Source organism: Chromobacterium sp. INPA-IVC (assembly GCF_059047085.1).
In genome coordinates this window covers 56,078-167,438 of sequence record NZ_JBTNLS010000010.1, presented here as the reverse complement: position 1 = coordinate 167,438, position 111,361 = coordinate 56,078, and the positions used below count along the sequence as shown (strand labels likewise).

The window sequence follows — 111,361 nt, the reverse complement described above, 5'->3', positions numbered from 1 at the left end:
CGGATGCGCCCGAGCAAGGGCGGTGAAGGCGGCGTAGCTTGCGCGCGCGTGGCGCAAAGCCTTGTCCCTCAGCCCGGGAAGATCCGGAATCTTGGCCACGTGCGCGTCGTAGCCCATCAGGCCGGACCATTGCAGCCGCGGCTCCTCGGCCGCCATGTCCAGCATCCGCCGCAGCGTGGCGGCGTCGGCGATGCCGCCGCGGTGCAGGCCGACGTCTATCTCGAAATTGAGCTTCAAATGCAGATTTTGCCCGCGCGCCAGCTCGCGGTACTGCGCCAGCCGCTCCGGCGTGTCCACAAGCCATTGCAGCTGCCGATGCGGCTGGAAGTCCATGTCGGAAAACCGGCGGTAAAACGCCAGCGCGGCGGCGGCCGGCAATGGCTTGCCCAGCAGGATGTCCCGCCCGCCCTTCGCCATCGCCTCCAGCTGCGGCAGGCTGAACAGCATCTGCCGCCGGGTGCCGGCCAGCGCAGCCGCCTCGGCCAGCAAGGCCGGGCACGGCAGCGACTTCACCACCACCCTGAGCGCCATCTTGCCGGCCAGATGGCCCGCGATCCGCCGGATATTGGCGCGCAGCCGCTCGCGGTCCAGCACCAGCGTCGGCTCGGCGATGCCGGCCTGGCGTAGCGCCGCCTGCAGCCCGCGGAAATAAGCGTCGTGCGGCGCCCCGCGCGCGGAGGGCCGCGCCAGCCAGACTGCCGCCGCGCCCGCGCCCAAAGCCGCCAGCACCCGGCGCCGGCCGCGCGACGGCCCGCTCATGCCGCCACGCCGAACACGCGGCGCAGATGGGAATTGAGCAGCACGCCCTTGGGGTCCATCTCCCGCCTCAGCTTCAGGAAGTCGTTCCAGCGCGGGTAAAGCGCGGCCAGCTCCGCCGCGCCGTACGGATGCAGCTTGCCCCAGTGCGGCCGGCCCTCGTATTTGCGGAAAACCGGCGCCAGCTCGGTCAGCAGATAATCATGCGGCTCGCCGGCGGCGGCATGGACGGCGATCGAGCAGGAGTCGCGGCGGTAGAAAGGACTGAGCCAGGCGTCGTCGGCCTTGACGAAGCGGAACTCCAGCGGGAAGAACACATCGTTGCGCCGCTCCAGCCGTTCGATCACCTCGCGCACGCAGGCGATGCCGGCCTCGCGCGGCACATGCCACTCGCTCTCGTTGAAGCGGGTGGGCCGCACGGTGGACAGCAGCCGCCAGGACTTGTCGAAGGCCTGCTCGCTCAGATTGGGATCGATCAGCTTCTGCGCGGCCCAGCGCCGCAGCGCCGGCATGCCGCCCAGCCAGTCGCGCAGCCGGCGCAGCTCTTGCAGCATCTCCTCGTCGCCGGACTCCGGCCGCGACGCCGGTCCCGGCGGGCGGATGTCGTGAGTGATCGCGGCGGCGTAGCCGGTGAATGGCAGGTAGTAGAACTCAAAATGCCGGTGCCGGCGCGCCAGCTCCGGCGCGGCGTCCAGCATCTTTCCCGTCGGCAGCAGCCATAATTTTCGCTGCAGATAATAGGCCGGCAGCGTCGCCACCGTGGCGCGGGCGATCACGCCCAGGCTGCCCAGCGACACCCTCGCCGCCTGCAGCAGATCCTCGTCGCGGCCCTTGCCGCAGTCCAGCGTCTGTCCAGACGGGGTCAGCAGCCGCAACGCGCGCACGTCGGCGTGCAGGGCCGGCAGGCTGGCGCCGGTGCCGTGGGTGGCGGTGCTGATCGCGCCGGCGAAGGATTGGACATCGACGTCCGGCTGGTTGCGCAGCGCCATGCCCTGCGCGTCCAGCAGCCGCGCCAGCTGGCCGATGCGGGTGCCGGCCAGCAAGGTGGCTTCGCCGGCGGCCGCGTCATGCGCCAGCAGGCCGGACATTCGGTCCAGCGACACGATCTTGCCGGGCGTGGGCACCAGCGGGGTGAAGGAATGGCCGGCGCCGACGCAGCGCAGCGGCGTGCCGGTCTGCGCCGCCTCGCGCAGCAGCCGCGCCAGTTCCGCCTCGTCGCCGGGCGTGGCCAGCGCCTGCGCGGCGCAGCTCTGCAGGCCGCTCCAGTTGCGCCAGCGATAACCGCCGGCGGGCGCGGCGGCCCGCAGTCCGGCCGCTTGAGCGGCCCAGCCGCCCAGCAGCGCGCCGCCGCCCAGCCGCAGCAAGGCTCGGCGATTCAGCACCGGCTTCATCGCGCGCCCCCTTGTCCGCCGCCGGACATGAAGGCGATCAGCCGGCTGAACTCCTGGTCGCTGCAATCATTGCAATAGCCGCGCGCCGGCATCGCGTTCAGTCCGTCGCGGACATGGGACAGCAGCAGCGGCATGCCCTTCTCCAGCCTGGCCTCCCAGGCCGGAGCGAAGCCGGCCAGCGGCGCCTGGCTGGCCTGGTTGCCATGGCATATCAGACAGGAGCGCTCGTACTTGCGCGCCAGTTGCGCATCCATCGGCCGCAGCGTCTCCGCCCGCTGCAAATCGGCCGCCTGCGGCTTGGCCTCTCCCCTTCCGCAACCTGCCAGCGCCACCAGCCCGGCCAAGGCCATGCCGCGCCAATGCCGGCCCGCCATCGTCTTCCTGCCTGCTTCCATGCCGTCTCCTCGGATATCGGGATGTTGCGATGGCGCGCCCGCGGCGCCTCAAGCGCAAGCGGCCGGACAAACCGGCCGCTTGATGACAATGGCTTCAATATACCTTCAAGACATCATTCATGTCATTTTCATTTCCCGTCTTTTTCCCCTCCAGGCACCGCCGCCGCGCGGCTGCGGCTGTACACATTGTTACGGTTATGAACAGATACAAATCGCAATCAGTGGCTATCTTTCCTTTGCGATTGCGAAACAAACCGACGCCATAGTGCAAGCATGCGCAATACGCGTCCGTAACGTAAAAGGAAGACTTGCCATGAAACACGTGATGACCGCGGCGGTGCTGATCGCCGCCTCTCTGACCAGCCTGCCCAGCCAAGCCGGCGTCTCCATCAGCGTCGGCGAACCCGGCTTCTACGGCCAGATCGACATCGGCGGCTACCCGCCGCCCCAGCTGATCAGCCCGCAGCCGGTGATCGTGCAGCCGGTGCCGGTGGCCGCGCCGCCGATCTACCTGCGCGTGCCGCCGGGCCACATGAAGCACTGGGACCGGTACTGCCGGCAGTACGGCGCCTGCGGCCGCCGGGTCTACTTCGTCCGCGACGACTGGTACAACCGGGTCTACGTGCCGCACTATCGCCAATACCACCATGACAACGGCCGCCACGAGGGACGGGATCACGACCATCGCGGCGACCATCGCGACGAGTGGCATGGCGACCATCGCGACCACTAATCCTCGCGCGCTCACTGGCCGGCGTTCAGTCCGGCCAGCTCCGTCCCCCCGGCCAGCCTGGCCGCCAACGCGTCTGCAGGCATGGGCCGGCTCAGCCAGTAGCCTTGCAGCACGTCGCATCCCAGTTCGGCCAGTACCGCGGCTTGCGCCTCCGTCTCTACCCCCTCGGCCACTACATCCAACCCCATCGAGTGGGCAAGGGAAATGATCATCTCCACCAGCGTCATCGCCTCTTTTTCATCCAGCATGCGGCCAACGAAGGACTGATCGATCTTCAAGGTCTGCACCGGCAACTGCGCAAGGTAAGCCAGCGAGGAATAACCGGTGCCGAAATCATCCAGCGCGATGGAAACGCCCATCTCTCTTACTTGGCGCAAGGTAGCGACACTGCCGTCTATGTCGCTCATCAACCGGCTTTCGACAATCTCGATGTCTATGCCCGTATCGAGCGGGTGCATGGCAAGCGCCTCCGCCAGGGACTGGGCGAAATCCGGACGCTGAAGCTGCAGCGGCGAAACATTGACGGCGATGCGCGGCGCGGGCAAGCCCGCGGAGCGCCAGCGCTGGTAGTCCCGCGCGGCCTGCCGCAATACCCAATTGCCCACCTCCACGATCAATCCCAACTCTTCCAGCATCGGCACGAACAGGGCTGGCGGCACCATGCCCTGTGTCGGACAGTGCCAGCGCAACAAGGCCTCCACGCCCACGATGGCTTGCCCCCGCACCGCACATTTGGGTTGGTAGTACAGTTCGAACTGTTCCAGCTCCAGCGCCTGCCGCAGGCGATTGCCCAATTCCAGCGCCGCCGCGGCCCGGGCGGTCATCTCCTCGCGATAGAACAAGAATTTCTCATTCCCGGCTTTTGCTCGCTTCAATGCCGACTCGGCCCGCTCCAACAACTCCGTCGCGGTAGAGCCATCCTCTGGATGCATAGCGATGCCGAACTTGGCCGCCAGGCACAGATCCCTCCCATCCAGCGGAATCGGCGGGTCCAGGCAATCCTGCCTCAGTTGCTCCATCCCAAGCACCGCCTCATCCTCGCCGGCAGCCTGCGGCAAGGCCAGCGCAAACTGGTCCGCGCCTATCCGCGCCAATAGCGAGGCATCCTGGACATGCCGCGACAGCCTTTCGGTCATTTTCTTCAGCAGCTGATCACCCTCGCCCCTGCCAAACACATCGTTGATGGATTTGAAATTCTCGATATCAAGCACCACCACCGAGAAGCGCCGCTCCTGCTGCGCGGCGTCCGCCACGCGCTGCGCCAAACGCTCAAGCAGTAGGCTGCGGTTGGCGAGGCCGGTCAGGCTGTCGTAATAGGCCAGGTAGTCGAGGCGCTGTTCCTGCCGGATATGGTCCAGCGCATAGCCGATATCGCTGGCGAGCTCGCGCAGCAACGCCATCTCCTGGCTATCGAAAGCGCCGACTTCGCAAGAGAACAGGGCCAGCACCGAAATCGCGCCGCCCTCCTCCACGATGGGCAGGCTAGCGATGGAGCGCACGCCGGTGCCGAGCAAGGACGGCGCCAGTTCCGTCATCGACGGATCGTTCTGCACATCGTTGCACACCACGATTTCCCTCATGCGCACGGCCCGGCAGGCCGGGCGGTCGCGATGCGGCGAGTCCTCCTTCGCGCTCAGACGGATTTGCCGAAGATAATTGCTGTCCTCGCCGCGGAAAGCGACTACCGCGCCATTCTGCGTTTCCGGATCGATCACGCCCGCCCAGGCCATTTTGTAAGTTCCGACCTCCACCGCGATCCGGCAGATGCCATCGAACAATTCCTCCATCTGGTGGCAGCGGACAACCAGCGCATTGACCCGGCTCTGCACCTCGTGCACCCGCCCCAGCCGTACCACCCGCTGCCGCAGCAAAGACTGCTGCAGGCAAACGGCCAAATGGCGGGCGTAAGCCTTAGCCACTTCCCGCTGGGCATCGCCGAAGGCTCCAACCACGTCGGAGCCCATATTCAACATGCCCAGCAATCGTCCCTCCGCTATCAGCGGAATGCGGGCATAGGAGCGCATACCCTGCCGGTACAGGCGCTCCAGCGTTGGCGCTCTCCACGGCAGCACACCTAGATCCGCCTCCAGGCAAACCTCTCCACGCTTCATGCACACCAGATCATCCATGCCGTAACTGGCCAAGCTCAATTGCAGGCCAGGATCATAAAGGGAGCCGGCCTCGCGCTCGAGCGCCAACACCCGGGCAGATTCCGCCTCCCAGTCGATCAGCATCGCCGTCGCGCCCCAGAACGGCACCAACTGCCGTAGATTGCGCAAACCGATCTGCGCGATCTGCTCGGCGCCAGCATCCTCCAGGATGGCGCGGCTCAAATCATTCAGCGCTTCCAGCTGCCGCACATGCCGCAGAACTTGTTCCTGGCTCCTCTCACGCTCGGAGATGTCGCGCAGAATCGCTGTGTAGCTGCGTTGCCCATCGATTTCCTGCGAAGATATGGATGCCTCCAATTCGAACAGCGTCCCATCCGAGCGCCTGGCCTGGACTTTGCCGAGCCGCCCCATCCGCCGGGGACTGGAGCCGCCATCGCCGAAGCGCTGCACTAGCCGGCCATGCTCAATCCCCAGGGAGGTTGGCAGCAACGCGTCCAGAGACTGGCCCAGCATGGACTGCTCTGTCTGGCCGAACATCTGCTCCGCCGCCACATTGAACATCGAGATACGCAGACTGCTATCCAACATCACGATGCCATCCATCGCCGACCGCACCATGCCCGCCAGCCGCGCCTCGCTTTCCCTCAATGCCACCTGAGCCCGGTGTCTCTCCGTCACATCCAGCACCACGCCGTGCACGTGGGACTCGCCGTCAAAATGGATCAGGCGGAACGACAGCAGCACCTGCGCGGTCGTTCCATCGCTCCGCAGCATCGCTACCGGAACACCACTCACCTCACCGTCTCGCCGCAAAGCCTCGATCAGCTGGCGTCTGTCCGCGGCATCTTTCCAAATGCCCAGCTCAAGCGTTGTGTGCCCCAACACCCGGCCCCGCTCCAGCTGCAGCAGATCCAGAAAGGCCTGATTCACCTCTTCCAGCGCGCCATCCGCCAACCTGGAAATCGCCATCGCCACCGGACTGTCGTCGAACAGCGCGCGGAACCGCTCATCGCTCAGTCTCAGATCCTCCAGCGCCGCCTCGCGCCGCTCCAGCGCCATGCCCAGTTTGGCGCGGGCGCGCAGCTGCACCTCGCTCATCGCGCTGAACAGCACGCCGATCAGCACCAGCAGGCTCAACGACAACAGCTGCGACGCCGGGTCGGCCGACACCCCGGAAAAGGTGGACAGAGAAAACGCGCCGACGACCGAGGAGATCAAGGCGACAGACAGCAAGCCTGGCCCCAGCCCCCCGAGCAGGGCGCTCAGGCCGATGGGAAGCAGGAACAACAGCATCAGATGGTGCAAGGACTTCAATTCAAACCGCAAGACCAGCACTAGGAAGGAGCCGCTCACCGCCAGCATATAAGCCAGCTTTTGCCCGTGCTTCGGCTGAATCAGAACCTCATCGACGCCCAACTGATTCAAGCACCGCTTCAAGCACACCGTGCACCCCAAAATGAAGGCGGCATCCCATGCGGCGGCCAGCCAGAATGCGTGCCGGGAATCTCCCAGGCTCATGCCAAGCACATCCGGCACCGCCATCGCCGCAAATACGGCAAACACATACAGCAGCACCAGCCAGCCTATCCCGCGGCGGGCCACCGCCAGCAAGCCGCGTCCAAGCGGCCCGCGTTCCAGCAAGGTCGCCAGCCGCGCCTCCCCCAAACCGCTCAACAGCAGATACAAGAAAACCGAGGAGACGAAAGCAAACAGCGCATCCCAAGCCATGCCGCCGATGGGGCTGCCCGACACGCCCCATCGATCAACGAACAGATCGGGCACGATGATCCAGGCCGACGCGATCAGCACATACGCCGCCACAATGATGAAATGCAAACGCCGTCTGTGTAACGCCATGCCTTGCCCCATGGAGTGTGTCGACCGCCATTCGATCCGGATGGCGCGTTGCCGTCATTCATCCAGTATGGCTGGCGATCGCGGCATGTCGAGCCGATCTTGGCCGGCCATGCCGGCCGCCAAGCAAAAAGCCCGCGCTCGGCGGGCTTGCGGGACGGAACGGTCCTGGGGCTTCAGCTCTGGGGCAGCAGACTGTCCTTGTGCAGCAGCTTGGCGAAGTCGTCGGCCGGCAGCGGCTTGGCGATCAGGTAGCCCTGGACGAAGTCGCAGCCCTCCTGCTCCAGAAACTGCCATTGCTCCATCGTCTCCACGCCCTCGGCCACCACCTGCATATTCAGGTTCTTGGCCATATTGATGATGGCGCGGGCGATGGCGCTGTCGTCGGCGTCATGCGGGATGTCGCGGACGAAGGAGCGGTCGATCTTCAGCTTGTCGGCCTTGAAGCGCTTGAGATAGGACAGGCTGGAGTAGCCGGTGCCGAAGTCGTCGATCGACAGCCTGAGGCCCATGTTCTTCATATTGTCTATGGTCTGGATCGTGGCCTGGGCATCTTCCATGATGATGCTCTCGGTCACCTCGATGTCCAGCGCGTGGCCGGGCAGGCCGCTGGACTCCAGCGCCTGCTTCACCTGCAGCGCCAGATCCGGCTGGCGGAACTGCAGCGCCGACAGGTTGATCGCCAGCGTCAGCTCCGGCAGCCCCTCCTGGCGCCAGGCCACCAGCTGACGCGTCGCCTCGCTGATCACCCAGTTGCCGATCTGCACGATGAAGCCGCGCTCCTCGGCCACCTGGATGAAGCGCACCGGCCCCAGCAGGCCCAGCGACGGATGGTTCCAGCGAATCAGCGCCTCGGCGCCGACGATGCGGCCGCTCTCCATCTCCACCTGCGGCTGGTAGTGCAGCACGAACTCGTCGCGCTCCAGCGCGAAGCGCAGCTGGCTCTCGATCGCCAGGATTTCGCGGGCGCGCGCGTTGAGGTCGGCGGTGTAGAACTTGTAGCTGTTGCGGCCCGACGATTTGGCGTGGTACATCGCCGCGTCGGCGTTGCGGACCAGGGTTTCGTAGTCGCGGCCGTCGTCCGGGTAGACGCTGATGCCGATGGACGGGGTGATGGTCAGCACGTGGTTATGCAGCTCGATCGGGTTGGCGAACACGTCGCGCACCCGCTCCGCCGCAAGCGCAGCCTCGCCCGGATCGGAAATCACCGGCAGCAGGATGATGAACTCGTCGCCGCCCTGGCGCGCCAGCATCTCGCCCGGCGCCAGCGCCGAGCGGATGCGGTCCGCCGCCACCTGCAGCAGCGTGTCGCCGGCCGAATGGCCCAGCGACTCGTTGACGGTCTTGAAGCGGTCCAGATCCAGCAGCAGCAGCGCCAGCCGCTGGTTGTCGCGCACCGCGTTGTGGATGGCCAGCTCGACCCGGTCCTGCATGTGGATGCGGTTGGGCAGGCTGGTGAGCACGTCGAAGTGGGCCAGAAACTGGATGCGCTCGTCGGCGGCCTTGCGCTCGGTCAGGTCGCTGAAGATCGCCACGTAATGGGTGATCTCGCCCAGACTGTTGCGCACCGCGTTGATCGCCAGCCACTCCGGGTACACCTCGCCGTTCTTGCGGCGGTTCCACAGCTCGCCCTGCCAGGAGCCGTGCTCGGCGATGGACTGCCACATCTGCTCGTAGAACGGCTCGTCGTGGCGGCCGGACGACAGGATGCTGGTCTTCTGCCCCAGCACCTCGTGCTGGGTGTAGCCGGTGATCTCGGTGAACGCGCGGTTGACGCTGCGGATGCGGCGGTCGGCGTCGGTGATCATGATGCCTTCGACGGTGTTCTCGAACACCTTGGCCGCCAGCTGCACCCGCTCCTCGGCCGCGCGCTTCTCGGAAATGTCGCGCACCATCCGCCACACGGCGTTGATGCGGCCGAAGGCGTCGCGCATCGCCACTGTCTTGACGCTGACCGGCACCTGGTTGTCGAAACGGTTCAGATAGGTGGCTTCGAATTCGTCGCAGTAGCCGAAGCGCAGCACCTTGTTGTCGAGGTTGAAGCGCTCCAGCGCCTCGCTCTCGTCCGCCACCAGGCTCCAGAAATTCTGTTGCTTCAGCTGATCCAGGCTGTAGCACATCAGGTTGAGGAAGGCCGGGTTGGCGTCTATCACCTGGCCGTCCAGCGAGCTGATGACGATGCCGTCCAGATTGGACCAGAACAGCTCGCGGTATTTGTTCTCCGAACGGCGCAGCGCGTCCTCCACCTCGCGGCGGCGGGCGATGTCGGCCTCCAGCGCCAGCGTCTTGGCGCGCAATTCGTCGACCAGCCGCTTCAGCTCGGACCGGGTCCACTCCAGATGGGTGCCGAGGCGGCCCAGCTCGTCGCGGCGCGACCACTCGAACGGCGAATCCAGCTTCAGCTCGGCCAGCAGCCGCGCCTGCTCGGTCAACAGCCGCATCGGACTGAGGAAGCGCGAATGCAGGATGCTCATGATCAGCATGATGGACAGCACCAGCTGCGCCGCCAGGATCATCAGGATGTTCTTCACCTGGTTGCTGAGCGCAATGGCCAGGTTTTCGTTGTCGAACTCCATCGTCACCTGGCCGATGGCCTCGCCGCGGTAGATCACCGGCTTTTCCACGTAGGACACGCTGCCGATCCGGCGCTCGCTGCGCACCGCGGACAGGAATATCTGGTTGGACTGGGTATCGGTGACGCGGATGGAAATCACGCGCGGATCTTCCATTACCGACGCGATCAAGGGATTGCCGGCCTGCCGGCTGAGATTCCACAACGGCTCCTGCATGCCCAGCGCGACAATGTCCAATAGACGCCGCTGGTCGGTTTCCAGCTGCGTGGTCAGGTTATCCTTCTGAATATTGAAGCTGAGATAGCTGATGATGGAGGCGGGAATCAACAAGCCGAGTATTACGGCGATGAGAAACACATCCCTCAGATTCAGGCCAGTGCTGGCAGTGGATTTATCGTCTGCTTGTTGAGCCATGTCGCGCTAGTCTTTGGTTCACCGCGGGTCGCGGAAGATCGAATGCTTGAGTTCCATAATTCACAAGTGCAATCAGCAGTATACACCGGTGGCCGTCGGCTTTTCGCCGGAATATTCACCAGTCATCCGCCCTTATCATTTTCAAGCATATCTACAGCACAAATCGGTCAAATATAAAGAGACCGCAGCAGCACATTGCCTTGTCGCAATCACCGGGCCTAAAATCGCACGACACTTTGCAACGGATCATCAGGATATCAGCCATGCCGCAGTCCCGTTATGAAAAGATTATCTCCGCCCGCTGGATCATCACCGTGGAAACTGACGGCGAAGTCCTGGAAAACCACGCCGTCGCCATCCGGGACGGCAAGATAGCCGCCATTATTCCAGCCGCCGACGCCGCCGGGCTAGAGGCCGACGAGAGGCTGGAACTGCCCGATCACGTGCTGATGCCGGGCCTGATCAATCTGCACGGCCATTCGGCGATGTCGCTGCTGCGCGGCCTGGCCGACGACAAGGTCCTGATGGACTGGCTGACCAACTACATCTGGCCCACCGAAGGCAAGCACGTCCACGACGATTTCGTATTCGACGGCTCGCTGCTGGCGATGGGCGAAATGATCCGCGGCGGCACCACCACCATCAACGACATGTACTTCTACAACGCCGCCGTCGCGCGCGCGGGCCTGGCTTCCGGCATGCGCACCTTCGTCGGCTGTTCGATCCTGGAATTCCCGACCAATTACGCCAGCAACGCCGACGACTACATCGCCAAGGGCATGGCCGAGCGCAGCCAATTCCTGGGCGAGGACCTGCTCACCTTCACGCTGGCGCCGCACGCGCCCTATACCGTATCGGACGACACCTTCCGCAAGGTCGTGACGCTGGCCGAGCAGGAGGACATGCTGATCCATTGCCACATCCACGAAACCGCCGAGGAAGTGAGCAACAGCGTCAAGGAGCACGGCCAGCGCCCGCTCGCCCGCCTGCAACAGCTGGGCCTGCTGTCGCCGCGGCTGATCGCCGCGCACATGGTGCACCTGAACGACGCCGAGATCGAGCTGGCGGCCAAGCACGGCATCTCCACCGCCCACAACCCGGCCTCCAACATGAAGCTGGCCTCCGGCATCTCGCCGGTGAGCAAGCTGTTGGCCGCCGGCGTGTCGGTGGGCATCGGCACCGACGGCGCCGCGTCCAACAACAAACTGGACATGCTGGCAGAAACCCGCCTGGCCGCGCTGCTGGCCAAGGTAGGCACGCTGGACCCGACATCGGTGCCGGCCGCCACCGCCATCCGCATGGCCACGCTGAACGGCGCGCGCGCGCTGGGCATCTCCGACAAGGTGGGTTCGGTCAAGGTGGGCAAGCAGGCCGACCTGATCGCCATCAACTTCGCCGAGCTGGAAACCGCCCCGGCATTCGACCCGATCTCGCATGTGGTGTACGCTGCCGGTCGCGAACAGGTCAGCCACGTCTGGGTCAAGGGCCGCGCGCTGATGCGCGAGCGCAAGCTGACCACTCTGGACGAAGGCGATTTGAAGGCCCGCGCCGGCGACTGGCGCAACCGCATCCTGGCAAAGTAAGAGCATGAGCAACGTAGACGAACACGAAATCGACAAATTCAGCCAGCTGGCACACAAGTGGTGGGACAAGGACAGCGAATTCAAGCCGCTGCACGAGATCAACCCGCTGCGCCTGGACTTCATCGACCGCCACGCGTCCATCGCCGGCAAGAAGGTGCTGGACGTCGGCTGCGGCGGCGGCATCCTGGCCGAGAGCATGGCGCTGAGGGGCGCGCAGGTGACCGGCATCGATCTGGCGAAAAAATCGCTGAAGGTGGCGCAGCTGCACAGCCTGGAATCCGGCGTGCCCATCGACTACCGCTGCGTGCCGGTAGAAGAGCTGGCGGCCGAGATGCCGGCCAGCTTCGATGTGGTCACCTGCATGGAGATGCTGGAGCACGTGCCTGATCCGGAAAGCGTGGTCCGCGCCTGCGCCACGCTGGTGAAGCCGGGCGGCTGGGTGTTCTTCTCCACGCTGAACCGCAACGCCAAGGCCTATCTGCTGGCCGTGCTCGGCGCCGAATACGTGCTGAACATGCTGCCGCGCGGCACCCACGAGTACGCGCGCTTCCTCAAGCCGTCCGAGCTGAGCCGCATGGCCCGCCACGCCGGCCTCGGCCTGCAGACGCTGAGCGGCATGGGCTACAACCCCATCACCCGCATCTACTCGCTGAACGACGATACCGACGTCAACTACCTGATGGCGACCCGGCGCTCTGCCTGAGCGCGGCGCATCCCCAAGGCCCGGCCCAGCCGGGCTTTTCTTTTTCTGCACGCTTGTTCCCGCCGGCTTGTGAAAAATGGCAGAAAACGCCCATGCCGCAAGTCAACACAACAAGAAAACATGCGTTTTAATCCTCTGGTTGATATCATAGCCGCCCTCAACGCCAACGCGCACAAGGCGCGCAAGCGAGGCGGCATGGCAGTGCCGCGCCACGCGCGCCCGGGCTGGATACAAACAGGCAGACAGACAGGATACTGCCGGACAATCCGGCAGAATGCCGTACAATATCAAGAGAACGAGAAAATCAATTTCCGGAGATGATGATTCATGACATTCAAGGCCAATGACCTCTTGACCGAGCAAATCGCCCAATACCTAGGCAGGCAGATAATCCAGGGCGAGATGAAGCCGGGCGAGCGGATCCAGGAGCTGCGCATCGCTTCCGAGCTGGAAGTGAGCCGCGGCTCGGTGCGCGAGGCCTTGCTGATTTTGCAGCGCCGCCACTTGGTGGACATCTTCCCGCGCCGCGGCGCGATGGTGTCCAGCATCAGCGCGCGCGACGTGCGCGATTTCTTCGACCTCTGGTTCCTGCTGCTGGACCGCGTGGTGCAGAACCTGGCCGCCGGCTGGCAGAACGACGACCTGGCGCGCTTCATCGAGCTGATGGCGTTGCTGGAGGAAGACAACCGCCGCGACGACCTGCAGGCCTTCTACGAGCACGGCATCGAATTCCTGTCGGCGCTGTACCGCCACGCCGACAACCGCTACCTGACCGACACGCTGATCGACATGCTGCCGCTGACCCAACGCTGCCTGTACGCCATCCTGCGCGCCGGCAAGAGCCAGATGGACAGCACCCACCAATTCCTGGAAAGCCTGCTGAAGACGCTGATCGCGCGCGACACCAGCCGCCTGAAGCAGATGATCATCGAATTCGGCCGCGACTACAGCCAACTCGCGCAAAGCGCGGCGGAGGCGCTGGAAGGCGGCGCCTGACATCCGCCCGATCGAATGAAAAAAGGCTGCCGACGGCAGCCTTTGCTTTGCGCGCCCCAGCGTCAGCGGCGGAGGTATTCTACAAAGGCGTAAGGCAGCCCGTCGGCGCTGACCGCGCGCTCGCGCGACATCTCGCGCCAGTCTTCCGGGTCGAAAACCGGAAAGTGGGCGTCGCCGTCGTAGTCGCGGGCGATCTCGGTCAGGCACAGCCGGTCGGCCAGGGCCAGAGCCTGGCGGTACAAGTCCGCGCCGCCGATCAGGCAAGCCTCTTCCACCGCGCCGGCCAGCGCCAGCGCCTCCTCCAGCGAGTGGGCGGCTTCCGCGCCATCCGCCCGCCAATCCGCCTGGCGGGTCACCACGATATTGCGGCGGCCCGGCAGCGGCCGGCCGATCGAATCCCAGGTCTTGCGGCCCATGATCACCGGTTTGCCCAGCGTGGTCGCCTTGAAATGCTTCAGATCCTCCGGCAGGCGCCAGGGCAGCTGATTGTCCACGCCTATGGTGCGGTTGGCGGCCATCGCCGCCACCAGCGTCAGCGTCGGTTTCCGCTTCATACCGCCACCTGCGCCTTGATGTGCGGGTGCGGGTCGTAGCCTTCCAGCTCGAAGTCTTCGAATTTGAACGCGAACAGGTCTTTCACCTCCGGATTCAGCTTCATCGTCGGCAGCGGACGCGGTTCGCGCGTTAATTGCAGCTGAGCCTGCTCCAGATGGTTGCTGTACAAGTGGGCGTCGCCCAGCGTGTGGACGAAGTCGCCCGGCTGCAGGCCGCATACCTGGGCCACCATCATCGTCAGCAGCGCGTAGCTGGCGATGTTGAACGGCACGCCGAGGAAGATGTCGGCCGAGCGCTGGTACAGCTGGCAGGACAGCTTGCCGTCGGCGACATAGAACTGGAACAGGCTGTGGCACGGCGGCAACGCCATCTGGTCCACCAGCGCCGGGTTCCACGCCGACACGATCAGCCGGCGCGAATCGGGGTTCTTTTTGATCATGTCCAGCAATTGGCTGATCTGGTCGATGTGGCGGCCGTCCGGCGCCGGCCAGCTGCGCCACTGGTAGCCGTAGACCGGGCCGAGGTCGCCGTTTTCGTCGGCCCACTCGTCCCAGATCGACACGCCGTTTTCCTTCAGATAGCGGATATTGGTATCGCCGGTCAGGAACCACAGCAGTTCATGGATGATGGAGCGCAGATGGCATTTTTTAGTGGTGATCAGCGGAAAACCTTCCGCCAGATCGAAGCGCATCTGGTAGCCAAACACCGAGCGGGTGCCGGTTCCGGTGCGGTCTGCCTTGTCGTGTCCATGTTCCAGCACATGGCGCATCAGGTCGAGGTACTGTTGCATGTGGGCGATTCCGTCAATAATCAGATTATTGTACCGCTAGCGGCGCTGCCGCGCGAGGCGCGGGGCTGGCCGAGACCGGCCGGCATACGCTACCATTCAGTTTAAAATCAAGACAAAAGCATTTATCTAAAGCGAGCCCATGGCAGAAGACTCAGACCTCGAACGCACTGAACCCGCGTCAGCCAAACGGCTGTCGATGGCGCGTGAAGACGGCAACATCCCCCGATCGCGGGAGTTGTCGACCTTCGCCGTCACCATGACCGGGGTCGCGCTGCTGATGGCGATGGGCGGCCAGCTCGGCCATGCGCTCGGCGAAATCATGCGCCACCTGCTCACCTTCGACCAGGCATCGGTGCAGAACACCGAGCCCGCGCTGATACGGTTCAAGGAAAGCCTGTTCCAGGCGCTGACCGCGCTGGCCCCGTTCTTCCTCGGGCTGGCGCTGGCGGCGCTGTGCGCGCCGCTGCTGGTCGGCGGCTGGAACATGAGCTTCAAGGCGCTGGAGCCCAACTTCGGCAAGCTGAACCCGCTGCCGGGCATCAAGCGCATCTTCTCGCTGAACGCGGTCACCGAGGGCGTGAAGGCGATACTGAAAAGCCTGCTGATCGGCGGCATCGCCACCTGGTACATCTGGAAGGAGCGCGGCGAGATCATCGGCCTGCTGTCAATGCCGCTGGAAGCCGGCATCCTGAAGATGACCGACCTGATGATCCGCACCTTCTTCATCGTCACCGCCGCGCTGATCCTGCTGGTGGCGCTGGACGTGCCCTACCAGCTGTGGAGCTACTACAAGAAGCTCAGGATGACCAAGGAAGAGGTCAAGCAGGAATACAAGGAAGCGGAAGGCTCCCCCGAGGTCAAGGGCCGCATCCGCCAGATGCAGCGCGAAGCCGCGCGCAAGCGGATGATGCAGGAAGTGCCCAAGGCCAACGTGATCGTCACCAACCCGACCCACTTCGCGGTGGCGCTGAAATACGACGACACCATGCGCGCGCCGCAGGTGGTGGCCAAAGGCTCGCTGAAACTGGCTGAAAAGATCATCGACACCGGCAAGGACAGCCGCGTGCCCATCATGCGCTCGCCCCCCTTCGCCCGGGCGCTGTATTTCCACGGCGAACTGGGCCAGGACATCCCGGCCCAGCTGTACGCGGCGGCAGCCCAGGTGCTGGCTTATGTGTTCCAGCTGCAGCAGTACCAGTCGGTCGGCGGCGTGGCTCCGACCTTCCCCGACCAGCTGGAGGTGCCCGACGAGCTTGACCCGTACAACAAACGTCCGCAAGATTCGGCGCCAGAAGAAAGCCGATAAGCCAGCATGGATTCCATTCTCCAGATATTGCGCAAACTGAAGATCACCCAGCTCGCGGGGCCGCTGCTCATCATCCTGATCCTGACGATGATGATCCTGCCGCTGCCGCCGGTGCTGCTGGACATCTTTTTCACCTTCAACATCGCGGTGTCGGTGATCGTGCTGCTGGTCGGCATCAATGTGCGCAAGCCGCTGGACTTCTCGTCCTTCCCCTCGGTGCTGCTGATCACCACCATGCTGCGGCTGTCGCTGAACGTCGCCTCCAGCCGGGTGGTGCTGCTGGAAGGCCATACCGGTCCGGACGCCGCCGGCAAGGTGATCGAATCGTTCTCCCACTTTCTGGTGGGCGGCAACGTCGCCATCGGCATCGTGGTGTTCATCATCATCACCATCATCAACTTCGTGGTGATCACCAAGGGCGCCGGCCGGATCGCCGAAGTATCGGCCCGCTTCACCCTGGACGCGATGCCGGGCAAACAGATGGCGATCGACGCCGACCTCAACGCCGGTCTGATCGGCGAGGACGATGCCCGCAAGCGCCGCTCCACCATCGCCGAGGAAGCCAACTTCTTCGGCGCGATGGACGGCGCGTCCAAATACGTGCGCGGCGACGCGATGGCCGGCATCATGATCATCCTGATCAACGTGATCGGCGGCCTGATCGTCGGCGTGGTCCAGCACGACCTGCCGGTGGGCCAGGCGGCGGAAACCTACACCCTGCTGAGCATTGGCGACGGCCTGGTCGCGCAGATTCCGGCGCTGATCATCTCCACCGCGGCCGGTATCGTAGTGACGCGCGTCGGCACCGACCAGGACATGTCGGAGCAGTTCCTCGGCCAGCTGTTCACCAAGCCTCAGGTGCTGTACATCACCGCGGCGGTGATCGGCATGATAGGCCTGATCCCCAACATGCCCCATTTCTCCTTCCTGCTGATCGCCGGCGGCCTGCTGGCGCTGGCCAGGGCGATGGAGCAGCGCGGCAAACAGAAGCTGGCCCGGGAACTGCAGGCCGCCGCGCAGCCGACGGCGGCGCCGGAGCAGCAAGCGGCCGAAGTGGGCTGGCACGACGTCCAGCACGTCGACCAGCTGGGCATGGAGGTCGGCTACCGGCTGATCCCGCTGGTGGACCGCACCCAGGACGGCGAGCTGCTGCGCCGCATCCGCGGCATCCGCAAGAAGATCGCCCAGGACCTGGGCTTTCTGGTGCCGCCGGTGCACATCCGCGACAATCTGGAAATCAAGCCCAATGCCTACCGCATTCTGCTCAAGGGCGTGGAGCTGGGCAAGGGCGAGGCCTTCATCGGCCAGTTCCTGGCCATCAATCCGGGCATGGTCAGCAAGGAGATCGCCGGCACCGCCACCACCGACCCCGCCTTCGGCCTGCCGGCGGTGTGGATCGACGCCGGCAAGCGCGAGGAAGCGCAGAGCCTGGGCTATACCGTGGTGGACGCCAGCACCGTGGTGGCCACCCACATCTCCAACCTGCTGCAGACCCACTCCGCCGAGCTGCTGGGCCGCGAAGAAGTCCAGGCGCTGATCGACCATCAGGCCAAGGAGTCGCCGAAACTGATCGAAGACCTGGTGCCCAAGGTGGTGCCGGTGGGCATCTTGCAGAAGGTGCTGCAGCAGCTGCTGTCGGAAGGCATACACATCCGCGATTTCCGCACCATCGTCGAAACTCTGGCCGACCACGTGCCTCAAAACCAGGACATCGACGAGCTGACCAGCGCGGTGCGCACCGCGCTGTCGCGGGTGATCGTCCAGCAACTGTTCCCGGGCGAGGCCGAACTGCCGCTGATGACGCTGGAGCCGCAGCTGGAAAACGTGCTGATGCAGGCGGTTCAATCGAAAGCCGGCGGCGGACTGGAGCCGGGTTTGGCGGAGAATCTGCTGTCAAGCGCGGCTCAGCAGACCGAGCAGGTGGAGATTCAGGGATACAATCCGGTGCTGCTGACGGCGCCGGGTCTGCGGCCGCTGCTCGCGCGTTTCCTGCGCCGGGCATTGCCGCAATTGCGTGTGATTTCGCATAATGAGATTCCGGACAATAAATCCATTCGTATAATTGCGGTAATCGGCGGCAGCAAGGGCTAAGGGCTAATCAATAATGGTGGTGAAAAAGTTCTTCGGGAAAACCACTCGAGACGCACTCAGGCAAGTTCGCGAAGAACTGGGGGCGGACGCCCTGATTTTGTCCAATCGCCCGACGATGGGCGGCGGTGTGGAAATCATGGCGGTGGCCGACGCGGACGTCGCCAACCTGGCCAGCACGCTGTCCACGTCCAGCAGCAAGCATCCGCCGCGCAACGCCCCGCCCGCGGTCAACCGGACGCAGCAACCCGCGCCGATTCCCCAAGCCAACGGCAGCGCGATGAACCGCGCCATCGCCCGCACCTACGCGATGCCGGTGGAGCCGCTGGAAAGCCCCGCCCCGCCCCGGCTGGAAACCGCGCCGCCGCGCGTGGAACCCACCTACGCGCCGCCGCAGCCCGTGGCCCAGCCGGCGATGCAAGCGGCCGTGCAGCCGGTACAGCAGGCGCCTGCCCGCGCCGCCCCGAGGCCGTCCGCGCCGGAACCCGCCGCGCCGCCGGCCAATGGCGAGGAGCAGGAACAGATGGCCCAGGAACTCAGACAGATCGGCGACGAGATCAAGCTGCTCAGAAGCCTGCTGCAAAGCCAGCTGGCCAGCTTCGCCTGGTCGGACATGGAGGGCAAGGCGCCCAACCGGCTGGAGCTGTTCAAGCACCTGCTGGCCATGGGCTTCTCCGCCCAGCTGATCCGCCAGCTGATCGAGAAGATGCCGGCGCAGTACCAGGCCGAGGTCGCGGTGAAATGGGCGCGCTCGGCGCTGGCCCACAATCTGAAATGCGCGGACGCCGACCGCGAGGTGATGGACCGCGGCGGCATCTTCGCGCTGGTCGGCCCCACCGGCGTCGGCAAGACCACCACCGTGGCCAAGCTGGCCGCCCGCGCGACGATGCGCTTCGGCGCGCAACACGTGGCGCTGATCACCACCGACAGCTACCGGATCGGCGCGCAAGACCAGCTGCGCATCTACGGCAAGATTCTGGGCGTGCCGGTGTTCTCGATCCAGAACGAGGGCGACCTGCAGCTGACGCTGGCCGACCTGTCCAACCGCCACATCGTGTTCATCGACACCGTGGGCATGGGCCAGCGCGACGCGCGCGTGCTGGCGCAGATCGACATGCTGCGCACCGCCGGCCGGCCGATCGAGCGGCTGCTGCTGCTGGCCGCCAACACCGACGGCCACACGCTGGAAGACGTGGTGAAGCGCTACCGCGGCGACGGCCTGTCCGGGTGCATCCTGTCCAAGATAGACGAGGCGGTGGCCCAGGGCCCCAGCCTGGACGTGATCATCCGCAACCGGCTCAAGCTCTACTACGTCACCAACGGCCAGCGCGTGCCGGAAGACCTGCACTCGGCCAACGCCGCCTTTCTGGTCGACCGCGCGATGCGCGCGCAGCAGATCGCCTCCCCGTTCGCGCTGCAGGCCGATGAAATGTCCATCATGCAGGCGGCGCAGGCCGGATGGCTATGAACGCCATGCAGGACCAGGCCGCCAGCCTCCGCCTGCTCGCCGCCCAGCGGCAGCGCGCGCCCAGCTTCGCCTTCATCGGCTCCGAACACTCCGGCACCAGCACGGTGGTGACCGAGCTCGCGCTGGGCCTCGCCTACGCCGGCCTGCGCCCCATCATGGTGGATTGCTGCCTGGGCCAGGTGCAGACCCGCCGCCTGGGCGTGCCCACCACCGCCACGCTGGAAAGCCAGGTGGTCAGCGTGGGCGGTCTGGACGAAATGATGGTGGTGTCGCGGCAAGGCGTTCAGTTGATCAATCTCTATGCGCAGCCCGAGCAACGCGCGCTATTCTCCACCCAGCTGTGGCTGCGGCTGGGCAGCGAATTCGGCGCGCAGGAGCGCGACGCGTCTGCGCTGCTGATCGACGCGCCCGACCCGGTGCGCGACCCGATACCGGCCAGCGTCGCCGATAATCTGGTTTTGGTGTTAACGCCGGCAGCCGATTCGCTGACTGCCGCCTACGCTAATATCAAGCGCCTGGCCAGCCGCTACGGCCGCCAGCGCTTCAACGTGCTGGTCAATCGCGCGCGGCATCTGGAAGAAGCGCACGAGCTGTTCACCCGGCTGTCGGCGGTCACCAGCGAATTTCTGACCGTCTCGCTGCGCTGGGTAGGCTTCGTGCCGCAGGACAACGCGGTGCGCCGCAGCCAGACGCTGCACCGGCCGCTGATGGAGGCCTTCCCGGACAGCGAGGCGGCGATAGCCTTCTCGCAGCTGTCGGCGGTGTTGCCGCAGTGGGACGCGCCGGAAACCAGCCGCGACAGTACCGGATACATGGACTTGCTGATTGCCGCCTCGCGCGATTGGGCCGAGGCAGATGGAGCCAAACCCTTATGACCTTTCCGTCCTTCCGCCGATCGGGCTATGCCGCAGCAGCCCCCAGCGTCGAGATCGACGTGGAGGCCTATACCCCGCTGGTGCGCAAGCTGGCCAGCATCATGATCGCCCGTCTGCCGGCGTCGGTGGAGCTCGGCGACCTGGTCCAGGTCGGCATGATCGGCCTGATCGAAGCCGCCCGCCAGTTCGATCCCGCCCAGGGCGTGCAATTCGAGACTTTCGCCAGCCAGCGCATCCGCGGCTCGATGCTGGACGAGCTCAGACGCGAGGACTGGCTGCCGCGCCAGGCGCGCCGCAACTCCCGCCAGATAGAGGAAGCGATCTCCAAGCTGGAGCAGCGGCTGGGCCACTCGCCGCTGGAGTCGGAAATCGCCGCAGAAATGGGCATTGAGCTGGAGCAGTACCAGGAGATGCTCGGCGACTGCAAGGGCACCACGCTGCTGCATTTCGAGGATTTCAACGGCGGCGACGACGAAAGCAGCCACAATCCGGTGACCAATGTCGCCGACGAGGATTCGCCCGACCCGCTGGCCACCTTCTCCGACGACAGCTTCCGCCAGCAACTGATCAGCGCGATCAAGTTCCTGCCGGAACGCGACCAGTTGGTGATGGCGCTGTACTACGAACAAGAACTGAACCTGAAGGAAATCGGCGCGGTGCTCGGCGTTACCGAATCCCGCGTCTGCCAACTGCACAGCCAGGCCATCGCCCGTCTGCGCGCAAAATTGAAAGACTGGCTGTAAGGGAAGACCTCGCGCCGGGTCTCAGACCAGATCGATAACGGAACCTTTTTGTGGACAAGATCAGTCTTATCGCCATTGTAATGGGCCTGACCGCCATCATCGCCGGCCAGGCCATCGAAGGGGGCAGCATCGGCTCGCTGATGCAGCTGACCGCCTTCATGATCGTCATCGGCGGCACCACCAGCGCGGTGATGCTGCAAAGCACGCCCAAACAGTTCATGGCCGGCCTGCGCATGCTGCGCTGGATATTCCGCCCGCCCAACTTCGACCACGAGAAAATGATCCGCGAGGTCATCAATTGGAGCCAGACCTCGCGCAAGGGCGGCCTGTTGGCGCTGGAGGGCCTGATCGCCACCCAGCGCGATCCCTTCACCAAGAAGGCGATGCAGATGCTGGTGGACGGCACCGAGCCGGACACGCTGCGCGCAGTGATGGAAGTGGAAATCAGCATGTTCGAGCACGCCCGCAAGCAGGCGGCCCGCATCTGGGAGTCAGCCGGCGGCTACGCGCCGACCATGGGCATCCTGGGCGCGGTGCTGGGCCTGATCCACGTGATGGAAAACCTGTCCGACCCGGCCAAGCTGGGCGGCGGCATTGCGGTGGCCTTCGTCGCCACCGTGTATGGCGTCGGCTCGGCCAACCTGTTTTTCCTGCCCATGGGCAACAAGCTCAAACACCTGGTGGCGTCCGAAGTGGCAATGAAGGAGCTGGTGGTCGAAGGCGTGGTGGCGATCGCCAACGGCGAGAACCCCCGCATCATCGAAAGCCGGCTGCGCGGCTATCTGGCGATGCACGAGTAATCCCCCTTGATTTAAAAAAAGGAGCAGGCGCCACCGCCCGCTCCTTTCTCATCTACAACGTCACCAGCTCCCTATCCGGCTTGCGCAGCTCGCTCTCCAGCAGCTTGTAGTAATCGAGATCGAAAGCCGGCTCGCCCTCCAGCGCGCCGCCATTGCGGCGGCTGCCCAGATAGCACCAACGGTCGAACAGGTGCTCCACCACATCGCCGCACACCTCGTCGCGCTCCGCCACCGCCACCGCGCCCTCGAACGGCCAGGGTTTGACCTTGAGCCGCTGCAGCGCCGCCAGCAATCTGGCGTTGTGGCTGTCGGCGCCCTCGTCGCCGACGCAGGCTCCGCGGCAACGGCGAATCCGGTAGGCGGCGCAGGGCGCGCCCTTGCGGCTGGTCACCTGCTCCACGCCCAACACCGACTGGCACAGCCCCTGGGCCAGCGCGATCTGCGCCAGCGCCTTGCGCGCCTCGCGCGCGTGGCGGAACAAGCCGTAAAGATCGGCGGTGCGGGTGAAGTCGATGTCGCGGGCGGATACCGGGACCGGGCGAGCGAAAGCGTCGTCGCCGGCTTGCAGCTGCAGCGTGCACACCTCGCCCATCATCCTGGCCCGCGGATTATGGACCGGCTGCAAGCGGCCAAGCCACTGCAACTCCAGCAAACGGGCGCCGAACTCGCTCAAGCTCTCGCGCCACTCCACCCTCGCCACCGGCTCGTCTATCCGCACCTCGTGGCTCTTGTGCCCAGGCTTGCGTTCGGCGAAGTGGCCCAGCGCCTTGCGGTACAAATTGGTCGCTCGGCCGATGTACAACGCGCGCCCGTCCTCGCCGAACATCGCATAGACCCCGGCCGAATCCGGCATGTCCTCCACCTGCTGCTGCAGCTCCGCCGGCAAGCTGGACAGCTCGGCCGGCTGCGACAGCAGCTGAGCGGCCTCATGCTCCACCTTGTCCCGGCCAAGCTCCGCGATGGCGATCTGGAGGAAGCGATGGACCGCCTCGGCGTCGGCCAGCGCGCGGTGGCGCTCCGGCATTTCTATGCCATGGCGGGCGATCAGGCTGTCCAGACTGTGCTTGAAATGCTGCGGATACAACCGGCGCGACAGCTTGACCGTGCACAGCGCGCGCGCCTGGAAGCGCAAGCCATGGCGGCGGAATTCGTTCCTGAGGAAGCCATAGTCGAAGCGGGCGTTGTGCGCCAGCAGCAGGCGGCCTCGCAGCGTGGCCAGCAGCTCGTCGGCCAGTTCGGCGAACGGCGGCGCGCCGGCCACCATCTCGTTGCTGATGCCCGTCATGTTTTCAATGAAGGGCGGGATGGGCTGGCCGGGATTGACCAGCCAGGACAGGCGCTCGACGCGCTCGCCGTCTATCAGCACCACGCCGACTTCGGTGATGCGGTCGCGCGCGATGTTGCCGCCGGTGGTTTCCAGGTCGATGATGGCGCAAGGCTGCGCAAACAGGGTATTCAATCTCGCTTCGCTTTCGTGTCTTGCGGCCACGCCGCCAACATGTCAAATGGTTGAAAATGTTGGCCCGCCGCGACAGGGACAGCTGCCGAGTTTACCGGCTTTGCAAAAAAAATCCTACGAGGTGTTGACAGAGAAAACCCCTCTCTGTAATATCCGGTCTCTCGCAAGACACAACGTCTCGCGAGACAGTGCACCCGTAGCTCAGTTGGATAGAGTATCTGGCTACGAACCAGAGGGTCGGGCGTTCGAATCGCTCCGGGTGCACCACAAATCAGCGTCCCTATAGTTTAGCGGTTAGAACACCGCCCTTTCACGGCGGTAGCCGGGGTTCGATTCCCCGTGGGGACGCCAAATCTGCACCCGTAGCTCAGTTGGATAGAGTATCTGGCTACGAACCAGAGGGTCGGGCGTTCGAATCGCTCCGGGTGCACCAAGACGTCCCTATAGTTTAGCGGTTAGAACACCGCCCTTTCACGGCGGTAGCCGGGGTTCGATTCCCCGTGGGGACGCCAAGATTCAGAAAGAAGCCTCGCATGCGAATGCGGGGCTTTTTTCATTCACCGCCCAGCCAAGCCCTCCACCCCTCCCGCAATATCCCGCTGCGTCATTTGCATTGCCATTTTTCTTCGCACATTGAAAATGACAAAAAGATATTCTGTTCTTTCCGACATCCACACAAGAACAGGCTCTCCGTGCATTCCGCGCCAACCCCTCTCCGGCTGAAACTGCTGCCCACCCTGCTGCTGCTCGCCTCAACGACCGCGCTGGCCGACGCCCAACCCGCCGACTCGCTGGAGCGCGTGACCGTCACCGGCTCACGCATCGCCCGCTCCGCCAAGGAAGGCCCGACCAGCGTCACCGTCATCAGCGGCGACGACATCGAGAAACAGGGCTACACCAATGTCTACGACGCCCTGAACAACCTGACACAGAATACCGGCTTCACCCAAGGCGCCGATTTCGGCAACACTTTCACGCCGGCCGCCAACGCCATCAGTCTGCGCGGCCTGGGCCCCAATCACACGCTGACGCTGATCAACGGCCGCCGCATGGCCGACTACCCGATCGCCTACGAGGGCGAAGTCAACTTCGTCAACCTGGCCAACATCCCCGCCGCGCTGATAGACCGCATCGAAATCCTGAACGGCGGCGCCTCCGCCATCTACGGCTCCGACGCCATCGCCGGCGTGGTCAACATCATCCTGAAGAAGAAAACCGACGGCGCCGCCGTCAACGTCAAGATCGGCTCCACCGAGCATCACGGCGGCGAAAACGCCAGGCTGCAGCTGACCGGCGGCAAAAGCTGGGATCAGCTCAGCGTGGTCTACGGCCTGGAATTGAGCAAGCGCAATCCGATCTGGTCGCGCCAGCGCGGCTTCATGTCCGACTCCACCGCCCTTGGAGAAACCCCCTCCGCCATCCTGTCGCGGCGCATCGCCGGCGGCGCTTATCTCGATTCCGGCAGCGCCTGCGGCAATTTCGCCGGCATGTTCGCCAACAGCGTCACCACTGTGGGCAACAGCCAAAAAGGCTATTGCGCCAGCGGCCTGCTGAAACCGTCGTACTGGACGATACAGACGGCCACCCAAAGCCAGAGCGGCTTCCTCAGCCTCAATTACCAGATCAATTCGCATGCCGAGCTGTTCAGCGACGCCATGCTGGGCGTCACGCACACCGAAAACAACACCCGCGGCCCCAACTGGACCGCGGCCGCCGGCCAGGGAGGCTACTTCCTGAACCAGAACAGCGGCAATTACGAAATCTGGAACAAACGCTTCGCTCCCGAGGAACTGGGCGGCGCCAGCAACTACAACCGCAAGTGGGACGACCTGGCGGCCAACCTGACGCTGGGCGTGCGTGGCGACCTGACCGGCAGCTGGAACTACGAGGCGGCGTACAACGCCTCGGTCTACACCAGCCGCACCACCACTCCGATGCTGCTCTCCGGCGTCAACAACTACTTCCTCGGCCCGCAGCTCGGAACCGATGGCAGCGGCGTTCCGATCTACGCCCCCAGCACCAGCCGCTTCTACCAGCCGCTGACGCCGGCGCAAGCCTCCAGCCTGATCGGCGACAGCACCGGCAACAACAAATCCTGGCTGCAGGTGCTCAGCCTGAGCGCCAGCGGCGAGGCCTTCCAATTGCCGGCCGGCCCCGCCAAGCTGGCGGGCCTGCTGGAATGGGGCAGCCAAGGATTCAGCAACGATCCCGACCAGCGGCTGAACCAAGGCGTGTTTTACAACGCCAGCCCGGCCGTCGGCGCCAGCGGCTCCCGCTCGCGCGAGGCGGCCGGCGCCGAACTGCTGCTGCCCCTGGCCAAACCAGTCAACCTGACCCTGTCCGGCCGTTATGACCGCTACCAGACCTCCGCCAACAGCGAAGGCAAGTTCACCTACGGCGCCGGCCTGGAATACCGCCCCACCAGCAGCCTGCTGCTGCGCAGCAATTACGCCACCAGCTTCCGCGCGCCGGACATGAGCTACCTGTTCCAAACCCAAACCCGAGGCTACTACTCGTCCACCACCGACTACTGGCGCTGCGCGCAAGCCGGCCAGCCGCTGGCCAACTGCCAATACGCCGGCGTCTCACCCGGCTCCAACTACATCAGCAACGGCAACTCCAGCCTGAAGCCGGAAAGCGGGAAATCGTACGGACTGGGCTTCGTCTGGTCTCCCAGCCGCGACGCCGACATCTCGCTGGACTATTGGAACATCACCATCGACGATCTGGTCACCACCCTCAGCGCCGATAAGCTGCTGCGCGACGAGGCGCTGTGCCGCGGCGGCCAGCTGAACGCCAGCTCCGCCCAGTGCCAGGACGCGCTCCGCCGCGTGATACGCAATCCGAGCAACGCAGTGGTGGACCCCGGCGCGATCAACACCATCGTCGTCAATCCGATCAACGCCGCCAGCGAGCGCACCAGCGGCATCGACCTCAGCGGCAAGTACCGCCTGCGCACCGCCAAACTGGGCGACTTCCTGTTCAAAGCCACCTACACCAAGGTGCTGACCCACACCTACCAGCAATTCGCCGGCGATCCGGCCCAGAACGAGCTCACCGACATGAGCAATACCGACTGGCCGGACAAGCTGGACTTCACCACCACCTGGAACATCGGCGACTGGTCGTCCACGCTGCTTCTGACCCGCTACGGCAAGATCCCCAACGGCGCCGGCAGCGGTTATCTGACGCCGACCGTGCTCGCCAACCTGAGCGTCACCCGCCAGCTGAACAAGCAGACATCGATCGGACTGATCGTCAACAACGTCCAGGATTTCCTCAAGAAGGACTACACCGGCGGCTGGCCCTACTACCCGGTGGGCAGCTACGCGCCATACGGCCGCCAGGCCTGGCTGGAGCTTAACCACAAGTTCTAAGGCGCAAACGGGAAAGGGATGCCGCAAGGCATCCCTTTGTTACGCGATCCGGCACGAAAATGAATAAAGCAATGAAAAAAGCCCCGCATTTTCATGCGAGGCTTTTTTCTGAATCCTGGCGTCCCCACGGGGAATCGAACCCCGGCTACCGCCGTGAAAGGGCGGTGTTCTAACCGCTAAACTATAGGGACGTCTTGGTGCACCCGGAGCGATTCGAACGCCCGACCCTCTGGTTCGTAGCCAGATACTCTATCCAACTGAGCTACGGGTGCAGTTTCTGGCGGAGAAAGAGGGATTCGAACCCTCGATACAGGTTTAAGCCCGTATGCTTCCTTAGCAGGGAAGTGCCTTCGACCACTCGGCCATTTCTCCGTTCAGAGAGCGCCATATTAAATATCGGCGCCCCCCCTGTCAAGCAACCTGCGCAAAAATATTTACGCCGCCTGATCCAGGCCGAAAACTTTATGCAAAACGCGAACCGCCAGTTCCAGGTACTTCTCGTCCACCAGCACCGACACCTTGATTTCCGAGGTGGAAATCATCTGGATATTGATGCCCTCTTCCGCCAGCGTGCGGAACATGGTGGAGGCGATGCCGCAGTGCGAACGCATGCCCACGCCCACGATGGAGATCTTGGCCACCTTGTCGTCGGCGTCGATCTTGGCGGCGCCGATGTGGGTCTGCACTTCGCGCAGGATGGCCAGCGCGCGGTTGAATTCGCCGCGCGGCACGGTGAACGAGAAATCGGTGGTGCCGTTCTCGCCGACATTCTGGATGATCATGTCCACTTCGATGTTGGCATCCGCGATCGGGCCCAGGATCTGGTAGGCGATGCCCGGCTTGTCCGGCACGCCCTTCACATTGATGCGGGCTTCGTTGCGATCGAACGCGATGCCTGCCACTACCGCCTTTTCCATGCTCTCATCTTCCTCAAACGTAATCAGGGTGCCCTCGCCTTCGTCCTCGAAGCTGGAGAGCACGCGCAAGCGCACCTTGTACTTGCCGGCGAATTCCACCGAGCGTATCTGCAATACCTTGGAGCCCAGCGACGCCATCTCGATCATTTCTTCGAAAGTGACCGTTTTCAGGCGGCGCGCCTCCGGCACCACGCGCGGATCGGTGGTGTAAACGCCGTCGACGTCGGTGTAGATCTGGCACTCGTCGGCCTTCAGCGCGGCGGCCAGCGCCACCGCAGAGGTATCCGAGCCGCCTCGGCCCAGCGTGGTGATGTTGCCTTCCTCGTCCACGCCCTGGAAGCCGGCGACGATGACCACGCGGCCTTCCTTCAGGTCGGCGCGCATCACGCCCTCGTCTATCGACTGGATGCGGGCCTTGGTGTGGGCCTGGTCGGTCACCACCTTCACCTGCCAGCCGCAATAGCTCTTGGCCGGCACGCCGATTTCCTTCAGCGCCATCGCCAGCAGGCCGATGGTGACCTGCTCGCCGGTGGAGACGATCACGTCCAGCTCGCGCGGGTCCGGATAGTCCTGAATGTCCTTGGCCAGGGCGATCAGGCGATTGGTTTCGCCGCTCATCGCGGAAACCACCACCACCACATCATGCCCCTGGGCCTTCCACTTGGCGACGCGACGGGCCACATTCTTGATGCGCTCGGTTGTCCCGACCGAGGTGCCGCCGTACTTCTGTACGATGAGTGCCATACGTGCTTCTTGTTTCAAAATGGTTGAAATGTCGAACTTCGATTCTGACCACAGAATGTCGATAAATGCAAGGCGGAATTAGGCGTCTGCGCCCGGCTCTGGCGGTTTACGACAATTGACTGCCTGTTTGCATCCCCACAGCTCAGCGGCTACAAACAGTAGGAAGAATACGCATCCGACCGACGGGACCCTTGCATGATCGCCCCTGTTCAACCCTGGCGCTGGATCCGGCTGCAAATCGGCCTGGCCGTCAACGGGGGAATCCAGTATACGCTGCTGATCAATCATCCCTTGTTCTGGCCCGCGCTGGGCCTGACTTCGTTGCTGATCGCGCTTTTGCTGCTGTGGCCGGTCCCGATCGCCTCCTCTCCCCGCCAGCCGGTTTCCGGCGGCGGCGAAAGCTACTGGCGCGACTACGCCAGCCACGTCTATGCTCTGCTGCCGCTATGGGCCGGACACATCGCGCTCAGCCGCGAGCAGATAGACGAGGCAGCCGGCCATTTGACCCATCGTTTCGACAGCATGCTGCGCCTGCTCGGCCATCAGCCGGCAGAACATGACGGCCTGGATGCGATCGACGCGGCCGAACGCCCTGCCGCCGACGCGCCTCAGCCGCCCGCCGAGCTGCAGCGCCGGCTCTCGGCCGAGCTGCAGCAGCTGCGCCAGTCCAGCTTGAAGCTGGACGAGCTGGCCCAGTCCGGCGGCGACGCCGCCCACGCGACGGCAATCGCCGGAGAAGCCCGCACGCTGGCGCAACGGCTGCACGCGCTGGACCAGCAGATCGCCGCCGGCTTCCAGGCCGACGGCTTCGACCTGCCCGCCACCGTGGAAGACGTTCTGACCCACCTTCAATTCCAGGACCGGGTCAGCCAGATCCTGTCCCACGTGCAAAACGACATCTGGCAACTGGAGGCCTCGCTGCACGAAGCCTTGAATTGCGAAGGCGAATTGCCGCCTCCGCCGGACACCGAAGCCTGGCTGTCCGCGCTGAAGAACAGTTACACCACCCACGAGCAACGCGCGCTTCACAGCCGGGAAGGCAATGACAAGGCGCCGGGGCCCAGCGATATCACTTTTTTCTGAATGACGGGGTAGTCGCAGATGGGCAAAACCATATTGATCGTCGACGACTCCACCACCTTGCGGCAGGTGGTGCGCATGACGCTGGCCGGCGCTGGCTATGAAGTGCTGGAAGCGGGCAACGGCAAGGAGGCGCTGGACATTCTGGACGGCCGCAAGATCCATCTGATCATCTCGGACGTCAACATGCCGCAGATGGACGGCATCAGCCTGCTGAAGAACATCAAGCAGCTGCCCCATTACAAATTCACGCCGGTGATCATGCTAACGACGGAATCGGCGGAAGAGAAGAAGCGCGAGGGCAAGGAGGCCGGCGCCAAGGCCTGGGTGGTGAAGCCGTTCCAGCCGCCGGTGCTGCTGACCGCGGTATCCAAGCTGATCCTGCCCTGAACCGGCCAACGAATCCTGGAGCGGACATGGCGCTTTCGATCGTCGCCGGACACGAACAGACCATCTACCAGGCCGCGCAATGGCGGGCGGAGCTGGACGCCGCCCTGCAAAGCGGCGAGGACATCCTGCTCGACCTGTCCTCGATCGAGGAGATCGACTGCGCCGGCCTCCAGGTGCTGCTGTGGCTGCAGCGCGAGGCCGCCAGGCAGGACAGGCGGATAGGCTTGCTGGAGCCCAGCCGTCCGCTGGGCGAATTCCTCCGCCTGATGGGCATGGAGGGCGAACTGGCGTTCAAGCGCAGCGGAGCCGGCGATGGATCTTGAACAGGCGATGCAGACTTTCCTGGAAGAGTCCCGCGAGCTGCTGGACGAGATGGAAAGCATCCTGCTCGACGTCGAGGCCGAGCAAACCAGCTCGGAGCAGTTGAGCGCGCTGTTCCGCGCCATGCACACCATCAAGGGCTCGGCGGGGCTGTTCGGCCTGGATCCCATCGTGCGCTTCAGCCACCAGGCCGAGAATCTGCTCGACCAGCTGCGCGACGGCAAGCTGAAGCTGGACGACGAGCTGGTCGGCCTGCTGCTGCGCTGCCACGACCATGTGAAGCTATTGATCCAGGCGCTGGCCGCCGGCGACGCGCTGGAGCCGCTGGGCGACGAGGCGCTGGAGGCCGCGCTGCTCGGCTACCTGGCCGTGCCGCAGGCGATGCAGCCTCCCGCTCGGGAGGAGCCGCCTCCCCCCGCATCCCAATCGGCGCACTGGCTGCTGTCGCTGCGCTTTGGACCGGATGTGCTGCGCAACGGCCTCGACCCCTCCTCCTTCATCCGCTACTTGGCGACGCTGGGCGCCGTGGAGGGGATACGCGCGATCGCCTGCCGGCTGCCCGCCGGCGCCGATTTCGACGCCGAAAGCAACTATCTGCGCTTCGAGCTGCTGTATCGCTCCGACATCGACGAAAAATCGCTGCACGAAGTCTTCGAATTCGTCCGCGAAGACAGCGAGCTATTCATCTGGCCGCTGAAGATCGCCGCCGCCCATTTACACGAGGCCTGCGCCAGCGCTACGCCGGACGAGGCGCGGGAAGTGGAAAACGCCTGGCGGCAGTTCGGCGCGCTGGGCCAGCCGCAGCCGTTTGAGGAAGGCGCCGCCGACGTCGACCCCTTGCTGGAGCATCCGCTGGCGGCGGCCGGGCCAGATCCCGCTCCCGCCGAGCCCGCGCCTCCCCCCGCCCAGGCCGCCCCGCATGCGCCGCCCCATCCGGAAGCCGCGCCCGCCCATGGCGAAACCCGCGCCGGACGCGCCGGCGAGAGCCGCTTCATCAAGGTGGAGGCCGGCAAGCTGGACAGCCTGATCAACCTGATAGGCGAGCTGGTGATCGCCGGCGCCGCGGCGAACCTGATCGCGCGCCGCTCGCAGCAGACGCAGTTGGTGGAAGCGACGCTGGGCATCGCCAATCTGATCGAGCAGATCCGCACCGGCACCCTGTCGATGCGCATGGTGCAGATAGGGGAAATTTTCCACCGCTTCCCCCGCGTGGTCCGCGACGTCTCGCGCGAACTGGGCAAGGACATCCAGCTGCGCATCGTCGGCGCCGAAACCGAGCTGGACAAGTCGATGGTGGAAAAACTGGGCGACCCGCTGCTGCACATCGTGCGCAACGCCATCGACCACGGCATCGAGTCCACCGAAGTCCGCCAGGCCCATGGCAAGCCCTCTCAGGGCAATCTCTGGCTCAACGCCTACCACGAATCCGGCAGCGTGGTGATCGAAGTGGCGGACGACGGCGGCGGCCTCAACCGCGGACGCATCCTGGCCAAGGCGCGCGAGCGCGGCCTGCTCGGCCTGGACGATGAGCCGCCGGACAGCGTGGTGTTCCAGCAGATATTCGAGGCCGGCTTCTCCACCGCCGACCAAGTGACCAACCTGTCCGGGCGAGGCGTCGGCATGGACGTGGTCCGGCGCGGCATCGAGCAGTTGCACGGCAATATCGAAATCGACAGCGAAGCCGGCCAAGGCACCACCTTCCGCATCCGGCTGCCGCTGACGCTGGCCATCATCGACGGTTTTCTGGTGGAGGTGGCCGCCTCCACCTTCGTGCTGCCGCTGGAGGCCGTGATCGAGTGCATAGAACTGCCGGCCGGCCTGCCTGAAAACGGCGTGCACGACTGCATCAATCTGCGCGGCGAGCTGCTGCCGCTGCTGCACCTCGACAGCTTCTTCGAACTGCCGCCCGCCGCGGCCCTCCGCCGCAACGTGGTGGTGGTGCAGTACGGCGAGCGCAAGGCCGGCCTGGTGGTGGACGCGCTGCAGGGCGAATTCCAGACCGTGATCAAGCCGCTGGGCGCGCTGTTCAACACCCTTAAGGCGATCAGCGGCTCCACCATACTCGGCACCGGCGAAGTCGCGCTGATTCTCGACGTTCCCTCGCTGATACAGCGCGCCTGCCGCCAGGAGTCCGAGCGCTTCGCGCTGCCGCCGCGCGCCGACGCCGCCTCCCGCCCCGGCACACCCTTGCAAGGAAACACCCCATGACCGCCCTCTCCGGCTTGCGCATCCAAACCAAACAGGCGCTGGGCTACGGGGCCATCATCGCCCTGCTGCTGCTGTGCGTGGCGGCCGCCCTCCATGGCTTCTCCAGCACCAGCGGCATCATCCACGACATCACCCAGGTCAACAATGTCGAGGGGCGGCTGGCCCACCAGTTGCTGGAACAGAACCAGCAGATCCGCATCGACATCCGCAACGGCCTGCTGGCCGCCAGCCCCGAAGAGGCGACGCGGACTGCCCAGGCCCTGCAGGACTCGCTGCGCCGCTACCAGGACACCGAGCAGCAACTGGCGCAGATGTTCCAGCGCGAGCCCAGCACCCAGCCACGCGAGAGGGAGTTGATAAACGCGATCCAGAACGGCAGCCGCGTCGTCCATCAAGACTACCTTCAGGCGCTGGCGCTGATGGCCAGGCAGCAAAGCAAGGAGGCGGCGGCAATGCTGACCGGAAAGGGCGGACAGCTGAACGAAGTCATCACTGCGCTCGCCGCCTATGAAGACAAGCTGAACGACGACCTGACCCGTCAAGGGGAAGAAACCTACTCCGACAGCCGCAACCGCCTGCTGCTGCTGGCGGGAATCGCGCTGCTCTCCAGCCTGGCGATCAGCCTGCTGATCCGCCGCGACCTGCTGCGCACGCTGGGAGGCGAGCCGCGGCAGGTGGCCGAGCTGATGCGCCAGGTCGCCGGCGGCAACCTGAACGGCCAGATTCCTCTGCGCGCCGGAGACCAGGACAGCCTGGCCGCCTCGATCATGCAGACCATACAAACGCTGGGCGCCATTCTGGGCGAGGTGAGAAACGGTTCGGAAAGCCTTTCCGTCGCCGCGCAGCACATCCACTCCACCTCGCAGATGATCGCGCAGTCCGCCAGCCAGCAAGCGTCCGGACTGGAGGAGACGTCGGCCTCGGTGCAGCAGATGTCCAATTCGATCAACCAGACCAACGACAACGCGCGCCTGACCGAGAGCATGGCCGAGAAGGCGTCCGGCGAAGCCGCCGAGGGAGGCCAGGCGGTGCAGCAGACGATACGGGCGATGCGCGAGATCGCCGACAAGATCAGCATCATCGACGACATCGCCTACCAGACCAACTTGCTGGCGCTGAACGCCGCGATCGAGGCCGCCCGCGCCGGCGAGCACGGCAAGGGCTTCGCCGTGGTGGCCGCCGAGGTGCGCAAGCTGGCCGAACGCAGCCAGGTGGCCGCGCAGGAAATCAGCGGCCTCGCCCGCAGCAGCGTCGACCTGGTGGACGGCGCCGGCAGCCTGCTGGAGGAAATCGTCCGCTCCAGCCGCCGCACCTCGGACCTGGTGCAGGAGATCGCCGCCGCCTCCAAGGAACAGTCGGGCGGCGTAGGCCAGATCAGCCTGGCGGTGCAGCAACTGAACCAGACCACCCAGCAGAACGCCAGCGCCAGCGAAGAACTGGCCGCCACCGCGGAGGAAATGAACCGCCAGGCGGAGAACCTGCACGATCTGATAGGCTTTTTCCACCTGGGATCGCTGCACGCCGCGCCCCAGCCCGGCGCCTCCAGCAAGCCGCCGCCGGCGCCGGACCTTCACGGCTTCATGCAGTTCTGAACCGGCAGGAGAGACACAGACATGGCCTCACTCAATATTCTCCGCCGCAGCGAAGCCGCCCCGGAGCCGGGCGCTCAGGGCGAGGTGCGGCAGTTCCTGACCTTTCAGCTCGCCGGCGAAACCTTCGCCATCGGCATCCTGCGGATACGGGAAATCCTGGAATACATCAAGCCGACGTCGGTGCCGCTGATGCCGCCCTTCATCCGCGGCGTGATGAATCTGCGCGGCGCGGTGGTGCCGGTGATCGACCTGTCGCTGCGCTTCGGCCGCGACGAAACCGCGATCAACCGCCGCACCTGCATCGTCATCATCGAAGTGGAACACGACGAGCAGTGGCAGCTGATCGGCGTGCTGGTGGACACCGTGCACGAAGTGCTGGCCATTCCCGACAGCGAGATCGAGCCACCGCCGCAGTTCGGCAGCAAGATACGCGTCGACTTCATCTCCGGCATGGCCAGGATAGACAACCGCTTCGTGGTGATGCTGGACGTGGACAAGGTGCTGTCGGTGGGCGAGATGTCGCTGCTGTCCGAACTGAGCCGGCAGGAAGAGGCCCAGGAAGAATGACTCCACAACTCCGCCTGGAACCAAGATGAAAACATTCACCGTCCGCCGGCAATTCATCCTGCTGGCCGCCTGCGTGCTGCTGGGACTGGGAGGGCTGACCCTCACCGCCTGGCAAGGCCTGCGCACCGTGATGATCAACGGCGCCATGTACCACCAGGTGGTGATAGGCAAGGATTTCATCAACGATCTGGATCCCCCCACCCAGCAGCTGATCTCCAGCTTCCTGCTGGCCAACCAGCTGCGCAACACCAACGATCCGTCGATACGCCAGCAGTTGACCAGCCAGTTGCAGAAGCAGCGCGCCATCTTCTACGACGGCCAGAAGAAATGGGGCAACAGCGAACTGCCGCCAGAACTGCGCGACCTGCTGACGCAGCAGGTGCGGCAATCGGCCGACGCCTTCTTCCAGGAGATCGACACCCGCTACCTGCCGGCACTGGAAGCCCATGACCAGCTGGCGATCAACCAGTCGTTCGACCGCCTGTCGGCGCAATACGACCGCAACGACCAGGCGATGCAGCCGCTGATCGCCAAGACCATGGACCGGCAGACGCGGATGGAGAGCGAGGCGCAGCGGATCACCGCGCAAACCTTCTCCGCCGTGGCGGCGGTCAGCGCGCTGGTGCTGGTGCTGCTGGTCGGATCGCTGATCATGATCTACCGTCAGTTGATCCGCGGCCTGGGCGGCGAGCCGCACGAGGTGGCGCGGATCGCCGGCGAGGTGGCGACCGGCCGGCTGGACATCGAGATGCCGCCCGCGCCGGCGGGCAGCCTGTCCGACTCCGTGCAGCAGATGTGCCGGCAGCTGCTCGCCATCATCGCCGAAGTGAAGAACAGCTCGGACGGCATCGCCTGCGCCGCGCAGCAAGTCAGCTCGACCGCGATGGCGCTGTCGCAAGGCGCCAGCACCTCGGCCGCCGGCCTGCAGCAGAGCTCGGCCTCGATCGAACAGGTGTCGGCGTCGATCAATCAGACCAGCGACAACTCCCGCACCACCGAAGCCATCGCGGAAAAAGCCTCCGCCGAGGCCACCGAGGGCGGCGAGGCGGTGCTGCAGACGGTGGCGGCGATGCGGCAGATCGCCGAAAAGATAAGCATCATCGACGACATCGCCTACCAGACCAATCTCTTGGCGCTGAACGCCGCCATCGAGGCCGCGCGCGCGGGCAAGCACGGCGCGGGCTTCGCCGTGGTGGCCGCCGAGGTGCGCAAGCTGGCCGAACGCAGCCAGGTGGCCGCCCAGGAAATCGGCGACCTGGCCGAGCGCAGCGTCACCGTTTCCGAACAAGCCGGCAAGTTGCTGAAGGAGATCGTGCGCTCCAGCGGCCGCACCGCCGATCTGGTGCAGGAAATCGCCGCGGCCACCCGGGAACAGGCGGGCGGCATCGGCCAGATCAGCCACGCGGTCCAGCATCTGAACCACGCGACCCAGCAAAACGCCGCCGCCAGCGAGCAACTGGCCTCCACCGCGGAGGAAATGAGCCACCAGGCCGAGCGGCTGCAGCAGGCGATGGCCTTCTTCAAGCTGGGCCCCGCGGCGGCGCGAGACCTGCCGCGCCGCGCGCTCCCGGCCGCGGCGCCGATGACGGGCGCGCCGCCGCCCTCCGCCGAAACCAATGAACTGGAAGACATGTTCCGCTTCTGACAACGCGCTGTACTAGATTGAAACCATGACGACACCAACGGCTGCAAAGCCGCGCACCTGGAAGGCCAGCACCATGCCGCACACTCCGCCGGCGCGCCCGGCGGCTCCCGCCGATCCTCGCTCGCCCCCCTCCCCGACCGCAGAGCCGGCGGGCGAGGCGGTATTCCTGCATCCGGGCGACTGGCATTTCGGCGACAGCCAGACCCGCATCCGCACCCTGCTGGGCTCCTGCGTGTCGATCACGCTGTGGCACCCGCAAGCCAGGGTCGGCGGCATGTGCCATTACCTGCTCGCCCAGCGCACCCCCCACCGCGGCGAATCGCTGTCCGGCCGCTACGGCGACGAGGCGATGCTGCTGCTGCTGCGCGAGATTCTGGCCACCGGCCTGCCGCTGCTGGAATTCCAGGCCAGGCTGATAGGCGGCGCTTCGATGCTGCTGAGCCGGGAACGCAAGCTCAGCCACGATGTGCCCTCCCGCAATATTCAACAGGCGCGTTCCATGGTGAAGCAGCTCGGCCTGAAGTTGCTGGCCGAGGACCTGGGCGGCAACTGTCCGCGCCTGGTGCTGTTCGATGTCTCCAGCGGCAACGTCTGGATCAAACAATCGCAAGAAGCCGAGCTGGAGCAGGCTCCCAACACGAGGACGCGCAAATGAGCATCAAGGTTTTGATCGTCGACGACTCCGCCGTGGTCCGCCAGGTGTTGAGCCAGGTATTCACCGCGGCCAGCGGCATCGAGGTGATGGATGTCGCCAACGACCCCTATATGGCGATGGACAAGATGAAGGCGCACTGGCCGGACGTGATCGTGCTGGATGTGGAGATGCCGCGAATGGACGGCATCACCTTCCTGAAGCAGCTGATGGCCAGCCGGCCGACGCCGGTGGTGATCTGTTCGTCGCTGACGCAGAAAGGCACCGACATCAGCATGCAGGCGATGGCCGCCGGCGCGGTGGAGGTCATCGCCAAGCCGGTCTCCGGCGTCAAGGGCTTCCTCGAAGAGAGCTCGCACGAACTGGTGATGGCGGTGCGCTGCGCCGCCGCCGCGCGGATGAACCGGGTGCGGGTGATGCCGTCGGCCAGCAGCAGCAACCCGCTGGAAACCCGGCCCAAGCTGTCGGCCGACGCCATCCTGTCCGCGCCCACCGGCAGCAATGTGTTCGCCACCACCGAGCGCATCATCGCCATCGGCACCTCCACCGGCGGCACCCAGGCGCTGGAGGCGGTGCTGACCCAACTGCCGCGGACCTGCCCCGGCCTGGCCATCGTCCAGCACATGCCGGAGAAATTCACCCGCTCCTTCGCCGAGCGGCTGAACAGCCTGTCGCAGATCGAGGTGAAGGAGGCCGACAACGGCGATCGCATCCTGCCTGGCCGCGCGCTGATCGCCCCCGGCGGCAAGCACATGATGGTCAAGCGCAGCGGCGCCTACTATCAGGTGGAAGTGGTGGACGGCCCGCTGGTGAGCCGCCACAAGCCGTCAGTGGACGTGCTGTTCCGCTCCGCAGCCAAGTTCGCCGGCAAGAACGCGCTGGGCATCATCATGACCGGCATGGGGGACGACGGCGCCAAGGGCCTGAAGGAAATGCATGATTGCGGCTCCAAGACCATCGCCCAGGACGAAGAAAGCTGCGTGGTGTTCGGCATGCCCAAGGAAGCGATCAAGCTGGGCGCCGCCGATGAGGTGATGTCGCTGGAACTGATCGCCAAGGCCATCTGCCGCTGAACAGGACGAATCCCGCCGCATGGACATCCACGACATTCTGATCATCGACGACAGCCGGGTGCAGCGCCAGCACGCGACGGACCTGTGCCGCCAACTCGGCATCGCCAGCGTGCGGGAAGCCCCTGACGGCGAGCGCGGCCTGACCTTGATGCGGGTGCAGATGCCCGACCTGCTGCTGCTGGATCTGGAGATGCCCAAACAGGACGGCGTGCAGGTGATGCAGGAGATGGCGCGCTCCGGCCTGAGCGCGCCCGTCATCATCACCTCGGGCAAGGATTACCTGCTGATTTCCACCGTGGAGCTGATGGGACGGGAACTGGGCCTGCCGGTGCTGGGCTGCCTGCAAAAACCGCTGCAGCTGCCCGCCCTGCTAGACCTGATGCACCGCGTCTGGACGCCGAAGGTGGAACGGGCCGACGATGCGCCGCTGGCGGAGGATGAAGTCCGCGTCGCGCTGGAGAAAGGCCAGATCATTCCCTACTACCAGCCCAAGGTGAACCTGGCCGACGGCAAGGTCAAGGGCGCCGAAATGCTGGCGCGCTGGCAGCATCCCGACCAGGGGCTGATCCCGCCCAGCCGCTTCATCCCGGTGATAGAGGAAAACGGCTGGGCCACCGAACTGACCATGCTGATGCTGCGCCAGGGCCTGACGCAATGGCAGGAGTGGGCGCGCCACGGCCTGCGCCTGCCGCTGTCGGTCAATCTGTCCGCGCTGTCGCTGCGCGGCGACGACCTGGTGGACGAGATAGAGTGCTATGTGCGCGGCAGCCACGTGCCGCCGCGCTTCATCATATTCGAGGTGACGGAAACCGCCATCGTCGACAACCTGGCGCAGGCGATAGGCTGCGCGGTCCGATTGCGGCTGGCGGGACTGGGCCTGTCGATCGACGATTTCGGCACCGGTTTCGCCACCCTGCAGCAGCTGACCCGCTTCCCCTTCACCGAGCTGAAAATCGACCAATCCCTGGTCACCGGCATCTCCGACAAGCCCCACCTTCAAGCCGTCTTCAACAGCATCATCGAAATGGCCCGCCGGCTGCAGCTGTCCACGGTCGCCGAAGGCATAGAAACCGCGGAGGACTACCGGCTGATGTCGGAGCGCGGCTGCCAGCTGGGCCAGGGCTATTACTTCGCCCGGCCGCTGCCCGCCGCCGCCTTCCTGGAGTGGACCCGGCAGCCGCCGGTGCTGCCCACCACCGGCGCCGCGAGCTGAGCGCCGCTCAGCACGACCACAGCGGCGGCTCGTCCATCAGCGCGATCTGCTCGCGCAAGGCCAGGATCTGCTCCTCCCAGTAACGCTGCGCGCCGAACCAGGGAAAGGCCGCCGGGAAGGCCGGATCATGCCAGCGGCGCGCCAGCCAGGCGCTGTAGTGCAGCAGCCGCAAGGTGCGCAAGCCTTCCAGCAGGTTGAGTTCGCGCAGGTCGAATTCGCAGAAATCCTCGTAACCGGCCATCACCTCGCCCAGCTGGCGCGACTGCTCCGCCCGATCGCCGGACAGCAGCATCCACAGGTCCTGCACCGCCGGACCGGTGCGGCTATCGTCGAAATCGACAAAATGCGGCCCCGCGTCGGTCCACAGCAGATTGCCGACATGGCAATCGCCGTGCAGCCTGAGCTGTGCCACCGCGCCGGCTCGCTCGAAACAGCGCGCCACGCCCTGCAGCGCCTGCTCCGCCACGCCGCGGTAGACCTCCTCCAGCTCCGGCGGCAGCAAGCGGCCATTCAGCAGAAAATCCACCGGCTCGCGGCCGAAGCTCTGGATATCCAGCGTCGGACGGTGGCGATAGGCCTCGGTCCGGCCCACCGCGTGGATGCGGCCCAGAAAGCGGCCCACCCATTGCAGCGTCTCGTTCCGGTCCAACTCCGGCACCCGCCCGCCGCGTCGGGCGAACAGGGCGAAGCGGAAGCCGCCATGGCTGTGCAAGGTGCGGCCATCGAAAACCAGCGGCGGCACCGCCGGAATCTCGCGCTCGGCCAGCTGCAGGGAGAACGCGTGCTCCTCCAGAATGGCCTCGTCGCTCCAGCGCTCCGGACGATAAAACTTGGCCACCAGCGGCGCTTCGTCATCCAGCCCCACCTGGTAAACGCGGTTTTCATAGCTGTTGAGCGCCAGCAGGCTGCCGCTGGCGCGCAGACCCAGGCTTTCCACGGCGTCGAGAATGGCATCCGGCGTCAGGCCGGCGAATGGGGGAGTGTGTGCGTTGTCCATCCGCGGATTATAGCGGCAGTCGCCCCCGCGACGCGGGGTTTCAACGGCGCGGCGGATCCGGGTCTGCTAATTTCAAAGAGAGAGCGTCAGGCGCGGTGCCAAGCCATGAAACTGTTATTCCCGCCCCACGGCCTCCATCCTGACGGCGCCCGGTTGCGGCGCGGCGTCGAACGCTGGGCCGACATTACCCTGCAAGGCTGGTTGCTTCTATTCGACCGCGCCGCCAGGCGGTCGGCATGGGCGCTAGCCCGCCGGCAGAGCCGGCGGCGGCTGCTCGGATGGCTGGCCTGCTGGCTCAGCGGCACGCTGGTGCTGCTGTCGCTGGCCTATCTGCTCTACCTGGCTTCGCAGCGTTTCTAGGAAGGCAATCGATGCCGCCTCCTCCCGGCGATTCCGCGCTCATTGTCCGGTCGCGGGAGGCTTACCCATATGAATATCATGGTCTCTGCAGCTCATTATCGTTTTCATTATCATTTACTTTTTAAATCAAAATTTAATGACTGATAGAAAAAACAATGGGAAAATACCGAGATGACCCGCCGATGCGAATCACCATGAGCCAAGTCCACATCCCAGTCCGCGACGAAACCGACAGCGCCGAGCGCCGACAGGCCGCGCGCCGCAGCACCTTGGTCAGCGTCGCCGTCAATATCGTGCTGTCCACGCTGCAGATCGTGGCCGGCGCGTGGTCGCATTCCTCGGCGCTGATAGCCGACGGGGTGCACTCGCTGTCCGACCTGTTCGCCGACTTCGTTGTCCTGCTGGCCGGCCGGCACAGCGGCAAGGCGCCGGACGACGATCATCACTATGGCCACCAGCGCTACGAAAACGCCGCGTCGCTGGTTCTCGGACTATTGCTGCTGGCCGTCGGCGGCGGCATGCTGTACTCGGCTGCAGGCAAATTCCTGCGTCCTGAAGACATCCCCTCGGTGCATTCGCTCGCCTTGTGGATCGCCGCGCTGGCTCTGCTGGCCAAGGAAACCTTGTTCCGCTACATGCTGGCGGTGGCGCAACGGGTGCGCTCCAGCATGCTGGTGGCCAACGCCTGGCACGCGCGCTCCGATGCCGCGTCCTCGCTGGTTGTCGCCGCCGGCGTGGCCGGCAATCTGATGGGCTATCCGATCCTGGACCCGGTGGCAGCCCTGGTCGTCGGCCTGCTGGTGGGAAAAATGGGCTGGAGCTTCGCTTGGGACGCGCTGCACGACCTGATGGACCGCGCGGCCAGCGAGGAAGACATCGCGGCCATACGCGACACCCTGCTGGGCACGCCCGGCATCGTCGGCATCCACGACCTGCGCACCCGCAAGATGGGCGACCTGATCCTGGTGGACGTGCATCTGGAAGTGGATGGCCGCATCAATGTCTACCAGGCCCATGAAATCACCGAGCACGCCCGCGGCCGCGTGCTGAATGAGCTGCCGGTGCTGGACGTGATGACCCACATCGATCCGGCCGGGCTGGAGGAGCCCCGCGGCCTGGGCCGCCCCGCCTGAGCAGCGGTCTCCGGCGGCGGCCGGACCGGAAACTATTCCATTTTCATTTCCGTCCGTATAATCTGTCAGGCAACTTTAACCTGGATGGACGGTCTATCCCCACCATGACCACACCCGTTTTCCATGCCTGGCGCCGCGGCGTGCCGACGCTGCTGATGCTGAGCCTGCTCTGGCAATTCGAGACTTACGCCGTCAATCACGCGCCGCCGCTGTCGGCGCAGCCGATGGCAGCCACCACTTGGAGCGAATCCTGGCCAGCGGACACCCCCTTCCTGCTGGTTCAGGAAGTGCGCGACCAATTCCGCCACGCCGACGCCAAACGCGATGCCGGCACCCCGGTTCGCGACATCGCCGCGCTGCCCCTGCGCCCCGGCGACAACGCCTGACATCCATCCTGAAAACAAAAACGCCGGCTGCGGGAACGCGGCCGGCGTTTTTCGCGCCTCACGTCAAAGCGGCCCCGATTGACGGCGCTGCGGATGGCAGATCGGGCAATTGGGATCGTTGCAATGGATGGCGGCCTCATGCACCAAAGCCCGCAGCCGGTACAGCCGCGCCGCCTCCGCCGCGGAGCTGCCGCCTTGAAAGGGCGGGCCCAGAACCACGCCGCCATCGCCATACGACATCGGCTGCTCCGCCCGCACCTGCACAGGTCCTGCCTGGCAAGCCGCGGCCAGCAGCATCCCGCCTGCGCCGCAAACGTAAATCCACCTTCTGTTCTTCGTCATCGACTTCCTCGCCGGGGAGATCCGTTTCCTTTTCCCAGCATACTGCCGTTCCGCCAGAACCGCCGCCAAAACAAAACCCCGCCTCAGCGGGGTTTCGTTAACAGCCATTAACGGATGATTTCGACTTTGTAGCGCGGCGGCAGCAGCAAGGCCGGAACCTCGCGCTTTTCCTTGCGGTTGCGGCGGCCCGGGCGGGCTTGCTTCAACCCTTCGCCCTTGCCTGCCGACAACACCGGCGCTTGCACCGGAGCCAGATCGCGCGACGGCGCTTCGCGCGTCTGAGCCGGTCTCGGCCGCTGCGGCGCCTGCGCCGGCGCCCAGAATCCATCGACGCTCTGCGGCGTCAGCGTCTGCTTGGTCAGTTTTTCAATCGCCTCATGCTGGCGCGTCTCCTCCGGACCCATCAGAGAAATCGCCACGCCCTTGGCGCCGGCGCGGCCGGTGCGGCCGATGCGGTGCACGTAGTCCTCCGGCGAATTGGGCATCTCGAAGTTCACCACATAGGGCAGCTCGGAAATATCCAGGCCGCGCGCGGCGACGTCGGTGGCCACCAGCACGCGCAGCTTGCCTTCCTTGAACGCGGCCAGCGTCTCCAGGCGCGTGCCCTGAGTCTTGTCGCCATGGATGGCTTCGGCGTCCAGACCGTCGCGCTTCAGATCGCGCGCCAGCTGGTCGGCGCTGATCTTGGTCTTGCAGAACACGATCACCTGGCTCATCTCGCGCGAACGGATCAAGTGGGCCAGCACTTGGCGCTTCTTGAAGTTGTCCACCTTGAACACCAGTTGCTCGACCTGCTCGTTGGTGGCGTTCTGGCGCGCGACTTCCACAGTCTGCGGCGTATGCATGAAATCGGCGGCCAGGCGCTTGATCTCCGGCGCGAAGGTCGCGGAGAACAACAGCGTCTGGCGCTCTTTCGGCAACATGCCCATGATCTTGCGGATATCCTGGATGAAGCCCATGTCCAGCATGCGGTCGGCTTCGTCCAACACCAGCACTTCCACCTTGTTCAGCTGCACGGTTTTCTGCTGGATGTGGTCCAGCAGGCGGCCCGGGGTCGCGATCAGGACTTCCACGCCGCGGCGCAGTTCCTGGGTCTGCGGATCCATATTGACGCCGCCGTACACGGTGGTGGCGCGCAGCGGCAGGTACTTGGTGTAGCTCTGCACGTTGACGCCGATCTGGTCCGCCAGCTCGCGGGTCGGAGACAGCACCAGCGCGCGGATCGGGTGCATCGCCGGCGACACGCTGGTATTGGCGAACTTCTTCAGCCGCTCCAGGATCGGCAGCATGAAGGCCGCGGTCTTGCCGGTGCCGGTCTGGGCCGCGGCCAGCAAGTCGCGGCCGGACAGCACCAGGGGAATCGCCTTCTCCTGGATCGGCGTCGGCTGGCTATAGCCCTGCTCGTCGATCGCGCGCAGGATTTCCGGCGACAAGCCGAGTTCGGAAAACAACATTCAACACACTCCTGCAATACGTAAGGGCACGTTGCGCCTTCCGCGCCAACGCGCCCCGATGTTCATCAATAACAGCGGCCAGACTCACCCGGCATCGCCCGGCTCCGGGCTCTTGCCTTGCTGGCCGCTCTAAACCGGCGGCAGACAAAAACGCGCCGCCCTCAGGCGGCGACACGAGATCAACCCATATGGGCAACCACGCTGATCAGCAGCGTCACGGCAAGCCACAGCAGGGCGGAGCGCCACACCAAGCCGACCGCGCTTTTCAAGAAGCTGGGATCGGCTTCGTCGCCCAGACCCAGTTCCGGCCGGTATTTCACCGAATAGTCCTGGCGCAGCGGATCGCCCAGCTTGACGCCCAGCGCGCCGGCGGCGGACGCCAGCAGGATGCCGTTGGCGTAGTTGCCCCAGGTTCGCGCCTGGGAACGCCAGCAATAGACCGCATCCTCGAAATCGCCCATGATCGCGAACGAGATCGCAGTCAGCCGCACGGGAATCCAATCCAGCCAGGCAGCGAAGCGGGCGGCGAACAGGCCGAACGGATCTTCATCGGCATTCCGGCTGCCCCACTTCTGATTCAGCATAGAACACAAGCGGTACAGCAAGGCGCCGGACGGCCCCGGCAGCACCACGAACCAGAACATCGTGCCGAACACGTGGCGGTAGCTGTCGACCACGCCCTGCTCGATCGCCAGCCGGGAAATCTCCTCCACCGACAGCTCCGCGGTCGGCAGGCCGGTCCAGTTGGCCAGCGCCACGCGGGCGTCGTACTCCCGCCCTTCAGCCAGCGCCTGGGAAATCTCGGAAAAAGCGCTGGAGAAATGGCGGAAGCCCATGGTCAGATACAACACCAGCACATTGAAGGCCAGCGCCAGAATAGGACTCATCGCCTTCAGCGAATAGAACAGCAGCAGGCTCAGCAGCAGAGCCGGCACGATGGCGGCCAGCCAGGCCAGCACGCCGTGGCGCTCGGCTCCGGCATTCAGGTTGCGCTCAAGATGGTTGGCGTAACGGGTGAACATCAGCCACACCCGGTTGCGATTGCCGAGCGGGCGCAATTGCTCCAGGGCCAGGGCAAGAATCAGTGAAATCAGGGTCATGGATTCTGGTTAGCGGTTTTCACGGGACCGCTGGGGAAGATACCATAAAGGCAGGGGCGCGCCCACCCGAGATATCGCGGCCGCGCCAGAAACAACAAGGGGCGCTTGTCGCGCCCCGTGCAAATCCACTCCGCCAGACCGGCTCAGGCGGACCCCAGCAAACGGCGTCCGGTCACCAGTTCCGGCGTTTGGCCGTCCCGGCCATAGCCCAACGTCGCGGCAGCGGCGCTGCGCAGAACCTCCAGCGACCCTTCCACCAGCGCCAGACGCTCGTTGACGAAAACGGCGTTCAACTGGTTGATGCTCTGCGCGCGGTTCACCGCGTCCTCCAGCCGGGTCCACTCGGTACACGCCTCCGGCTTGTCCGCCAGCCAGATATACAGCGTGTCCTTGTCCTGCACGCCCAGCGACTCCATCAACCGCCCTCGCAGGGACGACTGCGCGGCCAGCAGGTCGAGCACCTCGCTCTTGCTGTCCGCCACGCCCTCCAATTGCTGGCTTTCGCCCTGAATCAGCAACGCCTGCTCCTGCTCCAGCAAGCCGACAAGCCGGTCGACGATTTCGATCTCGTCCCGGCAACAATTGACGAACTGCTCGACGGCTGACATATCGCTTCTTCCGTTATCCGTCCCGGCTTACGCCTCAACCATTCAACAACTCGCGGGCAGACGAAATCAAGCCATCCGCGATCTTGTCGGCATTGATGTTGAAGCTGCCGTTGGCGATGGCGGACTTGATCTGCTCCACCTTGGCCGCGTCAAACGACGGCTGCTGGGTACTCGGATCGTTGCCGATTGCGCTCAGCTTGCTCGCCAGCGAATCGATCTTCACGCTGTCGTCGCCAGCGCTCGCGCTGCTGCTGGAGCTGGAAGAAGCACGGGGCGACGGCTTGCTCTGGGTGCTGTAGGTGCCCGACAGCTTGCCCGAATTGTCGATCTTCATGGCCTGACCTTCCCGTAGCTAAACTCAACTGATCCTATTATCGACCGAAAAAACAATCTCTTGAACTATTTTCTGCGAGATTTCCCAGTCTAGAAAACCACGGCCACGCTGCCATCGGCCTGGACCATGCCCCGAACCACCCGGCCGGTGCTGAGCCGCACGCTGATCTGCTCGCCCTGAGCCGCGTTGGCCAGCGCCGTGCCTTCTGCTTCGGCGCTGAAGCCATCGCCCTGCGCCAGCACCTTAACCCTTTGGTTGCTGCGCACCAGATACGGCGCGCGCACCATGAAGCTGCGCACCCAGACGCCGGCCGGCGCGCCAGTCCGCAACACCTGCCCCACCGCCTGGCTGGCGTCGGTCAGCACATTGCTGGCCAAGGCGGGATTGCTGATGTCCACCACCCGCACATCGCCGTCGCCGATGGTTTCGCCGGCGGCCATCGCGCGGTTCAACACCACGCCCAGCCGCTTTTCATTGATTTTCACCGGAATGCGCAAGGACCAGCCCAACTCCTGGCAGGACACCGCCACGAAAGTCGATCCGGTGGTCACGCCCGGCGTCGCCCAATCCGCTTTCGGCATGTTGCAAGCCGGCACCACCAGCCGCCGGTCCAACTGTCCCAACGTCCATGTGGCGGCCCGCATTTCCAGCTCGCGCTTCAGAAACAGATTCGCCACACGCTCCAGCTGCGCCAAATCCTGCGTCCCGCCGCCCCAGGCGAGGCCAGCGGCAAGCAGCCAGCACAGGCCGATGATTAGTCTTCGCATGTCCGCATTTTAACCGATGCCCTCTCCCGACGCGACGGCGATTGACAAACGGTCGTCATATTCGAATAATCGTTTGATTAGAGCTTAGACTCTTGACACTAATAACAGCAGACAACACCCCGAACGAAAAGAGGAACATGATGCGCAACCGCTTGACCACACTCGCCCTGGCCACCGCGATGGCTCTGCCCGCAGCCGCCCATGCTTACAGCAATTTCTATTTCTTTGGAGACAGCCTCTCCGATATTGGCGCTTTCGGCGGCCAAGCCGGACTTCCCGTCGGCGCTCACTGGACTTTCCAGAATCAACCAAACTGGACTTCCATTCTCACCGGCCATTATGGCCTGAGCTCTGTCGCCAATAATCCAAGCAATTCCGGCAATACCAGCAGCACTGGCAACAACTACGCCCAAGGCGGCGCGGTCGCTCAAAGCTATCAATCGATCACTCAATTTCCAGGCACAACCGGCGCCAATGGATCAGTCGAACAATACGGTCCCGATGGCAGTACGGCGATCCTGGAATTGCCTACTCAAGTACAAAACTATCTAGCCAGCACGAGTGGAAAAGCGGACCCCAATGCCGTCTATTCCGTCTGGATAGGCGGCAATGACATTTCCGCTGCCGCAGGCACATTAACATCGGATAAAACCAGCGCCACCGCAGTAAAGTTGCTGACAACCTCAGCGGCCACCGCAGGCACCTTGATCGGCACCCTGCAAAATGCAGGCGCCAAAACCATCATTGTCCCCAATGTGCCCAGCCTGGCATCAACCCCCGCAGCCTTATACCAAACTGTCCAAAGCGTCGCCACCGCAGTTGGCACAGGCGCAGGGCTCAGCGGCACAGCGCTGACAACCTATGTCAACAATGCCGTTGGCGCCGCCTGGAAAACAATAAGCAGCACCTCGGTCACCCAAGCCAATCAGTCCGCGGTAACTCAACAAGCACTGGCCGCCGCCAATGCCGCCATGGGGGCCCCTGACTCGGTTACGACGCTGACAACGACTTACAACACCATTCTCACCGCTCTGCAGCAATTGAGTTCTGGCTACAATAGCCTGGTCGACAATGCTTTGCTCGGCAATGGGCTTCAACATGGCATTGTGCGCGCGAACATCGCCAGCTTGATGGCCGAAATCAGCGCCAACCCCAGCCAGTTCGGATTCACCAATACCGTGGGTTCAATCTGCGCAGCAAGCGCCATTACTTGCTCCACTGCCACCTACGCTCAAAACTACATTTTCACCGATGGCTTGCATCCGACTCCGGCCGCCAACAAAATCATCGGCGACTACGTCTACGGCCTGCTGCAGGCCCCCTATTTCGCCGCCGCCATCCCGGAATCGTCGCTGAACAACGCCCGCCAGCTCGGCGGCGCGCTGGACGCCCGCTACCAAGCCATCCGCTCGCAGAAACGCGCGGTCGGCACGGTCAGCGCCTTCGCGGACGGCGCCTTCAGCGACGACAAGGCCAGCTACGGCGGCCTGTCGGCCAAGCCCAAGGGCCAGCTGTACACGGTCGGTCTGGACTTCCAGGCCACGCCGGCTCTGAGCGTCGGCCTGGCGATGTCCCGCCAGCAGGGCAAGACCGATGTCGACAGCGTGGGCACGCCGGGCAGCATCAATGACCGCACCACGCTGATGAGCGGCTTCGCCAGCTACAATCAGGACAAGTTCTGGGTGGACGGCGACCTGCACATCGGCTCTGGCGATCTCGACACCCACCGCAACGTGACCCTGGGGCCGACAACGGTGGGCATCGACGGCAAGACCCGCGCCACCCAGTTCGGCCTGCGCGCCGCCGGCGGCTACCGGATGCAGTACCGCAGCGTCACCACCGGGCCGGTAGTCGGCCTGGACTACGCCTACGCCAAGGTCGCCGGTTTCGCCGAGCAAGGCGGCAACAGCAGCAGCATGAACTTCTCCAGCCAGAACGTCAGCTCGCTGGTGGGCCGCGTCGGCTGGCAGCTGGACGCCGACATCGGCAGGTTCAGCCCCTACGCCAAGGTCAGCCTCGCCCACGAGTTCAAGCAGGACGACCGCAACGTGACCGCCGGCCTCGCCACCACCGTCGGCGACTGGACCACCAATCTGGGCAAGCCGGACGCCAACTGGATGGAATGGACTGCCGGCGTCAGCGCCAACTTCAGCAAGGCTGTCACCGCCTTCGGCCAGCTGACTGTGACCAGCGGCAAGAGCGGCGGCAACCAGACCGGCGGCAACATCGGCGTGGCCATGTCGTTCTGATCGTTTCTCCCCCAAAACGAAACAGGCTCCCGTGGGAGCCTGTTTTTTTGCCTGAACGCCGCGCCGGACTCAGCCCAGCGTCTTTTCGATCAGCGCCTTCACCTGGCCGGCGTCCGCCGGCAGCGTCACTACCCGCTGCGGCAACGACTCCAGCGCCTCGAAACCGGCCGGGCGCGGCGGATCGCGGTCCAGCGCCTCGCGTATGGTCTCGGCGAACTTGGCCGGCAGCGCGGTTTCCAGGCAGACCACGTTCTCGCCGCCGCGGCGCAGTTCGCGCGCCACCTTGATGCCGTCGGCGGTGTGGGTGTCCACCACCACGCCGTCCTCGGCGTCCACCTGGCGGATGGTGGCGATGCGGTCGGCGTGCGCGCTCTTGCCGGAGACAAAGCCGAACGCGTCGCGCACCCGTCCCATCGTTTCCGCATCCAGCTGGAAGCCGCCGCCGGCGTCCACCTCGGCCCACAAACGCTTGACCTCGGCGCCGTCGCGGCCGACCAGATCGAACACGAAGCGCTCGAAGTTGGATGCCTTGGAGATGTCCATCGACGGGCTGGAGGTGACGTAGGTGCGTTCGCTGCCGCGCGGCGCGTAGCGGCCGCTCTTGAAGAACTCGTCCAGCACGTCGTTTTCGTTGGTGGCGACGATCAGGCGCGCCACCGGCAGGCCCATGCAGCGCGCGACGTGGCCGGCGCAGACATTGCCGAAGTTGCCGGACGGCACGCAGAAGCTGACTTGCTCGTCGTTGCTCGCGGTCGCGCGGAAGTAGCCGTGGAAGTAGTAAACCACCTGGGCGACGACCCGAGCCCAGTTGATCGAGTTGACGGTGCCGATCTTGCGGCGCGCCTTGAAAGCGTGGTCGTTCTGCACCGCCTTCACGATGTCCTGGCAGTCGTCGAACATGCCCTGGATGGCGATGTTGTGGATGTTTTCGTCCTGCAGGCTGTACATCTGCGCGCGCTGGAAGGCGCTCATCTTGCCGTCCGGGCTCAGCATGAACACATTGATCCCGCGCTTGCCGCGCATCGCGTATTCGGCAGCGGAGCCGGTGTCGCCCGAGGTGGCGCCCAGGATGTTAAGCGTCTCGCCGCGCTGGTCCAGCACATACTCGAACAGCTGGCCGAGAAACTGCATCGCCATGTCCTTGAATGCCAGCGTCGGGCCGTTGGACAGTTCCAGGATCGCCAGGCCGTCATGCAGGCGCTTGATCGGCGTGATGGCCTCGTTGCCGAACGTTTCCGCGCGATAGGCGCGCGAGACGATGCCTTTCAGGTCGTCCACCGGGATGTCGTCGGCGAACAGGCGGATGATTTCGAACGCCAGCTCGGCATAGCCCAGGCCGCGCCAGGCGTCCAGCGTGGCGCGGTCGATTTGCGGATAGCGCTCCGGCAGCAGCAGGCCGCCGTCCGGCGCCAGGCCCATCAGCACGGTTTCGCAGAACGGCAGCGGCGCCATGCCGCCGCGGGTACTGATATATCGCATCAACGTTGTTCCAGGTATTGGCCGCAGGCGGCGGAGGCTTCCTTCAGCCTCTGCTTGCCGCGCGGATCGTCCTTCTTGATCTGGCCGGTGACCACCCCCATCACTTCTTCCTCGGAGAAGGTGCCGGCCAGCTTCTCGCTCGCGCACTGGCAGTAGCGCTGCACCTGCTCGTTGCCGGGCTGGCCGACGCCGTCGGACGCCGGCGTGCGCTTGACGCAGCTTCGCATCAGGAAGCCCTGCAGCAACTGATGCTGGCCGGAACTGAGCGGCGTCGCGGCGGCCATGCCGGAAAGCAGCGCGGCGCACAGGCCGGCTTGCAAGAACTTAGTCATTCAACTCTTCCATTCGCAGGCGCACCACCTGGCCGTCGACGCTGTCCAGCGCTTCGATGCCGGCGATGGCGCGGTTGATTGCCTTCTCCAGCACCCGGTGGGTCAGGATCACCACTTCGGCGGTGCCGTCGCTGATCGATCCCTTCTGAATCAGCGCCTCGATCGAGATGCCGTTCTCCGCCAACAGGCGGGTGATGTTGGCCAGCACGCCGGCGCGATCGATCGCCCCGATCCGCAAGTAGTAAGAGCTGGTCACCTCGGCGATCGGCAGGATGGGCAGATCCTGCAGCTGATCCGGCTGGAAGGCCAGATGCGGCACGCGGTGCTCCGGGTCCGAGGTCAACAGGCGGGTGACGTCGACGATGTCGGCCACCACCGCGGACGCGGTCGGCAGCGCGCCGGCGCCGGCGCCGTAGTACAGCGTCGGGCCTAGCGCGTCGCCCTTCACCAGCACTGCGTTCATCACGCCGTTGACGTTGGCGATCAGCCGGCCTTCCGGGATCAGCGTCGGATGCACGCGCAGCTCCACGCCCTTGTCGGTGCGGCGGGTCAGGCCCAGCAGCTTCACCCGGTAGCCCAGCTCCTCGGCGTAGCGGATGTCGCGGCCGTCCAGCTTGCTGATGCCTTCCAGATAGCACTGGTCGAACTGCATCGGGATGCCGAAGGCCAGCGCCGCCATGATGGTCAGCTTGTGGCCGGCGTCGTGGCCTTCGATGTCGAAGGTGGGGTCCGCCTCGGCGTAGCCCAGCTTCTGCGCCTCGGCCAGCACGTCGGCGAAGCTCGCGCCCTTGTCGCGCATCTCGGTCAGGATGAAGTTGGAGGTGCCGTTGATGATGCCGGCGATCCATTCGATGCGGTTGGCCGCCAGGCCTTCGCGCAAGGTCTTGATGATGGGGATCCCGCCCGCCACCGCCGCCTCGAACGCCACCATCACGCCCTTTTCCTGCGCGCGGGCGAAGATCTCGGTGCCGTGCAGCGCCAGCAGCTTCTTGTTGGCGGTGACCACGTGCTTGCCGTTCTCAATCGCCTTGAGCACCAGCTCCTTGGCGATGGTGTCGCCGCCGATCAGTTCCACCACGATGTCGACTTCGGGGTTGTCGACGACCTGATGCACGTCGTCCACCACGGACACCTCAGGCCCCAGCGCGGCGCGCGCCTTGGCCGCGTCGCGGCTGGCGGCCACCAGCAGGCGGATCTCGCGGCCGGCGCGGCGGGTGATCTCGCCGGCGTTCCGTTTCAGCACGGTGGCGGTGCCGCCGCCGACGGTGCCCACGCCCAGCAGGCCGATATTGATCGGTTTCATGCACATCTCCAATTCAGTCCCTGTTTCTTGTTCCGGCCGAAGGCCGTCTGGACAGGCCGAGCCTGTCCGGACAGTCCTCAGGCGGCGGAGGACAATCCGCCGCCCCAGGTCAAACGCTTACTCGGCGGCGCCGTGACGCTTGCGGTAGCTTTCCAGAAAGCGCGCGATGCGGCCGATGGCCTCGATCAGATCGTCCGAGTTGGGAAGGAATACCACGCGGAAGTGATCCGGCGCAATCCAGTTGAAGCCGGTGCCCTGCACCAGCAATACCTTCTCCTGCTGCAGCAGCTCCAGGATGAACTGCTGGTCGTCGGCGATCGGATAAACCTTGGGATCAAGCTTCGGGAACAGGTACAGCGCGCCCTGCGGCTTGGTGCAGGACACGCCCGGAATCTCGGTCAACAGCTTGTGCGCCAGATCGCGCTGGCGCGCCAGGCGTCCGCCCGGCGCCACCAGGTCGTCGATGCTCTGGTAGCCGCCCAGCGCGGTCTGGATCGCGTGCTGCGACGGCACGTTGGCGCACAGGCGCATCGAGGCCAGCATGTTCAGGCCCTCGATGTAGTCCTTGGCGTGCTTCTTCTCGCCGGACAGGATCAACCAGCCGGCGCGGTAGCCGCAGGCCCGGTAGTTCTTCGACAAGCCGTTGAAGGTCACCACGAACAGATCCGGCGCCAGGGACGCGATCGAGGTGTGCTTGACCTCGTCGTACAGCACCTTGTCGTAAATCTCGTCGGCGTAGATGATCAGCTGATGCTGGCGCGCCACTTCGACGATCTGCTGCAGCAGCTCGGGTGGATACACCGCGCCGGTCGGATTGTTGGGGTTGATGATGACGATGGCGCGGGTGGACGGCGTGATCTTGGCGCGGATGTCGTCGATGCTGGGGAACCAGCCCTGCTCCTCGTCGCAGACATAGTGCACCGCGCGGCCGCCGGCCAGGCTCACCGCGGCGGTCCACAGCGGATAGTCCGGCGCCGGCACCAGCACTTCGTCACCGTTGTCCAGCAATGCCTGCATCGCCATCACGATCAGCTCGGACACGCCGTTGCCGACGATGATGTCGTCCATCGCCACATTCGGCAGATGCTTCTGCTGCGCGTAGTGCATGATGGCCTTGCGCGCGGCGAACAATCCCTTGGAATCGGAATAGCCGGACGCCGCCGGCAGATTGGCGATCACATCCTCGATCAACTCGTCAGGCGCGAAGAAGCCGAACGGCGCCGGGTTGCCGATGTTCAGCTTGATGATGCGATGGCCCTCGTCCTCCATCTTCTTGGCGTGCTCAAGCACCGGGCCGCGGATGTCGTAACAGACGTTGGAGAGTTTCTGCGATTTGTGCACTGGCTGCATGGCGGCGGCGACTTCCGTTTCAGGCCGCCCGCCGGACGGAACGGTCTTGCGCTGGCGGTGTGGTTGTTTCATGGGATCTCTTGTCATTGTCCGGCCGGATGGAAACCACGCTTCGCGCGTGGTCGCGCCGGCCTCGGGTCTGGGTATAATCCTATCCCAATCTTTGGTGCGCTGCACAGCGCCGCCGCGCGGCCCGCCCGCCGCGCCCCACACACACGCCAATGGAGCCAATCCGATGAAAATGCATCAGTCGCTGGGACCCGGCCAGAACCTGTTCACCGGCTACGGCGAAGGCCACGTGCTGATCAACGCCCAGCGCCATGACGGCAACCTGATCGTCAGCGCCGACGCGGTGACCGCCTGGGCCGCGCCGGATTTCGCCGGCCTCGCCGCCGAGCATTTCGAAGCGCTGCTGGCCTACCGGCCCGAAGTGGTGCTGTTCGGCTCAGGCAAGAGCCAGCGCTTCGTCCATCCCCGGCTGTACGCGGCGCTGACCCAGGCCCGCATCGGCATTGAGTGCATGGACACCCAGGCCGCCTGCCGCACCTTCAACATCCTGCTGGCCGAAGACCGCCGCGTGGTCGCCGCGCTGCTGACGATCTAAGCCGCCTCGCGCTTGCGCGGCCGGCCGCCGTCGCGGTGATAGGCCCACACCACGGCGGCCGAAGCCAGCGACACCAGCGCCAGCAAGGCGAACAGCGCCGCCTGGCTCCAGGCCAGGCCGATCAGCACCCCGCCCAGCCACGGCCCCAGCACCGAACCGACGCGGCCGATGCCCAGGCTCCAGCCGACGCCGGTGGCTCTCAGTCCGGTGGGATAGGCGCTGGCCGCCATCGCGTTGACCGCCGGCTGGCCGCCGATGATGAAGAAACCGACGCAGAACAACAGCGCGTACAGCCACAAGGCCTGTCCCTCCACCTGCCCCAGCAGCCACAGGCCGAGCGCGGCCAACAGAAAGCAAGGCGGCAACGCGCGGCGGAACCCGCCGCGGTCTATCCACCACCCCAGCAGCAGCGTGCCGGCCACCCCGCCCAGCTGCAGCATGCTGCCCGCCAGCAGCGCGTCGCGCATCTCCAAGCCCTGCGCGCGCAGCAACGACGGCATCCAGTTGGACAAGAAATACAGCACGATCAGGTTCAAAAAGCTCAGCAGCCACAGCAGCAGCGTGCGCCGGGCCAGGCCCTCGCCGAACAACGCGGCCACGGAATTCCCGGCCGACGGCGCCTCCGCCAGCCACGGCCGGCAATCGGCCGGCAGACCCGGCTCCATCCGCCGCAACCAGAACAAAGCCTGAGGCGCGCGCCCGCGCAGCAGCAGAAAGCGCGCAGATTCCGGCAGGCCGCGCAGCATCGGCAGCCATAGCAGCAGGGGGGCGACGCCGCCGAACACGAACACCGCGCGCCAGCCATGCGCCGGAATCAGCCACGCCGCCAGCAGGCCGCCCAGCAGCGCGCCGGCGGTGAAGCCGCAGGAAATGATCATCATCAGACTGGCGCGCCGCCGCGCCGGACTGTACTCGCCGGCCAGCGCCATCGCGTTGGGCATGATGCCGCCCAAGCCCAGACCGGTGAGAAAGCGCAGAGCGATCAGCTGCGGCAAGGTCTGCACCGCCGCCGTCGCCAGCATGCCCGAGGCGAACATCAAGGTGCAGGTCAGCAAGACCGGCCGACGGCCGACCCGGTCGGACAAGGCGCCGAACAGCAGCGCGCCCAGCAGCAGACCGAACAGCCCAGCGGCGAACACCGGCCCCAGCGCCGATTTGGCGATGCCCCAATCCTCCAGCAAGGCCGGCGCGACATAGCCCATCGCCTGCACATCGAAGCCGTCCAGAATCATGCACAGCCCGCACAACGCCAACAACCGGTACTGAAACCCGCCCAGCGGACGCTCATCCAACCACTTGCCCAACTCCATGCCCGCTCCTTCGATATGCGAATGGCAAAACAGCATCGAAGAAAGGCGGGAGCGGGTCAAGTTGCGGCGCAGCACCAAATACCGGCCAGCCAGATACAAACGGTGTCAATGAATCACAGCTGTCGGCAGCCATCTAAATCCTCTTTGGGCCGGTGCTGGCAAAACAGCCTTGGACCAGGATGATGCCGATTGCGGTTAGATGGGCACTCGAAGCCTGGATAATCATGAAGCGCCCGACTCCCCCTTCAGGACGCGCCGTCCTGAAAGCTGAGGGCAAGGTCTTAAGCTGGCGCATGCTTGAGGCGCGCGACGTTAGCGCGCGCCGAGTTCGCCAGCGCCTTGCCCTCGGAATTCAGGGCGGGAACTCCCGGCCTGAGGGGCGGCCTGGGGGTGCCGGGGGGCTGGCCGCGCAGCCCCCTGGCCTGCCCGGCGGGCAGCCCCGCCATCCCAAACATCATACGCGCATGCGGATTCCACCAAAATCCATCCCATCTCAAGATACAAAAATGCCGCTCGCCAAACAGGCGAACGGCATCGATGCAGACGGGCCTCGGCCCCGCCGGACCAGCCTCAGTGCAGCTTCAACGCCGGCCGCGCTGCCCGACGCAGCTTGTCGCCGATGAACAGCAGAATCGCCAGCGCCCAGCCGTGCACGGCCGCCTGGTGCATCCGATACAGCGACGCGTAGATCAGCTTCGCGCCGCGGCCTTCCACGTGGTAGTCGCGCTTTGGTCCCACCACCGCCGCCAGGCTGCCGACTGCGGTGTGCTTGCCCAGCGACACCATCATGCCCTGCGGCTTGAAGGCGAACGGCCGCGCCGGCTTGTCGTCCAGCCTGCGCGCCAGCTCGTCGGCCAGATAGCGCGCCTGCTGGTGCGCCACCTGGGCGGTGGCGGCCAGCATGCGGCCGCTGTCGCCGTCCGGCGCGGCCGCGCAATCGCCCATCGCGTAGACGCAGTCGCCGCCGGCACAATGCAGGCGGGTATCGACCACCAGCTGATTGACGCGGTTGGTTTCCAGCCCGTCCAGGCCGGCCAGCCAGCCCGGCGCCTTGACGCCGGCCGCCCACACCGTGATGTCGGCATCCACCTTGCGGCCGTCGGACAAGGCCACGCCGTCGGCCTCCACCGCCGCCACCCGGCTGCCGGTCAGCACCTGGATGTGTTTGCCGGCCAGCTGCTCCTCGGCATAGGCGGACAAGGACGGCGGCGCGGCGGCCAGGATGCGGTCCGCGCCTTCGATCACGCTGATCTTCACCCGCTCCGGCTGCAAGCGCGCGCCGTAGTGATGCAGCTCGCACATGGTGTGGTTCAGCTCCGCCGCCAGCTCCACGCCGGTGGCGCCGCCGCCGACGATGGCGATGGACAGCGCGCGCGCCGGCGCTTCGCCGCTGCTGGCGCGGAAGGCCTGCTCCAGCACGCGGTGGCGCAGCTTCTCGGCGTCGTTGGGGGTATTCAGGAACATCGCGTGCTCGGCCACGCCGGGCGTGCCGAAATCGTTGGCCTCGGCGCCGACGGCGATCACCAGCCAGTCGTAGCCGATCTCCCGCTCCGGACTCAGCAGCTGGCCGTCGCTGCCGGGTATCGCCGACAGGCGGATGGTGCGGCGCTTCTGGTCCAGGCCCTGCATGAAGCCGAACTCGAAGTCGTAGCCGTTGCGGTAGCCGTGGGCGAAGTAGTTGACCTCGTCCTCGCCGGTGTTCAGCGCGCCGGTGGCCACTTCATGCAACAGCGGTTTCCAGATATGGGTGGGCGAGCCGTCCACCAGCACGACCTGCGCGCGATGGCGCGCGCCCAGCGTGCGTCCCAGCCGGGTGGCCAGCTCCAGCCCCCCTGCCCCGCCTCCTACGATGACGATCCGCGGCACCGCCGCGTTGCGGCTCAACATAAGCTGCTCCTTATTAGTGGTATTTTTCGCCAAGGTTACCGCATTTTGGCTGCGGATTGATGAGGCTGCCGATAATTAGCACCATGCCATGGCTCAAGCATGCCAATCGTCTGATTGCGCAGCCCTTCTCCGCGCCTGGCCGGCAAGCGGCGGGCATGAAAAAAGCCGCTCGTCGGGAGCGGCTCGGCGATGGCGAGGCATCGATCAAAGCAGGGACTTGGCCAGCAGCCCGGCCAACAGGATGGCGATCAGCAGCAGTAGGAAGTTCTGCCGCTTCTGCTCGCGCATCAGGTGCATATAGCCTTCCACCAGGAGATCGGTCTTGGCCGAGCCCAGCGCCTCGTTCAGCTTGCGCGGCAGAGTCGGCAGCGTAGTCGCCCACTGCGGCGCCTCGTTCTTCAGCGTGCGCAGCAGGCCGCGCCAGCCGATCTGCTCGTTCATCCACTTGGTCAGAAAAGGCTTGGCGGTGTCCCACAGGTCCAGCTCCGGATCCAGCTGGCGGCCCAGGCCTTCGATGTTCAGCAGCGTCTTCTGCAGCAGCACCAGTTGCGGCTGGATTTCCACATTGAAGCGGCGGCTGGTCTCGAACAGGCGCAACAGCACCATGCCGAACGAGATCTGGCTCAGCGGCTTCTCGAAGATCGGCTCGCACACGGTGCGCACCGCGGCCTCCAGCTCCTCGGCGCGGGTATCCCTGGGCACCCAGCCGGACTCGATGTGGGCGGTGGCCACGCGGTGGTAGTCGCGGTTGAAGAAGGCCAGGAAGTTGACCGCCAGGTAATGCTTGTCGGAATCGGTGAGGCTGCCGACGATGCCGAAATCCAGCGCGATGTAGCGGCCGTCCGGCGCGACGAAGATATTGCCCGGGTGCATGTCGGCGTGGAAGAAACCGTGGCGGAACACCTGGGTGAAGAAAATCTCCACGCCGAAGCGGCTGAGCTTCTGCAGGTCGACGCCGGCCTCGCGCAGCCTGTCGATCTGCCCCACCGGAATGCCGTGCATCCACTCCAGCGTCAGCACCTCGCGGCTGGAGTAGTCGTAGAACACCTCGGGCACGATCAGCATGTCCGAGCCCTTGAAATTGCGCCGCAGCTGCGAGGCGTTGGCCGCCTCGTGCATCATGTCCAGCTCGTCGTGCAGGTATTTGTCGAACTCGGCCACCACCTCGCGCGGCTTCAGCCGCTTGCCGTCGGAGAACAGCCGCTCCACCCAGCCGGCCAGCGTCCGCATCAGGGACAGGTCCTGCTCGATCACCGGCAGGATGCCGGGCCGCAGCACCTTGACCGCCACCTCGCGGCCGCGGCTGCCGTCCGGCTGGCGCAGCCAGGCCTTGTGCACCTGGGCGACCGAGGCGCTGGCCACCGGTTTCAGGTCGAAATCGACAAACAGCTCCTCCACCTTGCGGCCCAGGCTGCGCTCCACCACCTGGCGGGAGATTTCGCCGTCGAACGGCGGCACCCGGTCCTGCAACCGCGCCAGCTCGTCAGCGTATTCCGGCGGCAGCAGGTCGCGGCGGGTGGACAGCACCTGGCCGAACTTGACGAAGATCGGCCCCAGGCTTTCCAGCGCCAGCCTCACCCGCTGCGGCAGCGGCGCCGAGGTGTCGCGACGGACCGGACACAGGCCGAACAACTTGTGCAGGAAGGCGAGCCTGGAGTGGCCCTCGAGGAAATCGTCCAGGCCATAACGGTACAGGGTGGCAACAATCTTCAGCGAACGCGATATCGACATAGATCCGTCAGGTCTGGGAATTCTGTTTATTGTTGAGCGCGGTTTCCAGCCGTTCCAGCCGCTTGTCCAAGCGGCCGGCGTCGTCGCGCAGATGATCCACTTCGGCGACGAAGCGCTGCACCAGATGGCGGCTGGCCAGCAGCGGCGCTTCCTCGCGCAGGTGCTCGATCCAGCCGTCGGCCAGGCGGAAGGCCAGCTGGCCCTTGAAGCCGAACAGCCCGCGCGCCAGGTTTTCCATCCGCTGCGCGGCCACGTCACCGAACACCCGCGACAAATCCTCGCTGGCGTGCCAGTGCAGCTGGCCGACGATGCGCCCCACCGCCGACGCCAGGTCGGCGTCACCCTCCAGCGCGATGTCCGCCAGTTTCGGCGCCTGGCCGGTCAGATGCGACAGCACCGCGCCGTGGCGCAGCTTCAGCCTGGCCTCGGGCTCGCCGTCGCAGGCGGCCAGCCAGCCTTCTTCGGTGATCACGCCGGCCACGTGCAGCGGCGGCAGCGCGATCGCCACCCGGCGGCCGGCATGGGCCGCCAGCTCGGCGCGCCGCGCCGGGTGCTGGTTCAGCAGATGGTTGAAGGCTGCGATCTGGATGGCCATGAAGCGCTCTCCCGCGAGATCAGAACTTGACGCCCTTGTGCAGCGCAACAACGCCGCCGGTCAGATTATGGTAGTCCACCTTGCCGAAGCCCGCGTCCAGCATCATCTGCTTCAGCGTTTCCTGGTCCGGGTGCATGCGGATGGATTCGGCCAGGTACTGGTAGCTGTCAGCGTCGCCCGCCACCAGCTTGCCCATGACCGGCAGCGCCTTGAACGAGTAGAAGTCGTAGAACGGCGACAGCGGCTTCCATACCTTGGAGAACTCCAGCACGAACAGCTTGCCGCCCGGCTTCAGCACCCGGCACATCTCCTTCAGCGCCCCGTCCTTGTGCGTCATGTTGCGCAGGCCGAAGGCCACCGACACCGCGTCGAAATAATTGTCCGGAAACGGCAGCTTCTCGGCGTCTGCCAGCGATACCGGCAGGATCACGCCCTCGTCCAGCAGGCGGTCGCGGCCCACGGTCAGCATCGAGCTGTTGATGTCAGTCAGCCACACTTCGCCGGTCTTGCCGACGCGCTTGGCCCAGCCGCGCGACAGATCGCCGGTGCCGCCGGCGATGTCCAGCACCTTGTCGCCGGCGCGCACGCCGGAGGTGGTCAGCGTGAAATGCTTCCACACCCGGTGCAGGCCGCCGGACATCAGGTCGTTCATCACATCGTACTTGCTGGCCACCGAATGGAAGACTTCGGCCACCTTGCCGGCCTTGTCGCTCTCCGCCACGGTCTTGTAACCGAAATGCGTGCTCTTTTCCATGCTCACTCCCTGCTCGCGCCGGCGGCGGCGAGCTTGTCCAGATATTGCTGCCAATACTGGCCGCGCTTGGCGCCCAGCTCGTATAGGTAGGTCCAGCTGTAGAGGCCGCTGTCGTGGCCGTCGTCGAAGGTGATTTTCAGCGCGTAATGCCCTATCGGCTCCAGCGCCGTGATGCCGACATGCATCTTGCCGGTCTGCAGCTTCTCCTGGCCTGCGCCGTGGCCGCGCACTTCCGCCGACGGCGAGTGGACGCGCAGGTATTCGCACGGCAGCTCGAAGCGGGCGCCGTCGTCGAAGGCGATCTCCAATATCTTGGACACTTGGTGCAGCTGGATTTCCACCGGCTGGGCGGCGTCGGGCGCGAGTCCGGACATGGGCATGATCCCTCTATATCGGGTTGGACCGCGGCGGCGCGGTCAGGCCTTCTTTTCCAGCAGCATGGCATCGCCATAGCTGAAGAAGCGGTATTCCTTCTCCACCGCGTGGCGGTAAGCCTGGAAAATCTGGTCGTAGCCGGCGAAGGCCGACACCAGCATCAACAGCGTCGACTTTGGCAGGTGGAAATTGGTCAGCAAGCGGTCCACCACGCGGAAACGGTATCCTGGCGTGATGAAGATGTCGGTCTCGCCGCGGCCGGCGGTCAACTCGCCGCTGCGGGCGGCGGACTCCAGCGCGCGCACGCTGGTGGTGCCGATGGCGACCACCCGGCCGCCGCGGGCGCGGGCGGCGGCGACGGCATCCACCGTTGCCTGCGGAATATCATAGATCTCGCTATGCATCTTGTGCTCGGCCACGTTGTCCACCTTCACCGGCTGGAAGGTGCCGGCGCCGACGTGCAGCGTGACGAAGGCCGTTTCCACGCCCTGGGCCTTCAGCCCGGCCAGCATCTCGTCGGTGAAGTGCAGGCCGGCGGTCGGCGCCGCCACCGCGCCCTGCTCGCGGGCGTAAACGGTCTGGTAGCGCTCATCGTCGTCGTGCTCGGCGCTGCGCTCGATATAAGGCGGCAACGGCAGCCTGCCGGACGCCTCCAGGATGTCGTAGACGTTTTCCTCGGCCAGGAAGCGCAGTTTGAACAAGGCGTCGTGCCGCTCCACCATCTCCGCCTCCCAGCGGCCGGCGAAGATCAGCCGGCTGCCCGGCTTCGGCGATTTGGAGGCGCGGACATGGGCCAGCGCGGTGTGGTCGTCCAGCACGCGTTCAATCAAGGCCTCGACCTTGCCGCCGCTGGCTTTTTCGCCGAACAGGCGGGCGCGGATCACCCGGGTGTCGTTGAACACCAGCAGGTCGCCGGCTTGCAGCCGGGACGGCAGATCGGCGAAACTCAGGTCGGACAGCGTCATGCCGTCCACGTGCAACAGGCGGCTGGCGCCGCGCTCCGCCGGCGGGTGCTGCGCGATCAGCGCCTCGGGCAGGTGGTAGTCGAAATCGGAAAGCTGCATTGCGGAAACTATCGTTCGGAATCGGCGAATTATACCCGCGCCCACTCGCCGGGCACAGTGCCGCGCGTCGACAACCCTTGCTTTCTCCGACTTTTCGCCACAGTATTCTTTTGGCATGAAGGGAATGCCAGCCGACGAAAAAACGTCGAAAAATCTAGGGCCTTCACTCTAAATCGCACTCCGCGATCTCTGGCCAACACGCCAAACAACCGTTTTAAATCCCGCAAAAGCTGGACATCTTGCAGCGAATTGCGGCAAACTCGCGGCCAAGATGAAAAACAGGAGCCTGGCCTTGAGCCAATCCATCCTCGTGCTGCACGGCCCCAACCTCAACCTGCTTGGCGTTCGGGAACCACAACACTACGGCCGGGACACCCTTGACGACATCAATCGGCGCCTGACTCAGCAGGCCAAAGCGGCTGGCTTCTCCCTGTCCGCGCTGCAGAGCAACGCCGAACACATACTGATAGAACGCATACACCAATGCCTGGATGACGGCACCGCCTTCATCCTGATCAATCCGGCGGCGTTCACCCACACCAGCGTCGCGCTGCGCGACGCGCTGGCCGCGGTGAAGGTGCCGTTCATTGAAGTACATCTATCCAACGTCCACGCCCGCGAGCCGTTCCGCCAGCATTCGTACTTCTCCGATCTGGCGCTCGGCGTGATCTGCGGTCTGGGCGCCCATGGCTACGAACTGGCGCTTGCGCACGCGGTACGACACCTGTCCGCGCAAGTCTGACCATCGTTACAGAATATCCAATCGAAGGATCGACAATGGACCTGCGTAAACTGAAAAAACTGATCGACCTGGTCGAAGAGTCCGGCATCGCCGAACTGGAAGTGACCGAAGGCGAGGAAAAAGTCCGCATCACCCGCGTATCCTCGGTCGCTCAACAAGCTTTTGTCCAGCCGATGGCGCAGATGTACGCCGCTCCGGCCGGCACCCCGGCCGCGGCTCCGGCAGCCGCCGCTCCCGCCGCCGCCCCGGCCGCCGACACCCAGAACGCGATGAAGTCGCCGATGGTCGGCACCTTCTACCGCTCGCCGAGCCCGGGCGCCAAGTCCTTCATCGAAGTGGGCCAGAGCGTCAGCGCCGGCGACACGCTGTGCATCATCGAAGCGATGAAGCTGATGAACGAGATCGAAGCCGACCGTTCCGGCGTGATCAAGGCCATCCTGGTGGAAGACGGCCAGCCGGTGGAATACGGCGAACCGCTGTTCGTCATCGAGTAAGCGCTCGGACGACATCGCGAGATTCAGGGCACGGCCAAGGTCTGTGCCCTTGTCGTTTGACGTGACAGCATGGGCCCCGGACCGGCCAAGCGCCCGAACCGGATCAGCCCGCGGAGAGATTCCATGTTCGAAAAAATTCTGATCGCCAACCGTGGTGAAATCGCGCTGCGCATCCAGCGCGCCTGCCGTGAAATGGGCATCAAGACCGTGGTCGTGCACTCCGAGGCCGACCGCGAAGCCAAATACGTGAAGCTGGCCGACGAATCGGTCTGCATCGGCCCGGCTCCGTCGGCCAAGAGCTACCTCAACGTGCCGGCGCTGATCGCCGCCGCCGAGGTGACCGACGCCCAGGCCATCCACCCCGGCTACGGCTTCCTGTCGGAAAACGCCGACTTCGCCGAACGCGTCGAGCAGTCCGGCTTCGTCTTCATCGGCCCGCGTCCGGACACCATCCGCACGATGGGCGACAAGGTGTCGGCCAAGCACGCGATGATCGAAGCCGGCGTGCCCTGCGTGCCCGGCTCCGATGGCGCGCTGCCGGACGATCCGGCCGAAATCGCCAAGATCGCCAAGAAGATCGGCTACCCGGTCATCATCAAGGCGTCCGGCGGCGGCGGCGGCCGCGGCATGCGCGTGGTCCACTCCGAAGGCGCGCTGATCAGCTCGGTGCAGATGACCCGCACCGAAGCCGGCGCGGCTTTCGGCAACCCCACCGTATACATGGAAAAATTCCTGGAGCTGCCGCGCCACATCGAGATCCAGATCCTGGCCGATGAATACGGCAACGCCATCTACCTGGGCGAACGCGACTGCTCGATGCAGCGCCGCCACCAGAAGATCATCGAGGAAGCGCCGGCGCCGGGCATCACCGACAAGCAACGGCAGAAGATCGGCGAAGCCTGCGCCGAAGCCTGCCGCCGCATCGGCTACCGCGGCGCCGGCACCTTCGAGTTCCTGTACGAGAACGGCGAGTTCTACTTCATCGAAATGAACACCCGCGTGCAGGTGGAGCATCCGGTGACGGAAATGATCACCGGCGTGGACATCGTGCAGGAACAGATCCGCATCGCCGCCGGCGAGAAACTGCGCTATAAGCAAAAAGACATCGTGTTCGCCGGCCACGCGATGGAATGCCGGATCAATGCCGAGGACCCGTTCACCTTCGTGCCGTCCCCGGGCAAGATCGAGAGCTACCACCCGGCCGGCGGCCCCGGCATCCGCATCGACTCGCACATCTACCAGGGCTACACCGTGCCCTCGCACTACGACTCGATGGTGGGCAAGCTGATCGCTTACGGCGACACCCGCGACCAGGCGATGGCGCGGATGCGCGTGGCGCTGTCGGAGATGGCGATCTCCGGCATCAAGACCAATATTCCGCTGCACCAGGAGCTGTTCCTGGATGCGGCCTTCCAGCGCGGCGGCACCAGCATCCATTATCTGGAGCACCGCCTGCAGCAGAAAAAAGGGGAAGCCTGATGGCATGGTTGCAAGCCACCATTGATTCCGATTCCGCCGTCGCCGAACGGCTGGCCGACGCGCTGATGGATGCCGGCGCGCTGTCCACCGCCATCGAAGACGCCTGGGCCGGCACCGACCGCGAGCAGCCGATCTTCGGCGAACCGGGCGAGCCGGTGGACCAGCTGTGGAGCCAGAGCCGCATCATTACCCTGTTCGACGAGAATGCCGAAGTGGCGCTCTTGATCGCCGCCGCCGCCAACGCCTGCCAGCTGGCCATGCCGGCTTACAGCGTGGAGCGCGTCGAGGAGCAGGACTGGGTGCGGCTGACGCAGTCGCAATTCGAGCCGATCCGCATCTCCGACCGGCTGTGGATCACCCCGACCTGGCACGAGGCGCCGGCCCCCAACGCGGTGAACCTGCAGCTGGACCCGGGCTTGGCCTTCGGCACCGGCAGCCACCCCACCACCCGGCTGTGCCTGCAATGGCTAGACAAGCAGCTGCAAGGCAACGAGAGCGTGCTCGACTACGGCTGCGGCTCCGGCATTCTGGCCATCGCGGCGCTGAAGCTGGGCGCGGCCTCGGCCGTCGGCATCGACATCGACCAGCAGGCGGTGCGCGCCAGCAAGGACAACGCCGAGCAGAACGGCGTGCAGGCCGATTTCTTCCTGCCGGACGCCAATCCGCAAACCCAGTACGACGTGGTGCTGGCCAATATTCTGGCCAATCCGCTGCGCATGCTGGGCGACCTGCTGGCAAGCCATGTGAAAACCGGTGGTAGAATCGTGCTTTCCGGCATCCTCGCCGAACAAGCCGAAGAACTGTCCGCCATCTACAGCCAATGGTTCGAGATGGACCCGCCGGTGTTCGACGAAGGATGGACTAGACTGACAGGAACCCGACGCGCCGCCGTATGACATACACGACACAGTGCCCCAACTGCCAGACCCGCTTCAAGGTCAATGACAGCCAGTTAGCAGCCGCCAATGGACTGGTGCGCTGCGGGCGCTGTTCCCATGTATTCAAGGCTCCGGATCATTTCGTCATCACCCGCCCCGAGCCGGCGCCCGCCTTGGCGGCGCCCCCGGCGCGCGATCCGATGGACGACTTCGAGCTGGAAGTGCCGGATTTCGATCCCCAGGCCCAGCAAGGCGACGTCCAGATCCTGCCGGACCCGGTCGCCGCTCAGCAGCCGCGCGCGGCGGCCGCTCCCGTCCAGGCTGAAGCGCCGCCCCCGAAACAGGAAGACGTGGAAGCCTTCCAGCGCGCGCTGTCCGAGGCGATGCAGAACCGCCATGTCTCCACGCCGATCGGCAATCCCTTCGACGATCCTGAGCCGCCGCCCGCCCCGACCCAGCCCGAGGTGTTCGGCAGCCGCCGGCGCGCCGAGGCTGCGCATGCCGAGGAAGCGCCGCCGGCGCACGTCGAATTCGATGAGCCGCTGTTCACCGACGCCGACGCGGTGGAGGAGGAGGCGGCCCGCACCCACAAGCCGGCCGGCCCCTGGCTGAACGGCCTGCTGGCCGCGCTGGCGGTGATCGGCGCGCTGTTCCTCGCCGCGCAGCTGGTCTACATCAATCGCACCCGCATCGCGGCGGAAGTGCCGGAATCCCGGCCGACGCTGGAACATCTGTGCCGCGCGCTGGATTGCGAAGTGCCGTGGCCGACCGACATCGCGCTGATCCGCACCGAATGGTCTGAGCTGGCCTTCGTCCCCGACTACCCCAACCTGATCCAGCTGTCGGCGACGCTGAAGAACCACGCGCAGTATCCGCAGGCGTATCCGATGCTGGAAGTGACGCTGAAGGACAGCGACGACCAGGTGCTGATCCGCAAGGTTTTCGCGCCCAAGGAATACCTGAAGCCGGACGACCTCAAGCTGAACCGCTTCAACGCCAACAGCGAGGTCAAGGTCACCATGCGGCTGGATGCCGGCAAGGTGCATGCGATGGGTTACAGCCTGTACTGGTTCTACCCCTGAGAGCGGGCGGCGCTCCCGCGCCGCCCCGCATCCGCCGCCTCACTCCTCCATCTTGAAATCGAATTCCTGGCTCAAGGTCGCGCTCGGCGCGCAGCGGTATTCGCGCAAGGCCTTGGCGATCTCCGAACGGAAGCCGCTGCGGTATTGCGGCGGAATCGCCGCGCTGAACGTCGCGCTTCTGATGCCGGATACCGAGCCGTCGACGCCGGTCTTGAACGTCACCTTGACCACCCCGGCCACTTCATCCCTCATCGCCGCCACCGGATAGTCGGGCTTCTGCTGCTTGGCGCAACCCGCCGCCGCCGCAGTCATCGTCGTGCCCAAAACCAGCAAACCGGCCACCACCATCTTTGTTTGCATGACCTACTCCTTCCCGATACACGGAGCGCGTGCCTACGCGCGCCGGCTTCCGTTATAGGAAAAGAGATGATTGTCCGCATACAAACATTTTCCTTGAAAATCAATCACTTGGCATGGATAATCCGCCTCAGCCGCGGAAGAATTCCGCCAGGTATTCGACGAACACCCTCACCTTGCCCGGCACATGGCGGCGCACCGGATAGACCACCGACAAGTCCAGGCAGTGCCAATGATAGCCGGGCAGCACCGGCACCAGCCTGCCGTCGGCCAGCTCTTCGTCCAGCAGAAAGCGCGGCTGCAGCACGATGCCCATGCCGTGCACGGCCGCGTCGGTCAGCACGTCGCCGTTATTGGCCTTGAGTCCGCCCCGGACCTTCACCCTGCCCTGGCTGCCGTCCGGCGCCTGGTAGTCCCAGACATTGGGCTGGGACGTCAGCGCGTACAGCAGGCACTGGTGGTCGACCAGCTCGGCCGGACTCCCGGGCGTGCCGCGGCGCGCCAGATAGTCCGGCGAGGCGGCCAACAGGTCTTCGATCTGCGCCAGCTTGCGCGCCACCAAAGAGGAGTCGCTGAGGTTGGACACCCGCAGCGCCAGATCGAATCCCTCCTCCACCAGGTCCACCCGACGGTCGTTCAAGCTCAGCTCCACCTCGATCTGCGGATGGCGCTGGTGGAAGCCGCCGATGATCCGCCCCAGGTAGCGCATGCCGAAGGACACCGGCGCCGATACCCTGAGCCTGCCCACCGGCTCGCTGGCGCCGTGGGACAGCAGCGCGTCCAGCTCGTCCAGTTCGCCCAGCAGGCTGCCCGCCTGGGCCAGATAGGTTTCGCCGGCCTCGGTCAGCGACAGCTTGCGCGTGGTGCGATGCATCAACCGCACGCCGAGCCGGTTCTCCAGCGCCGCCACCAGTTTGGTCACCATCGCCCGCGACAGCTCAAGCCTTTCCGCCGCGGCGACGAAACTGCCCAGCTCGGCCACGCAGACGAAGGCGCGTATCTCGGAGAATCTATCCATATAATTTCTTATAGAGAAATAATAATTTTCAAATTTTAGTATTTATTGAATATAAAGCTGATGGTCAAATAGCGCCATACCAATCTGAACTGGAACGCAATCATGAACCGTCTGCAAAACCCCTACCTGGCCGCCCTGGTGCTGCGCGTGTCGCTGGGCCTGATGTACCTGTCCCACGGCGCGCTGAAGCTGTTCGTCTTCACTCCGGCCGGCACCGCCGAATACTTCGCCAGCCTGGGCCTGCCGGGCTTCGTCGGCTACTTCGCCATCCTGATCGAGATCGGCGGCGGCCTGCTGCTGCTGGCCGGCATCCAGGCGCGCTGGGTGGCGCTGCTGCTGGTTCCGCAACTGCTGGGCGCCATCATCCTGGTGCATGGCGCCAAGGGCTGGATGTTCACCAACGAGGGCGGCGGCTGGGAATACCCCGCCTTCCTGATCGCCAGCTCGCTCGCGCTGTTCCTGCTGGGCCAGCCGGAACGGCAGCGCCAAGCCTGACCAAGCCCAGTCACCGATCCCCCGCCCCGCTTCCGCGGGGCTTTTCGCTTTTTAGAGTCGCATTACAAAAATGCAACAGCGACCGTATTTCCGCCCGCATCCCCAAGTCCGCAATATTCAAGCGCTATCTCGCGTCCGTCCGCCAATATGCTGCAATGCAGCAGACAATCAAGACAATTCCGACTTGCACATTTTCTTGATTGCCATCAAGCTGCTGCGTGATTTGCATGTAGTTAAACTACAAAATTGGCAAGATACGCACAAGCCCAGTCGCCGGCCCGACAAGACGACTGCCTGTATATAATTGTCAACCCCCCGTCAGGACAAGCCAGCATAACAAAAGCATGCCGCGGCGCGGCCATCGCCCGGCCCCCATCCAACGGCTTGATTGACGCTCGTAATAAAACGACTGGAATTATCCACGAATTGAGGAGTTTCTCATGGGCACCACCGCACCAAGATTAGATGTTCTAGCCCCCCTTTCCGGGTGGCTGGTCCCCTTGGACAGCGTTCCGGACCCCGTGTTCGCCGGCAAGATGGTCGGCGACGGCATCTCGCTCGATCCCACTTCGGGCAGTCTGCTGGCTCCGGTCAGCGGCGTGGTCAGCAATCTGCACTCCTCCCACCACGCGCTGACCATCACCACCGCGGAAGGCGTGGAAGTGATGGTGCACATCGGCATCGACACCGTGATGCTGAAAGGCGAAGGCTTTTTCCCGCTGGTCGAGCAAGGCCAGCAAGTTGTCGTCGGCCAGCCGGTCATAGACTTCGACCTTGACCTGGTGGGCCGCAAGGCCGCCAGCCTGCTGACCCAGATCATCGTCACCAACGGCGAAACCGTGGCCAGGATGAGCCTGGCCGACGGCATGGTCGACGCCGGCAAGAGCGTGGTGCTGTCGCTGCAGCTGGCTAACGGCAAGGCCGTGTTGCCTATCGAAACCGCCGAACCCCAATTGTCCGCCGACATCGCCATCGGCAACCCCGCCGGCCTGCATGCCCGTCCGGCGGCCGTATTCGCCAGCAAGGCCAAGACCTTCTCCTCCGACATCCAGCTGATCCTTGGCGACAAGGAGGCCAACGCCAAATCCGTGGTCGCCGTCATGGGCCTGGCCACCAAGCTGGGCGACCTGGTGCGCGTGCGCGCCGCCGGCGGCGACGCCTCGGCCGCCATCGCGGAACTGACCCAATTGCTGAACGACCGCTGCGGCGAGAAGGCCGACGAGGCGCCGATCGCTCCGGCCGCCATGCCGGTCTTCGCCCAGCAGCAGGACAGCGACAGCCAGCTGGCCGGCGTCGGCGCTTCGCCCGGCATCGCCATCGGCCGCATCGTCCACCACCGCCTGCAGGAATTCGACGTGCCCGAGCACGGCAAGGGCGCCAATGTGGAACAGCAGGCGTTCTCCCGCGCCGCCGAGGAGGCCGCCGCCCAGCTGGACCTGGTCAAGGCCCAGCTGACCGATCCGGCCAAGCAGGCCATCCTGTCCATGCACCAGGAACTGCTGCAAGACCCCGAGCTGCTCGCGCAGACCTATAGCGGCCTGGCCGACGGCAAGTCCGCCGCCTGGTCCTGGCGCGCGGCCTTCAGCGCCTACTCCGCCCGCCTGGAGGCGCAGGACAATCCGCTGCTGCGCGAACGCGCCAACGACATCCGCGACGTGGGCCGCCGCTTGCTGGCGCTGCTGGCCGGCGTCAAGCAGGCCGCGCTGGAGCTGCCGGCCGGCTCCATCCTGATCGCCGAAGACCTGGCCCCGTCCGACACCGCCGCGCTGGATCCGTCCAAGGTGATGGGTTTCTGTACCCGCACCGGCGGCGCCACCAGCCACGTGGCCATCCTGGCGCGCTCGCTGGGCATTCCGGCGATCTGCGGCATCTCCCAGGCCGCGCTGAAGCTGCCGGAAGGCCTGCAGGTGATCCTGAACGGCAGCGAGGGCACGCTGGCCATCGCGCCGACCGCGGACGACATCGCCGCCGCCGAGCGCGACATCGCCCGCCTGGCCGAGCGCCGCGCCGCCGAGGCTGAAAGCTCGATGCGTCCGGCCGCGACCCGCGACGGCGCCCGCATCGACGTGGTGGCCAATATCCGCAACGCCGCCGACGCGCGCGAAGCAGTGGCCAAGGGCGCCGAGGGCGTGGGCCTGCTGCGCTCGGAATTCCTGTTCGACAACCGCGACACCGCGCCTACCGAAGCCGAGCAGGCCGCCGAATACTGCGCGGTGGCCGAGGCGCTGGGCAAGGAGCGCCCGCTGGTGGTCCGCACGCTGGACGTCGGCGGCGACAAGCCGCTGTCCTATCTGCCGCTGCCCAAGGAAGACAACCCCTTCCTCGGCCTGCGCGGCATCCGCGTCAGCCTGGAACGCCCCGACCTCTTGCGCACCCAGCTGCGCGCCATCCTGCAAGCCGCGCCGCAGACCCAGCTGCACATCATGTTCCCGATGGTGGCCTCGCTGGAAGAGCTGCGCGCCGCCAAGGCCGTGCTGGCCGAAGAGCAGGCCGCGCTGGGCGTGTCCGGCGTCAAGGTGGGCATCATGGTGGAGGTGCCGTCGGCCGCGGTGCTGGCCGCGCGCTTCGCGCCGGAAGTGGACTTCTTCTCCATCGGCACCAACGACCTGACCCAGTACGTGCTGGCGATGGACCGCGGCCACCCGCAGCTGGCCAAGCAGGCCGACGCGCTGCACCCGGGCGTGCTGGCGATGATCGCGCTGACTTGCGAGGGCGCGCGCACGCACGGCAAGTGGGTGGGCGTCTGCGGCGGCCTGGCTTCCGACGAACGCGCCGCGCCGCTGTTGGTGGGCATGGGCGTGACCGAGCTGTCGGTCAGCACCCCGGCGGTCGCCTCGGTGAAAGCCACGCTGGCGCGCTGGAGCATGGACGAGTGCCGCGAGCTGGCGCGCGAGGTGCTGGCGCTGTCCACCGTCACCGACGTCCGCCACCATCTGAATCAACTCGCTCGTTAAAAGAATAAGCCTCGGCGCGGGCACAGTCCGCGGCGCCGGGCGGGGAGACCGCCGGGGAAACCCGGTGCCGTCCGGCGCCGATCAAGCGGCTTGGCGCGCGAAGAGGCTTTATAGAGGGGACGGCGTCACAGCCGCTCGACATTCCATAAGCATGTCAAAGCAGGATAATAATCATGTTTAGCTCAGCATTCGCTAACTTGCAGAAAGTAGGCAAGTCCCTGATGCTACCGGTGGCCGTGCTGCCGGTGGCCGGTCTGCTGCTTGGTATCGGCGCGACCGACTTCCACACCCAGAACGCCGTGCTCCTCGCGATCCTGTCGCTGATGAAGCATTCCGGCGAGGTGATTTTCGGCAACCTGCCGCTGATCTTCGCCGTAGCTGTCGCACTCGGATTTACCGAAAACGATGGCGTCGCCGCCATCGCCGCGGTGATCGGCCACCTGGTCACCACCGTCACCCTGGGCGTGATGGCTACCCTGATGGGCGTGAAAACCGCCATGATCATGGGCCTGCCATCTATCCAGACCGGCGTGTTCGGCGGCATTCTTGCCGGCGGCCTGGCTGCCTATATGTTCAACCGTTTCTACCGGATCAAACTGCCCGAATACCTGGGTTTCTTCGCCGGTAAACGCTTCGTGCCCATCATCACCGCCATCGGCGCCATCGGTCTGGGCGCAGTATTGTCTGTGATATGGCGACCGATTGGCGAAGCCATCGAAACGTTCTCCCACTGGGCGGCCGTCAGCGACCCGCGCACCGCCGCTACCGTATACGGTTTCCTTGAGCGGCTGCTAATCCCCTTCGGCCTGCACCACATTTGGAACTTGCCGTTTTTCTTCGAAATGGGCGACTTCGTCGACGCTAGCGGCAAGCATATCCACGGCGATATCAACCGCTTTTTCGCTGGCGACCATACCGCAGGGGTACTTGCTGGCGCATTTTTCTTCAAAATGTTTGGTCTACCTGGCGCGGCCATTGCAATATGGCACTCGGCCAAACCGGAAAACCGCGTAAAAGTAGGCGGCATCATGGTCTCTGCCGCGCTGGCATCGTTTCTAACCGGCATCACTGAACCGATCGAGTTCTCCTTCTTATTCGTCGCCCCTGTGCTGTACTTTATTCACGCCTGCCTCGTCGCCTCGGCCCACTTTATTGCCAACACGCTAGACATGCACATGGGCTTCACGTTTTCACAAGGTGGCCTCGACTTCGTACTGTTTAACTTAGTAGGCGACAAGGCCAAGCATGCCAGTTACGTGTTCATCCTGGGCCCAATCTACGCTGTGGTCTACTACTCGGTGTTCCGCTTCGTGATCGCCAAGTTCAACCTGAAGACGCCGGGCCGCGAAGATGAAAGCGCGGAAAGCATCGGTGCCGTCAGCGAAGACCAGCGCGCCCGCGAACTGGTGCTGGCCTTCGGCGGCCGCTCCAACATCCGCAGCCTGGACGCCTGCATTACCCGCCTGCGCATCGCGGTGCAGGACACCGCCAAGGTGGACCAGCCCAAGCTGAAAGCGATGGGCGCGTCCGGCGTGGTGGTGGTGGGCAGCGGCATCCAGGCCATCTTCGGACCGTTATCCGAGAATCTGAAGACCGATATGGAGATCTATCTGCGCGGCGCGGGCAGCGACGCCGAGCTGTCGTCCGCTCCTGCAGCCGCCGCGCCCGCAGCCTCTCCGACAGCCGCCGCCACGGCCGACGTCTCCGCGCTGAAGCAGGCGCTGGGCGGCCCGGCCAACCTCGGCAAGGTGGAGGCCATCGCCCACACCCGCCTGCGCGTGGAGCTGAAGGACGCGGCGTGCTTCGACGAGGCCGCAGCCCGCGCCGCTGGCGTGTCCGCCGTCACCCTGGTGGCGCCGGGCGTGCTGCATTTGATCGTCGGCGATCAGGCCACCAGCCTGGCCGCCGCGCTGCAAGGCTGACCTCTCAGCGACACAAAAAACGCCAGCGGATCTCGCTGGCGTTTTTATTAAACCACTGGACGTTCAATTACCCTTAGGCCAATGAGGTACGCTCACGCCAAAGAGCTTCCCAATCACGCTCACTGGCAAATATTCCAAGCCCCCAGCACATCGGTTCTAATAGAGCACGCACTACCTTGCCCTTCCAATTGCCCTTTTCACGACGCCCCATCTTATAAGCTAACTCTTCTGCACGCCACTTTGCAATAGGGAACATAATACTCTCAGCCAATCGTGATTTACGCATCAGACGAACATAAGGAATCGCCCATACATGATAACCACGAACCATCGCAGATGGCAGATAGTATTGCGTATATTCTAAATCAGCACGCCATGTTTCACGATCCAACATACCCTTACGGTAGAAATGAGTGCAAATTACTCGACTACTACCACTATTATTACCACCCCCACCATTCTGAAAATCTCTCGCCCCCGAAACACATCCCTTATCACCGCTGATTGCAGTATTCAGATTATCACTCCAACTGCTACCACCACTATTATTACCACCTCCATTGTTCCCTCCCTGCCCCGGAGGATCTGACAGCCGCTCCCCCCCGACAACGGATGCGATTTCCACATCTGAAATGACTTGCATTTGGTAGCAAACTACTTTTTTCATTCTAATCTCCAAAATAGAAACACATAAAAATGCTATTTGCATTTTCATGATGATTTTACATCAATTCAACCACTCAACCTGATGTGAATAATCACGCTTGACAAAAAACGGACACCGTAATTTCATTGTGGGCTTTTCAAGCTTACTCGTGATTAATTTAAATAAGAGCTAGCATAGAACAACCCTACATTTCCTAGTCTCCTAACACAGCCTTTTCTTTATCAATGTCATCCACTGATTAAAATACATCGTCTAGACAATTAATCCACTTTATTTTTACTTAATTCTCTATCAACCAATTAAACAATACCAAACCCAATTGAAACTACTATTCATATGAAAAAAAACCAAAAAGAAGTGGTAGCTTATTATGCTGAAAAATTCGATGCTTTGATATTAAATGGAAAAGAGCATCTAATAAAAAATATGCTTGATAAGCACAATAAGAAAATCACCTCTCCCGTAATGAATAGCGTGACACTCAGCAATATTTTCTTCATATGGATAGGATCCTTAAGAGAAACTGCTTTAGAATATATTGAAATATGGAAAGAATCACTGTCAGAAAATCAAACAATTACAATTTACTATGACAGCCGATTTCTATTATTCAATCAGAGAAAAGAAATATTTAAACAATGTTATTCAATTGACAATAACACTCCAGCCGAAAAAATTATTACCTTTCAAAACGACTTTCATGAATACATTCAAACGAGGCTTAAGAATGGGATTTCCTTTGATGAATCTCTCATCGAAATATCGGAACAGCACTCTCCCACACTCGCAAAAAATTTAATAAGCACACTTCATCAAGCAAAGGAAAGTATCTCACACTTAAAAAATAATTATTTCCTAATAGACATAAAAACCCAGCACCATCTTTTCAATGACCCATTTTTCTATCACATGTACTTGATGGAGATTACATTAAGAGGAAATGCCGCAGCGGCAGCAGATATACTGAGATTACTTATACTTTACCATTCCGGCGGCATGTATATTGACGTCGACACTTTACCATCCCTTGAATCCATCTTCGGCATCATAGAGAGCAAAGCAAGCCATAACATAATCAGCATTATCAAATCAGAGTATTTTCTAAGAAAAAGAAGACAACTGAGGCAAGTTGGACATCATCTTAATCTAGACATATCTGTTTTAGAAAACTACCTAGCAGAAAAAGACCCATTTGCACTGTATAAAATAAAAAAAATCGCAAGCAATCTTCGCTCCATAAAATTAGCGTCAATTCATGCAAGAACGCACTCGGACCTTGTTGCACTTACTTCATATCAAAGCCGGCAAGAGTTCAATAATAATATTCTGATCGCAGAGAAAAACTCACGGCTCATTCGTATAATTCTCAGAGAGGTAAAAAGGCGATATCAATTTATATTAAAAAATGAATTCCATATTTCACCAAATGAGCAAGTACCAAAGAGTCACTATTTATATAGATTGTCCAACTACCGATATGATGCTTTAGATAAAAATGATAATGTGACTTTATTTTTGACAGGTCCAGCACTTATCTTGGAAATTATACTAGGAGTTGCATATGAAATCCTGCCTATCAAGAAAACTATTAGCTCCCAAGCGCTATCCTACGCCTTATGCTTAGCAAGCATCTCAATAGCATATACAGAACACACGAGCTATACGCCCGAGCACATGAAATCATCATGGAGGTGAAGTAAACATCACACTCCAAAAAATAATCCAAGCAAACAGCGATAAGAATATGGACATACCTCTTACAGCTCTACAACCTAACCAAGAATGATAACTGGATCTACAAAATAAACAGCTCTCGCAAGTGCAGCGCCACGCCCGACTCCGCATGGCTGCCGATGCGCCGAGCCTGCGGCAGCATGTCGCTCAGCCTCGGATGGGCGTTGCCCATCACCCGCGGGTGCCCTGCTGCCCGCAGCAGCTCGATGTCGTTCTGGCCGTCGCCGAAAGCAAGGCACGCCTCCGCCGGGATGCCCAGCCGCTCCAGCACCAGTTCCAGCGCATGGCCCTTGGACACGCCGGCCGCCATCACCTCCAGGCAATGTTCCAGCGAGAACGTGATATAGAGCCTGTCGCCGAAACGCTCGCGCAGCCTGCGCTCCACGCCCAGCAAATGCTCGTGCGGCGCGATGTACAGCACCTTGCCCACGCCCGCGCCGTCATGGCGGGCCAGATCGCACACCCGATACGCGGTGCCGGAGTCCTTGTGCATGTCCAGCAGTTCCTGGCAGGGCTCGCTGATCAGCCACTCGTCGTCGAGATAGAAGTTGACGATGGCGCCGGCGGCGAACTCCGGCTGCGAAATGACGCGCACCAGTTCCGCGTCGATATTCCGCCGATAGATCAAGGCATCGTCCGGATCATGCACCCGCGCGCCGTTGGACGTGATCAGATGGGCGCGCACGCCCAGCGCCTGGCGGATGCCCCTGACGTCCAGGTAATGGCGGCCGGTGGCGAGGGCGAACCCCACGCCGCGCTTCTCCAGACGCTGCAGAGTGGAGGCGGTCAACGGGGTCACGGCGTGATGCTGGTCCAGCAGGGTGCCGTCCAGATCGGAGGCGATGAAACGATAAGGCATGAGAACTCCAGCGCGAAACGAGCTTCCGATTATACGCCGTCGAATCTGGCCCACTCGGCGACCGTCCTAGAATTGACAAAGACATATGGCCTGGATAACTTGACCTATCGGCACAATCCCCCGCAAATACGCGGAAAACCACAAGGAGAATTCCCCCATGGCCAATCGATACGGCCAACTTTTCCGCACGCCGGGCGTTACGGCGCTGGCGCTGGCCGGCTGGGTGGCGCGCCTGCCCAGCACCATGGTGGGGGTCGGCATCATCACCATGCTGTCGTTGACCCGGGACAGCTACAGCCTCGCCGGATCGGTGGCCGCCACCTTGATGCTGGCCACCGCCCTGCTGACGCCGCAAGTGTCGCGGCTGGCCGACCGCTACGGCCAAAGCCGGGTGCTGCCGCCGGCCACCGGCATCGGCGCTCTCGCCCTGCTGGCGCTGGTCCTGTGCAGCCGCCTGGACGCGCCGCATTGGACGCTGTACCTGTGCGCGGCGCCGGCGGGCTGCCTGCCCAGCATCCCGGCGATGACGCGCGCCCGCTGGGCGAAGCTGCTGGAAGGCCAGACGCTGCTGCCGACGGCGTTCGCGCTGGACAGCGTGCTGAGCGAGATAGCTTTCGTGATGGGCCCGCCGCTGTCGATAGGCCTGTGCATGGCCTGGTTTCCCGAAGCCGGTCCGCTGACGGCCGCGCTGCTGATCTTGTTCAGCGTCTTCGCCCTGCTGCGTCAGAAAGCCACCGAACCGCCGGCCCACCCCGCCACACCGGGCAGCGGCCGGTCCGCGCTCTTCCTGCCGCCGGTGCCGGTTCTCGCCCTGCTGATGGGCACGCTGGGCGCCATCGCCGGCATCATCGATGTCGCGGCGGTGGCTTTCGCCAAGGCGCAAGGCTCGCCGTCCGCCGCCGGCTGGGTGCTGGCGCTGTACGCGCTGGGCTCCGGCATCGGCGGGCTGGCCTTCGGCGCGCTCAAGCCGGCCATGCCGCTGGGCAGGCTGTTGCTGTGCTGCTGCGCGGCCACGGCGGCCAGTTCCGTCTTCATCTCACTGGCGCCGAACGTTTTCTGGCTGGCGGCGGTGATGCTGCTGTCCGGACTGTCTTTCGCGCCGACGCTGATCGTGGCGATGGAAATGGTGGAGAAAGCCGTGCCGCGCGCGCGGCTGACCGAGAGCCTGACCTGGCTGGTCACCGGCATTCTGCTGGGCGTGGCCGGCGGCGCGTCCTTGTGCGGCCTGACGATCGATGCCTACGGCGCCCGCGCCGGACTGAGCCTGACGCTGGCGGCGGGCGCCTGCGCGCTGCTGATCGCCGCCGCCCTGCCCCGCGCGCCCTCGCCCAAAAACGCCGTGGAGGACGCCTGCTGAGGCTGCCGGGCGCCATCCCGGCGCCCAATGCAAAAAGCCGAACCCTTGCGGATTCGGCTTTTTTAATCTGGTGGCCAGTCGCGGAATCGAACCACGGACACGCGGATTTTCAATCCGCTGCTCTACCAACTGAGCTAACTGGCCTTGCTGTGGTGGCCAGTCGCGGAATCGAACCACGGACACGCGGATTTTCAATCCGCTGCTCTACCAACTGAGCTAACTGGCCACTTCTACCTTCAGCGCTACCGCGCCGTCAGAGCCACGCATTTAATCAGAGGACGCCATTCGCGTCAAGGAATAATTGCAAAAAAACAGCCTGTCGCCGCCCTGTGAAAACAAGCGGCCCGGCCGCTCTACGCGGCCGGGCCTTCAGATCAAAGACTTACATCGCGTCCGGTTGGCGGGACGGATGCGCTTCGGCGAATGCCTGCAAATGCTCCAACTCGTCGGCGACGCGGACGATGTTCGGATACGGCGCCAGATCCACGCCGAAACGGCGGGCGCTGAACACCTGCGGCAGCAGGCAAACGTCGGCCAGCGTCGGCTCATCGCCTGCCGCATAGCGGCTCGGCGACTCGGCCAGCTGCTTTTCCAGCGCGTCGAAGCCGGTGCGGATCCAGTGGCGTATCCACTCGGCCTTGCCCTCCTCGTCCTTGCCGTACTCGGTCTGCAAATACTTGCCGACCCTGGTGTTCTGCAAAGGATGGATGTCGGCGGCGATGGCCAGCGCCAGCGAGCGGACCCGCGCCCGCGCCGCCGGATCGGCCGGCAACAGCCGCGGCGTGTCCGGGTAAGCCTCGTCCAGGTATTCGCAGATGGCCAGCGACTGCGCGATCCTGACGCCGTCGTCGTCCAGCAGCGGCACCAGGCCTTGCGGGTTGATCGCCAGATACTCGGCGCTGCGCTGCTCGCCCTTCAGCAGGTTGATCGGCTGATAGCGGTAATCCAGCCCCTTCAGGTTCAGCGCGATGCGCACCCGGTAGGCGGCGCTGGAACGGAAATAACCGTACAGCACGCGATCAGTCATGTTTCACCACGGTCTGTTCGATCACGCCGAAGATGCTGTCGCCGGCCGCATTCTTCATCTCGATGCGCACCGTGTCGCCCACCTTCATGAACGGCGTCTTCGGCGCGCCCTGCTCGATGGTTTCTATCATCCGTTGCTCGGCCAGGCAGCAAGAGCCGACCGAGCGGTCCTTGTTGGAGATGGTGCCGGAGCCGACGATGGAGCCGGCGACCAGCTCGCGGGTCTTGGACACGTGGGCGACCAGTTGCGGGAAGCTGAATTGCATCTCCACGCCGCAATCAGGCTTGCCGTAGAAAGCGCCGTTGTAATCGACCAGCAGCGGCAGGTGCACCTTGCCGCCGTCCCAGGCGTCGCCCAGCTCGTCCGGGGTGACGGCGACCGGCGAGAAAGCGGTGGCCGGCTTGCTCTGGAAGAAGCCGAAGCCCTTGGCCAATTCCGGCGGAATCAGACCGCGCAAGGTCACGTCGTTGACCAGCATCAGCAGGCGGATGTGCTTGGCGTCGGCCGGCGCGCCCAGCGGCACGTCGCCGGTGACCACCGCCACCTCGCCCTCGAAGTCCAGCCCCCAGGCCTCGTCGCGCAGCGGGATGTCGGCCGTCGGCGCGAGGAAGGCGTCGGAACCGCCCTGGTACATCAGCGGGTCGGTGTAGAAGCTTTCCGGCACCTCGGCGCCGCGCGCCTTGCGCACCAGCTCGACGTGGGTCAAATAGGCGCTGCCGTCGGCCCATTGGTAGGCGCGCGGCAGCGGGCTCAGGCAACGCTTGGAATCGAAGGCGACCTCGTCCGGCACCTTGCCCTGGTTCAGCGCGGCGTAGACTTCCTTCAGGCGCGGCTCGGCCTGCGCCCAATTGTCCAGCGCGCCCTGCAGCGTGGCGGCGATGGCGGGCACCGCCACGGCGCGGGTCAGATCGCGGCTGACAACCATCAGCTGGCCGTCGCGGGTGTGGTTGTGGTAGGTGGCTAATTTCATCTTGATGTTCTTTCTGCCAACAGGCAGTGACGCGCTTGCTTGGTATTTAAATGCTTAACGCAGCTTGAGGAGCATTTCGTCGCGAGCGGCCCGAGGTCGAAGCGAGACGCGCAGCTGTACAAGTGGTACAGCGAGCATCGCAGCTTCGAGATCGGCCCGCGCAGTAGAAATGAACTCAAGCTCAAACTTTGGGCTTCCAGCTGTCCACGTATCCTTGCCACTCCACGCTGGCCAGCCCCGGCCCCTGCTCCAGCGCGTCGCGCGCGTCTATCATCACCGCCACTTCGTCGGTGAACTTCTTCGGGTCGGTCATCGCCTTGGCGAAAGCCTTCGGGTGCGGGCCGTGGGTGAAACCGGCCGGGTGGAAGGTCAGCATGCCGGGCTTGATGTTGTCCCGGCTGAAGAAGTCGCCGGCGTGGTAGAAGATCACTTCGTCGTAATCGTCGTTGTTGTGATAGAACGGCACCTTCAGCGCGCCCGGGTCGGACTCGATCGGCCGCGGCACGAAGGTGCAGATCACGAAGCCGTCGGCGACGAAGGTGGTGTGCGCCGACGGCGGCAGGTGGTAGCGGTGGCTCATCAGCGGGCGGATGTCGCGCCAGTTGACGCGCGCCACCGACAGATTGCCGTGCCAGCCGATGGCGTCCAGCGGGTTGTACGGGTAGGTGACGGTGGACAGCGCGCCGCGGCGCTTGATCACCACCTGCCATTCGTCCTCGGTCTGCTGCGCCTTGAAGGCGTCATCGATCGCCGGCACTTCCAGCACCGCCTCGTCGAAGATCGCGTGCGGGCCGACCAGGCCCTTTTCCGGCAGCTGGTAGGCGCCGTTGCTGGTTTCCACCAGCAGCATGGTGGTCGGGCTGGCCGGCTCGATGCGCCAGCTGGTGGAGCGCGGCACCAGGATGTAGTCGCCGTCGCGGTAGCTCAGGTGGCCGTAGTCGCAGAACAGCTCGCCGCTGCCGGAATGGATGAACAACAGGTCGTCGCCATCGGCGTTGCGGAACAGCTGGGTCATCGCCTTGTCGCAGCGCCAGATCCGCAGCTTGCACTGGGCGTTATGCAACACCAGCGGCGCGTCCCACGGCGCCGGCGTGCCGTGCGGCAGCTCGTTCAGGTCGAAGGCGCGCGGGCGCAGCGGACCTTCCCAGGCGCTCCAGCCGGTCGGCGGGTGTTTGTGGTGCAGATGGGTGGCCGGGCCGAAGAAGCCGCTGCGGCCCACTTCGCGCTCGTAGATGGCCTCGGCCGGGAAATCGGCGTGGGCCTGCCGCGAGATGGTGCCTTCGCGGTGCGGGTAACTGATCCATTTACGCATTTTGGATGTCCTGTCGGCGCGGCCGGCGACGCACAGACCGCGCCATTGCATGATGTACATACGGCAAGACGCCGCGGCGCCCGCCCGGAAGTCCGGAGTCGGCCGCCGCGGCGGGAATGGATCAATCGGCCTTCAGCACGCCGCGGCGGATCTGGTCTTCCTCGATGGACTCGAACAAGGCCTTGAAGTTGCCTTCGCCGAAGCCCTCGTTGCCCTTGCGCTGGATGATCTCGAAGAAGATCGGGCCGATCACGGTCTCGGTGAAGATCTGCAGCAGGATGCCTTCCACCGGCGCGCCATCGATCAGAATGCTGTTCTTGTGCAGGCGGGCGACGTCCTCGCCGTGGTCCGGCACGCGGCTGTTCACCTTCTCGTAATAGGTGTCCGGCGTATCCAGGAAGCGGGTGCCGCGCGCCTTCAGCGTTTCCACCGTCGCGTAGATGTCGGCGGTGGTCAGCGCGATGTGCTGGATGCCTTCGCCGTTGTACTGGCGCAGGAATTCCTCGATCTGGCTCTTGTCGTCGGACGATTCGTTGATCGGAATGCGGATCTTGCCGCAGGGGCTGGTCATCGCCTTGGACACCAGGCCGGTCAGCTTGCCTTCGATGTCGAAGTAGCGGATCTCGCGGAAATTGGCGATGCCGGTGTAGAAATCGGCCCAGGTGGCCATATTGCCGCGCGCCACGTTGTGGGTCAGGTGGTCGATCTCGGTCAGGCCGACGCCGTACGGATGCTGGTCTACGCCCTCCAGCGGCACGAAGTCGATCTCGTAGATGTCCTTGTCCTTGCCGTAGCGGTCGACGAAATACAGCGCGGAGCCGCCGATGCCTTCCACCGCCGGGATGTTCAGCTCCATCGCGCCCACCGGACGCTGGTAGGGCTTGGCGCCGTGCGACAGCGCGTACTCGTAAGCCTTGGCGGCATCCTTGACGCGCCAGGCCATCGCACAAGCCGACGGGCCGTGCGCCTTGGCGAATTCGCTGGCCGGCTGGCTACGCTCGGCATTCAGAATGAAGTTGATGTCGCCCTGGCGGTACAGGCGCACGTCCTTGCTGCGATGGCGGGCAACCTCGGTGAAGCCCAGCGACAGGAACAACTGGTCCAGCTTCTCCACGCCCTCGGCATCGGGAGCGGTGTATTCGACGAATTCGAAACCGTCGGTGGCGAGCGGATTTTGCAGCATGGCTTCCATTTTCATCTGTTTCTCCTCTGTTTATAGCCCCATATCTGTCAATGACGGCATGGACTATCAATTTTCATTCAGACTTTGTAAACGTGCGCAGACGATCCGCGTTATGTAAGCTGACCGCATGCCTATCCGCAGGGCGGAAGGAACGGTTCGACGGGGCGGGAGGAAGCAGAGACAAGGGGAAGCGGAGTGCGCGTTGGGACGCGCGCGCGCCGGTGCCGGACGCTGATGGCGGTACGGCTTGGCTCTCCTCCGAACAAATCGTTGTCTGCTGTCACACACCATCGACATGCATCGGCAGTCTTGCGCTGCCGTTTGCGATTTAGGCTTTTTATTCTATGGAAAGCGGGCGGCAATTATCTTGCTAAATAGATTTTGCCGAGCGATATTGAGGAATAAAATGTCTCAACAAACCGATTATCAGGAGAAAATATGCCAAGTCTCACATTAGATAAGACAGACTTGCGTATTCTGGCCGAGCTGCAGCTTGACGGCCGGTTGACCAACGTCGAGCTGGCCGAACGCGTGGCGCTGTCGCCGTCGCCCTGCCTGCGCCGACTGAAGCAACTGGAAGAGTCCGGTGTGATCCGCCAGTACGTCGCCCTGCTCGACCCCGCTCACATCGGTTTAGGCCTGCAGGCCTGGGTGCGCGTCACGCTGGAAAAACGCGGCAATATGCATTTGCAGAGCTTCATCGACGCGGTGCAAAACTGGCCGGAGGTGATCAACTGCTTCGCGATGACCGGCGAGATGGATTACCTGCTGCAGGTGTATTTCGAAGACATGGAGCACTTCTCGCGCTTCGTGATGGACGAGCTTCTCCAGCATCCAGGCGTCGAGGACGTGAAGTCCAGCTTCGTGCTGAAGGAGATCAAGCGCACCACCGCGCTGCCTCTGGGACAGATGCGCGGCCTGTAAACGGCGCGCGCCCCAAAAACAAAACGGCCCCAAAGGGCCGTTTTGTTTTGGCTGCGCCGATCAATCGCGCTGGTGGTGGGCGGTGGCGCTGGCCAGCAGCTTGTCGGTGTAGGCGATGGCCGCCGCCGACAGCAAGAAGGCCAGATGCAGGAACAGCTGCCACTTGATGGTGTGCTCGTCGATGCGGCTGGCGTTGATGAAGGTCTGCAGCAGATGGATGGACGAAATGCTGATGATGGCCATCGACAGCTTCACCTTCAACACCGAGGCGTTGACATGGTCCAGCCATTCCGGCTGATCCGGATGAGTATCGATGCGCAGACGCGACACGAAAGTCTCGTAGCCGCCCACCGTCACCATCACCAGCAGATTCGCGATCATCACCACATCGATCAGGCCCAGCACCGCCAGCATGATGTCGGTCTCGGTCAGGTGGTTCAGCCCCTCCAGCAGCTCCCACAGCTGGGCTAGGAATTTCCAGGCGTACACGCCCTGCACCACGATCAGGCCCAGATAGATGGGCAATTGCAGCCAGCGGCTGCTGAAAATGACTTGGCCCAGCAGCGATTTGCGGGGCGCAGTTTGAACGGCTTGTTGGTCTTGCATCAGCTTTCCTGTCATTCGCGGCTGCGGGCGGCCTCGCGCCGCCCGCTCGCCGTCACAGGCCCAGCCTCTGCCAGATGGTGGAGACCAGGCCCGCCTGGTTCAATGTGTAAAAATGCAGACCGGGCGCGCCGCCTTGCAACAGGCGGTCGCACAGCTCGGTCACCACGTCCAGCCCCAGCGCGCGGATGGACGCGGTATCGTCGTAATAGGCCTGCATGCGCAGGCGCAGCCAGCGCGGCACTTCCGCCCCGCACATGTCGGAGAAGCGGCACAGCTGGCCGAAATTGGAGATCGGCATGATACCCGGCACGATGGGAATGTCCACCCCGCGCGCGCGCGCTTCGTCGACGAAACGGAAATAGCTGTCGGCGTTGAAGAAGTACTGGGTCATCGCGGAGTCGGCTCCGGCCCGGACCTTGCGCACGAAGTTGGCGAGGTCGTCCTCGGCCGAGCGCGCCTGCGGATGGAATTCCGGATAGGCCGCCACCTCGATGTGGAAATGGTCGCCATGCTCGGCGCGGATGAACTCCACCAGCTCGTTGGCGTAGCGGAATTCGCCGGCGGCCACCATGCCCGACGGGATGTCGCCGCGCAGCGCCACTAGGTGGCGGATGCCGTTGCCGCGGTATTCGTTGAGGATGGCGGCGATGTTCTCGCGGGTGGAGCCGATGCAGGACAGGTGCGGCGCGGCGGCCTGGCCTTCGCTGCGAATCTCCAGCACGGTGGACAAGGTGCCGTCGCGGGTAGTTCCGCCGGCGCCGAAAGTCACCGAGAAGAACTGCGGCTTGAACTGGGCCAGCTGCTGGCGCGTGGTGCGCAGCTTGGCCACGCCCTCAGGCGTCTTGGGCGGAAAGAATTCGAAACTGAAGGTGCGCGGCGTCTGTGTCATGGTGGTCCTCTCTATCGCTGTCCTGGCTGCCGGCCTCTGTGTGCCGTTGATCGTCTGGCTTGCCCGAAAAAAAACGGACAGCACCATTCTATGAGGGCTGTCCGTTTCGCCTTGGTTCAATAATCAATAACGATAGTGATCCGGCTTATAAGGCCCCTGCTTGGGCACGCTGATGTAGGTAGCCTGCAGGTCGGACAATTCGGTCAGGCGCGCGCCGATGCGGGAAAGGTGCAGACGGGCGACCTTCTCGTCCAGGTGCTTGGGCAGCACGTAGACTTTCTTTTCATACTGATGGCCGTTGGCGAACAATTCGATCTGCGCCAGCACCTGGTTGGTGAAGCTGTTGGACATCACGAAGCTCGGGTGGCCGGTGCCGCAACCCAGGTTCACCAGACGGCCTTCGGCCAGCAGGATCACGCGCTTGCCGTCGGGGAAGATGATGTGGTCGACCTGCGGCTTGATGTTTTCCCACTGGTACTGGCGCAACGACGCGACTTCGATCTCGCTGTCGAAGTGGCCGATATTGCAGACGATGGCGTTGTTGCGCATCTTCTTCATGTGCTCGTGGGTGATCACGCCGACGTTGCCGGTGGCGGTGACGAAGATGTCGGCCTGATCGGCCACCTCGTCCATCCGCACCACGCGATAGCCTTCCATCGCCGCCTGCAGCGCGCAGATCGGATCGATTTCGGTCACCCACACGGTAGCGCCCAGGCCGCGCAAGCTTTGCGCGCAGCCCTTGCCTACGTCGCCGTAACCCAGCACCACCGCCACCTTGCCGGCCACCATCACATCGGTGGCGCGCTTGATGCCGTCGACCAGGCTCTCGCGGCAGCCGTACAGGTTGTCGAACTTGGACTTGGTGACCGAGTCGTTGACGTTGATCGCCGGGAACGGCAGCTGCTTGTCCTTCTCCAGCTGGTACAGCCGGTGCACGCCGGTGGTGGTTTCCTCGGTGACGCCCTGGATATGCTGCAGACGCTTCGAGTACCAGTGCGGATCTACCGCCAGATGGCGCTTGATCGACGCGAACAGCGCGGTCTCTTCTTCATTGGTCGGATGGGCGATCACGCCGATGTCCTTCTCCGCCTTGCTGCCCAGCATCAGCAGCAACGTGGCGTCACCGCCGTCGTCCAGGATCATGTTGGCCGGCTGGCCTTCGGGCCATTCGAAGATCTTGTGGCTGAATTCCCAGTACTCATCGAGGCTCTCGCCCTTGAACGCGAACACCGGAATATCGGCGGCGGCGATGGCGGCGGCGGCGTGGTCCTGGGTGGAGAAGATGTTGCACGAGGCCCAGCGCACTTCGGCGCCCAAAGCCGTCAGCGTCTCGATCAGCACCGCGGTCTGCACCGTCATGTGCAGGCTGCCGGCGATGCGCGCGCCGCGCAGCGGCTGCGCGGCGTGGTATTCGTCGCGCGTCGCCATCAGGCCGGGCATCTCGGTCTCGGCGATGTTCAATTCCTTGCGCCCCCAACCGGCAAGCGCAATGTCAGCTACATGGAAATCAGAAAAGTCAGCCATCGTGAAGCGTCCTTGTTCACGCGGCCGGCCAGGATGCGGCCCACCCGTCACCCCGTGCCGCCACGGTCATGAGTCAGGTGAGCGCCGTTGGGTCGCTGGCTGATGAAACGGCCGGCGGCTGCCCGAGCCTGGGGAGAAGACTCCTCGCAGCGCTCCTCGGGTGACCGGGACATTATACCCAGTCGAATCGGAAAAGGTAGGACTTGTCATGTCAAAGCGATAAACTAAGGGCTTGTCCTCCCACCGGACCGCCATGAGTTTCGTGTTCACCCCGCTGGCCGCCTTATCCGGCCTGGCCGCGCTGCTGGCCGCCGCCATCAGCGTCATCGCCTGGAGCCGCAGGCGATTCGCCGGCGTGCGCTGGCTGGCGCTGCTGATGGCCTCGGTCGCATTTTGGGCGGCCGGCGCGATGTGCGAACTGTCCGTCACCAGCATAGCCGCCAAGCTGTTCTGGTCCAAGGTGGAATACCTGGGCACGCTGAGCACTCCGGTGCTGTTCCTGCTGCTCGCGCTGGACTACAACCACATCTCGCTGCGGCGGCGCGGGCTGGCCCTGCTGTTCGCCGTCCCGGCCCTATGCCTGCTGCTGGCGGCCTGCAATGAATACCACCATCTGATTTGGACCAGCTTCCAGCCCAGCCCCTCGGGCCACAACCTGCTGATCTACGGCCACGGTCCGGCGTTCTGGCTGGGCGTCGCCGGTTATTCCTATCTGATGATGCTGCTGGGCAGCCTGCTGCTGATCCGAGCGCTGCACTACTTCCCCGCTCATTTTCGCGGCCAGTCGCTGACGCTGATGCTGAGCGCGGTCGCGCCGTGGTTCGGCAACATCCTCTACCTGACAGGCGCCTTTCCTCTGCAGGGCCTGGACCCGACGCCGCATTCTTTCGCCTTCACCGGCCTGATCTTCGCGATCGACCTGCTCTACCTGGTGCCGGTGGCCCGCGCCCGCGCGTTCGAAGCCATGGGCGACGGCGTGGTGGTCGTCGATCACCAGCTGCGCATCCTCGACATCAATCCCTCCGGGGTCCACATGCTGGGCGGCGCGCCGGCGGACTGGCCCGGCCAGCCGCTGCCCGCCCCATGGCTGGAGGCCAGCATGCTGGAAACCGGCGCGCATCTGGAGCTGACGACGCCGGACGGCGGCCGCATTCTGGACATCCGCGCTTACGAGATCGAGCCTTTCCACAAACCGGCGCGCACCCGCATGCTGGTGATGCGCGACATCACCCAGCGGCGGCAGGCTGAGGACGCGCTGCGCGAGGCCAATCTGCAATTGACCGATAGATTGGCCGAAATCGAAACGCTGCAGGCGGCGCTGCGCGAGCAGACGCTGCGCGATCCGCTGACGCACCTCTTCAATCGCCGCTACCTGGACGAAACCTTCGAGCGCGAACGCGAGCGCGCCGAGCGCGAGGCGAAGCCGATCGCGGTGGCGATGATGGATCTGGACGATTTCAAGCGCATCAACGACCTGCACGGCCACCAGGTCGGCGACAGGGTGCTGCAGGCGCTGGCCCGATTGCTGCAACAGCAAAGCCGGGCCGCCGACATCGTCTGCCGGCTGGGCGGCGAGGAATTCATGGTGGTGCTGCCTGGCAGCGACGCCGAGCAGGCGCAACAGCGGGTTGAGGCATGGCGGCGCGATTTTCATCGGCTGGAACACGTCGGCGAACATCCGTTCCGCGCCAGCTTCTCCTGCGGCATCGCCGCCCTGCCCGGCAACGGCCGCGCGCTGGACGAGCTGTACCGCCGCGCCGACCAGGCGCTGTACCAGGCCAAGGCGGCCGGCAAGAACTGCAGCGTGCGCGCCGCCAGCGGCCAATAAAAAAACCGCCAGCAGTAACTGGCGGTTTTTTCGACTGCGGCCGGTTAAATCACAGGCCGGCGTCGGCGCGCAGCGCCTCAACCTTGTCGGTACGCTCCCAGCTGAACTCCGGCTCCTCGCGGCCGAAGTGGCCGTAGGCGGCGGTCTTGCCGTAGATCGGACGCAGCAGGTCCAGCATCTGGATGATGCCCTTCGGACGCAGGTCGAAATGCTTCTTCACCAGCTCGACAATCTTCTCGTTCGGAATCCGGTTGGTGCCGAAGGTATCCACCGCGATCGAGGTCGGCTCGGCCACGCCGATCGCATACGACACCTGGATCTGGCACTGGCGGGCCAGCCCTGCGGCGACGATGTTCTTCGCCACGTAGCGGCCGGCATACGCAGCCGAACGGTCAACCTTGGACGGATCCTTGCCCGAGAACGCGCCGCCGCCGTGCGGCGCCGCGCCGCCGTAGGTGTCGACGATGATCTTGCGGCCGGTCAGGCCGCAGTCGCCCATCGGGCCGCCGATGACGAAGCGGCCGGTCGGGTTGATCAGGAACTTGGTTTCCGGCGTGATCATTTCCGGCGGCAGCACCGGCTTGACGATGTCTTCGATCACCGCTTCGGACAGCGTCTTGTGATCGATGTCCGGGCTATGCTGGGTGGACAGCACCACGGTGTCGATGCGCTTGGGCAGGCCGGTGGCGCCGTCGTACACGCAGGTGATCTGGCTCTTGGCGTCCGGACGCAGCCACGGCAGGCGGCCGTCCTTGCGCAGTTCGGCCTGACGCTGCACCAGGCGGTGCGCGTAGTAAATCGGGAACGGCATCAGCGTCGGCGTTTCGTCGCAGGCGTAGCCGAACATCAGGCCCTGATCGCCGGCGCCCTGGTTCAGATCCAGGCCCTCGCCTTCGTTCACGCCTTGGGCGATATCCGGCGATTGCTTGTCGTAGCACGCCATCACCGCGCAGCCGCGGTAGTCGAAGCCCAGCTCGGAATCATCGTAGCCAATGCGCTTGATGGTCTCGCGCGCGATCTTGATGTAATCGATGTTGGCGGTGGTGGTGATCTCGCCGGCCAGCACGACCAGACCGGTATTGACCAGCGTTTCGGCCGCGACGCGCGCATGCTTGTCCTCGCGCAGGATCGCGTCGAGGATGGCGTCGGAAATCTGGTCGGCTACCTTGTCCGGATGGCCTTCGGAGACCGATTCCGAGGTAAACAGGTATTCACTCATTTATTATGCGTTCCCAAAAAATACAAAACCCTGTGATGGTAGAATAGGCCGCTTTCAGATCAAGACCGCCCAGCCTATGTCCAAGCTAATCCAATTGCTACTGACCTTCCTGGCGAGCCTCCCATTATCCTGGCTACAAGGTTTGGGCGCCGCTCTGGGGCGGCTGACTTACCTCGCATCGCCCCGTTTTTCGGCGCGGCTGCGGGAAAATCTTAGTTTTAGTAAAATCTACGAAAACTATCAGCTTTTACCACGGCAAGTCAAACTAGCAGCAGCGGAAACCGGTAAGGGCGCCCTGGAGCTGGCCATCGCCTGGTGCCGCAGCCCGGAAGACATCGCCGCCATGGTCAAGCAGTGCCACGGCTGGGAGCACGTCGAGACAGCCCTGGGGAATGATAACGGCATCATCTTCGTTACGCCACACCTGGGCAGTTACGACATCGCCGGACGCTACATCAGTTCGCGCCTGCCGTTTCCGCTGACTGCCATGTACCGACCGCCCAAGCTATCTTGGCTGGAACCGGTGATGCAAGCCGGCCGCGCGCGCGGCAAGGGCCGAACCGCGCCGGCCACCGCCGCCGGCGTACGCGCGTTGATGAAGGCGCTCAAATCCGGCGAAGCCACCATCATCCTGCCCGACCAGGTTCCCGGCAACGGCGAGGGCGTATGGGCGCCGTTTTTCGGGCGCCCCGCCTACACGATGACGCTGGTGCCCAGGCTGGCGCAAATGAACAAGGTGACCACGCTGTTCTTCGTCGGCGAGCGCCTGCCCGGCGGCCAGGGCTTCGCGGTGCATATCGAACCGCTGGCCCAGCCATTCACCGGCGACAAGGAAGCCGACTGCGCGCAGATGAACGCCCAAGTGGAGAGCCTGATCCGCCGCTTTCCCTGCCAATACCTGTGGAGCTACAACCGCTACAAATGCCCGGCCGGCGTCACCAGGCCGGACGCAGAACAAGGACACGCATGAAAATCGCTTTCGCCCTGCTATGGCTGATCCGCCTGCTGCCGATGCGGGCCATCGGCCTCATCGCCGCCGGCCTGGGCAACCTCGCCTACCTGCTGGCGCGCGGCCGCCGCCGCGTCGGCCTGATCAATCTGCGGCTGTGCTTCCCGGACATGCCGCTGGCCGAACGCAAGCGGCTGATCCGCAAGAACTGCCAGCACATGATACGGCTGGCGCTGGAGTACGGCGTGTGCTGGTGGAGTTCTGCCAAGCGGATCGACAACCTGGTGGACATCAAGAACCTGCATTACGTCACTGAGCTGCGCGACAAGGGCGAGGATGTGATCCTGTTCTATCCGCACTTCGTCGGCTTCGAGATGTGCGTCTACGCGCTTAACCAGTACATCCCGCTAGTCAGCGTGTATTCCCACCAGAAAAACGAGGCGCTGGACAAGCAGATCTACGCCGGACGCCAGCGCTACGACAACGCCTACATCGTGTCGCGCCAGGAAGGCCTGCGCCCCATCATCAAGGCGATGCGCAAGGACCACGCGCCCTTCCTGTATCTGCCGGACCAGGACTTCGGCGTCCGCGACTCGCTGTTCGTCGACTTCTTCGGCGTCAAGGCGGCCACCATCACCGGGATGTCGCGCATCGCCAAGCTGGCTCGCGCCAAGGTGGTGCCGGCGATCCCCCGTCGCGTCGGCGATCGCTTCGAGCTGGAGTTCTACCCGCCCTGGGACAACTACCCCAGCGAGGACATCGAGGCCGACACCCGCCGCATGAACGCTTTCCTTGAAGAGCGCGTCCGCGAAATTCCGGACCAGTATTTCTGGCTGCACAAGCGCTTCAAGAACCGCCCGCAGGGCGAAACGCGCGTTTATTGATCCGGCAGGCCGGGCGCTTGCCCGGCCTCAAATGTCACTCACCTAATCCGATGGCAGTCTTCCAACTTACGGTATATTGTTAACCGCCGTTAACATACGCACACGTATTTAAAACAGGAAGATTGTTAATGATAAAACAAACGCTTTTCACCGCCGCCCTGGCAGCCGCCCTGCTATCCGGCTGCGCCACCGAGTCTTCCCAGACACTCGCGGTCGCGCAGGTCGCCAGCGCCAACAAACCCTACAGCGGTCCGCGCGCGCCGATTTCGGTCGGCAAGTTCGACAACCGCTCCAGCTTCATGCGCGGCATCTTCTCCGACGGCGTCGATCACCTGGGCAGCCAGGCCAAGACCGTGCTGATCACCCATCTGCAGCAGAGCAACCGTTTCAATGTGCTTGACCGCGACAACCTGGCTGAAATCAAGCAAGAAGCCGGTCTGAAGAAGCAAGCGCAAACGCTGAGGGGAGCGGACTACGTGATCACCGGCGACGTCACCGAATTCGGCCGCAAGGAAGTGGGCGACCACCAGCTGTTCGGCATCCTCGGTCGCGGCAAGCAACAGATCGCTTACGCCAAGGTCAGCCTGAACGTGGTCAACACCCAAACCTCCGAAGTCGTCTTCTCCTCCCAAGGTGCCGGCGAATACTCACTGTCCAACCGCGAAATCATCGGTTTCGGCGGCACCGCCAGCTATGACTCCACGCTGAATGGCAAGGTGCTGGATCTGGCCATGCGCGAAGCGGTCAACAATCTGGTCAACGGCATCGATTCCGGCGCCTGGACGCCCGGCAAATAAGCCTCACCCCATACAAAAACAAAACCGAGACAATGAAAACGAAAAACATCAAACCGCATCGCCGCGTGATCGGCCTGCTGGCTGGCTGCGCGCTGCTCAGCGCCTGCGCGACCGGCCCCAAAACCCTCTATCAATGGGAATCGTATCAGCCGGAAGTGTATGAGTACCTGAAAGGCGACGGCGCGGACGCGCAGAAACAGATTTCCGTGCTGGAGGAAGGACTGCAGAAGATACGCGCCAAGGGCAATCAGGAGCCGCCAGGCTATCACGCCCATTTGGGCATGCTGTACGCCAATGCCGGCAACACCGACCGGATGGCCCAAGAATTCGACGCGGAGAAGAAGCTGTTCCCCGAGTCGGCGCCCTATCTGGACTTCCTGATGCGCAAACTGAAAAAATAAGAGGACATCATGCTCAAGCATCTCGTCAAGGCGACGCTGATCGCCTCTTTGGCCGTTCTGGCCACCGGCTGCGCCGGCCCGATCGTCAAGCGCGACTACACCGCCTACAAACAAAGCCACCCGCGGAACATCCTGGTGTTGCCTCCGGTCAATGACTCTCCTGAAGTCAACGCCACCAGCGGCGTGTTGTCCCAGATGAGCTACCCCTTGGCTGAAGCCGGCTACTACGTGGTGCCCGTCGCCCTGATGACGGAAACCTTCAAGCAGAACGGCCTCTCCACCGCCAACGACATCCAGGCAGTCTCTCCGGCCAAGCTACGCGAAATCTTCGGCGCCGACGCCGCGCTGTACACGACAGTCAAGCGCTATGGCGTGCGCTACAGCGTGATAGACAGCGTCGCGGAAGTAGAAGTGCAGACCAAGCTGGTGGACCTGAAGAGCGGCCAGGAGCTGTGGGCCGGCAGCGCCGCCGCCAACAACGCCAACAGTAACAACAATTCAGGCGGACTGGTGGGCATGCTGATCAACGCCGCGATCAAGCAGATCGTCAACAGCGCCACCGACGCCACCTATCCGGTCGCCGGCATGGCCAGCAATCAGCTGCTGTCCGCGGGGCACACGAACGGGATGCTGTACGGCCCGCGCTCGCCGCAATACGGCACAGACTGAGCACCTGGCCTACGGATGGAATAGCCGCCCCGCCTCACGGCCGGGCGGCTTTTTACGCCCTGCTACCACTTGGGCAGCAGGAAGGGCTGGGCGCAGGTGTCCTCGCGCTCCGCCGCCGGCGTATCCATGAAGCTGTCCGCCTCCGGGAAGCTGTCCAGCTTGTCCTTCTTCAGCGTGAACCACAGCTCGGCCAGCACATTGCGTCCCTTGGCGTCCTTGGCGCAGCGCAGCTGCAACGCGCCGCGCTCGGCGGTGGCATAGCCCTTGGCGAATGCGTCCTTCACTTCCGCACCGGTGCGGATCTGGCCGGCCTGGGCGCTCAGATAGCGGCCAAAGTCGCTGTCCACCACCGCTTCGCGCATCTGCAAGGCGGTAGAGAAGAACTCGTTGGCATCGTAGCCGAAGCACTGGACGTGCTTCACGTATTCATGGGTCTGCAAATCGCTGGCGAGCTGCGGCATGGTTTCCTTCAAACGCTGCCTCAACTCTTCCGACAACACCGGAATCGCCAGTACATGCGGCAGCAGCGAGCAGCCCGACGCCCACCATTGCTGCACCTTCACCCCCTTGTCCTCCAGACTCTTGGGCTCCGACGCCCACAAGCCATGCAGACCGATCAATTCCTCCTTGGACTGGCTGGGCAGACAGCCCTCTCCGCCGGCGGCGCAAAAGCCCGGCAGCCAGGCCAGCGCGAAGGTGTAATGGGCGAAATCGCCGTGGCGGGCCGGTTTCAGTTCGTCGGCCTGGGCAACGCCCGCCAGCAGGGCGAACAAGGAAACTGTCAGTAGTTTGCGCATGATGATGACCATTGAGTTTTCACCGCATTTCATGCGGATATAAAATGTCAATTTCATTCAAAATGCGATATTAAGCAAGCAGCCGCAACAAATGACAATAAAAAAGCACTGCCGAGGCAGTGCTTTGTGGTTTGCGCGTTAGCGCGGCTATTGTCCCGGCTTGCGCCAGAAATAGCGGTAGACGAAGCCCGGAAAGGCCGCCACCACGAACAGCGCGAAAGTGGTGACGTAAAACTGCCAATTCTGCGCATGCACCGGCATCGTCTGCGCCTCCAGCAGGCGGGCCAGCAAGCCCACCAGCAGATACAGAACGACGAGCTCCAGCGCCTGCCAGCCGAAATGCTTGCGCGCCACCTTGAACACGCAGGCCACGCGGGCGGTGGCGAACGGCAGGTTGGCGGCAGCCAGGGCCAGCAGCAACAGGATCACGATGCCGGTCTGCATGGCCCAGTCCTTACATCATGCCCAGAGACTGGCGCATCACCTGCGCGCACAGCTCAAGCAGCGACTGCGGCAGGATGCCTACCGCCAGCAGCGCCAGCGCGTTCAGCGACAGCACCAGCTTCATGTCGGCGCGAACGTTGATCGGGGCATTGTCCTGAGCGTCGTCGAAGTAGATGGCCTTGACCACGCGCAGGTAGTAGAAGGCGCCGATCACTGACATCAGCACGGAGAACACGGCCAGCTTGATCATGCCGATCTGCACCACGGCCTGGATCACCGCGAACTTGGCGTAGAAGCCCGCCAGCGGCGGGATGCCGGCCATCGAGAACATGGCCAGCAGCATCAACAGCGCGTACCAGCTGTTGCGGCTGTTCAGGCCCTTCAGATCGTCGATCTTCTCGCATTCGAAGCCCTTGCGCGACAGCGCCAGGATGATGCCGAAGCTGACCAGCGACATCGCCACGTACACCACCGCATAGAACAGCGCGGCGGAGTAGCCCTGCTTGGTGCCGGCCAGCACGCCCAAGAGCAGGAAGCCCATGTGCGAGATGGTGGAGTAAGCCAGCATCCGCTTGATGTTGGTCTGCACGATGGCGGTGATGTTGCCGATGGCCATCGACAGCACGGCCACGATGATCAGCATGCCCTGCCAGTCGCCCACCAGCGCGTCCAGGCCCTGGGCCAGGATACGCAGCACGAACACGAAGGCGGCCAGCTTGGGGGCGGCGCCGACCATCAGCGTGACGGAAGTCGGCGAACCCTGGTAGACGTCGGGCACCCACATGTGGAACGGCACGGCGCCCAGCTTGAAGCTCAGGCCGGCGACGATGAACACCAGGCCGAAGATCAGCAGCACGCCGTTGGCGGAGTGCGACTTGATCGCCTTGGCGATGGCGGCCAGCTCCAGCGAGCCGGTGGCGCCGTAGATCATCGAGATGCCGTACAGCAGCAGACCGGAAGCCAGCGCGCCCAGCACGAAGTACTTCATCGCCGACTCGGTGGCCGGGACGGAGTCGCGCTGCAGCGCGATCAGCGAGTACAGCGCCAGCGACAGCAGCTCCAGGCCCATGTACAGGGTCAGGAAGTGGGACGCGGACACCATCAGGTTCATGCCCAGGAGCGCGAACAGCGACAACGAGAAGTACTCGCCCTTGAACAGGCCGCGGTCGGCGGTGTACTGGCGGCTGTACACCAGCACGATGGCAGTGATGCCATACATCGCCAGCTTGACCAGCGCCGCCAGCGGATCGGCGACGAACATGCCGGAGAACGTGGTCACCGGGTACGGAGTAAAGGTGCATACCTGCGCGACGGCGGCGCCGACCAGGGTCAGCAGCGTCAGGCCGTAGGTGACGCAGCGCTTTTCATCGGAGATGAAAAGATCCAGCATCAGCACCACCAGCAACGCGCCGATCAGGAACAGCTCCGGCATCGCGGGTATCAGGTTGAGATCAGCCCAATTCATTTGTGTGTATTCCTTCCGTCCTTACGGCAGCTTGGTCTGCGCGACGTGCGTGATCAGGTCGTTGACCGCCAGGTGCATCTTGGCGACGAAAGCCTGCGGGTACAGACCCATGCCCAGCACCATCAGGGCCAGGATGGCCAGCACCAGGAACTCGCGCTTGTTGACGTCGGACAGCTCGGCCACATGCTCGTTGGCCACGTCGCCGAAGATCACGCGCTTGTACATCCACAAGGTGTAGGCGGCGCCGAAGATCAGCGTGGTGGCGGCCAGCGCGGCGTACCAGAAGTTCACCTGCACCGCGCCCATGATCACCATGAACTCGCCGACGAAGCCGGAAGTGGCCGGCAAGCCGGAGTTGGCCATCGCGAACAGCATCATGAAGGCTGCGAAGATCGGCATCTTGTTGGCCACGCCGCCGTAGTCGGCGATGTTGCGGCTGTGCACTCGGTCATACATCACGCCGATGCAGAAGAACATCGCGGCGGAGACGAAGCCGTGGGACACCATCTGCACCAGCGCGCCTTCCACGGCCCACTGGTTCAGCTCGCTGCCGGTGAACAGGAACAGGCCCAGGGTCACGAAGCCCATGTGGGAGATCGACGAGTACGCCACCAGCTTCTTCATGTCGGACTGCACCAGCGCCACCAGGCCGATGTAGACCACCGCCACCAGCGACAGGCCGATGATGATGGGCGACAGCTCGCGCGCGGCGTCGGGCATGATGGGCAGGATGAACCGCAGGAAGCCGTAGGCGCCGATCTTCAGCGTGATCGCGGCCAGCACCATGGAGCCGCCGGTCGGCGCTTCCACGTGGGCGTCAGGCAGCCAGGTGTGGACCGGCCACATCGGCACCTTCACCGCGAAGGACATGAAGAAGGCGACGAACAGCAGGATCTGCACCGTCAGCGAAATCTTGGCGATGTCGTGGAAAGCCAGGATCTCGAAGCTCTTGCCAGCCTGGAAGTACAGGTAGATCAACGCCACCAGCATCAGCAGCGAGCCGAGCAGCGTGTACAGGAAGAACTTGATCGACGCGTAGACCCGGCGCGGACCGCCCCAGACGCCGATGATCAGGTACATCGGGATCAGCATGCCTTCGAAGAAGACATAGAACAGGATCGCGTCCAGCGCGGCGAAGGCGCCGTTGATCAGGCCGGACATGATCAGGAAGGCGGCCATGTACTGCGACACGCGCTTCTGGATCACTTCCCAGCCGGCGATCACCACCAACAGCGTGGTGAAGCTGTTGAGCACCACGAACAGCATCGAGATGCCGTCCACGCCCAGGTGGTAGTTGATGTTGAGCGAAGCGATCCACGGCTTCATCTCTTCGAACTGCATGCCGCCGTTCAGGTTGTTGAACTCGGTGAACAGCGGGATCGACAGCAGGAAGCCCGCCAGGGCTCCCGCTACCGCCAGCCAGCGCGCCAGCGGCGCGCGCTGGTCGCCGCCGGTGGCCAGCACTACCAGGCCGGCCAGTATCGGCGTCCAGATCACCAGACTTAACAGATTTGTGAACATAGTCAAACCTATATTGTTATTTCAATCCCGGAATCCGGACTCAGCGCAGGATCAGCGGCAGGAACCACCAGGTCATCAGACCCAGCACGCCGATGATCATCGCGGTGGCGTAGCTGTAGATGAAACCGGTCTGCGCGCGGCGAACCACGCTGGAGAACCAGCCCACCAGCTTGGCGGTGCCGTTGACCAGCAGGCCGTCGATCAGCAGCGTGTCGCCCACCTTCCAGAACAAGGTGCCCAGCGCGCGCGAACCCTTGGCGAACACGGCGAAATAGATCTCGTCCAGGTAGTACTTGTTTTCCAGCAGCTTGTGGATCGGGGCGCACTTTTCCTTGATGGCGGCCGGAATGTGGGGCGCCTTCATGTAGAAGTACCAGGCCACGACGACGCCGGCGATCGCCAGCCACAGCGGCAGCGTGGAGAACGAGTGCAGCGTCATGGCGAAGGCGCCGTGGAACTCGTGCGCCAGCTCTTCCATGCCCGGGTGCGCTTCGTTGTTGACCGCGATCACGCCCTTGAAGAAGTCGCCGTAAACCAGCTTGTCGATGGCGAAGTAACCCACCAGCACCGACGGAATGGCCAGCAGCACCAGCGGCAGCGTCACCACCCACGGCGATTCGTGCGGCTTGTCGTTCGGGCCCAGGCCATGGTGGTGGTCGTGATCGTCGTCATGGCCGTGGCCGTGATGATCGTCCTTCTTCTCCATCCAGCGTTCCTTGCCGTGGAACACCAGGAAGTACATGCGGAAGGAGTAGAAGGCGGTGACGAACACGCCGGCCACGACGGCGAAGTAGGCGAAGCCGGCCGCGGGCAGGTGCGAAGCGGCGACCGCCTCGATGATCGAGTCCTTCGAGTAGAAGCCTGCGAAGAACGGCGTGCCGATCAGCGCCAGCGAACCCAGCAGCGAGGTCAGCCAAGTGATGGGCATGTACTTTCGCAGGCCGCCCATGTTCCGCATGTCCTGATCGTGGTGCATGCCGATGATCACGGAGCCGGCCGCCAGGAACAGCAGCGCCTTGAAGAAGGCGTGAGTCATCACGTGGAACATGGCCACCGAGTACGCCGAAGCGCCCAGCGCCACGGTCATGTAGCCCAGCTGCGACAGCGTGGAGTAAGCCACCACGCGCTTGATGTCGTTCTGGACGATGCCGAGGAAGCCCATGAACAGCGCGGTGATCGAGCCTGCCACCATCACCACGTTCAGTGCGGTGTCGGACATCTCGAACAGCGGGCTCATGCGCGACACCATGAAGATGCCGGCGGTCACCATGGTGGCCGCGTGGATCAGCGCCGAGATCGGGGTCGGGCCTTCCATCGAGTCCGGCAGCCACACGTGCAGCGGGAACTGGGCGGATTTACCCATCGCGCCGATGAACAGCAGGATGCAGGTGACGGTCAGCAGCGACCATTGCTGGCCGGGGATGATCTCGATGGTCTTCTGCGCCAGCGCCGGGGCGGCGGCGAACACGTCGCTGTAGTTCAGCGAGCCGCCGAAGTAGGCCAGCACCAGGCCGATGCCCAGCAGGAAGCCGAAGTCGCCGACGCGGTTGACCAGGAAGGCCTTCAGGTTGGCGAACACCGCGGTCGGGCGCTTGAACCAGAAGCCGATCAGCAGATAGGACACCAGGCCCACAGCTTCCCAGCCGAAGAACAGCTGGACGAAGTTGTTGCTCATCACCAGCATCAGCATCGAGAAGGTGAACAGCGAGATGTAGCTGAAGAAACGCTGGTAGCCAGGATCATCCTGCATGTAGCCGATGGTGTAGATATGCACCATCAGCGACACGCTGGTGACCACCACCAGCATCATCGCGGTCAGCGAGTCGACCAGGAAGCCGACCGAGTACTCGTAGCCGCCGACGGTCAGCCAGGTGTAGACCGGTCCGTTGAACACTTCCGCGCTTCCGTTCAGGAAACCCAGAAGCACCTTGAGCGACAGCGCGGCGGAAACCGCCACGCCGGCTATCGTCACGACGTGCGAGGCGCGCCGTCCGATCGCCCATCCAAACAGGCCCGCAATGATGGAACCCGCCAGCGGGGCGAGTGCAATCAGCAGGTATAAGCTCTTCATATCCATGCTTTTGTGCTTTGTAATGGTTCCGGTTTGCCGTTAGCCCTTGAGGCTGCCCAAGTCTTCAACGTTGATGCTCTGCAGGTTGCGGAACAGCACCACCAGGATCGCCAGACCAATGGCGGACTCGGCGGCGGCAACCGTCAGGATGAAGAACACGAAGATCTGGCCTGCCGAATCCGACAGGTAGTGCGAGAACGCGATGAAGTTGAAGTTCACCGCCAGCAGCATCAGCTCGATGGCCATCAGCAGGATGATCAGGTTTTTCCGGTTCAGGAAAATCCCGAGCACGCTGATGGCGAACAGGATGGCGGCCAGCACCAGAAAGTGAGTCAGTGTCAGCACGTTTCCTCCCTTATTGGTTGATTGGCCGTCAGGCCTGTTGCTCACCGGAATCGGCCTGCTCGGCCTCTTCCACTTTTTTCACGGCGTCCATCTTGACGATGCGGACGCGGTCTTCGCGGCGCACCTTCACCTGGACGGCGGGATCGATCGTCTTGGTGTCCTTGCGCGCGCGCATGGTCAGGCCGATGGCGGCGATCATCGCCAGCAGCAGCACGACCGCCGCGATCTCGAACGGCAGCAGATAGGTGGTGTACAGCTGGCTGCCCAGCATCTTCACGTTGCTGAAGTCGGCGGCCAGCGGCGCGGCGGCCTTGTACTGCGACAGCGCGGCCTGCGGGCTGACCAGGATCAGCGCCATTTCGAACACCATGATGGCGCCGACGGTGGCGGCCACCGGCAGGTTCTTCCAGAAGCCTTCGCGCAGCTTCTCGATGTTGATGTCCAGCATCATCACCACGAACAGGAACAGCACCATCACCGCGCCGACGTAGACCAGCACCAGCGTGATCGCCAGGAACTCCGACTCCATCAGCAGCCAGTGGCCGGCGCTGGTGAAGAAGGCCAGCACCAGGAACAGCGCGGCGTGCACCGGGTTCTTGGCGGTGACCACCCGCACGCCGGCGAAGACCAGGATGGCGGACAGAACGTAGAAAATTACCGTAGTTAGGTTCATGGCCTCCCCTTAGCGATACTTGGCGTCGGCCGCCTTGTTGGCGGCGATTTCGGCCTCGTACTTGTCGCCGATGGCCAGCAGCATCGGCTTGGTGTAGTAGAGGTCGCCACGTTTTTCACCGTGGTATTCGAAGATGTGGGTTTCCACGATGGCGTCCACCGGACAGGCTTCCTCGCAGAAGCCGCAGAAGATGCACTTGGTCAGATCGATGTCGTAGCGCGTGGTGCGGCGGGTGCCGTCGTCGCGCTGCTCGGACTCGATGTTGATGGCCAGCGCCGGACACACCGCCTCGCACAGCTTGCACGCGATGCAGCGTTCTTCGCCGTTGGCGTAGCGGCGCTGCGCGTGCAGGCCGCGGAAGCGCGGCGAAATCGGCGTCTTCTCTTCCGGGAACTGCACCGTGATCTTGCGGGCGAAGAAGTAGCGGCCAGTGACCATCAGGCCCTTGACCAGCTCCACCAGCAGGAAGGTCTTGAAAAAGTTGCGGATCGAATTCATTTTTTCACCTATCCCCTGTCTCAGTGCCAAATGGACAGCGGGGTAAACATCCACACGCCCACCACCAGGATCCACGCCAGGGTCACCGGGATGAACACCTTCCAGCCCAGACGCATGATCTGGTCATAGCGATAGCGCGGGAAGGTGGCGCGGAACCACAGGAAGCAGAACAGCACCATCGACACCTTGATCGCCAGCCAGTGGAAGCCGCCGGCGCCCAGAATGCCCCACGACGCCGGGAACGGCGACAGCCAGCCGCCCAGGAACAGCAGCGCGGTCAGCGCGGCGACCAGGATCATGTTGGCGTATTCGGCCAGGAAGAAGATCGCGAAGGCCATGCCCGAATATTCAACGTGGAAACCGGCGACGATTTCCGACTCGCCTTCCGCCACGTCGAACGGCGCGCGGTTGGTCTCGGCCACGCCGGAGATCAGGTAGACGATGAACAGCGGGAACAGCGGAATCCAGTTCCAGGACAGCAGCGAGCCGCCGCCCATGCCGAACGACTGCTGCTTGACGATGTCGACCAGGTTCAGGCTGCCGGACACCATCAGCACGCCCACCAGCGCGAAGCCCATCGCCAGTTCGTAGGACACGATCTGGGCGGCGGAGCGCATCGCGCCGAGGAAGGAGTACTTCGAGTTGCCCGCCCAGCCGGCGATGATCACGCCGTACACGCCCATCGAGGTCAGCGCCAGGATATACAGCAGCGAAGCGTTGACGTTGGCCACCACCAGGTGTTCGGTGAACGGAATCACCGCCCAGGCCGCCAGGGCCGGTCCGATGGACAGCACCGGCGCCAGCAGGAACAAGCCCTTGCTGGAGTTGGTGGGCAGGATGATTTCCTTCATCAGCAGCTTCACCGCGTCGGCGATGGGCTGCAGCAGACCGAAATAACCGACCCGGTTGGGGCCGATGCGGATCTGCATGTAGCCGATCACCTTGCGCTCGGCCAGCGTCAGGTACGCCACGCAGCCCAACATCGGCAGCACGATGGCGATGATCTTCAGCAGGGTCCACACCAGGAGCCCTGCGTCAGTGCCAAGAATACCTTGCAAGAACTCCATCGTTTACCCCTGCTTGATCTCGATTGCGTCGAACATGCCGCCCAGCGCCAGCGTGGAAGCGTGCGCGGCGGCGACCCGTACCACGTCGGCCGGCAGGCTGTCGTCGGCTTCGACCGAAACGCGCGCCTCGCCCTCGCCCTGCTTCAGCAGCGCGGTGGAACCGGCTGCCACGCCCAGCTTGGCCAGCAGGCCGCTGTGCGCGCGGACGACGGCGGCGCCCTTGGCTTCGTTGGTTTGCTGCAGCGACGGCGCGCGGCGGCAGATGGCGTCGGCCTGGTACATCGGCACTTCGCCTACGCGGACGATGCCAGCGGACGCAGCCGGATTGGCGGCGACTTTGGACAGCGCGTTGTTCAGCTTGGCGGCCAGATCGCCGAACTCGCCGCGGACTTCCTCGGCGCTGTTCTGCTCGAAGCCGGACAGGCTCAGCATATTGCCCAGCACGCGCAGCACCTTCCAGGCCGGACGGGTTTCGCCCAGCGGCTTCACCACGCCGTTGAAGGTCTGCAGCTTGCCTTCCATGTTGACGAAGGAGCCGGCGGTCTCGGAGAACGGCGCGATCGGCAGCAGCACGTCGGCGTAATCCAGCAGGCCCTGGCCCTTGTAGGCGGTCAGCGCGATCACGGTGGAAGCCTGCTTCATCGCGGCCACGGCGGCCTGCGGGTTGTAGCTGTCGAACTCCACTTCGGTGTTCAGCAGGAAGTAGGCCTTCTTCGGCTTGGCGATCATCGCGGCGGCGTTGTCGCCGGTCTGCGGCAGCGCGCCCACCAGTTCGGCGCCCACGCTGTTGGCGGCTTCGGCCAGGATGCCGAAACGCGCGCCGGACAGGCGGGAGATTTCCTGGGCCAGCGACAGCAGCTGGCCGTAGGCCGGGTGGTGTTGCGCGACGTTGCCCAGCACGACGGACGCGGTCTCGGCGCCGGTCAGGCTTTCAGCGATGACGCGCGCCTGGGCGGACACTTCCACCGACGCCAGGTCGATTTCGCTGGAGCCGGACTTGATCTCGGCCACGGCCTTCAGCACTTGCGACAGCGCGTTCACCAGCGCCAGCGGCGACACGATCAGCTTGCCGTTGATCTTGGTCAGCAGATTGTCGTCGGCGACGTGGATAATGTTGAGCTCGGAACCCTTCTTGACCGATGCGCGCAGGCGGGAGGCCAGCAGCGGCTGTTCCTTGCGCAGCGAGGAACCCACCGCCAGCACCGACTTGGCGTCGGCCAGTTCGGCGATGGTGGAGCCCAGCCATTCGGCGCCCTGCTTGGCGCTGTCGGCGGAGAAGTCGCTGCGGCGCAGGCGGTAGTCGACGGCGTTCACACCGAAAGCGCGCGCCAGCTTCTGGGCCAGGTGCAGTTCCTCGGTGGTGGAGTGCGGGTTCAGCAGGAAGCCGATGGCGTCCTTGCCGTGATCGGCGGACACGCCGTTCAGACCCTTCACCACATAGTTCAGCGCGGTTTCCCAGTCGGTCTCGTGCCACTTGCCGTCGAACTTGATCATCGGCTTGGAGAGACGTTCGGCGCTGTTCAGGCCCTCATAGGAGAAGCGGTCGCGGTCGGCGATCCAGCACTCGTTGATGGCTTCGTTTTCCAGCGGCAGCACGCGCATCACTTCGTTGCTCTTGACCTGAACCACCAGGTTGGAGCCGAGGCCGTCGTGCGGGCTCACCGACTTGCGGCGCGACAGCTCCCAGGCGCGGGTGCTGTAGCGGAACGGCTTGGAGGTCAGCGCGCCCACCGGGCACAGGTCGATCACGTTGCCGGAGATTTCCGAGTCCACGGTCTTGCCCAGGAACGGCAGGATCTCGGAGAACTCGCTGCGGTTGGCCATGCCGATTTCCTGGAAGCCGCCCACTTCTTCAGTGAAGCGGACGCAGCGCGTGCAGTGGATGCAGCGCGACATTTCCTCGGCGGAAACCAGCGGACCCATGTCCTTGCCCACCACCACGCGCTTCTCTTCCTCGTAGCGCGAGGTCGAGTTGCCGTAGCCGACCGCCAGATCCTGCAGCTGGCATTCCCCGCCCTGGTCGCAGATCGGGCAATCCAGCGGGTGGTTGATCAGCAGGAATTCCATCACGCCCTGCTGGGCCTTCTTGGCCAGCGGCGACGCGGTGTGGACCTTCATGCCGTCGGTGACGGGGGTGGCACAGGCCGGCAGCGGCTTCGGCGCCTTTTCCACTTCCACCAGGCACATCCGGCAGTTGGCCGCGATGGACAGCTTCTTGTGGTAGCAGAAGTGCGGAATATAGGTGCCCACCGAGTGGGCCGCCTCGATGACGGTGCTGCCTTGCGGCACCGTCAGTTTCTTACCGTCGATTTCGATTTCAAGCATCGCTCAACACCATTTGTGATCCACCAAGGTCTTTCCGTGTTCGATCGCGTACTCGAACTCCGCGCGGAAATGCTTGGTGAAACTGCGAACCGGGAACACCGCGGCGTCGGCCAGCGCGCAGATGGTGCGGCCAGCCATGTTGTTGCCCACGGAATCCAGAAGCTCCAGATCGCCCTTGCGGCCTTGGCCGTTGACGATGCGATGGATCACCTTGTACAGCCAGCCGGTGCCTTCGCGGCACGGCGTGCACTGGCCGCAGGATTCTTCGTGGTAGAAGTAGGCCAGACGCTCCAGCGCCTTGACCATGCACACGTCCTCGTTCATCACGATCACGGCGCCCGAACCCAGCATCGAACCGGCTTTGGCGATGCTGTCGTAGTCCATGGTGCACTGCATCATGATGTCGGCAGGCAGCACCGGAGCGGACGAGCCGCCCGGGATCACCGCCTTCAGCTTCTTGCCGTCTCGCATGCCGCCGGCCATTTCCAGCAGCTCGGAGAACGGCGTGCCCAGCGCGATCTCGTAGTTGCCCGGACGGTTGACGTGGCCGGAAACCGAGAACAGCTTGGTGCCGCCGTTGTTCGGCTTGCCCTTCTCGAGGAAGGTCTGCGCGCCGTCGCGGATGATGAACGGCACCGAAGCGAACGATTCGGTGTTGTTGATCGTGGTCGGCTTGCCGTACAGGCCGAAGCTGGCCGGGAACGGCGGCTTGAAGCGCGGCTGGCCCTTCTTGCCTTCCAGCGATTCCAGCAGCGCGGTTTCCTCGCCGCAGATGTAGGCGCCGTAGCCGTGGTGGGCGAACAAGTCGAAGTTGAAGCCGGAGCCCAGGATGTTCTGGCCCAGGAAACCCGCCTTGCGCGCCTCTTCCAGCGCTTCTTCGAACAACACGTAGTCTTCGAAGATTTCGCCGTGGATGTAGTTGTAACCCGCCTTGGTGCCCATCGCGTAACCGGCGATGATCATGCCCTCGATCAGCGAGTGCGGGTTGTAGCGGATGATGTCGCGGTCCTTGAAGGTGCCCGGCTCGCCCTCGTCGGTATTGCAGACGACGTACTTGTCGCCCGGGAACGAGCGCGGCATGAAGCTCCATTTCAGGCCGGTCGGGAAGCCCGCGCCGCCGCGGCCGCGCAGGCCGGAGTTCTTCACTTCCGCGATCACATCTTCCTGCGTCATCTTGGAGTCGAGGATGCGGCGCAGCGCCTGGTAGCCGCCGCGGGCCACGTAGGCGTCCAGACGCCAGCAGTCGGGCTGGGCGGTGTCGACGCCGTCGAAAATCACGCCATTAGCGAAGACAGCCATTATTTCAACTCCGCCAGTTTTTTATCGATTGCGTCGGGCGTCATGAAGCTGCACATCTTGTGGTTGTTCACCAGCAAGACCGGCGCGTCGCCGCAGGCGCCCATGCATTCGCCTTCCAGCAGGGTGTACATGCCATCGGCGCTGGTTTCGCCGATGGCGATGCCCAGCTTCTTCGAGATGTACTCCGCGGCGTTGACGCCGCCGGACAGCGCACAGGGCAGATTGGTGCAGACGGTGATCTTGAATTTGCCCACCGGCTTCATGTCGTACATGTTGTAGAAGGTGGCGACTTCGTAGGCGGCCACCGGGGCGATGCCCAGGTAGTCGGCCACGAACTCGATCAGCTCCTGGTTCAGGCAGCGGGCTTCCGGGGTTTCACCGGCGGCGCGCCGCTCGTCCAGCGCGATGCGCAGCGCGCCCATGACGGCGGAGCGCTTCTGGTCAGCCGGATATTTGGCGACCTCGCGGTCGATCAAGGCTAGCGATTGTGCGGACAGCATCAGCGGTCAATCTCCCCAAACACGATATCCTGCGTACCGATGATCGCGACGACGTCGGCGATCATGTGGCCGGTGGCCATCTCGTCCAGCGCGGCCAAATGGGCATAGCCCGGCGCGCGGATCTTGAGGCGGTACGGTTTGTTGGCGCCGTCGGACACCAGGTAGATGCCGAACTCGCCCTTCGGGTGCTCCACCGCGGCGTAAGCCTCGCCTTCCGGCACGTGCATGCCTTCGGTGAACAGCTTGAAGTGGTGGATCAGGTCTTCCATATTGGACTTCATGCCTTCGCGCGAAGGCGGAGCCACCTTATGGTTGTCGGTGATCACCGGGCCGGGGTTGGCGCGCAGCCAGGCCACGCACTGCTGGATGATGCGGTTGGACTGGCGCATTTCCTCGACGCGGACCAGGTAGCGGTCGTAGCAGTCGCCGCCCACGCCCACCGGCACGTCGAAGTCCATCTTGTCGTACACGTCGTACGGCTGGGTCTTGCGCAGGTCCCAGGCGATGCCGGAACCGCGCAGCATCGGACCGGTCATGCCCAGGTTCAACGCGCGCTCGGCCGTCACCACGCCGATGCCCACCGTCCGTTGCTTCCAGATGCGGTTGTCGGTCAGCAGGGTTTCGTACTCGTCGACATAGCCCGGGAAACGGTCGGTGAAATCGCTGATGAAGTCCAGCATCGAGCCCTTGCGGCCTTCGTTCAGGCGCGCCAGCTCCTTGGCGTTCTTGATCTTGGACACGGTGTACTGCGGCATGCTGTCCGGCAGATCGCGGTAGACGCCGCCCGGACGGAAGTAAGCCGCGTGCATCCGCGCGCCCGACACCGCCTCGTAGCAGTCCATCAGGTCTTCGCGCTCGCGGAACGCGTACAGGAACATGGTCATCGCGCCGATATCCAGCGCGTGGGCGCCGATCCACAGCAGGTGGTTCAGCACGCGGGTGATTTCGGCGAACATCACGCGGATGTACTGCGCGCGCTCCGGCACCTCGATGCCCATCATCTTCTCGATGGCCAGGCAGTAGGCGTGCTCGTTGCACATCATCGACACGTAGTCGAGACGATCCATGTACGGCAGCGACTGGATGAAGGTCTTGCTCTCGGCCAGCTTCTCGGTGCCGCGATGCAGCAGGCCGATGTGCGGGTCGGCGCGCTGGACGACTTCGCCGTCCAGTTCCAGCACCAGGCGCAGCACGCCGTGCGCGGCCGGGTGTTGCGGGCCGAAGTTGAGGGTGTAGTTACGGATCTCAGCCACCGTAATTCTCCTCGCGGATGATGCGCGGCGTGATCTCGCGCGGTTCGATGGTGACAGGCTGATAGATCACGCGCTGCTGGGTCGGGTCGTAGCGCATTTCCACGTGGCCGGACAAGGGGAAGTCCTTGCGGAACGGGTGGCCGACGAAACCATAGTCGGTCAGCAGGCGGCGCAGGTCGGGGTGGCCTTCGAACACGATGCCATACAGATCGAACGCTTCGCGCTCGAACCAGTTGGCGGCGTTCCAGACGTCGTTGACCGACGGGATCACCGGGAAGTCGTCGTCTGCGGCGAAGACGCGCAGGCGGATGCGATGGTTCAGCTTGACGGACAGCAGATGGTACACGGCGGCGAAGCGCGGGCCGTCCCACGGCTCGTCGCGGTAGGCGCTGTAGTCCATGCCGCAGACGTCGATGCACTGCTCGAAGGCGAGGTCGGCGTGGTCGCGCAGCGTCAGCGCCACCGACGGCAGATCGGACGCCTTGCAGACGATGGTCAGCTCGTCCAGAGCCTGCGTGCTGCTCACGAGCTTGTCGCCCAGCGCCGCGGCAACGACCGAACCCAACGCTTCCATTTTCTTGGAGGCCATAGTTTCTACCTTAGCGGGCGATGGTGTTGGTACGTTTGATCTTGTTCTGCAGCTGGATGATGCCGTACAGCAGCGCCTCCGCGGTCGGCGGACAGCCCGGCACGTAGACATCCACAGGCACGATGCGGTCGCAGCCGCGAACTACAGAATAGGAATAGTGATAGTAGCCGCCGCCGTTGGCACAGGAGCCCATCGAGATCACCCAGCGCGGCTCGGCCATCTGGTCGTAAACCTTGCGCAGGGCCGGCGCCATCTTGTTGCACAGCGTGCCGGCGACGATCATCAAGTCGGACTGGCGGGGGCTGGGGCGGAACACGACGCCGAAACGGTCGAGGTCATAACGCGCCGCGCCGGCGTGCATCATTTCCACCGCACAACAGGCCAGGCCGAAGGTCATCGGCCATAGAGAACCGGTGCGGGTATAGTTGATAAGCTTGTCGGCTGTCGTGGTGACGAAGCCTTTCTCCAGAATCCCTTCTACTCCCATTCCAGAGCTCCCTTCTTCCACATGTAGACGAAGCCGAGCGTCAGCACGGCCAGAAATTCGACCATCACGCCCAAACCATAGACGCCCAGATCCTTCAACACCACCGCCCACGGAAACAGGAAGGCAATTTCCAGGTCGAACAGGATGAAGAGAATGGCGATCAGGTAATAGCGGACGTCAAACTTCATGCGGGCATCTTCGAAGGCCTCGAAGCCGCATTCGTATGGAGAAAGTTTCTCAGCGTCGGGACGATTCGGTGCCAGCAGTTTGCCCAAGACAATAGGGCCCACGCCGACCAGAAGTCCGACGATGACAAACATCAGAATGGGAAAGTAGTTTTGCAGCATTTCCCGTACACCCCCAAAAAAAGAGGGGTCGCCCCCTCTTGGCTCCAAATAAAACAGGCCACCGGAGTCCCGGTGGCCTGTTTTTGAATGGTGGTGCCGACAGTGAGACTCGAACTCACACAGCTTTCGCCACTACCCCCTCAAGATAGCGTGTCTACCAATTTCACCATGTCGGCACAGCAAAGCTTTAAATTGTTACTCCGGGATTTTGGAAGCCGTTCCCGAAGCATTTTTATTAGGCGCGCCTGCCGGGATTTGCGGCACAGCCTGTTCAATCTTACCGCCCATCACGCCGAGATCGCTCTTTCCACCCCCGGAAAGAAAGACCAGCGCCAAAGAAGTCGAGAAAAACACTGCGGCAGCAACCGCAGTCGTTCTGCTCAAGAAATTCGCAGAACCAGACGCCCCGAACAGACTGCCGGACGAGCCACTACCAAAAGCCGCGCCCATATCCGCACCCTTGCCATGCTGCATCAGAACAAGGACGATGATAGATGCTGCGGACAGCAGATTTACAATCCAAATAAGCGTCTTGAGAAGTTCCATACTATATCATTTTTCCTGCGGCTTGGCAAATCACTCTGAATGAACCGGCGTCCAGAGAGGCCCCTCCGACCAGTGCTCCGCCGACGTTTTCCGTCGCCAGGATCGCCTCGGCATTCTCTGCTTTGACACTGCCGCCGTAGAGGACGCGAATCTTATCGGAGCCCGAAACGTTTTGCAAGCACCAATTTTTGATGAATGCATGGATTTCGGCGATCTGCTCAAGCGACGCCACCTTGCCGGTGCCGATGGCCCACACCGGTTCATAGGCGACAACGTATTCACCATCGGCGATCTCGGCCAGGATGGCAAGCTGTTCCCGCACCACTTCCAGATAAGCGCCGGACTCGCGCTGCTCCAGCGTCTCCCCGACGCACAACACCGGCACCACGCCGGCGGCGATGGCGTTGCGCATTTTGGCCAGCAGCGCGGCGTTGTCTTCGCGGAAATACTGGCGGCGCTCGGAGTGGCCGACCAGCGCGTAGCGGCAGCCCACGTCGGCCAGCATCGCGGCGCTGACCTCGCCGGTGAAGGCGCCGTCGGCGGCGAAGCGGCTGACGTCCTGGGAGGACAAGGCGATGTTGCCGCCCTTCAGCTGTTCGGCCAGCGCAGCCAGGTAGACGGCGGGAGCGGCGATGCCGACGCCTTCGCGATTGGTCTCTCCGTCGGCCAGCAATGCCGCCGCCAGCTGGCGGGCGCTGTCGCCGCGGGTGTTCATCTTCCAGTTGCCAATCACCAGTTTGCCGGACATGCGTTTCTCCACTTCATGTTGCTTGGTTGGCGCCGATTATAGCGCGCCCTCGCCCGCCGCTCCAATGGGCCTGGATCAAGCATTTACGACTTGTAATATTACTGAAAGATTCGCCCGATACGATGGCGACCATCACAAACGCAGTCCCATCCTTTCGTTCGGGAGTTAAGCAATGAAACAGTCTGTTCGTCTGGCCGCAGTCCTCGGCTCCACGCTGATCGCAGGCTCGGTCTACGCGGCTGACATCACCGGCGCCGGCGCGACCTTCCCCTACCCGCTGTACGCCAAGTGGGCGGCGACCTACAAGGGCAGCACCGGCAACAACATGAACTACCAGTCCATCGGTTCCGGCGGCGGCATCAAGCAGATCCAGTCCAAGACCGTGGATTTCGGCGCGTCCGACATGCCGCTGAAGCCGGAAGAGCTGGAAAAGTCCGGACTGACCCAGTTCCCGACCGTGATGGGCGGCGTGGTGCCGGTCTACAACATCCCGGGCGTCGCCGCCGGCCAGATCAAGTTCACCGGCGCGCTGCTGGCCGACATCTATCTGGGCAAGGTAGGCAAGTGGAACGATCCGGCCATCGCCAAGCTGAACCCGGGCGTCAAGCTGCCTGACCAGCGCATCTCGGTCGTCCGCCGCTCCGACGGCTCCGGCACCACCTTCATCTTCACCAACTACCTGTCCAAGGTATCGCCGGAATGGGCGAAGGACGTCGGCTCCAACACCGCCGTCAGCTGGAAGGGCAGCTCGGTGGGCGGCAAGGGCAACGAGGGCGTGGCCAACTACGTGTCGCGCATCAAGGGCTCCATCGGCTATGTCGAATACGCCTACGCCAAGCAGAACAAGCTGGCCTACGGCCTGCTGCAGAACCAGGCCGGCGCCTTCGTCACCCCGGACGAGGCCTCGTTCAAGGCTGCGGCCGCCAACGCCGACTGGAAGAAAGCGCCGGGCTTCTACCTGCTGCTGACCAACCAGCCGGGCAAGCAGAGCTGGCCGATCGCCGGCGCCACCTTCATCCTGATGCACAAGAAGCAGGATAAGCCGGCCCAGGCCGCAGAAGTGCTGAAATACTTCGACTGGGCTTACAAAAACGGCGACAAGACCGCGCTGGATCTGGACTACATCCCGATGCCGGAGAACGTCAAGGGCGTGATCCGCACCAGCTGGAAGCAAATCACCGACGGCAGCGGCAAAGCTGTCTGGAACTGACGGGCGGCGCTTATACTGCCGCACCCAGGCCGGGGGAAGTTCGCTTCCTCCGGCCTTGTGTCTGAACCAT

101 protein-coding genes, 10 tRNA genes and 1 riboswitch (1 of these 112 only partly in view) are annotated in these 111,361 nt (G+C 63.9%); of the genes, 48 read left to right on the top strand and 63 right to left on the bottom strand.

Annotation, left to right across the window (positions count from 1 at the left end):
* The 3 genes in view from ACX17K_RS19565 to ACX17K_RS19555 are tightly spaced (each overlapping or abutting the next) and all read right to left on the bottom strand, a layout consistent with a single transcriptional unit that may run on beyond the window.
* Nucleotides 1-759 carry the 5' portion of a DSD1 family PLP-dependent enzyme gene (locus ACX17K_RS19565; RefSeq protein WP_493776077.1) on the bottom strand. It extends 519 nt beyond the left edge of the window, so only the first 759 of its 1,278 coding nucleotides appear in the window; the start codon lies at nucleotides 757-759; the stop codon falls past the left edge of the window.
* On the bottom strand, nucleotides 756-2,147 hold the full coding sequence (locus ACX17K_RS19560; protein WP_493776076.1) for a D-arabinono-1,4-lactone oxidase: 1,392 nt from the start codon (nucleotides 2,145-2,147) through the stop codon (nucleotides 756-758). The genes ACX17K_RS19565 and ACX17K_RS19560 overlap by 4 nt, the downstream gene beginning before the upstream one ends.
* Nucleotides 2,144-2,542: a c-type cytochrome gene (locus ACX17K_RS19555; protein ID WP_493776075.1), complete on the bottom strand. Its 399-nt coding sequence runs from the start codon at nucleotides 2,540-2,542 to the stop codon at nucleotides 2,144-2,146. The genes ACX17K_RS19560 and ACX17K_RS19555 overlap by 4 nt, the downstream gene beginning before the upstream one ends.
* A 313-nt stretch (nucleotides 2,543-2,855) precedes the next feature.
* Here ACX17K_RS19555 and ACX17K_RS19550 point away from each other — a divergent pair, with 313 nt between their 5' ends.
* Entirely contained in the window at nucleotides 2,856-3,275 is a 420-nt protein-coding gene (locus tag ACX17K_RS19550; RefSeq protein ID WP_493776074.1) for a hypothetical protein, read from the top strand.
* 11 nt (nucleotides 3,276-3,286) lie between these two features.
* On the opposite strand, the gene ACX17K_RS19545 is transcribed toward ACX17K_RS19550, so the two are convergent.
* Nucleotides 3,287-7,222 (bottom strand): bifunctional diguanylate cyclase/phosphodiesterase, encoded by a 3,936-nt coding sequence (locus ACX17K_RS19545; RefSeq protein WP_493776073.1) that lies wholly within the window; start codon nucleotides 7,220-7,222, stop codon nucleotides 3,287-3,289.
* Nucleotides 7,223-7,416: 194 nt separating this feature from the next.
* On the bottom strand, nucleotides 7,417-10,227 hold the full coding sequence (locus tag ACX17K_RS19540; RefSeq protein WP_493776072.1) for an EAL domain-containing protein: 2,811 nt from the start codon (nucleotides 10,225-10,227) through the stop codon (nucleotides 7,417-7,419).
* A 263-nt stretch (nucleotides 10,228-10,490) separates the two neighbouring features.
* On the opposite strand from ACX17K_RS19540, the gene ACX17K_RS19535 reads away from it, so the two are divergent.
* The 3 genes from ACX17K_RS19535 to ACX17K_RS19525 all read left to right on the top strand — a co-directional run bounded on the left by ACX17K_RS19535 (nucleotide 10,491) and on the right by ACX17K_RS19525 (nucleotide 13,509).
* Nucleotides 10,491-11,810: a TRZ/ATZ family hydrolase gene (locus ACX17K_RS19535; protein ID WP_493776071.1), complete on the top strand. Its 1,320-nt coding sequence runs from the start codon at nucleotides 10,491-10,493 to the stop codon at nucleotides 11,808-11,810.
* A 4-nt stretch (nucleotides 11,811-11,814) separates the two neighbouring features.
* Nucleotides 11,815-12,513: a bifunctional 2-polyprenyl-6-hydroxyphenol methylase/3-demethylubiquinol 3-O-methyltransferase UbiG gene (ubiG, locus tag ACX17K_RS19530; RefSeq protein ID WP_493776070.1), complete on the top strand. Its 699-nt coding sequence runs from the start codon at nucleotides 11,815-11,817 to the stop codon at nucleotides 12,511-12,513.
* 327 nt (nucleotides 12,514-12,840) lie between these two features.
* Complete coding sequence (locus tag ACX17K_RS19525) at nucleotides 12,841-13,509, top strand: GntR family transcriptional regulator (RefSeq protein ID WP_493776069.1); 669 nt, start codon at nucleotides 12,841-12,843, stop codon at nucleotides 13,507-13,509.
* Nucleotides 13,510-13,571: 62 nt separating this feature from the next.
* On the opposite strand, the gene ACX17K_RS19520 is transcribed toward ACX17K_RS19525, so the two are convergent.
* Both ACX17K_RS19520 and ACX17K_RS19515 read right to left on the bottom strand, forming a co-directional pair.
* Nucleotides 13,572-14,063, bottom strand: a complete 492-nt coding sequence (locus ACX17K_RS19520; RefSeq protein WP_493776068.1) for a dihydrofolate reductase — start codon at nucleotides 14,061-14,063, stop codon at nucleotides 13,572-13,574.
* Nucleotides 14,060-14,854, bottom strand: coding sequence for a thymidylate synthase (locus tag ACX17K_RS19515; RefSeq protein WP_493776067.1), 795 nt, complete (start codon nucleotides 14,852-14,854; stop codon nucleotides 14,060-14,062). Before ACX17K_RS19515 ends, ACX17K_RS19520 begins: the two co-directional genes overlap by 4 nt.
* A 139-nt stretch (nucleotides 14,855-14,993) precedes the next feature.
* On the opposite strand from ACX17K_RS19515, the gene flhB reads away from it, so the two are divergent.
* The 6 genes from flhB to ACX17K_RS19485 are packed head-to-tail and all read left to right on the top strand — an operon-like array spanning nucleotide 14,994 to nucleotide 22,134.
* Entirely contained in the window at nucleotides 14,994-16,160 is a 1,167-nt protein-coding gene (gene flhB / locus ACX17K_RS19510) for a flagellar biosynthesis protein FlhB (protein ID WP_493776066.1), read from the top strand.
* A 6-nt stretch (nucleotides 16,161-16,166) separates the two neighbouring features.
* Nucleotides 16,167-18,251, top strand: a complete 2,085-nt coding sequence (gene flhA, locus ACX17K_RS19505) for a flagellar biosynthesis protein FlhA (RefSeq protein ID WP_493776065.1) — start codon at nucleotides 16,167-16,169, stop codon at nucleotides 18,249-18,251.
* Between the two features lie 13 nt (nucleotides 18,252-18,264).
* A complete protein-coding gene (gene flhF / locus ACX17K_RS19500; RefSeq protein WP_493776064.1) occupies nucleotides 18,265-19,716 on the top strand; it encodes a flagellar biosynthesis GTPase FlhF in 1,452 nt (483 codons plus the stop codon).
* Entirely contained in the window at nucleotides 19,707-20,591 is an 885-nt protein-coding gene (locus tag ACX17K_RS19495; protein WP_493776063.1) for a MinD/ParA family ATP-binding protein, read from the top strand. The genes flhF and ACX17K_RS19495 overlap by 10 nt, the downstream gene beginning before the upstream one ends.
* A complete protein-coding gene (locus ACX17K_RS19490; RefSeq protein ID WP_231153086.1) occupies nucleotides 20,588-21,334 on the top strand; it encodes an RNA polymerase sigma factor FliA in 747 nt (248 codons plus the stop codon). Before ACX17K_RS19495 ends, ACX17K_RS19490 begins: the two co-directional genes overlap by 4 nt.
* Before the next feature lie 50 nt (nucleotides 21,335-21,384).
* Nucleotides 21,385-22,134 carry a flagellar motor protein gene (locus ACX17K_RS19485; RefSeq protein WP_493776062.1) on the top strand — a complete coding sequence of 250 codons (750 nt, stop codon included), beginning with the start codon at nucleotides 21,385-21,387 and terminating at the stop codon, nucleotides 22,132-22,134.
* A gap of 52 nt (nucleotides 22,135-22,186) precedes the next feature.
* On the opposite strand, the gene ACX17K_RS19480 is transcribed toward ACX17K_RS19485, so the two are convergent.
* Nucleotides 22,187-23,593 (bottom strand): exonuclease domain-containing protein, encoded by a 1,407-nt coding sequence (locus tag ACX17K_RS19480; RefSeq protein ID WP_493776061.1) that lies wholly within the window; start codon nucleotides 23,591-23,593, stop codon nucleotides 22,187-22,189.
* Nucleotides 23,594-23,783: 190 nt separating this feature from the next.
* Here ACX17K_RS19480 and ACX17K_RS19475 point away from each other — a divergent pair.
* From ACX17K_RS19475 to ACX17K_RS19455, 5 genes are all read left to right on the top strand, one after another.
* Nucleotides 23,784-23,860: transfer RNA gene (locus ACX17K_RS19475), tRNA-Arg, on the top strand.
* 9 nt (nucleotides 23,861-23,869) lie between these two features.
* A tRNA-Glu gene (locus ACX17K_RS19470) sits at nucleotides 23,870-23,944 on the top strand.
* 5 nt (nucleotides 23,945-23,949) lie between these two features.
* Nucleotides 23,950-24,026 (top strand) — tRNA-Arg (locus ACX17K_RS19465).
* Nucleotides 24,027-24,030: 4 nt separating this feature from the next.
* Nucleotides 24,031-24,105, top strand: a tRNA-Glu gene (locus ACX17K_RS19460).
* 180 nt (nucleotides 24,106-24,285) lie between these two features.
* Nucleotides 24,286-26,970 carry a TonB-dependent receptor plug domain-containing protein gene (locus tag ACX17K_RS19455; protein ID WP_493776060.1) on the top strand — a complete coding sequence of 895 codons (2,685 nt, stop codon included), beginning with the start codon at nucleotides 24,286-24,288 and terminating at the stop codon, nucleotides 26,968-26,970.
* Between the two features lie 116 nt (nucleotides 26,971-27,086).
* Here the strand turns inward: ACX17K_RS19455 and ACX17K_RS19450 are convergent.
* The 4 genes from ACX17K_RS19450 to ACX17K_RS19435 form a co-directional block, all read right to left on the bottom strand.
* Nucleotides 27,087-27,161: transfer RNA gene (locus ACX17K_RS19450), tRNA-Glu, on the bottom strand.
* Nucleotides 27,162-27,165: 4 nt separating this feature from the next.
* Nucleotides 27,166-27,242: transfer RNA gene (locus ACX17K_RS19445), tRNA-Arg, on the bottom strand.
* Nucleotides 27,243-27,248: 6 nt separating this feature from the next.
* Nucleotides 27,249-27,342: transfer RNA gene (locus tag ACX17K_RS19440), tRNA-Ser, on the bottom strand.
* A gap of 62 nt (nucleotides 27,343-27,404) precedes the next feature.
* A complete protein-coding gene (locus ACX17K_RS19435) occupies nucleotides 27,405-28,631 on the bottom strand; it encodes an aspartate kinase (protein WP_021475890.1) in 1,227 nt (408 codons plus the stop codon).
* Between the two features lie 195 nt (nucleotides 28,632-28,826).
* Between ACX17K_RS19435 and ACX17K_RS19430 the strand changes: the two genes are divergently transcribed.
* Genes ACX17K_RS19430 through ACX17K_RS19385 form a run of 10 tightly spaced genes read left to right on the top strand, consistent with a single transcriptional unit; the run spans nucleotide 28,827 to nucleotide 39,372 of the window.
* Nucleotides 28,827-29,714 (top strand): hypothetical protein, encoded by an 888-nt coding sequence (locus ACX17K_RS19430; protein ID WP_493776059.1) that lies wholly within the window; start codon nucleotides 28,827-28,829, stop codon nucleotides 29,712-29,714.
* A gap of 18 nt (nucleotides 29,715-29,732) precedes the next feature.
* Nucleotides 29,733-30,101, top strand: a complete 369-nt coding sequence (locus tag ACX17K_RS19425) for a response regulator (RefSeq protein WP_021475892.1) — start codon at nucleotides 29,733-29,735, stop codon at nucleotides 30,099-30,101.
* 26 nt (nucleotides 30,102-30,127) lie between these two features.
* The gene (locus ACX17K_RS19420) at nucleotides 30,128-30,424 is read left to right on the top strand and encodes an STAS domain-containing protein (protein WP_493776058.1); all 297 of its coding nucleotides are present in this window, start codon (nucleotides 30,128-30,130) and stop codon (nucleotides 30,422-30,424) included.
* Nucleotides 30,414-32,630: a chemotaxis protein CheA gene (locus ACX17K_RS19415; protein ID WP_493776057.1), complete on the top strand. Its 2,217-nt coding sequence runs from the start codon at nucleotides 30,414-30,416 to the stop codon at nucleotides 32,628-32,630. Before ACX17K_RS19420 ends, ACX17K_RS19415 begins: the two co-directional genes overlap by 11 nt.
* Nucleotides 32,627-34,222 carry a methyl-accepting chemotaxis protein gene (locus ACX17K_RS19410; protein WP_493776056.1) on the top strand — a complete coding sequence of 532 codons (1,596 nt, stop codon included), beginning with the start codon at nucleotides 32,627-32,629 and terminating at the stop codon, nucleotides 34,220-34,222. Before ACX17K_RS19415 ends, ACX17K_RS19410 begins: the two co-directional genes overlap by 4 nt.
* 21 nt (nucleotides 34,223-34,243) lie before the next feature.
* Nucleotides 34,244-34,789 carry a chemotaxis protein CheW gene (locus ACX17K_RS19405; RefSeq protein ID WP_493776055.1) on the top strand — a complete coding sequence of 182 codons (546 nt, stop codon included), beginning with the start codon at nucleotides 34,244-34,246 and terminating at the stop codon, nucleotides 34,787-34,789.
* Nucleotides 34,790-34,814: 25 nt separating this feature from the next.
* A complete protein-coding gene (locus ACX17K_RS19400; protein ID WP_493776054.1) occupies nucleotides 34,815-36,434 on the top strand; it encodes a methyl-accepting chemotaxis protein in 1,620 nt (539 codons plus the stop codon).
* Nucleotides 36,435-36,459: 25 nt separating this feature from the next.
* Nucleotides 36,460-37,089, top strand: coding sequence for a chemotaxis protein CheD (locus ACX17K_RS19395; protein ID WP_231153066.1), 630 nt, complete (start codon nucleotides 36,460-36,462; stop codon nucleotides 37,087-37,089).
* Nucleotides 37,086-38,159, top strand: a complete 1,074-nt coding sequence (locus ACX17K_RS19390) for a protein-glutamate methylesterase/protein-glutamine glutaminase (protein ID WP_493776053.1) — start codon at nucleotides 37,086-37,088, stop codon at nucleotides 38,157-38,159. Before ACX17K_RS19395 ends, ACX17K_RS19390 begins: the two co-directional genes overlap by 4 nt.
* A 19-nt stretch (nucleotides 38,160-38,178) precedes the next feature.
* Nucleotides 38,179-39,372: an EAL domain-containing response regulator gene (locus tag ACX17K_RS19385; RefSeq protein ID WP_493776052.1), complete on the top strand. Its 1,194-nt coding sequence runs from the start codon at nucleotides 38,179-38,181 to the stop codon at nucleotides 39,370-39,372.
* Between the two features lie 7 nt (nucleotides 39,373-39,379).
* On the opposite strand, the gene ACX17K_RS19380 is transcribed toward ACX17K_RS19385, so the two are convergent.
* On the bottom strand, nucleotides 39,380-40,369 hold the full coding sequence (locus tag ACX17K_RS19380; protein ID WP_493776051.1) for a serine/threonine protein kinase: 990 nt from the start codon (nucleotides 40,367-40,369) through the stop codon (nucleotides 39,380-39,382).
* A gap of 105 nt (nucleotides 40,370-40,474) precedes the next feature.
* Here ACX17K_RS19380 and ACX17K_RS19375 point away from each other — a divergent pair, with 105 nt between their 5' ends.
* From ACX17K_RS19375 to ACX17K_RS19365, 3 genes are all read left to right on the top strand, one after another.
* The gene (locus ACX17K_RS19375) at nucleotides 40,475-40,729 is read left to right on the top strand and encodes a hypothetical protein (RefSeq protein ID WP_493776050.1); all 255 of its coding nucleotides are present in this window, start codon (nucleotides 40,475-40,477) and stop codon (nucleotides 40,727-40,729) included.
* A gap of 194 nt (nucleotides 40,730-40,923) precedes the next feature.
* Nucleotides 40,924-41,862, top strand: a complete 939-nt coding sequence (locus tag ACX17K_RS19370) for a cation diffusion facilitator family transporter (protein WP_493776049.1) — start codon at nucleotides 40,924-40,926, stop codon at nucleotides 41,860-41,862.
* Nucleotides 41,863-41,966: 104 nt separating this feature from the next.
* Complete coding sequence (locus tag ACX17K_RS19365; protein WP_493776048.1) at nucleotides 41,967-42,248, top strand: hypothetical protein; 282 nt, start codon at nucleotides 41,967-41,969, stop codon at nucleotides 42,246-42,248.
* A gap of 63 nt (nucleotides 42,249-42,311) precedes the next feature.
* Here ACX17K_RS19365 and ACX17K_RS19360 read toward each other — a convergent pair whose 3' ends face one another.
* The 6 genes from ACX17K_RS19360 to flgA form a co-directional block, all read right to left on the bottom strand.
* Nucleotides 42,312-42,590 carry a hypothetical protein gene (locus tag ACX17K_RS19360; RefSeq protein ID WP_493776047.1) on the bottom strand — a complete coding sequence of 93 codons (279 nt, stop codon included), beginning with the start codon at nucleotides 42,588-42,590 and terminating at the stop codon, nucleotides 42,312-42,314.
* A 107-nt stretch (nucleotides 42,591-42,697) separates the two neighbouring features.
* On the bottom strand, nucleotides 42,698-44,044 hold the full coding sequence (locus ACX17K_RS19355) for a DEAD/DEAH box helicase (RefSeq protein WP_493776046.1): 1,347 nt from the start codon (nucleotides 44,042-44,044) through the stop codon (nucleotides 42,698-42,700).
* Nucleotides 44,045-44,223: 179 nt separating this feature from the next.
* A complete protein-coding gene (locus tag ACX17K_RS19350; protein WP_493776045.1) occupies nucleotides 44,224-45,144 on the bottom strand; it encodes a CobD/CbiB family protein in 921 nt (306 codons plus the stop codon).
* A 143-nt stretch (nucleotides 45,145-45,287) separates the two neighbouring features.
* Nucleotides 45,288-45,752: a flagella synthesis protein FlgN gene (locus ACX17K_RS19345; protein WP_493776044.1), complete on the bottom strand. Its 465-nt coding sequence runs from the start codon at nucleotides 45,750-45,752 to the stop codon at nucleotides 45,288-45,290.
* Nucleotides 45,753-45,786: 34 nt separating this feature from the next.
* Nucleotides 45,787-46,086, bottom strand: a complete 300-nt coding sequence (flgM, locus tag ACX17K_RS19340; protein WP_493776043.1) for a flagellar biosynthesis anti-sigma factor FlgM — start codon at nucleotides 46,084-46,086, stop codon at nucleotides 45,787-45,789.
* An 89-nt stretch (nucleotides 46,087-46,175) separates the two neighbouring features.
* Nucleotides 46,176-46,853, bottom strand: coding sequence for a flagellar basal body P-ring formation chaperone FlgA (flgA, locus tag ACX17K_RS19335; protein WP_493776042.1), 678 nt, complete (start codon nucleotides 46,851-46,853; stop codon nucleotides 46,176-46,178).
* Between the two features lie 137 nt (nucleotides 46,854-46,990).
* On the opposite strand from flgA, the gene ACX17K_RS19330 reads away from it, so the two are divergent.
* Nucleotides 46,991-49,102, top strand: a complete 2,112-nt coding sequence (locus tag ACX17K_RS19330) for an autotransporter outer membrane beta-barrel domain-containing protein (protein WP_493776041.1) — start codon at nucleotides 46,991-46,993, stop codon at nucleotides 49,100-49,102.
* Nucleotides 49,103-49,171: 69 nt separating this feature from the next.
* On the opposite strand, the gene thrC is transcribed toward ACX17K_RS19330, so the two are convergent.
* From thrC to ACX17K_RS19310, 4 genes are all read right to left on the bottom strand, one after another.
* Complete coding sequence (gene thrC, locus ACX17K_RS19325; RefSeq protein WP_493776040.1) at nucleotides 49,172-50,581, bottom strand: threonine synthase; 1,410 nt, start codon at nucleotides 50,579-50,581, stop codon at nucleotides 49,172-49,174.
* Nucleotides 50,581-50,913, bottom strand: a complete 333-nt coding sequence (locus tag ACX17K_RS19320) for a hypothetical protein (protein WP_021475496.1) — start codon at nucleotides 50,911-50,913, stop codon at nucleotides 50,581-50,583. The genes thrC and ACX17K_RS19320 overlap by 1 nt, the downstream gene beginning before the upstream one ends.
* Nucleotides 50,906-52,216, bottom strand: coding sequence for a homoserine dehydrogenase (locus ACX17K_RS19315; RefSeq protein ID WP_493776039.1), 1,311 nt, complete (start codon nucleotides 52,214-52,216; stop codon nucleotides 50,906-50,908). The genes ACX17K_RS19320 and ACX17K_RS19315 overlap by 8 nt, the downstream gene beginning before the upstream one ends.
* Nucleotides 52,217-52,333: 117 nt before the next feature.
* Nucleotides 52,334-53,566, bottom strand: a complete 1,233-nt coding sequence (locus ACX17K_RS19310) for a pyridoxal phosphate-dependent aminotransferase (RefSeq protein ID WP_347752753.1) — start codon at nucleotides 53,564-53,566, stop codon at nucleotides 52,334-52,336.
* Nucleotides 53,567-53,801: 235 nt separating this feature from the next.
* Here ACX17K_RS19310 and ACX17K_RS19305 point away from each other — a divergent pair, with 235 nt between their 5' ends.
* Nucleotides 53,802-54,170 carry an Mth938-like domain-containing protein gene (locus tag ACX17K_RS19305; protein WP_347751415.1) on the top strand — a complete coding sequence of 123 codons (369 nt, stop codon included), beginning with the start codon at nucleotides 53,802-53,804 and terminating at the stop codon, nucleotides 54,168-54,170.
* Here the strand turns inward: ACX17K_RS19305 and ACX17K_RS19300 are convergent.
* The 7 genes from ACX17K_RS19300 to queA all read right to left on the bottom strand — a co-directional run bounded on the left by ACX17K_RS19300 (nucleotide 54,167) and on the right by queA (nucleotide 61,886).
* Entirely contained in the window at nucleotides 54,167-55,480 is a 1,314-nt protein-coding gene (locus tag ACX17K_RS19300) for an MFS transporter (RefSeq protein WP_493776038.1), read from the bottom strand. The genes ACX17K_RS19305 and ACX17K_RS19300 overlap by 4 nt on opposite strands.
* Nucleotides 55,481-56,050: 570 nt before the next feature.
* Nucleotides 56,051-57,367, bottom strand: coding sequence for an NAD(P)/FAD-dependent oxidoreductase (locus tag ACX17K_RS19295; RefSeq protein ID WP_493776037.1), 1,317 nt, complete (start codon nucleotides 57,365-57,367; stop codon nucleotides 56,051-56,053).
* A gap of 204 nt (nucleotides 57,368-57,571) precedes the next feature.
* The gene (gene ubiB, locus ACX17K_RS19290) at nucleotides 57,572-59,098 is read right to left on the bottom strand and encodes a ubiquinone biosynthesis regulatory protein kinase UbiB (protein WP_493776036.1); all 1,527 of its coding nucleotides are present in this window, start codon (nucleotides 59,096-59,098) and stop codon (nucleotides 57,572-57,574) included.
* 7 nt (nucleotides 59,099-59,105) lie between these two features.
* Nucleotides 59,106-59,693, bottom strand: coding sequence for a ubiquinone biosynthesis accessory factor UbiJ (locus ACX17K_RS19285; RefSeq protein WP_493776035.1), 588 nt, complete (start codon nucleotides 59,691-59,693; stop codon nucleotides 59,106-59,108).
* 19 nt (nucleotides 59,694-59,712) lie between these two features.
* Nucleotides 59,713-60,447 carry a bifunctional demethylmenaquinone methyltransferase/2-methoxy-6-polyprenyl-1,4-benzoquinol methylase UbiE gene (gene ubiE, locus ACX17K_RS19280; RefSeq protein WP_070980783.1) on the bottom strand — a complete coding sequence of 245 codons (735 nt, stop codon included), beginning with the start codon at nucleotides 60,445-60,447 and terminating at the stop codon, nucleotides 59,713-59,715.
* Nucleotides 60,448-60,449: 2 nt separating this feature from the next.
* Nucleotides 60,450-60,821 carry a gamma-butyrobetaine hydroxylase family protein gene (locus ACX17K_RS19275; RefSeq protein ID WP_493776034.1) on the bottom strand — a complete coding sequence of 124 codons (372 nt, stop codon included), beginning with the start codon at nucleotides 60,819-60,821 and terminating at the stop codon, nucleotides 60,450-60,452.
* A 42-nt stretch (nucleotides 60,822-60,863) separates the two neighbouring features.
* Nucleotides 60,864-61,886, bottom strand: a complete 1,023-nt coding sequence (queA, locus tag ACX17K_RS19270) for a tRNA preQ1(34) S-adenosylmethionine ribosyltransferase-isomerase QueA (RefSeq protein ID WP_493776033.1) — start codon at nucleotides 61,884-61,886, stop codon at nucleotides 60,864-60,866.
* A 271-nt stretch (nucleotides 61,887-62,157) separates the two neighbouring features.
* Between queA and aroQ the strand changes: the two genes are divergently transcribed.
* From aroQ to ACX17K_RS19245, 5 genes are all read left to right on the top strand, one after another.
* The gene (aroQ, locus tag ACX17K_RS19265; protein WP_493776032.1) at nucleotides 62,158-62,628 is read left to right on the top strand and encodes a type II 3-dehydroquinate dehydratase; all 471 of its coding nucleotides are present in this window, start codon (nucleotides 62,158-62,160) and stop codon (nucleotides 62,626-62,628) included.
* Between the two features lie 35 nt (nucleotides 62,629-62,663).
* Nucleotides 62,664-63,122: an acetyl-CoA carboxylase biotin carboxyl carrier protein gene (gene accB / locus ACX17K_RS19260; protein WP_021475510.1), complete on the top strand. Its 459-nt coding sequence runs from the start codon at nucleotides 62,664-62,666 to the stop codon at nucleotides 63,120-63,122.
* A 123-nt stretch (nucleotides 63,123-63,245) separates the two neighbouring features.
* Nucleotides 63,246-64,601, top strand: coding sequence for an acetyl-CoA carboxylase biotin carboxylase subunit (gene accC / locus ACX17K_RS19255; protein ID WP_493776031.1), 1,356 nt, complete (start codon nucleotides 63,246-63,248; stop codon nucleotides 64,599-64,601).
* Complete coding sequence (gene prmA / locus ACX17K_RS19250; protein ID WP_343481230.1) at nucleotides 64,601-65,497, top strand: 50S ribosomal protein L11 methyltransferase; 897 nt, start codon at nucleotides 64,601-64,603, stop codon at nucleotides 65,495-65,497. Before accC ends, prmA begins: the two co-directional genes overlap by 1 nt.
* The gene (locus tag ACX17K_RS19245) at nucleotides 65,494-66,561 is read left to right on the top strand and encodes a DUF3426 domain-containing protein (protein WP_493776030.1); all 1,068 of its coding nucleotides are present in this window, start codon (nucleotides 65,494-65,496) and stop codon (nucleotides 66,559-66,561) included. Before prmA ends, ACX17K_RS19245 begins: the two co-directional genes overlap by 4 nt.
* Before the next feature lie 39 nt (nucleotides 66,562-66,600).
* On the opposite strand, the gene ACX17K_RS19240 is transcribed toward ACX17K_RS19245, so the two are convergent.
* On the bottom strand, nucleotides 66,601-66,921 hold the full coding sequence (locus tag ACX17K_RS19240) for a hypothetical protein (RefSeq protein WP_493776029.1): 321 nt from the start codon (nucleotides 66,919-66,921) through the stop codon (nucleotides 66,601-66,603).
* 127 nt (nucleotides 66,922-67,048) lie between these two features.
* On the bottom strand, nucleotides 67,049-67,936 hold the full coding sequence (locus ACX17K_RS19235; RefSeq protein ID WP_493776028.1) for a LysR family transcriptional regulator: 888 nt from the start codon (nucleotides 67,934-67,936) through the stop codon (nucleotides 67,049-67,051).
* A gap of 102 nt (nucleotides 67,937-68,038) precedes the next feature.
* Here ACX17K_RS19235 and ACX17K_RS19230 point away from each other — a divergent pair, with 102 nt between their 5' ends.
* From ACX17K_RS19230 to ptsG, 3 genes are all read left to right on the top strand, one after another.
* Nucleotides 68,039-68,431, top strand: coding sequence for a DoxX family protein (locus ACX17K_RS19230; protein WP_493776027.1), 393 nt, complete (start codon nucleotides 68,039-68,041; stop codon nucleotides 68,429-68,431).
* Between the two features lie 440 nt (nucleotides 68,432-68,871).
* Complete coding sequence (ptsP, locus tag ACX17K_RS19225) at nucleotides 68,872-71,385, top strand: phosphoenolpyruvate--protein phosphotransferase (RefSeq protein WP_493776026.1); 2,514 nt, start codon at nucleotides 68,872-68,874, stop codon at nucleotides 71,383-71,385.
* Nucleotides 71,386-71,558: 173 nt separating this feature from the next.
* Entirely contained in the window at nucleotides 71,559-73,307 is a 1,749-nt protein-coding gene (ptsG, locus tag ACX17K_RS19220) for a PTS glucose transporter subunit IIBC (protein WP_493776025.1), read from the top strand.
* A gap of 73 nt (nucleotides 73,308-73,380) precedes the next feature.
* Here the strand turns inward: ptsG and ACX17K_RS19215 are convergent, their stop codons facing one another.
* Complete coding sequence (locus tag ACX17K_RS19215; RefSeq protein ID WP_493776024.1) at nucleotides 73,381-74,022, bottom strand: hypothetical protein; 642 nt, start codon at nucleotides 74,020-74,022, stop codon at nucleotides 73,381-73,383.
* Between the two features lie 288 nt (nucleotides 74,023-74,310).
* On the opposite strand from ACX17K_RS19215, the gene ACX17K_RS19210 reads away from it, so the two are divergent.
* A complete protein-coding gene (locus tag ACX17K_RS19210; protein WP_493776023.1) occupies nucleotides 74,311-75,669 on the top strand; it encodes a TcdA/TcdB catalytic glycosyltransferase domain-containing protein in 1,359 nt (452 codons plus the stop codon).
* 100 nt (nucleotides 75,670-75,769) lie between these two features.
* On the opposite strand, the gene ACX17K_RS19205 is transcribed toward ACX17K_RS19210, so the two are convergent.
* On the bottom strand, nucleotides 75,770-76,567 hold the full coding sequence (locus ACX17K_RS19205) for a Cof-type HAD-IIB family hydrolase (RefSeq protein ID WP_493776022.1): 798 nt from the start codon (nucleotides 76,565-76,567) through the stop codon (nucleotides 75,770-75,772).
* A gap of 157 nt (nucleotides 76,568-76,724) precedes the next feature.
* Here ACX17K_RS19205 and ACX17K_RS19200 point away from each other — a divergent pair, with 157 nt between their 5' ends.
* Complete coding sequence (locus ACX17K_RS19200; protein WP_493776021.1) at nucleotides 76,725-77,924, top strand: MFS transporter; 1,200 nt, start codon at nucleotides 76,725-76,727, stop codon at nucleotides 77,922-77,924.
* A gap of 68 nt (nucleotides 77,925-77,992) precedes the next feature.
* Here the strand turns inward: ACX17K_RS19200 and ACX17K_RS19195 are convergent.
* The 6 genes from ACX17K_RS19195 to hppD form a co-directional block, all read right to left on the bottom strand.
* Nucleotides 77,993-78,068: transfer RNA gene (locus ACX17K_RS19195), tRNA-Phe, on the bottom strand.
* A 6-nt stretch (nucleotides 78,069-78,074) separates the two neighbouring features.
* Nucleotides 78,075-78,150, bottom strand: a tRNA-Phe gene (locus tag ACX17K_RS19190).
* 156 nt (nucleotides 78,151-78,306) lie between these two features.
* Nucleotides 78,307-78,951, bottom strand: a complete 645-nt coding sequence (gene maiA, locus ACX17K_RS19185; protein WP_493776020.1) for a maleylacetoacetate isomerase — start codon at nucleotides 78,949-78,951, stop codon at nucleotides 78,307-78,309.
* A complete protein-coding gene (locus tag ACX17K_RS19180) occupies nucleotides 78,944-79,921 on the bottom strand; it encodes a fumarylacetoacetate hydrolase family protein (protein ID WP_493776019.1) in 978 nt (325 codons plus the stop codon). Before ACX17K_RS19180 ends, maiA begins: the two co-directional genes overlap by 8 nt.
* Nucleotides 79,922-80,102: 181 nt before the next feature.
* A complete protein-coding gene (locus tag ACX17K_RS19175) occupies nucleotides 80,103-81,233 on the bottom strand; it encodes a homogentisate 1,2-dioxygenase (protein WP_231152997.1) in 1,131 nt (376 codons plus the stop codon).
* Nucleotides 81,234-81,354: 121 nt separating this feature from the next.
* Nucleotides 81,355-82,431 carry a 4-hydroxyphenylpyruvate dioxygenase gene (hppD, locus tag ACX17K_RS19170; RefSeq protein WP_493776018.1) on the bottom strand — a complete coding sequence of 359 codons (1,077 nt, stop codon included), beginning with the start codon at nucleotides 82,429-82,431 and terminating at the stop codon, nucleotides 81,355-81,357.
* A 423-nt stretch (nucleotides 82,432-82,854) separates the two neighbouring features.
* On the opposite strand from hppD, the gene ACX17K_RS19165 reads away from it, so the two are divergent.
* A complete protein-coding gene (locus ACX17K_RS19165) occupies nucleotides 82,855-83,340 on the top strand; it encodes an Lrp/AsnC family transcriptional regulator (RefSeq protein WP_463089987.1) in 486 nt (161 codons plus the stop codon).
* 60 nt (nucleotides 83,341-83,400) lie between these two features.
* On the opposite strand, the gene ACX17K_RS19160 is transcribed toward ACX17K_RS19165, so the two are convergent.
* The 3 genes from ACX17K_RS19160 to ahcY form a co-directional block, all read right to left on the bottom strand.
* Nucleotides 83,401-83,946 carry a TIGR00645 family protein gene (locus ACX17K_RS19160; RefSeq protein WP_493776017.1) on the bottom strand — a complete coding sequence of 182 codons (546 nt, stop codon included), beginning with the start codon at nucleotides 83,944-83,946 and terminating at the stop codon, nucleotides 83,401-83,403.
* 52 nt (nucleotides 83,947-83,998) lie between these two features.
* On the bottom strand, nucleotides 83,999-84,835 hold the full coding sequence (gene metF, locus ACX17K_RS19155) for a methylenetetrahydrofolate reductase [NAD(P)H] (protein WP_021476518.1): 837 nt from the start codon (nucleotides 84,833-84,835) through the stop codon (nucleotides 83,999-84,001).
* A 123-nt stretch (nucleotides 84,836-84,958) separates the two neighbouring features.
* Nucleotides 84,959-86,359, bottom strand: a complete 1,401-nt coding sequence (gene ahcY / locus ACX17K_RS19150; protein ID WP_166441139.1) for an adenosylhomocysteinase — start codon at nucleotides 86,357-86,359, stop codon at nucleotides 84,959-84,961.
* 72 nt (nucleotides 86,360-86,431) lie between these two features.
* Nucleotides 86,432-86,523: riboswitch (S-adenosyl-L-homocysteine riboswitch) on the bottom strand.
* Between the two features lie 89 nt (nucleotides 86,524-86,612).
* On the opposite strand from ahcY, the gene ACX17K_RS19145 reads away from it, so the two are divergent.
* A complete protein-coding gene (locus ACX17K_RS19145; protein ID WP_493776016.1) occupies nucleotides 86,613-88,187 on the top strand; it encodes a histidine kinase N-terminal 7TM domain-containing protein in 1,575 nt (524 codons plus the stop codon).
* A 49-nt stretch (nucleotides 88,188-88,236) separates the two neighbouring features.
* On the opposite strand, the gene metK is transcribed toward ACX17K_RS19145, so the two are convergent.
* Nucleotides 88,237-89,406 (bottom strand): methionine adenosyltransferase, encoded by a 1,170-nt coding sequence (gene metK / locus ACX17K_RS19140; RefSeq protein ID WP_493776015.1) that lies wholly within the window; start codon nucleotides 89,404-89,406, stop codon nucleotides 88,237-88,239.
* A gap of 76 nt (nucleotides 89,407-89,482) precedes the next feature.
* Here metK and ACX17K_RS19135 point away from each other — a divergent pair, with 76 nt between their 5' ends.
* The 5 genes from ACX17K_RS19135 to ACX17K_RS19115 all read left to right on the top strand — a co-directional run bounded on the left by ACX17K_RS19135 (nucleotide 89,483) and on the right by ACX17K_RS19115 (nucleotide 93,106).
* A complete protein-coding gene (locus ACX17K_RS19135) occupies nucleotides 89,483-90,376 on the top strand; it encodes a lysophospholipid acyltransferase family protein (protein WP_493776014.1) in 894 nt (297 codons plus the stop codon).
* Entirely contained in the window at nucleotides 90,373-91,239 is an 867-nt protein-coding gene (locus ACX17K_RS19130) for a lipid A biosynthesis lauroyl acyltransferase (protein ID WP_493776013.1), read from the top strand. The genes ACX17K_RS19135 and ACX17K_RS19130 overlap by 4 nt, the downstream gene beginning before the upstream one ends.
* 128 nt (nucleotides 91,240-91,367) lie before the next feature.
* Entirely contained in the window at nucleotides 91,368-92,036 is a 669-nt protein-coding gene (locus tag ACX17K_RS19125) for a CsgG/HfaB family protein (protein WP_493776012.1), read from the top strand.
* Between the two features lie 32 nt (nucleotides 92,037-92,068).
* On the top strand, nucleotides 92,069-92,437 hold the full coding sequence (locus ACX17K_RS19120; protein WP_493776011.1) for a DUF4810 domain-containing protein: 369 nt from the start codon (nucleotides 92,069-92,071) through the stop codon (nucleotides 92,435-92,437).
* Nucleotides 92,438-92,446: 9 nt separating this feature from the next.
* Nucleotides 92,447-93,106, top strand: coding sequence for a DUF799 domain-containing protein (locus ACX17K_RS19115; RefSeq protein ID WP_493776010.1), 660 nt, complete (start codon nucleotides 92,447-92,449; stop codon nucleotides 93,104-93,106).
* A gap of 62 nt (nucleotides 93,107-93,168) precedes the next feature.
* On the opposite strand, the gene ACX17K_RS19110 is transcribed toward ACX17K_RS19115, so the two are convergent.
* The 19 genes from ACX17K_RS19110 to tpiA all read right to left on the bottom strand — a co-directional run bounded on the left by ACX17K_RS19110 (nucleotide 93,169) and on the right by tpiA (nucleotide 110,081).
* On the bottom strand, nucleotides 93,169-93,903 hold the full coding sequence (locus ACX17K_RS19110; RefSeq protein WP_493776009.1) for a ribonuclease T2 family protein: 735 nt from the start codon (nucleotides 93,901-93,903) through the stop codon (nucleotides 93,169-93,171).
* Nucleotides 93,904-94,050: 147 nt separating this feature from the next.
* Complete coding sequence (locus tag ACX17K_RS19105) at nucleotides 94,051-94,347, bottom strand: DUF2818 family protein (protein ID WP_115616878.1); 297 nt, start codon at nucleotides 94,345-94,347, stop codon at nucleotides 94,051-94,053.
* A gap of 10 nt (nucleotides 94,348-94,357) precedes the next feature.
* Nucleotides 94,358-95,812 carry an NADH-quinone oxidoreductase subunit NuoN gene (nuoN, locus tag ACX17K_RS19100; protein WP_493776008.1) on the bottom strand — a complete coding sequence of 485 codons (1,455 nt, stop codon included), beginning with the start codon at nucleotides 95,810-95,812 and terminating at the stop codon, nucleotides 94,358-94,360.
* Nucleotides 95,813-95,833: 21 nt separating this feature from the next.
* Entirely contained in the window at nucleotides 95,834-97,333 is a 1,500-nt protein-coding gene (locus ACX17K_RS19095) for an NADH-quinone oxidoreductase subunit M (RefSeq protein ID WP_021476506.1), read from the bottom strand.
* Nucleotides 97,334-97,373: 40 nt separating this feature from the next.
* A complete protein-coding gene (gene nuoL / locus ACX17K_RS19090; RefSeq protein ID WP_493776007.1) occupies nucleotides 97,374-99,410 on the bottom strand; it encodes an NADH-quinone oxidoreductase subunit L in 2,037 nt (678 codons plus the stop codon).
* 33 nt (nucleotides 99,411-99,443) lie between these two features.
* Nucleotides 99,444-99,749, bottom strand: coding sequence for an NADH-quinone oxidoreductase subunit NuoK (nuoK, locus tag ACX17K_RS19085; protein WP_011134506.1), 306 nt, complete (start codon nucleotides 99,747-99,749; stop codon nucleotides 99,444-99,446).
* A 28-nt stretch (nucleotides 99,750-99,777) separates the two neighbouring features.
* Nucleotides 99,778-100,422: an NADH-quinone oxidoreductase subunit J gene (locus ACX17K_RS19080; RefSeq protein ID WP_021476504.1), complete on the bottom strand. Its 645-nt coding sequence runs from the start codon at nucleotides 100,420-100,422 to the stop codon at nucleotides 99,778-99,780.
* A gap of 9 nt (nucleotides 100,423-100,431) precedes the next feature.
* Nucleotides 100,432-100,911 (bottom strand): NADH-quinone oxidoreductase subunit NuoI, encoded by a 480-nt coding sequence (nuoI, locus tag ACX17K_RS19075; protein ID WP_199776295.1) that lies wholly within the window; start codon nucleotides 100,909-100,911, stop codon nucleotides 100,432-100,434.
* Between the two features lie 29 nt (nucleotides 100,912-100,940).
* Nucleotides 100,941-101,987 carry an NADH-quinone oxidoreductase subunit NuoH gene (gene nuoH / locus ACX17K_RS19070; RefSeq protein ID WP_021476502.1) on the bottom strand — a complete coding sequence of 349 codons (1,047 nt, stop codon included), beginning with the start codon at nucleotides 101,985-101,987 and terminating at the stop codon, nucleotides 100,941-100,943.
* Nucleotides 101,988-101,990: 3 nt separating this feature from the next.
* Nucleotides 101,991-104,312, bottom strand: a complete 2,322-nt coding sequence (nuoG, locus tag ACX17K_RS19065; protein ID WP_493776006.1) for an NADH-quinone oxidoreductase subunit NuoG — start codon at nucleotides 104,310-104,312, stop codon at nucleotides 101,991-101,993.
* A gap of 3 nt (nucleotides 104,313-104,315) precedes the next feature.
* The gene (gene nuoF, locus ACX17K_RS19060; RefSeq protein ID WP_493776005.1) at nucleotides 104,316-105,611 is read right to left on the bottom strand and encodes an NADH-quinone oxidoreductase subunit NuoF; all 1,296 of its coding nucleotides are present in this window, start codon (nucleotides 105,609-105,611) and stop codon (nucleotides 104,316-104,318) included.
* Nucleotides 105,611-106,111 carry an NADH-quinone oxidoreductase subunit NuoE gene (gene nuoE / locus ACX17K_RS19055; RefSeq protein ID WP_493776004.1) on the bottom strand — a complete coding sequence of 167 codons (501 nt, stop codon included), beginning with the start codon at nucleotides 106,109-106,111 and terminating at the stop codon, nucleotides 105,611-105,613. The genes nuoF and nuoE overlap by 1 nt, the downstream gene beginning before the upstream one ends.
* Nucleotides 106,111-107,364: an NADH-quinone oxidoreductase subunit D gene (locus ACX17K_RS19050; RefSeq protein ID WP_021476498.1), complete on the bottom strand. Its 1,254-nt coding sequence runs from the start codon at nucleotides 107,362-107,364 to the stop codon at nucleotides 106,111-106,113. Before ACX17K_RS19050 ends, nuoE begins: the two co-directional genes overlap by 1 nt.
* Entirely contained in the window at nucleotides 107,357-107,953 is a 597-nt protein-coding gene (locus ACX17K_RS19045) for an NADH-quinone oxidoreductase subunit C (RefSeq protein ID WP_046155445.1), read from the bottom strand. Before ACX17K_RS19045 ends, ACX17K_RS19050 begins: the two co-directional genes overlap by 8 nt.
* Before the next feature lie 10 nt (nucleotides 107,954-107,963).
* The gene (locus ACX17K_RS19040) at nucleotides 107,964-108,440 is read right to left on the bottom strand and encodes a NuoB/complex I 20 kDa subunit family protein (RefSeq protein WP_011134497.1); all 477 of its coding nucleotides are present in this window, start codon (nucleotides 108,438-108,440) and stop codon (nucleotides 107,964-107,966) included.
* Nucleotides 108,431-108,787 carry an NADH-quinone oxidoreductase subunit A gene (locus ACX17K_RS19035; RefSeq protein WP_011134496.1) on the bottom strand — a complete coding sequence of 119 codons (357 nt, stop codon included), beginning with the start codon at nucleotides 108,785-108,787 and terminating at the stop codon, nucleotides 108,431-108,433. The genes ACX17K_RS19040 and ACX17K_RS19035 overlap by 10 nt, the downstream gene beginning before the upstream one ends.
* 91 nt (nucleotides 108,788-108,878) lie before the next feature.
* Nucleotides 108,879-108,963, bottom strand: a tRNA-Leu gene (locus tag ACX17K_RS19030).
* Nucleotides 108,964-108,982: 19 nt separating this feature from the next.
* The gene (gene secG, locus ACX17K_RS19025; RefSeq protein WP_021476496.1) at nucleotides 108,983-109,333 is read right to left on the bottom strand and encodes a preprotein translocase subunit SecG; all 351 of its coding nucleotides are present in this window, start codon (nucleotides 109,331-109,333) and stop codon (nucleotides 108,983-108,985) included.
* Between the two features lies 1 nt (nucleotide 109,334).
* Nucleotides 109,335-110,081, bottom strand: coding sequence for a triose-phosphate isomerase (tpiA, locus tag ACX17K_RS19020; protein WP_493776003.1), 747 nt, complete (start codon nucleotides 110,079-110,081; stop codon nucleotides 109,335-109,337).
* 172 nt (nucleotides 110,082-110,253) lie between these two features.
* Between tpiA and pstS the strand changes: the two genes are divergently transcribed.
* Nucleotides 110,254-111,291 (top strand): phosphate ABC transporter substrate-binding protein PstS, encoded by a 1,038-nt coding sequence (gene pstS, locus ACX17K_RS19015; protein WP_493776002.1) that lies wholly within the window; start codon nucleotides 110,254-110,256, stop codon nucleotides 111,289-111,291.
* Nucleotides 111,292-111,361: the final 70 nt, after the last annotated feature.

What these genes read in the sequence shown, in the direction of transcription:
- ptsP (WP_493776026.1), top strand. Translation starts at nt 68,872, where the DNA reads ATGGGCACCACCGCACCAAGATTAGATGTTCTAGCCCCCCTTTCCGGG.
- ACX17K_RS19130 (WP_493776013.1), top strand. Translation starts at nt 90,373, where the DNA reads ATGAAAATCGCTTTCGCCCTGCTATGGCTGATCCGCCTGCTGCCGATG.
- ACX17K_RS19365 (WP_493776048.1), top strand. Translation starts at nt 41,967, where the DNA reads ATGACCACACCCGTTTTCCATGCCTGGCGCCGCGGCGTGCCGACGCTG.
- tpiA (WP_493776003.1), bottom strand. Translation starts at nt 110,081, where the DNA reads ATGTCCGGCAAACTGGTGATTGGCAACTGGAAGATGAACACCCGCGGC.
- ACX17K_RS19200 (WP_493776021.1), top strand. Translation starts at nt 76,725, where the DNA reads ATGGCCAATCGATACGGCCAACTTTTCCGCACGCCGGGCGTTACGGCG.
- ACX17K_RS19360 (WP_493776047.1), bottom strand. Translation starts at nt 42,590, where the DNA reads ATGACGAAGAACAGAAGGTGGATTTACGTTTGCGGCGCAGGCGGGATG.
- ACX17K_RS19135 (WP_493776014.1), top strand. Translation starts at nt 89,483, where the DNA reads ATGTCCAAGCTAATCCAATTGCTACTGACCTTCCTGGCGAGCCTCCCA.
- ACX17K_RS19240 (WP_493776029.1), bottom strand. Translation starts at nt 66,921, where the DNA reads ATGCAAACAAAGATGGTGGTGGCCGGTTTGCTGGTTTTGGGCACGACG.
- ACX17K_RS19285 (WP_493776035.1), bottom strand. Translation starts at nt 59,693, where the DNA reads ATGGCCATCCAGATCGCAGCCTTCAACCATCTGCTGAACCAGCACCCG.
- ACX17K_RS19520 (WP_493776068.1), bottom strand. Translation starts at nt 14,063, where the DNA reads ATGAAGCGGAAACCGACGCTGACGCTGGTGGCGGCGATGGCCGCCAAC.
- metF (WP_021476518.1), bottom strand. Translation starts at nt 84,835, where the DNA reads ATGACACAGACGCCGCGCACCTTCAGTTTCGAATTCTTTCCGCCCAAG.
- ACX17K_RS19275 (WP_493776034.1), bottom strand. Translation starts at nt 60,821, where the DNA reads ATGTCCGGACTCGCGCCCGACGCCGCCCAGCCGGTGGAAATCCAGCTG.
- maiA (WP_493776020.1), bottom strand. Translation starts at nt 78,951, where the DNA reads ATGACTGATCGCGTGCTGTACGGTTATTTCCGTTCCAGCGCCGCCTAC.
- ACX17K_RS19525 (WP_493776069.1), top strand. Translation starts at nt 12,841, where the DNA reads ATGACATTCAAGGCCAATGACCTCTTGACCGAGCAAATCGCCCAATAC.
- queA (WP_493776033.1), bottom strand. Translation starts at nt 61,886, where the DNA reads ATGCAGCTTTCCGATTTCGACTACCACCTGCCCGAGGCGCTGATCGCG.
- ACX17K_RS19235 (WP_493776028.1), bottom strand. Translation starts at nt 67,936, where the DNA reads ATGGATAGATTCTCCGAGATACGCGCCTTCGTCTGCGTGGCCGAGCTG.
- ACX17K_RS19400 (WP_493776054.1), top strand. Translation starts at nt 34,815, where the DNA reads ATGAAAACATTCACCGTCCGCCGGCAATTCATCCTGCTGGCCGCCTGC.
- ACX17K_RS19080 (WP_021476504.1), bottom strand. Translation starts at nt 100,422, where the DNA reads ATGAACCTAACTACGGTAATTTTCTACGTTCTGTCCGCCATCCTGGTC.
- prmA (WP_343481230.1), top strand. Translation starts at nt 64,601, where the DNA reads ATGGCATGGTTGCAAGCCACCATTGATTCCGATTCCGCCGTCGCCGAA.
- nuoH (WP_021476502.1), bottom strand. Translation starts at nt 101,987, where the DNA reads ATGGAGTTCTTGCAAGGTATTCTTGGCACTGACGCAGGGCTCCTGGTG.
- ACX17K_RS19315 (WP_493776039.1), bottom strand. Translation starts at nt 52,216, where the DNA reads ATGAAACCGATCAATATCGGCCTGCTGGGCGTGGGCACCGTCGGCGGC.
- flhA (WP_493776065.1), top strand. Translation starts at nt 16,167, where the DNA reads ATGGATTCCATTCTCCAGATATTGCGCAAACTGAAGATCACCCAGCTC.
- flgM (WP_493776043.1), bottom strand. Translation starts at nt 46,086, where the DNA reads ATGAAGATCGACAATTCGGGCAAGCTGTCGGGCACCTACAGCACCCAG.
- ACX17K_RS19210 (WP_493776023.1), top strand. Translation starts at nt 74,311, where the DNA reads ATGAAAAAAAACCAAAAAGAAGTGGTAGCTTATTATGCTGAAAAATTC.
- nuoF (WP_493776005.1), bottom strand. Translation starts at nt 105,611, where the DNA reads ATGGCTGTCTTCGCTAATGGCGTGATTTTCGACGGCGTCGACACCGCC.
- ACX17K_RS19515 (WP_493776067.1), bottom strand. Translation starts at nt 14,854, where the DNA reads ATGCAACAGTACCTCGACCTGATGCGCCATGTGCTGGAACATGGACAC.
- ACX17K_RS19110 (WP_493776009.1), bottom strand. Translation starts at nt 93,903, where the DNA reads ATGCGCAAACTACTGACAGTTTCCTTGTTCGCCCTGCTGGCGGGCGTT.
- ACX17K_RS19435 (WP_021475890.1), bottom strand. Translation starts at nt 28,631, where the DNA reads ATGGCACTCATCGTACAGAAGTACGGCGGCACCTCGGTCGGGACAACC.
- ACX17K_RS19385 (WP_493776052.1), top strand. Translation starts at nt 38,179, where the DNA reads ATGGACATCCACGACATTCTGATCATCGACGACAGCCGGGTGCAGCGC.
- ACX17K_RS19300 (WP_493776038.1), bottom strand. Translation starts at nt 55,480, where the DNA reads ATGGAGTTGGGCAAGTGGTTGGATGAGCGTCCGCTGGGCGGGTTTCAG.
- ACX17K_RS19045 (WP_046155445.1), bottom strand. Translation starts at nt 107,953, where the DNA reads ATGGCCTCCAAGAAAATGGAAGCGTTGGGTTCGGTCGTTGCCGCGGCG.
- ACX17K_RS19345 (WP_493776044.1), bottom strand. Translation starts at nt 45,752, where the DNA reads ATGTCAGCCGTCGAGCAGTTCGTCAATTGTTGCCGGGACGAGATCGAA.
- nuoG (WP_493776006.1), bottom strand. Translation starts at nt 104,312, where the DNA reads ATGCTTGAAATCGAAATCGACGGTAAGAAACTGACGGTGCCGCAAGGC.
- ACX17K_RS19095 (WP_021476506.1), bottom strand. Translation starts at nt 97,333, where the DNA reads ATGTTCACAAATCTGTTAAGTCTGGTGATCTGGACGCCGATACTGGCC.
- ACX17K_RS19390 (WP_493776053.1), top strand. Translation starts at nt 37,086, where the DNA reads ATGAGCATCAAGGTTTTGATCGTCGACGACTCCGCCGTGGTCCGCCAG.
- ACX17K_RS19145 (WP_493776016.1), top strand. Translation starts at nt 86,613, where the DNA reads ATGAGTTTCGTGTTCACCCCGCTGGCCGCCTTATCCGGCCTGGCCGCG.
- ACX17K_RS19375 (WP_493776050.1), top strand. Translation starts at nt 40,475, where the DNA reads ATGAAACTGTTATTCCCGCCCCACGGCCTCCATCCTGACGGCGCCCGG.
- metK (WP_493776015.1), bottom strand. Translation starts at nt 89,406, where the DNA reads ATGAGTGAATACCTGTTTACCTCGGAATCGGTCTCCGAAGGCCATCCG.
- ACX17K_RS19425 (WP_021475892.1), top strand. Translation starts at nt 29,733, where the DNA reads ATGGGCAAAACCATATTGATCGTCGACGACTCCACCACCTTGCGGCAG.
- nuoL (WP_493776007.1), bottom strand. Translation starts at nt 99,410, where the DNA reads ATGGATATGAAGAGCTTATACCTGCTGATTGCACTCGCCCCGCTGGCG.
- ACX17K_RS19230 (WP_493776027.1), top strand. Translation starts at nt 68,039, where the DNA reads ATGAACCGTCTGCAAAACCCCTACCTGGCCGCCCTGGTGCTGCGCGTG.
- ACX17K_RS19040 (WP_011134497.1), bottom strand. Translation starts at nt 108,440, where the DNA reads ATGGGAGTAGAAGGGATTCTGGAGAAAGGCTTCGTCACCACGACAGCC.
- ACX17K_RS19535 (WP_493776071.1), top strand. Translation starts at nt 10,491, where the DNA reads ATGCCGCAGTCCCGTTATGAAAAGATTATCTCCGCCCGCTGGATCATC.
- ACX17K_RS19560 (WP_493776076.1), bottom strand. Translation starts at nt 2,147, where the DNA reads ATGAAGCCGGTGCTGAATCGCCGAGCCTTGCTGCGGCTGGGCGGCGGC.
- ACX17K_RS19215 (WP_493776024.1), bottom strand. Translation starts at nt 74,022, where the DNA reads ATGAAAATGCAAATAGCATTTTTATGTGTTTCTATTTTGGAGATTAGA.
- ACX17K_RS19405 (WP_493776055.1), top strand. Translation starts at nt 34,244, where the DNA reads ATGGCCTCACTCAATATTCTCCGCCGCAGCGAAGCCGCCCCGGAGCCG.
- ACX17K_RS19555 (WP_493776075.1), bottom strand. Translation starts at nt 2,542, where the DNA reads ATGGAAGCAGGCAGGAAGACGATGGCGGGCCGGCATTGGCGCGGCATG.
- accB (WP_021475510.1), top strand. Translation starts at nt 62,664, where the DNA reads ATGGACCTGCGTAAACTGAAAAAACTGATCGACCTGGTCGAAGAGTCC.
- flgA (WP_493776042.1), bottom strand. Translation starts at nt 46,853, where the DNA reads ATGCGAAGACTAATCATCGGCCTGTGCTGGCTGCTTGCCGCTGGCCTC.
- ubiG (WP_493776070.1), top strand. Translation starts at nt 11,815, where the DNA reads ATGAGCAACGTAGACGAACACGAAATCGACAAATTCAGCCAGCTGGCA.
- ACX17K_RS19410 (WP_493776056.1), top strand. Translation starts at nt 32,627, where the DNA reads ATGACCGCCCTCTCCGGCTTGCGCATCCAAACCAAACAGGCGCTGGGC.
- ahcY (WP_166441139.1), bottom strand. Translation starts at nt 86,359, where the DNA reads ATGGCTGACTTTTCTGATTTCCATGTAGCTGACATTGCGCTTGCCGGT.
- thrC (WP_493776040.1), bottom strand. Translation starts at nt 50,581, where the DNA reads ATGCGATATATCAGTACCCGCGGCGGCATGGCGCCGCTGCCGTTCTGC.
- ACX17K_RS19105 (WP_115616878.1), bottom strand. Translation starts at nt 94,347, where the DNA reads ATGCAGACCGGCATCGTGATCCTGTTGCTGCTGGCCCTGGCTGCCGCC.
- ACX17K_RS19420 (WP_493776058.1), top strand. Translation starts at nt 30,128, where the DNA reads ATGGCGCTTTCGATCGTCGCCGGACACGAACAGACCATCTACCAGGCC.
- ACX17K_RS19540 (WP_493776072.1), bottom strand. Translation starts at nt 10,227, where the DNA reads ATGGCTCAACAAGCAGACGATAAATCCACTGCCAGCACTGGCCTGAAT.
- flhB (WP_493776066.1), top strand. Translation starts at nt 14,994, where the DNA reads ATGGCAGAAGACTCAGACCTCGAACGCACTGAACCCGCGTCAGCCAAA.
- ACX17K_RS19380 (WP_493776051.1), bottom strand. Translation starts at nt 40,369, where the DNA reads ATGGACAACGCACACACTCCCCCATTCGCCGGCCTGACGCCGGATGCC.
- ACX17K_RS19495 (WP_493776063.1), top strand. Translation starts at nt 19,707, where the DNA reads ATGGCTATGAACGCCATGCAGGACCAGGCCGCCAGCCTCCGCCTGCTC.
- ACX17K_RS19550 (WP_493776074.1), top strand. Translation starts at nt 2,856, where the DNA reads ATGAAACACGTGATGACCGCGGCGGTGCTGATCGCCGCCTCTCTGACC.
- ACX17K_RS19205 (WP_493776022.1), bottom strand. Translation starts at nt 76,567, where the DNA reads ATGCCTTATCGTTTCATCGCCTCCGATCTGGACGGCACCCTGCTGGAC.
- flhF (WP_493776064.1), top strand. Translation starts at nt 18,265, where the DNA reads ATGGTGGTGAAAAAGTTCTTCGGGAAAACCACTCGAGACGCACTCAGG.
- accC (WP_493776031.1), top strand. Translation starts at nt 63,246, where the DNA reads ATGTTCGAAAAAATTCTGATCGCCAACCGTGGTGAAATCGCGCTGCGC.
- hppD (WP_493776018.1), bottom strand. Translation starts at nt 82,431, where the DNA reads ATGAAAATGGAAGCCATGCTGCAAAATCCGCTCGCCACCGACGGTTTC.
- ACX17K_RS19310 (WP_347752753.1), bottom strand. Translation starts at nt 53,566, where the DNA reads ATGCAGCCAGTGCACAAATCGCAGAAACTCTCCAACGTCTGTTACGAC.
- ACX17K_RS19120 (WP_493776011.1), top strand. Translation starts at nt 92,069, where the DNA reads ATGAAAACGAAAAACATCAAACCGCATCGCCGCGTGATCGGCCTGCTG.
- ACX17K_RS19160 (WP_493776017.1), bottom strand. Translation starts at nt 83,946, where the DNA reads ATGCAAGACCAACAAGCCGTTCAAACTGCGCCCCGCAAATCGCTGCTG.
- pstS (WP_493776002.1), top strand. Translation starts at nt 110,254, where the DNA reads ATGAAACAGTCTGTTCGTCTGGCCGCAGTCCTCGGCTCCACGCTGATC.
- ptsG (WP_493776025.1), top strand. Translation starts at nt 71,559, where the DNA reads ATGTTTAGCTCAGCATTCGCTAACTTGCAGAAAGTAGGCAAGTCCCTG.
- ACX17K_RS19305 (WP_347751415.1), top strand. Translation starts at nt 53,802, where the DNA reads ATGAAAATGCATCAGTCGCTGGGACCCGGCCAGAACCTGTTCACCGGC.
- ACX17K_RS19490 (WP_231153086.1), top strand. Translation starts at nt 20,588, where the DNA reads ATGACCTTTCCGTCCTTCCGCCGATCGGGCTATGCCGCAGCAGCCCCC.
- ACX17K_RS19245 (WP_493776030.1), top strand. Translation starts at nt 65,494, where the DNA reads ATGACATACACGACACAGTGCCCCAACTGCCAGACCCGCTTCAAGGTC.
- ACX17K_RS19370 (WP_493776049.1), top strand. Translation starts at nt 40,924, where the DNA reads ATGAGCCAAGTCCACATCCCAGTCCGCGACGAAACCGACAGCGCCGAG.
- ACX17K_RS19395 (WP_231153066.1), top strand. Translation starts at nt 36,460, where the DNA reads ATGACGACACCAACGGCTGCAAAGCCGCGCACCTGGAAGGCCAGCACC.
- ACX17K_RS19355 (WP_493776046.1), bottom strand. Translation starts at nt 44,044, where the DNA reads ATGTTGTTTTCCGAACTCGGCTTGTCGCCGGAAATCCTGCGCGCGATC.
- ACX17K_RS19415 (WP_493776057.1), top strand. Translation starts at nt 30,414, where the DNA reads ATGGATCTTGAACAGGCGATGCAGACTTTCCTGGAAGAGTCCCGCGAG.
- aroQ (WP_493776032.1), top strand. Translation starts at nt 62,158, where the DNA reads ATGAAAAACAGGAGCCTGGCCTTGAGCCAATCCATCCTCGTGCTGCAC.
- secG (WP_021476496.1), bottom strand. Translation starts at nt 109,333, where the DNA reads ATGGAACTTCTCAAGACGCTTATTTGGATTGTAAATCTGCTGTCCGCA.
- ACX17K_RS19115 (WP_493776010.1), top strand. Translation starts at nt 92,447, where the DNA reads ATGCTCAAGCATCTCGTCAAGGCGACGCTGATCGCCTCTTTGGCCGTT.
- ACX17K_RS19330 (WP_493776041.1), top strand. Translation starts at nt 46,991, where the DNA reads ATGATGCGCAACCGCTTGACCACACTCGCCCTGGCCACCGCGATGGCT.
- ACX17K_RS19165 (WP_463089987.1), top strand. Translation starts at nt 82,855, where the DNA reads ATGCCAAGTCTCACATTAGATAAGACAGACTTGCGTATTCTGGCCGAG.
- ACX17K_RS19180 (WP_493776019.1), bottom strand. Translation starts at nt 79,921, where the DNA reads ATGAAATTAGCCACCTACCACAACCACACCCGCGACGGCCAGCTGATG.
- nuoE (WP_493776004.1), bottom strand. Translation starts at nt 106,111, where the DNA reads ATGCTGTCCGCACAATCGCTAGCCTTGATCGACCGCGAGGTCGCCAAA.
- ubiB (WP_493776036.1), bottom strand. Translation starts at nt 59,098, where the DNA reads ATGTCGATATCGCGTTCGCTGAAGATTGTTGCCACCCTGTACCGTTAT.
- ubiE (WP_070980783.1), bottom strand. Translation starts at nt 60,447, where the DNA reads ATGGAAAAGAGCACGCATTTCGGTTACAAGACCGTGGCGGAGAGCGAC.
- ACX17K_RS19125 (WP_493776012.1), top strand. Translation starts at nt 91,368, where the DNA reads ATGATAAAACAAACGCTTTTCACCGCCGCCCTGGCAGCCGCCCTGCTA.
- ACX17K_RS19175 (WP_231152997.1), bottom strand. Translation starts at nt 81,233, where the DNA reads ATGCGTAAATGGATCAGTTACCCGCACCGCGAAGGCACCATCTCGCGG.
- ACX17K_RS19320 (WP_021475496.1), bottom strand. Translation starts at nt 50,913, where the DNA reads ATGACTAAGTTCTTGCAAGCCGGCCTGTGCGCCGCGCTGCTTTCCGGC.
- ACX17K_RS19430 (WP_493776059.1), top strand. Translation starts at nt 28,827, where the DNA reads ATGATCGCCCCTGTTCAACCCTGGCGCTGGATCCGGCTGCAAATCGGC.
- nuoN (WP_493776008.1), bottom strand. Translation starts at nt 95,812, where the DNA reads ATGAATTGGGCTGATCTCAACCTGATACCCGCGATGCCGGAGCTGTTC.
- ACX17K_RS19295 (WP_493776037.1), bottom strand. Translation starts at nt 57,367, where the DNA reads ATGTTGAGCCGCAACGCGGCGGTGCCGCGGATCGTCATCGTAGGAGGC.
- ACX17K_RS19035 (WP_011134496.1), bottom strand. Translation starts at nt 108,787, where the DNA reads ATGCTGCAAAACTACTTTCCCATTCTGATGTTTGTCATCGTCGGACTT.
- ACX17K_RS19350 (WP_493776045.1), bottom strand. Translation starts at nt 45,144, where the DNA reads ATGACCCTGATTTCACTGATTCTTGCCCTGGCCCTGGAGCAATTGCGC.